The sequence below is a fragment of the Hyphomonas sp. UBA4494 genome (genome assembly GCF_002388935.1).
Taxonomy (GTDB): domain Bacteria; phylum Pseudomonadota; class Alphaproteobacteria; order Caulobacterales; family Hyphomonadaceae; genus Hyphomonas.
The window spans coordinates 75,504-190,846 of the sequence record NZ_DGNK01000003.1; the positions used below are offsets into that span (position 1 = coordinate 75,504).

General features: G+C 56.1%; 99 protein-coding genes, 3 tRNA genes and 4 pseudogenes (2 of these 106 cut by a window edge). 57 read left to right on the forward strand and 49 right to left on the reverse strand.

The genetic code is table 11. The annotated features are described in order from the left end of the window. The 6 genes in view from B2P82_RS01100 to B2P82_RS01125 are tightly spaced (at most 52 nt apart) and all read left to right on the forward strand, a layout consistent with a single transcriptional unit that may run on beyond the window. On the forward strand, nucleotides 1-215 hold the final stretch of the coding sequence (locus tag B2P82_RS01100; RefSeq protein WP_290494533.1) for a hypothetical protein. Its footprint begins 316 nt before the window's first position; only the last 215 of its 531 coding nucleotides appear in the window; its start codon lies beyond the left edge, outside the window; it ends in the stop codon at nucleotides 213-215. A gap of 52 nt (nucleotides 216-267) precedes the next feature. Next, entirely contained in the window at nucleotides 268-501 is a 234-nt protein-coding gene (locus B2P82_RS01105; protein WP_290494535.1) for a hypothetical protein, read from the forward strand. Further along, nucleotides 498-1,580, forward strand: coding sequence for a hypothetical protein (locus B2P82_RS01110; protein WP_290494537.1), 1,083 nt, complete (start codon nucleotides 498-500; stop codon nucleotides 1,578-1,580). Before B2P82_RS01105 ends, B2P82_RS01110 begins: the two co-directional genes overlap by 4 nt. After that, a complete protein-coding gene (locus B2P82_RS01115) occupies nucleotides 1,577-1,834 on the forward strand; it encodes a hypothetical protein (protein WP_290494540.1) in 258 nt (85 codons plus the stop codon). Before B2P82_RS01110 ends, B2P82_RS01115 begins: the two co-directional genes overlap by 4 nt. After that, nucleotides 1,825-2,208: a hypothetical protein gene (locus B2P82_RS01120; RefSeq protein ID WP_290494542.1), complete on the forward strand. Its 384-nt coding sequence runs from the start codon at nucleotides 1,825-1,827 to the stop codon at nucleotides 2,206-2,208. Before B2P82_RS01115 ends, B2P82_RS01120 begins: the two co-directional genes overlap by 10 nt. A 10-nt stretch (nucleotides 2,209-2,218) precedes the next feature. Then, nucleotides 2,219-5,422 (forward strand): hypothetical protein, encoded by a 3,204-nt coding sequence (locus tag B2P82_RS01125; RefSeq protein WP_290494544.1) that lies wholly within the window; start codon nucleotides 2,219-2,221, stop codon nucleotides 5,420-5,422. On the opposite strand, the gene B2P82_RS01130 is transcribed toward B2P82_RS01125, so the two are convergent. From B2P82_RS01130 to B2P82_RS01210, 17 genes are all read right to left on the reverse strand, one after another. Next, nucleotides 5,419-5,553 carry a hypothetical protein gene (locus tag B2P82_RS01130; protein WP_290494546.1) on the reverse strand — a complete coding sequence of 45 codons (135 nt, stop codon included), beginning with the start codon at nucleotides 5,551-5,553 and terminating at the stop codon, nucleotides 5,419-5,421. The genes B2P82_RS01125 and B2P82_RS01130 overlap by 4 nt on opposite strands. 145 nt (nucleotides 5,554-5,698) lie before the next feature. Further along, nucleotides 5,699-5,775 (reverse strand) — tRNA-Arg (locus B2P82_RS01135). A gap of 21 nt (nucleotides 5,776-5,796) precedes the next feature. After that, nucleotides 5,797-6,105 (reverse strand): ETC complex I subunit, encoded by a 309-nt coding sequence (locus B2P82_RS01140; RefSeq protein WP_034811260.1) that lies wholly within the window; start codon nucleotides 6,103-6,105, stop codon nucleotides 5,797-5,799. Between the two features lie 319 nt (nucleotides 6,106-6,424). Then, nucleotides 6,425-7,471: a nucleotidyltransferase family protein gene (locus B2P82_RS01145; protein ID WP_290494548.1), complete on the reverse strand. Its 1,047-nt coding sequence runs from the start codon at nucleotides 7,469-7,471 to the stop codon at nucleotides 6,425-6,427. Nucleotides 7,472-7,584: 113 nt separating this feature from the next. Next, nucleotides 7,585-7,833 (reverse strand): hypothetical protein, encoded by a 249-nt coding sequence (locus B2P82_RS01150; RefSeq protein ID WP_290494550.1) that lies wholly within the window; start codon nucleotides 7,831-7,833, stop codon nucleotides 7,585-7,587. Between the two features lie 43 nt (nucleotides 7,834-7,876). Beyond that, entirely contained in the window at nucleotides 7,877-8,095 is a 219-nt protein-coding gene (locus B2P82_RS01155; RefSeq protein WP_290494552.1) for a DUF2274 domain-containing protein, read from the reverse strand. Then, nucleotides 8,092-9,351, reverse strand: coding sequence for a TraB/TrbI/VirB10 family type IV secretion system protein (locus B2P82_RS01160; protein ID WP_290494554.1), 1,260 nt, complete (start codon nucleotides 9,349-9,351; stop codon nucleotides 8,092-8,094). Before B2P82_RS01160 ends, B2P82_RS01155 begins: the two co-directional genes overlap by 4 nt. Then, on the reverse strand, nucleotides 9,348-10,376 hold the full coding sequence (trbG, locus tag B2P82_RS01165) for a P-type conjugative transfer protein TrbG (RefSeq protein ID WP_290494555.1): 1,029 nt from the start codon (nucleotides 10,374-10,376) through the stop codon (nucleotides 9,348-9,350). The genes B2P82_RS01160 and trbG overlap by 4 nt, the downstream gene beginning before the upstream one ends. Before the next feature lie 13 nt (nucleotides 10,377-10,389). Next, nucleotides 10,390-11,076: a conjugal transfer protein TrbF gene (gene trbF / locus B2P82_RS01170; RefSeq protein ID WP_290494556.1), complete on the reverse strand. Its 687-nt coding sequence runs from the start codon at nucleotides 11,074-11,076 to the stop codon at nucleotides 10,390-10,392. Between the two features lies 1 nt (nucleotide 11,077). Further along, complete coding sequence (gene trbL, locus B2P82_RS01175) at nucleotides 11,078-12,403, reverse strand: P-type conjugative transfer protein TrbL (RefSeq protein ID WP_290494557.1); 1,326 nt, start codon at nucleotides 12,401-12,403, stop codon at nucleotides 11,078-11,080. A gap of 4 nt (nucleotides 12,404-12,407) precedes the next feature. Then, nucleotides 12,408-13,133 (reverse strand): P-type conjugative transfer protein TrbJ, encoded by a 726-nt coding sequence (gene trbJ, locus B2P82_RS01180; RefSeq protein ID WP_290494558.1) that lies wholly within the window; start codon nucleotides 13,131-13,133, stop codon nucleotides 12,408-12,410. Then, on the reverse strand, nucleotides 13,118-15,547 hold the full coding sequence (gene trbE, locus B2P82_RS01185; protein WP_290494559.1) for a conjugal transfer protein TrbE: 2,430 nt from the start codon (nucleotides 15,545-15,547) through the stop codon (nucleotides 13,118-13,120). The genes trbJ and trbE overlap by 16 nt, the downstream gene beginning before the upstream one ends. Then, nucleotides 15,541-15,813, reverse strand: a complete 273-nt coding sequence (locus tag B2P82_RS01190; RefSeq protein ID WP_290494560.1) for a VirB3 family type IV secretion system protein — start codon at nucleotides 15,811-15,813, stop codon at nucleotides 15,541-15,543. The genes trbE and B2P82_RS01190 overlap by 7 nt, the downstream gene beginning before the upstream one ends. After that, nucleotides 15,813-16,124: a TrbC/VirB2 family type IV secretion system protein gene (locus B2P82_RS01195; protein WP_290494561.1), complete on the reverse strand. Its 312-nt coding sequence runs from the start codon at nucleotides 16,122-16,124 to the stop codon at nucleotides 15,813-15,815. Before B2P82_RS01195 ends, B2P82_RS01190 begins: the two co-directional genes overlap by 1 nt. Before the next feature lie 5 nt (nucleotides 16,125-16,129). Beyond that, the gene (gene trbB / locus B2P82_RS01200) at nucleotides 16,130-17,146 is read right to left on the reverse strand and encodes a P-type conjugative transfer ATPase TrbB (protein WP_290494562.1); all 1,017 of its coding nucleotides are present in this window, start codon (nucleotides 17,144-17,146) and stop codon (nucleotides 16,130-16,132) included. Next, the gene (locus tag B2P82_RS01205; RefSeq protein ID WP_290494563.1) at nucleotides 17,139-17,600 is read right to left on the reverse strand and encodes a CopG family transcriptional regulator; all 462 of its coding nucleotides are present in this window, start codon (nucleotides 17,598-17,600) and stop codon (nucleotides 17,139-17,141) included. The genes trbB and B2P82_RS01205 overlap by 8 nt, the downstream gene beginning before the upstream one ends. Further along, nucleotides 17,597-19,660, reverse strand: coding sequence for an IncP-type conjugal transfer protein TraG (locus B2P82_RS01210; RefSeq protein ID WP_290494564.1), 2,064 nt, complete (start codon nucleotides 19,658-19,660; stop codon nucleotides 17,597-17,599). The genes B2P82_RS01205 and B2P82_RS01210 overlap by 4 nt, the downstream gene beginning before the upstream one ends. A gap of 376 nt (nucleotides 19,661-20,036) precedes the next feature. Here B2P82_RS01210 and B2P82_RS01215 point away from each other — a divergent pair, with 376 nt between their 5' ends. The 3 genes from B2P82_RS01215 to B2P82_RS01225 all read left to right on the forward strand — a co-directional run bounded on the left by B2P82_RS01215 (nucleotide 20,037) and on the right by B2P82_RS01225 (nucleotide 24,201). Continuing rightward, nucleotides 20,037-22,319 carry an ATP-binding protein gene (locus B2P82_RS01215; RefSeq protein WP_290494565.1) on the forward strand — a complete coding sequence of 761 codons (2,283 nt, stop codon included), beginning with the start codon at nucleotides 20,037-20,039 and terminating at the stop codon, nucleotides 22,317-22,319. 18 nt (nucleotides 22,320-22,337) lie between these two features. Then, nucleotides 22,338-23,489: a response regulator gene (locus tag B2P82_RS01220; protein ID WP_290494566.1), complete on the forward strand. Its 1,152-nt coding sequence runs from the start codon at nucleotides 22,338-22,340 to the stop codon at nucleotides 23,487-23,489. A 70-nt stretch (nucleotides 23,490-23,559) separates the two neighbouring features. Continuing rightward, nucleotides 23,560-24,201 (forward strand): hypothetical protein, encoded by a 642-nt coding sequence (locus B2P82_RS01225; protein ID WP_290494567.1) that lies wholly within the window; start codon nucleotides 23,560-23,562, stop codon nucleotides 24,199-24,201. Here the strand turns inward: B2P82_RS01225 and B2P82_RS01230 are convergent. From B2P82_RS01230 to B2P82_RS01270, 9 genes are all read right to left on the reverse strand, one after another. Next, nucleotides 24,198-25,883, reverse strand: coding sequence for an N-6 DNA methylase (locus tag B2P82_RS01230; protein ID WP_349679713.1), 1,686 nt, complete (start codon nucleotides 25,881-25,883; stop codon nucleotides 24,198-24,200). The genes B2P82_RS01225 and B2P82_RS01230 overlap by 4 nt on opposite strands. 289 nt (nucleotides 25,884-26,172) lie before the next feature. Then, nucleotides 26,173-28,068, reverse strand: coding sequence for a DUF3363 domain-containing protein (locus B2P82_RS01235; protein WP_290494569.1), 1,896 nt, complete (start codon nucleotides 28,066-28,068; stop codon nucleotides 26,173-26,175). Beyond that, on the reverse strand, nucleotides 28,065-28,805 hold the full coding sequence (locus B2P82_RS01240; protein WP_290494570.1) for a S26 family signal peptidase: 741 nt from the start codon (nucleotides 28,803-28,805) through the stop codon (nucleotides 28,065-28,067). The genes B2P82_RS01235 and B2P82_RS01240 overlap by 4 nt, the downstream gene beginning before the upstream one ends. Further along, the gene (locus B2P82_RS01245; protein WP_290494571.1) at nucleotides 28,805-29,239 is read right to left on the reverse strand and encodes a DUF2840 domain-containing protein; all 435 of its coding nucleotides are present in this window, start codon (nucleotides 29,237-29,239) and stop codon (nucleotides 28,805-28,807) included. Before B2P82_RS01245 ends, B2P82_RS01240 begins: the two co-directional genes overlap by 1 nt. After that, a complete protein-coding gene (locus tag B2P82_RS01250) occupies nucleotides 29,229-29,444 on the reverse strand; it encodes a helix-turn-helix domain-containing protein (RefSeq protein ID WP_034743400.1) in 216 nt (71 codons plus the stop codon). The genes B2P82_RS01245 and B2P82_RS01250 overlap by 11 nt, the downstream gene beginning before the upstream one ends. A 249-nt stretch (nucleotides 29,445-29,693) precedes the next feature. Next, nucleotides 29,694-30,017 carry a DUF736 domain-containing protein gene (locus B2P82_RS01255; protein WP_290494573.1) on the reverse strand — a complete coding sequence of 108 codons (324 nt, stop codon included), beginning with the start codon at nucleotides 30,015-30,017 and terminating at the stop codon, nucleotides 29,694-29,696. Between the two features lie 455 nt (nucleotides 30,018-30,472). Beyond that, nucleotides 30,473-32,491: a ParB/RepB/Spo0J family partition protein gene (locus B2P82_RS01260; protein WP_290494575.1), complete on the reverse strand. Its 2,019-nt coding sequence runs from the start codon at nucleotides 32,489-32,491 to the stop codon at nucleotides 30,473-30,475. Next, nucleotides 32,488-33,006: a hypothetical protein gene (locus B2P82_RS01265; protein WP_290494577.1), complete on the reverse strand. Its 519-nt coding sequence runs from the start codon at nucleotides 33,004-33,006 to the stop codon at nucleotides 32,488-32,490. The genes B2P82_RS01260 and B2P82_RS01265 overlap by 4 nt, the downstream gene beginning before the upstream one ends. A 2-nt stretch (nucleotides 33,007-33,008) precedes the next feature. Continuing rightward, the gene (locus B2P82_RS01270; RefSeq protein WP_290494579.1) at nucleotides 33,009-33,575 is read right to left on the reverse strand and encodes an antirestriction protein ArdA; all 567 of its coding nucleotides are present in this window, start codon (nucleotides 33,573-33,575) and stop codon (nucleotides 33,009-33,011) included. A 288-nt stretch (nucleotides 33,576-33,863) separates the two neighbouring features. On the opposite strand from B2P82_RS01270, the gene B2P82_RS01275 reads away from it, so the two are divergent. Next, on the forward strand, nucleotides 33,864-34,298 hold the full coding sequence (locus tag B2P82_RS01275) for a GNAT family acetyltransferase (RefSeq protein ID WP_290494581.1): 435 nt from the start codon (nucleotides 33,864-33,866) through the stop codon (nucleotides 34,296-34,298). A gap of 330 nt (nucleotides 34,299-34,628) precedes the next feature. Here B2P82_RS01275 and B2P82_RS01280 read toward each other — a convergent pair whose 3' ends face one another. The 4 genes from B2P82_RS01280 to B2P82_RS01295 form a co-directional block, all read right to left on the reverse strand. After that, nucleotides 34,629-35,447, reverse strand: coding sequence for a DNA -binding domain-containing protein (locus B2P82_RS01280; protein WP_290494583.1), 819 nt, complete (start codon nucleotides 35,445-35,447; stop codon nucleotides 34,629-34,631). Nucleotides 35,448-35,754: 307 nt separating this feature from the next. Further along, nucleotides 35,755-36,792 carry a 4-hydroxy-2-oxovalerate aldolase gene (gene dmpG, locus B2P82_RS01285; RefSeq protein WP_290494585.1) on the reverse strand — a complete coding sequence of 346 codons (1,038 nt, stop codon included), beginning with the start codon at nucleotides 36,790-36,792 and terminating at the stop codon, nucleotides 35,755-35,757. Next, complete coding sequence (locus tag B2P82_RS01290; protein ID WP_290494587.1) at nucleotides 36,792-37,739, reverse strand: acetaldehyde dehydrogenase (acetylating); 948 nt, start codon at nucleotides 37,737-37,739, stop codon at nucleotides 36,792-36,794. The genes dmpG and B2P82_RS01290 overlap by 1 nt, the downstream gene beginning before the upstream one ends. Before the next feature lie 12 nt (nucleotides 37,740-37,751). Beyond that, a complete protein-coding gene (locus B2P82_RS01295; protein WP_290494589.1) occupies nucleotides 37,752-38,540 on the reverse strand; it encodes a 2-keto-4-pentenoate hydratase in 789 nt (262 codons plus the stop codon). Nucleotides 38,541-38,668: 128 nt separating this feature from the next. On the opposite strand from B2P82_RS01295, the gene B2P82_RS01300 reads away from it, so the two are divergent. From B2P82_RS01300 to B2P82_RS01390, 19 genes and pseudogenes are all read left to right on the forward strand, one after another. Further along, complete coding sequence (locus tag B2P82_RS01300) at nucleotides 38,669-39,412, forward strand: IclR family transcriptional regulator (RefSeq protein WP_290494591.1); 744 nt, start codon at nucleotides 38,669-38,671, stop codon at nucleotides 39,410-39,412. 698 nt (nucleotides 39,413-40,110) lie between these two features. Beyond that, nucleotides 40,111-40,893, forward strand: coding sequence for a 3-(cis-5,6-dihydroxycyclohexa-1,3-dien-1-yl)propanoate dehydrogenase (gene hcaB, locus B2P82_RS01305; protein WP_290494593.1), 783 nt, complete (start codon nucleotides 40,111-40,113; stop codon nucleotides 40,891-40,893). Nucleotides 40,894-40,965: 72 nt separating this feature from the next. After that, complete coding sequence (locus B2P82_RS01310; protein ID WP_156947914.1) at nucleotides 40,966-42,057, forward strand: WD40/YVTN/BNR-like repeat-containing protein; 1,092 nt, start codon at nucleotides 40,966-40,968, stop codon at nucleotides 42,055-42,057. 46 nt (nucleotides 42,058-42,103) lie between these two features. After that, nucleotides 42,104-44,431, forward strand: a complete 2,328-nt coding sequence (locus B2P82_RS01315) for an efflux RND transporter permease subunit (RefSeq protein WP_290494597.1) — start codon at nucleotides 42,104-42,106, stop codon at nucleotides 44,429-44,431. 59 nt (nucleotides 44,432-44,490) lie between these two features. Beyond that, complete coding sequence (locus B2P82_RS01320; protein ID WP_034815864.1) at nucleotides 44,491-46,413, forward strand: hypothetical protein; 1,923 nt, start codon at nucleotides 44,491-44,493, stop codon at nucleotides 46,411-46,413. Between the two features lie 52 nt (nucleotides 46,414-46,465). Further along, nucleotides 46,466-47,881, forward strand: coding sequence for an outer membrane lipoprotein-sorting protein (locus B2P82_RS01325; RefSeq protein WP_290494600.1), 1,416 nt, complete (start codon nucleotides 46,466-46,468; stop codon nucleotides 47,879-47,881). Nucleotides 47,882-48,056: 175 nt separating this feature from the next. Next, a complete protein-coding gene (locus B2P82_RS01330; RefSeq protein ID WP_349679714.1) occupies nucleotides 48,057-49,943 on the forward strand; it encodes an AMP-binding protein in 1,887 nt (628 codons plus the stop codon). Nucleotides 49,944-50,035: 92 nt separating this feature from the next. Next, complete coding sequence (locus B2P82_RS01335; RefSeq protein ID WP_290478654.1) at nucleotides 50,036-51,019, forward strand: NADPH:quinone reductase; 984 nt, start codon at nucleotides 50,036-50,038, stop codon at nucleotides 51,017-51,019. A 135-nt stretch (nucleotides 51,020-51,154) separates the two neighbouring features. Continuing rightward, nucleotides 51,155-52,195: an alpha/beta hydrolase gene (locus B2P82_RS01340; protein WP_290494602.1), complete on the forward strand. Its 1,041-nt coding sequence runs from the start codon at nucleotides 51,155-51,157 to the stop codon at nucleotides 52,193-52,195. A 238-nt stretch (nucleotides 52,196-52,433) separates the two neighbouring features. Then, nucleotides 52,434-53,171: a GntR family transcriptional regulator gene (locus B2P82_RS01345; RefSeq protein ID WP_290494603.1), complete on the forward strand. Its 738-nt coding sequence runs from the start codon at nucleotides 52,434-52,436 to the stop codon at nucleotides 53,169-53,171. A gap of 69 nt (nucleotides 53,172-53,240) precedes the next feature. Then, entirely contained in the window at nucleotides 53,241-54,620 is a 1,380-nt protein-coding gene (locus tag B2P82_RS01350) for an aromatic ring-hydroxylating dioxygenase subunit alpha (RefSeq protein ID WP_084146479.1), read from the forward strand. A gap of 114 nt (nucleotides 54,621-54,734) precedes the next feature. Then, the gene (locus B2P82_RS01355; protein ID WP_045699447.1) at nucleotides 54,735-55,298 is read left to right on the forward strand and encodes an aromatic-ring-hydroxylating dioxygenase subunit beta; all 564 of its coding nucleotides are present in this window, start codon (nucleotides 54,735-54,737) and stop codon (nucleotides 55,296-55,298) included. An 8-nt stretch (nucleotides 55,299-55,306) separates the two neighbouring features. Beyond that, nucleotides 55,307-55,633 carry a bifunctional 3-phenylpropionate/cinnamic acid dioxygenase ferredoxin subunit gene (locus B2P82_RS01360; RefSeq protein WP_034738357.1) on the forward strand — a complete coding sequence of 109 codons (327 nt, stop codon included), beginning with the start codon at nucleotides 55,307-55,309 and terminating at the stop codon, nucleotides 55,631-55,633. Beyond that, a complete protein-coding gene (locus B2P82_RS01365) occupies nucleotides 55,633-56,862 on the forward strand; it encodes an NAD(P)/FAD-dependent oxidoreductase (protein WP_290494604.1) in 1,230 nt (409 codons plus the stop codon). The genes B2P82_RS01360 and B2P82_RS01365 overlap by 1 nt, the downstream gene beginning before the upstream one ends. Before the next feature lie 51 nt (nucleotides 56,863-56,913). Beyond that, a complete protein-coding gene (gene bphC, locus B2P82_RS01370; protein ID WP_034738359.1) occupies nucleotides 56,914-57,792 on the forward strand; it encodes a biphenyl-2,3-diol 1,2-dioxygenase in 879 nt (292 codons plus the stop codon). A gap of 66 nt (nucleotides 57,793-57,858) precedes the next feature. Further along, nucleotides 57,859-58,713: an alpha/beta fold hydrolase gene (locus B2P82_RS01375; protein ID WP_290494605.1), complete on the forward strand. Its 855-nt coding sequence runs from the start codon at nucleotides 57,859-57,861 to the stop codon at nucleotides 58,711-58,713. 101 nt (nucleotides 58,714-58,814) lie between these two features. Then, nucleotides 58,815-59,108 (forward strand): hypothetical protein, encoded by a 294-nt coding sequence (locus tag B2P82_RS01380; RefSeq protein ID WP_290494606.1) that lies wholly within the window; start codon nucleotides 58,815-58,817, stop codon nucleotides 59,106-59,108. A gap of 292 nt (nucleotides 59,109-59,400) precedes the next feature. Beyond that, entirely contained in the window at nucleotides 59,401-59,793 is a 393-nt protein-coding gene (locus B2P82_RS01385) for a hypothetical protein (protein ID WP_290478658.1), read from the forward strand. Between the two features lie 134 nt (nucleotides 59,794-59,927). Further along, nucleotides 59,928-60,209: pseudogene (locus tag B2P82_RS01390) on the forward strand (transposase); the annotation flags it as partial. Nucleotides 60,210-60,430: 221 nt separating this feature from the next. On the opposite strand, the gene B2P82_RS01395 reads toward B2P82_RS01390, so the two are convergent. Continuing rightward, the gene (locus B2P82_RS01395) at nucleotides 60,431-61,480 is read right to left on the reverse strand and encodes an IS110 family RNA-guided transposase (RefSeq protein ID WP_290494607.1); all 1,050 of its coding nucleotides are present in this window, start codon (nucleotides 61,478-61,480) and stop codon (nucleotides 60,431-60,433) included. Between the two features lie 50 nt (nucleotides 61,481-61,530). On the opposite strand from B2P82_RS01395, the pseudogene B2P82_RS01400 reads away from it, so the two are divergent. After that, a pseudogene (locus tag B2P82_RS01400) lies at nucleotides 61,531-62,406 on the forward strand (IS3 family transposase); the annotation flags it as partial. 110 nt (nucleotides 62,407-62,516) lie between these two features. Here B2P82_RS01400 and B2P82_RS01405 read toward each other — a convergent pair. The 3 genes from B2P82_RS01405 to B2P82_RS01415 form a co-directional block, all read right to left on the reverse strand. Beyond that, nucleotides 62,517-63,872: a tyrosine-type recombinase/integrase gene (locus B2P82_RS01405; protein WP_290494609.1), complete on the reverse strand. Its 1,356-nt coding sequence runs from the start codon at nucleotides 63,870-63,872 to the stop codon at nucleotides 62,517-62,519. A 204-nt stretch (nucleotides 63,873-64,076) separates the two neighbouring features. Then, a tRNA-Pro gene (locus B2P82_RS01410) sits at nucleotides 64,077-64,153 on the reverse strand. Nucleotides 64,154-64,207: 54 nt separating this feature from the next. Further along, nucleotides 64,208-65,083: an acyl-CoA thioesterase gene (locus B2P82_RS01415; protein WP_034811262.1), complete on the reverse strand. Its 876-nt coding sequence runs from the start codon at nucleotides 65,081-65,083 to the stop codon at nucleotides 64,208-64,210. Nucleotides 65,084-65,219: 136 nt separating this feature from the next. Here B2P82_RS01415 and B2P82_RS01420 point away from each other — a divergent pair, with 136 nt between their 5' ends. Beyond that, nucleotides 65,220-67,043, forward strand: a complete 1,824-nt coding sequence (locus B2P82_RS01420) for a long-chain-acyl-CoA synthetase (RefSeq protein WP_290494611.1) — start codon at nucleotides 65,220-65,222, stop codon at nucleotides 67,041-67,043. A gap of 3 nt (nucleotides 67,044-67,046) precedes the next feature. Here the strand turns inward: B2P82_RS01420 and B2P82_RS01425 are convergent, their stop codons facing one another. From B2P82_RS01425 to proB, 3 genes are read right to left on the reverse strand one after another with little or no spacing between them, the layout of a single operon-like run. Beyond that, nucleotides 67,047-68,516, reverse strand: coding sequence for a RimK family ATP-grasp domain-containing protein (locus tag B2P82_RS01425; protein ID WP_206990980.1), 1,470 nt, complete (start codon nucleotides 68,514-68,516; stop codon nucleotides 67,047-67,049). Continuing rightward, a complete protein-coding gene (locus B2P82_RS01430) occupies nucleotides 68,513-68,977 on the reverse strand; it encodes a GNAT family N-acetyltransferase (RefSeq protein ID WP_290494613.1) in 465 nt (154 codons plus the stop codon). The genes B2P82_RS01425 and B2P82_RS01430 overlap by 4 nt, the downstream gene beginning before the upstream one ends. Before the next feature lie 10 nt (nucleotides 68,978-68,987). Then, on the reverse strand, nucleotides 68,988-70,106 hold the full coding sequence (gene proB / locus B2P82_RS01435) for a glutamate 5-kinase (protein WP_290494615.1): 1,119 nt from the start codon (nucleotides 70,104-70,106) through the stop codon (nucleotides 68,988-68,990). Nucleotides 70,107-70,213: 107 nt separating this feature from the next. Here proB and B2P82_RS01440 point away from each other — a divergent pair, with 107 nt between their 5' ends. Beyond that, nucleotides 70,214-70,444, forward strand: coding sequence for a hypothetical protein (locus B2P82_RS01440; RefSeq protein ID WP_290481455.1), 231 nt, complete (start codon nucleotides 70,214-70,216; stop codon nucleotides 70,442-70,444). On the opposite strand, the gene obgE is transcribed toward B2P82_RS01440, so the two are convergent. The 4 genes from obgE to B2P82_RS01460 form a co-directional block, all read right to left on the reverse strand. Then, a complete protein-coding gene (gene obgE, locus B2P82_RS01445) occupies nucleotides 70,441-71,478 on the reverse strand; it encodes a GTPase ObgE (RefSeq protein ID WP_206990977.1) in 1,038 nt (345 codons plus the stop codon). The two genes, B2P82_RS01440 and obgE, sit on opposite strands and share 4 nt — an antisense overlap. 19 nt (nucleotides 71,479-71,497) lie before the next feature. Beyond that, nucleotides 71,498-72,013: a GNAT family N-acetyltransferase gene (locus B2P82_RS01450; protein WP_290494617.1), complete on the reverse strand. Its 516-nt coding sequence runs from the start codon at nucleotides 72,011-72,013 to the stop codon at nucleotides 71,498-71,500. Between the two features lie 134 nt (nucleotides 72,014-72,147). Next, complete coding sequence (gene rpmA / locus B2P82_RS01455; RefSeq protein WP_034811276.1) at nucleotides 72,148-72,417, reverse strand: 50S ribosomal protein L27; 270 nt, start codon at nucleotides 72,415-72,417, stop codon at nucleotides 72,148-72,150. 38 nt (nucleotides 72,418-72,455) lie between these two features. Next, the gene (locus B2P82_RS01460; protein ID WP_034811278.1) at nucleotides 72,456-73,106 is read right to left on the reverse strand and encodes a 50S ribosomal protein L21; all 651 of its coding nucleotides are present in this window, start codon (nucleotides 73,104-73,106) and stop codon (nucleotides 72,456-72,458) included. A 184-nt stretch (nucleotides 73,107-73,290) separates the two neighbouring features. On the opposite strand from B2P82_RS01460, the gene B2P82_RS01465 reads away from it, so the two are divergent. From B2P82_RS01465 to B2P82_RS01505, 10 genes and pseudogenes are all read left to right on the forward strand, one after another. After that, nucleotides 73,291-73,380 (forward strand) — tRNA-Ser (locus tag B2P82_RS01465). An 820-nt stretch (nucleotides 73,381-74,200) separates the two neighbouring features. Then, nucleotides 74,201-74,332, forward strand: a pseudogene (locus B2P82_RS16925) (IS6 family transposase); the annotation flags it as partial. 481 nt (nucleotides 74,333-74,813) lie between these two features. Beyond that, nucleotides 74,814-75,207 (forward strand): annotated as a pseudogene (locus B2P82_RS01470) (transposase family protein). 154 nt (nucleotides 75,208-75,361) lie between these two features. After that, a complete protein-coding gene (locus B2P82_RS01475) occupies nucleotides 75,362-77,635 on the forward strand; it encodes an EAL domain-containing protein (protein ID WP_290494619.1) in 2,274 nt (757 codons plus the stop codon). A gap of 516 nt (nucleotides 77,636-78,151) precedes the next feature. Then, on the forward strand, nucleotides 78,152-79,588 hold the full coding sequence (locus tag B2P82_RS01480; RefSeq protein WP_290494621.1) for an efflux transporter outer membrane subunit: 1,437 nt from the start codon (nucleotides 78,152-78,154) through the stop codon (nucleotides 79,586-79,588). 2 nt (nucleotides 79,589-79,590) lie between these two features. Beyond that, a complete protein-coding gene (locus B2P82_RS01485) occupies nucleotides 79,591-80,694 on the forward strand; it encodes an efflux RND transporter periplasmic adaptor subunit (RefSeq protein WP_290494623.1) in 1,104 nt (367 codons plus the stop codon). A gap of 2 nt (nucleotides 80,695-80,696) precedes the next feature. Further along, nucleotides 80,697-83,825 carry an efflux RND transporter permease subunit gene (locus B2P82_RS01490; RefSeq protein WP_290494625.1) on the forward strand — a complete coding sequence of 1,043 codons (3,129 nt, stop codon included), beginning with the start codon at nucleotides 80,697-80,699 and terminating at the stop codon, nucleotides 83,823-83,825. A 173-nt stretch (nucleotides 83,826-83,998) separates the two neighbouring features. Beyond that, nucleotides 83,999-85,393, forward strand: a complete 1,395-nt coding sequence (locus B2P82_RS01495; protein WP_290494627.1) for a zinc-binding metallopeptidase family protein — start codon at nucleotides 83,999-84,001, stop codon at nucleotides 85,391-85,393. Between the two features lie 3 nt (nucleotides 85,394-85,396). Continuing rightward, the gene (locus tag B2P82_RS01500; protein WP_290494629.1) at nucleotides 85,397-86,743 is read left to right on the forward strand and encodes an MFS transporter; all 1,347 of its coding nucleotides are present in this window, start codon (nucleotides 85,397-85,399) and stop codon (nucleotides 86,741-86,743) included. A 62-nt stretch (nucleotides 86,744-86,805) separates the two neighbouring features. Beyond that, nucleotides 86,806-87,873, forward strand: a complete 1,068-nt coding sequence (locus B2P82_RS01505) for a bile acid:sodium symporter family protein (protein ID WP_290494631.1) — start codon at nucleotides 86,806-86,808, stop codon at nucleotides 87,871-87,873. Here B2P82_RS01505 and B2P82_RS01510 read toward each other — a convergent pair. Next, a complete protein-coding gene (locus tag B2P82_RS01510) occupies nucleotides 87,870-88,691 on the reverse strand; it encodes a DODA-type extradiol aromatic ring-opening family dioxygenase (RefSeq protein ID WP_290494633.1) in 822 nt (273 codons plus the stop codon). The two genes, B2P82_RS01505 and B2P82_RS01510, sit on opposite strands and share 4 nt — an antisense overlap. Nucleotides 88,692-88,906: 215 nt before the next feature. On the opposite strand from B2P82_RS01510, the gene B2P82_RS01515 reads away from it, so the two are divergent. From B2P82_RS01515 to B2P82_RS01585, 15 genes are all read left to right on the forward strand, one after another. Further along, nucleotides 88,907-89,998: an acetamidase/formamidase family protein gene (locus tag B2P82_RS01515; RefSeq protein ID WP_290482916.1), complete on the forward strand. Its 1,092-nt coding sequence runs from the start codon at nucleotides 88,907-88,909 to the stop codon at nucleotides 89,996-89,998. 199 nt (nucleotides 89,999-90,197) lie between these two features. Then, a complete protein-coding gene (locus B2P82_RS01520; protein WP_290494634.1) occupies nucleotides 90,198-92,531 on the forward strand; it encodes an acetamidase/formamidase family protein in 2,334 nt (777 codons plus the stop codon). A gap of 129 nt (nucleotides 92,532-92,660) precedes the next feature. After that, on the forward strand, nucleotides 92,661-93,866 hold the full coding sequence (locus B2P82_RS01525) for an aromatic ring-hydroxylating oxygenase subunit alpha (RefSeq protein WP_290494637.1): 1,206 nt from the start codon (nucleotides 92,661-92,663) through the stop codon (nucleotides 93,864-93,866). A gap of 101 nt (nucleotides 93,867-93,967) precedes the next feature. Further along, nucleotides 93,968-94,918, forward strand: coding sequence for a helix-turn-helix domain-containing protein (locus B2P82_RS01530; protein WP_290494639.1), 951 nt, complete (start codon nucleotides 93,968-93,970; stop codon nucleotides 94,916-94,918). 60 nt (nucleotides 94,919-94,978) lie between these two features. Beyond that, entirely contained in the window at nucleotides 94,979-95,470 is a 492-nt protein-coding gene (locus B2P82_RS01535; RefSeq protein ID WP_290494641.1) for a VOC family protein, read from the forward strand. Then, the gene (locus B2P82_RS01540) at nucleotides 95,467-96,762 is read left to right on the forward strand and encodes an MFS transporter (RefSeq protein WP_290494643.1); all 1,296 of its coding nucleotides are present in this window, start codon (nucleotides 95,467-95,469) and stop codon (nucleotides 96,760-96,762) included. Before B2P82_RS01535 ends, B2P82_RS01540 begins: the two co-directional genes overlap by 4 nt. Continuing rightward, nucleotides 96,759-97,691, forward strand: coding sequence for a ribokinase (locus B2P82_RS01545; protein WP_290494645.1), 933 nt, complete (start codon nucleotides 96,759-96,761; stop codon nucleotides 97,689-97,691). Before B2P82_RS01540 ends, B2P82_RS01545 begins: the two co-directional genes overlap by 4 nt. After that, the gene (locus tag B2P82_RS01550) at nucleotides 97,688-98,521 is read left to right on the forward strand and encodes an oxidoreductase (protein WP_290494647.1); all 834 of its coding nucleotides are present in this window, start codon (nucleotides 97,688-97,690) and stop codon (nucleotides 98,519-98,521) included. Before B2P82_RS01545 ends, B2P82_RS01550 begins: the two co-directional genes overlap by 4 nt. A gap of 121 nt (nucleotides 98,522-98,642) precedes the next feature. Continuing rightward, a complete protein-coding gene (locus tag B2P82_RS01555) occupies nucleotides 98,643-99,722 on the forward strand; it encodes a TauD/TfdA family dioxygenase (RefSeq protein ID WP_290494650.1) in 1,080 nt (359 codons plus the stop codon). A 56-nt stretch (nucleotides 99,723-99,778) separates the two neighbouring features. Beyond that, nucleotides 99,779-100,099 (forward strand): 2Fe-2S iron-sulfur cluster-binding protein, encoded by a 321-nt coding sequence (locus B2P82_RS01560; protein WP_290494652.1) that lies wholly within the window; start codon nucleotides 99,779-99,781, stop codon nucleotides 100,097-100,099. Between the two features lie 106 nt (nucleotides 100,100-100,205). Continuing rightward, nucleotides 100,206-101,324, forward strand: a complete 1,119-nt coding sequence (locus B2P82_RS01565; protein WP_290494654.1) for an LLM class flavin-dependent oxidoreductase — start codon at nucleotides 100,206-100,208, stop codon at nucleotides 101,322-101,324. A gap of 51 nt (nucleotides 101,325-101,375) precedes the next feature. After that, nucleotides 101,376-102,002, forward strand: a complete 627-nt coding sequence (locus B2P82_RS01570) for a cysteine hydrolase family protein (RefSeq protein WP_290494656.1) — start codon at nucleotides 101,376-101,378, stop codon at nucleotides 102,000-102,002. 166 nt (nucleotides 102,003-102,168) lie between these two features. Beyond that, the gene (locus B2P82_RS01575) at nucleotides 102,169-103,404 is read left to right on the forward strand and encodes an MFS transporter (protein ID WP_290494658.1); all 1,236 of its coding nucleotides are present in this window, start codon (nucleotides 102,169-102,171) and stop codon (nucleotides 103,402-103,404) included. Between the two features lie 212 nt (nucleotides 103,405-103,616). After that, nucleotides 103,617-105,914 (forward strand): TonB-dependent receptor, encoded by a 2,298-nt coding sequence (locus B2P82_RS01580; RefSeq protein ID WP_290494660.1) that lies wholly within the window; start codon nucleotides 103,617-103,619, stop codon nucleotides 105,912-105,914. Between the two features lie 38 nt (nucleotides 105,915-105,952). Further along, nucleotides 105,953-106,834 (forward strand): TauD/TfdA dioxygenase family protein, encoded by an 882-nt coding sequence (locus B2P82_RS01585; RefSeq protein ID WP_290494662.1) that lies wholly within the window; start codon nucleotides 105,953-105,955, stop codon nucleotides 106,832-106,834. 163 nt (nucleotides 106,835-106,997) lie between these two features. On the opposite strand, the gene B2P82_RS01590 is transcribed toward B2P82_RS01585, so the two are convergent. The 7 genes from B2P82_RS01590 to B2P82_RS01620 all read right to left on the reverse strand — a co-directional run. Beyond that, nucleotides 106,998-108,143 (reverse strand): pyridoxal phosphate-dependent aminotransferase, encoded by a 1,146-nt coding sequence (locus B2P82_RS01590; RefSeq protein WP_290494664.1) that lies wholly within the window; start codon nucleotides 108,141-108,143, stop codon nucleotides 106,998-107,000. 60 nt (nucleotides 108,144-108,203) lie between these two features. Next, on the reverse strand, nucleotides 108,204-109,040 hold the full coding sequence (locus tag B2P82_RS01595) for a sulfite exporter TauE/SafE family protein (RefSeq protein ID WP_290494666.1): 837 nt from the start codon (nucleotides 109,038-109,040) through the stop codon (nucleotides 108,204-108,206). Between the two features lie 112 nt (nucleotides 109,041-109,152). Continuing rightward, nucleotides 109,153-111,774 carry a TonB-dependent receptor plug domain-containing protein gene (locus B2P82_RS01600; protein WP_290494668.1) on the reverse strand — a complete coding sequence of 874 codons (2,622 nt, stop codon included), beginning with the start codon at nucleotides 111,772-111,774 and terminating at the stop codon, nucleotides 109,153-109,155. A 356-nt stretch (nucleotides 111,775-112,130) separates the two neighbouring features. Next, on the reverse strand, nucleotides 112,131-112,730 hold the full coding sequence (locus tag B2P82_RS01605; protein WP_290494752.1) for an ANTAR domain-containing response regulator: 600 nt from the start codon (nucleotides 112,728-112,730) through the stop codon (nucleotides 112,131-112,133). A 320-nt stretch (nucleotides 112,731-113,050) separates the two neighbouring features. Further along, on the reverse strand, nucleotides 113,051-113,986 hold the full coding sequence (gene phnE, locus B2P82_RS01610) for a phosphonate ABC transporter, permease protein PhnE (protein ID WP_290494670.1): 936 nt from the start codon (nucleotides 113,984-113,986) through the stop codon (nucleotides 113,051-113,053). 79 nt (nucleotides 113,987-114,065) lie between these two features. After that, complete coding sequence (locus B2P82_RS01615; RefSeq protein ID WP_290494673.1) at nucleotides 114,066-114,854, reverse strand: phosphonate ABC transporter ATP-binding protein; 789 nt, start codon at nucleotides 114,852-114,854, stop codon at nucleotides 114,066-114,068. 29 nt (nucleotides 114,855-114,883) lie between these two features. Further along, nucleotides 114,884-115,343: the end of a phosphate/phosphite/phosphonate ABC transporter substrate-binding protein gene (locus tag B2P82_RS01620; RefSeq protein ID WP_290494674.1), read on the reverse strand. Its footprint extends 473 nt past the window's final position; 460 of the gene's 933 nt are visible here — the last part of the coding sequence; its start codon lies off the right edge, out of view; its stop codon occupies nucleotides 114,884-114,886.

The following is a 115,343-nucleotide window of genomic DNA, read 5'->3' on the forward strand; positions in this document are numbered from 1 at the left end:
AGGCGCAGAAACTGTCGCAACAATTACGCGACCTGATGGCCATGCAGGAGGATACAAATGCGGGCATTGCTGGGGCTTATGATCGTCTCGACCCTGATATTCCATGCCGGGTGTACGGCCTCGCCGAATGTTACGGAACTCAACCTGCCGCCGCCATCGCCTACGGTGTTTCCGATATGGAGATTCGCGAGCCCGACACCGGGCCAGTGGACTGAGGGAACGTGTCCGCGATGGGTCGGGCTGGAAACGCCTGAACGCCTCGAGACCATGACGGAACTGACCGAGCTGCTCGAGGGCAGCGCGATCGATCCGGACGGTGACCTCGGCCGGGCGGTTGCGACATGCAGCTGCCCGCCGGGACGACTGGACATGACGGTCGGCAATCTCGCCGCCCGCCATCGCGTCTGCCTGTTTTCTGAATGGGTCGGCAGGGAAAACTCGCGCCTGTGGGATCAATGGGCAGACGGGGAACGACAAGCACATAAGGAGCTGGGACAATGAAGCGACCCAAAATTCAGAAAGATGGCACCTCGGTCACGATCGAATTCGACGATGACCGCACCGCCCGAGACTATGCCGCGCTGGCAAGTGATGACGAAATCAGCACGAACGGCACGACCGGCGAGAAGATGGAACGCGGCGTAAAGGGATTCTTTGACGCCTTCGAGCGCGTGTTCACCCGGTTCGCCGAGGGCGCGACCGGCACGATCGCGATTATCCTGCTCGGCTGCGCGCTCGGCTTCCTTGGCTGGCATTCCTGGAATGGCTGGTGGGGTCCGATGGGGCTCGCCCCGCTGTCGATCATCGGCCCGGTTCTGGTGCTGGCCATCATTGGCCTGTCCTTCGCGATCGCCGAGTCGCGCGTCGAGGAACTGATCGCCCTGAAAGTGCCCGACGAGGCCAAGGCCGACGAGGAACGCAAGGAACAGAAATCCTACAAGGGACTCAGATGGGCGGCGGTGGGCGCCAATGCGGTCGCGGCCATTTCGTTCCAGGCCACGATGATGACCGATGCCGAGACCGGGCGGGCGACGCACCTCGCCGAACTGACCGAATTGCGCATCGAGCGCGCGCAGACCCTCGGGGCCATGAATGACCTGGTCGACGAGGCCCTGCGGCGCGGGCGCATGTCGCCGGCCGCGCAATCCTCCGGCCGTCTGGAACGCGACATCGAGCGCATGTATCGCCAGCAGGCCCGCAACCAGATGAACGAGCCGATCAAGGGCAAGACGGTTGCGGATGTCGTCGGCGACTGCACCGATCCGATTCCGAACTGGCAGACCTATTACGACGTCTATTGCCCGGCCATCCTCGATCGCCAGGACGAGCTCGACGCGGTGACCGATTGGGAAGCGCGGAACGCCCGCGTGAAGGACATCGACGCCAAGACCGACACGCTGACGGCCTCGATGCCTGCCTCGGTCGGCGCATCGGAACAGGCGCATAGCCTGCTCGGGTCGAATTCGGGGATCTTCATGGCGGCGCTGATCGCGTTCGTGTTCGGCGCGTTTGAATTCCTGCTCGGCAAGCTGACCTATCACTGGCGGGTCACGAAACGCAAAAAGGAAGTGTTCGGATGAGCTGGGTTCTCGCGCTGTCGCTGCTCTATTTCCTGCTGATCGCGGTGGCATGGTGCGGCGTTCATGTCGAGCGCCTGTTCCTGTGGAAGGCGTTTGCCGGCGGCGCGGGGCTGCTCGCCGGCATGCAGGCCCTCGAAGGCCTTAGCGTCATGGTTGAACCCTGGCGGCTGCAGACATGGGAGCTTGACTGGCTCGCGGTCGCGGCCGCCCTCATTCTGTGCGGTCGGGGGCTGCTGTGGAAAAGATGGATCTAGGCAACATCGACGCCGGCGATGTGCCGGACAATTTCACGCCGGACATGGCGGACTGGTGGGACGGCGGCGGTCAGACGTTCGAAGCGGCGACCGGCATGGTCGGCAATATGAAAGCGGCCGGCGCAAATGACGACCTGGTCGCGGTCATGGTCTGGCTGATTGGCCTGTCCATGCTGATCGGTGTCCTGCGCCGCGCGATCAACACGGTCGTGACGACCGGCGCCCAGGTTGTCGATCGCGAGCATTCGCTGTCTGTTGAAAGGCGTCGCAAGACCGACGCCCTTGGCCCTTACTATATCCCGCCGACCCCTGGTCAGGTTGGCATTGACACGACCGCCCCGACCGTTCCGGCCGGATACGAAGAAACGAAATAGGAATCTTGCGATGACGACTGCAGTGAATGACCGGCTGGTCGATTATACCGGGGATGGGTCAACGGTGACCTTTGCGTTCGATTTCCCAATCAGCGCCGCGTCAGAGCTCGAACTGGTCGAAGTGACCTCGGCGGGCGTATCCTCGACGCTGGTCTACCTGACCGATTACACGGTCTCGATCGGAAGCGGCGGCACCGGCACGATCACGCGCACGACGGCGCCGGCCTCCGGCTCGAAACTCTATATCGCCGGCAATACGCCGTCCGAACAATCTGCCGCCTATAGCAACGTCGATGACTTCCCGGCGACCGCCCATGAAGGCAGCATGGACGCGATCGTGCGCGTGCAGCAGGAAATCAAGCGCAATCTCGGTCGCATGCCGCGCTATCCATTCGGCGAGACGACCGCAGCGGCCTGGCCAGCGGCCGCGCTGCGGGCCGGCTATGTCGCCCGGTTCAACGCGTCGACCGGCGCCCTCGAGCCGTCTGACCTGAACGACAGCGAATTGCAGGACCTCACGGCGCTGACCGATGCCGAGAAAGCGAATGTCGCGACGGTGGCCGATGCGATCGATGACAGCACGATCAGCGACCTGCTGTCGGGCTCGATCATCGTCGAGGCGAGCCTGACCACCTTGAAGGCCCGCCCGGCCTCGGGCCTCGAAACAGGGCGCGTTGTCCGGACGCGCGGGTTCCATACCGCAGGCGATGGCGGCGGCGCGTATTACACAGTCACGATCGGCGGCGCAGGATCCGCGAATGACCTGACGACGTTCGACCTCGATGATGCCGGCGGCTATGTCACGCTGGTGCGCGGGTCCGGCGGCGTCGATGTCCGGCAGATCGGCCTGATGGCGAACACGCGGACCCTGGACCAGTCCCGATTGAACGCGCGCGCGATCGAGGCCTGGGACGCGCTCGACAACGGGATTCCGCTGACCGATGCGTTCTCGGCCAATGGCGACATATTCTGGCTCGCCCCGCCGGCGGCGCTGACCAATGGCGCAACGGTCAGCCAGACCGGGTGCGTGAAGGTGACGGGCGACCTCACGATCAACGGCTCGCGCAAGGGTGCATGGTTCCGGCAATTCGATTTCCAGTATTGCGCGCTGTTCGCGCTGTATCCCGGGTCGACGCTGACCCTGAATAACTGCCGGCTCGACCAATGGAACATCGACCGCGGCGAAGACCCTGAAACCAGCGCGAACTATACGACGGGCGTGACGGTCACCGACTCGGCGCTTAGCGGCACGGGCAGCGATTCCGTGACGGCGATCTATCTCGGCATCATTCAGGGATATGGCGGCGACTATCTCGCGGCCAATTGCGAATACACGAACGCGGTCTATGGCGACGTCGTGCCGGATGCCCGCTCGCGCGGCGAGATCATGTCCGACCTGTTCGCACATCACCATGACACATATGTCAGCCTGCATTCGCTCGGCAATGTGTCGACGAACTACCTGGCCGACGCGACCGTGCTGGCCTATGACCGCGTCGTGATGGATTTCGCGCGCCACAATGACATTCTGACCGAGACGTTCGACATCGGCGGCGGGATCATGTCGCTGTCCATCTGCCACAATCGCGGCACGCGCTGCTATACGTTCACGGCGAACCCGTCGCACAAGGAAGTGTTCGACATCCAGGACGTGCGCAAATACACGATCGCGTTCAATGATTTCGACCTGAACGGCGATTGCGGCACGCTGATCCGCCTGAAAGGCGGCAAGAACAGCGGCGGCGTCATTCATGGCAACAAGGCCCGCAATGGCCTGGCGGGCATGGTGCAGGTCGCGAGTTTCGGGAACAATGGCTCGGGCAAGCTGCGCGTTAATTTCCAGGCCGTTCACGGCGCGACGACGGGCGAGACATGGGTCATCATGGGCGCGCAGACCGAAGAATTCTCGGTCGCTGGCAGCGTCACGGTCATCGACACCGACACGTTCGACATAACCAGCGTGAACTATACCGGCAGCGAGAACGCGACCCGCAGCGAGATCTATGCGGTGAAGGCCCCGACCGAATACGTCTCGAGCAATACGTCGGACTATACGCTCGACACCGGCGTCGCCTTCACCAGTACCGAGCTGCGCTGGAACGGCACGGCGGGCACGATCAAGGCCATCCAGGACGACAATACGGCGCTTGGCGGTCTCGACCTCGGCGACCTTGAGTCGGTCAGCCCGCTCAATTCCCGCATTTACCTGATGACGGTCACCATCACCGACCGCACGGCCGGCACGCTGACCGTCACGACGGCCGCGTCCGGATCCTATGGCGACGCCGATTACTCGTCGGACGCGCTCGGGGAAAACGGGACGTTCACCTTCCTGATGTCATCGACCGGGAACGACACGATCACCTATATCGGCGAAGACAGTTTCGACGGGCGCGTCGAGGTGACCGACTGCTCGATGATCGCCTGGCAGGGCGCGTTCATTGTCCATTCGAACAGCGAGAACGATGTCATCAGCGAGAACGAGGGGAGCTTCTTCTTCGATGGCCTTCACTCGCTCGACCAGGGCAACAAGCGCGGCCGCGACAGCAGCCTGCGCGGCAACCGCCTGTCTGGCATCCTGAACGATGCGATCATCGCAACGCATCATACGAACCATGCAGACCTCGGCGCGATCTTCGACCGGCGCCTGAACTATGAAATGAATCACTTCACCGACGTCTATCGCAACGCGATCAATCTTGGTGGCAGTGCCGAGACCACATTCCTCGGCGGGTCGTTCCAGATGATCGGCAACGGGGCCTGCCCGACCGTGTTCAATAATGGGTGCGAGGATGTGCTGCTGCAGGGCGTCCGGTTCCGCAATGGCGTCAGCCTGACATTCGACCCGAACCTGACTGAGGAAACAATCGAGTTCAAGGATTGCCCTGGGTTCGTCGACCATGTGCACGGCTGGTTCGACGGCACGACGCTGTCCAATGGCAAGACTGTTATCAGCCGGCCGGCGTTCACTTATACGGCCGCAGACGCGGCTGAGGCGTTGAAGATCTATCGGGCCGTTCCAGTGCTTTCCACGGCCGCATGGTCAGCGGGTGGGAATAATCCGTTCATGATCCATAGGGACGAGGGCAACGTGGCTGCCAACAATGACGTGCGGTTCCTGGTGCTCGATGAGACTGGCGCGGTGTGCAACACCAAGGCCGCCAGCTTCACCTGGGACGAATACGGCCCGCGCAAGTTCCCGATTGCCGCCTAGTTGCAGCTGAACTGAACGGTCGGGGATGGGGCGGCGCAGGCCTCGGCCGCGCTGCCCTCGGGATTGACCAGGAAGGCAAGGACGCCGGCGACGGCGATGGCAGCGAGGGCGGCAAGCGTGGTTCGGGTCATGGTTTGATTCCTTTTCAATCGGATGTAGCCAAGCACGGGCGCGCTGGCTAGAAAAAAGTGGGACGGTTTCGCCGAACGTTCACGGGAACAGGCGGGCAACCCATAGGGCAGGTGGGACGGCTAGGGCATTGTTTTTGCTGGGTTCTGGCGACCCCGGCAGGATTCGAACCTGCGACCGTCCGATTAGAAGTCGGGTGCTCTATCCAGCTGAGCTACGGGGCCGGATCGTTGCCGGCGGGCATCCTAGTGTGTCCAGGGCTGCTTGCGATTGGCGTCGAAATTAGCGCTATAGGACTTTACAAGCCGTTTCCGCTCTTCAGATGGCGTAACCGTAAATGTCAGGCCCTTGCTCTTGGCATACTCGATCGCCTGTTCCTGCGTCTCGAAGGAAAGGCGGATCTGTCCGGACGTGTCGTCAATGCTGGTCCAGCCCATGAGGGGGTCTGCCGAGCGCTTGGCGTCATTGTTCACGAATTCGAGAATCCAGGCTTTGGTCTTGCCTCTGCCGGAGGTCATCGCGCTTTTGGCGGGCTTGTAGATACGCGCTTGCATGATGAACCTCACCGCTAAGAAAGTGAATGGTCGGAGCGAGAGGATTCGAACCTCCGACCCTCTGGTCCCAAACCAGAAAGTTGGTGGAACGAGTCTTTCGCAAGACCCCTGAAAAAACAATGCATTAAGTGGGTTTGGACCCCGCTTGCCGCAATACCTCCAAACGCCAAGCCACCAATAAGCCACCGTCTGAGTTACAATGCAGCCGGAATAGCGAGGCTTGGCCCCGTGCGCAACCATTATGGTGCTTTAGGCCATTGAATTGCCCCCCTCCATGAATTCCACCGCGTGAGGCGAAATTTCCGACAGAGCAGGTCAGTTAGCCTGTTTCCAGGAGTGATTGAATGATTTCGCGTGATTCATTCCCAAGGCGTGCAGCGCCCTGGCTGAGCCTTTCCTGCCAGGCCGGTCCTCGCGCGGCGGCCTCGTTGAGGGCGGCGATCAGATCGTCTTGTCTGCGTTTGGCAACGAGCGCTTCGACGAGAAGGCCAGCCTGCATGATATCTTTGTCGGACTTCACGGCACTCTCGCCAGTGTCCTTCCGCATGGTTGAAACGATCAGTTTGTGGACAGCATACCGCTCTGGGGATGGAACGTTTACGAGTGCCCCGAAGCGCGTGAGGATCGCTGCTTCGACCGTGTCTCTCAGCAGGAAGTCCAGAAAACGCAAGGGCAACGCATCGGATCTGAGGCTGGGCAGGTTAACTGGGGCGTCCCGATCAGGGCCGCGATTGGTCGTCAGGACGTCTACCCGGTATCCACCAGGGCGAGCGTACGTCGCTGCTATGTTGGGGCCCGCAAGGGAGGGGACCGGCGCGAACGCCGCATCGACTGTTTTCAGGACATCAATCAGTGAAACGTCGAGTGAATCATTGAGCGCAACTGACACGCCGTAGTCTTGGGCAAGGTCGACGTCACCGGTTCGTATGGCGACGTTCGGCAGCTTGACACCGAGAAGGCCGGCATAGGTCTGGAACGCGATTGTGCCGACAATCACGCCCCTCAAACGGAACACGCCTGCATCCGCGAGAGCCTCGATAACGGCTCCTGTCAGCCCATCTGGCTCGGGCAGGCCAGCGCCGGAAAGCGAGCGACGGATCGCCTTGCGCGTATCGGCATGGGCCTTCGCACTCATCGCGCTGTCAATGGCGGTACGGCGCTCTGGTGTGTCAACGCCCAGATACCGTTCCGGTGGACGTCCCTGTGGGGTCGTCGGCTCCTGAACGTACCAGTAGTCCTTGCCGGAGATAGTTCTTTTTCGGAAGGTTGAGCCTTCCGGAAAGTCGGACGCTATGGCCAGCCGCAGCTGGTCTAGCAGCTCGGCGTAACTGGTCTGGATGACGAGAGGAAGTTCCTGGATAGTCATTTGCCGGCAAAATACAAAAATGCCGGTAAAAGTCAATACTTACTGCTTTATGGCAACTGGAAGACCTTTAACCTCGGCAAGCATACCGGGCCGCGATCTTGACCATACGTCTGCTAAAACTTGTCGCTAGTAGTCGACGCCTGAACGGTATTGGTCACCACTGCCTCGGCGAATTGCCGCCGGATATAGTCTCCAGGATATCGCGGACGACCGGCGCGTATGGAAAATGGGGGCCATTGACCGCGCAGCCGGCGTTTTTCGAGGCCGGACACGGTCCACCCGGTAAGATCGGCGCACTGTTTGGGTGTTAGCCAGCTTGTCTCACTGGTGAAATCGGCTTTACTGATTTTGCTTTCTGCCATTGGTTATACTCCACAATCTGATGTTGATCCGGCGGCACCGCAATCAAGATTTCTTTGCCTTTCGGAATCCGGTGTCACTCGCCAAAAAGGTTTCCAGCATCAGCGGCACCAGTGCAGAAGCCGAAACCTCCGTTCCATGGATCTCCGAATGAATTCGCGCATAGTCCTCCAGATCCGCCGCTAGCAGCGGGTCGACCAAGACGGCGAGTTTCTGCGGCGTCCGGTCAGGCAACGCCCCGATCTTCAAACTGACTTCACTCATGGCTGTATGCCTCCTTCATAGGGCTTCAAGACAATGTCCTTGTTGACGAGCACGCCGAGTCGCCAGCCGGGCCGGATCGTGATCGAGGGCTGGACGTCGAGATTGCGGCGCACAATTTCCTGGCCGGCCTCATTGGCGCCGGACTGGGCCGAGCGGCGAAGCGCGCGGGCAATGTCGCCCTCATCATCGCTCGAAAGTTCGGACCCGACGCCGAGCAAAGTCGACAGTGCGACGCCCTGCAACAGCTTCCAGGAATGATAATCGACCTTGTCTTCGAGCCCGGCATAGCCGCGCGCATCGGTGCCGGCGAGATTGTCGATCCGGATGGATGTGCCGTCCGGCATGACGATCCGGCTCCAGACGAGCAGCGCCCGGGACTGGCCGAACGCGATGACGCTGTCATAGCGGCCAATGAGCCTCGCGCCTTGCGGTACGAGCACAGTCTCACCTGTGACCGTGTCATAGACCGGGCTTGTCACCTGCGCGATGACCTGGCCGGGAAGGTCGGAGTTCACCCCCGTCAGCAGTGTTGCCGGGATGATCGTTCCCGCCATCAGCTGGTAGGGTGAGACCGGCGTCTCCAACCGGTGCGGATTGTAGATCGAAGGATCCGTCTCGGTGCCCAGAAAATCAAGCTTGCGAACCTGACGGTTTGGGTCCTCATCTAAGGATGACCCGAACGCACTGCCATCAGATGGCGTAAATGCCGAAAGATCCGGAAAGTTCAGCGAAGGCGCTGACAATGCCGCAACTGAACTGCCGATGCTCTTCGCTCCTGCGCCTGATCCCACCTGGAAAAACACCCCGCTCCCCCGCGCTGCATCCGTCAGCGCCGCCTCACGCGCCCGCAGCTCTGCCTCCAGCACCGCCATTTGCTCGCGCATCGGGTCAGAATCGGGCGCATCCTGCTCAGGTAATCCCATCCGCCCTTCGCGCTGTGCCTTCAGGATCGGTGTCCCAAGGTCTCCCGGGAGCGGTGGCCCGAGTATGTCTTCTTCTGGCGGCAGCTCTCCATAAGACTTCGGCAGCGCGGCGAGACCATCCGCTTCCGGATTATGACCCGTATTGTAGAGCTCACGTGCAGGACCGCCGACATTATCCTTCGGGTCCTGCAGGGCGAAGGCGAGCGAGCCAAGCACGATTGCGCTGCCGGTTCCGAGCAGGATCATCAGCGCCCGTTTGGAGAACCGCTTCACGGGTCTCGGGCGCCCGCGGATTTCGAGCGGTTGGGCTGGAGGAGAAACGGCCTCTGTCATGGCTTCGCGCTGCCAAGGTCATTGCGGGCAATCTTCACGACATCCTGGCGCTTTTCGCCAAGGCGCAATTCGGCGCGGGCGAACAGCCGGTCGACGACATAATAGTCGCCGGACATGCGATAGTTGACGAGCTGGGCCTTACCGTCCCTTCCGATAACGAACAGGGCCGGAGCCTCGCCCTGGTCGAGCCGGGCCGGGAACTGGATATAGACCTTGCGCCCATCGTCGAATACGCGATCGGGCCGCCAGTGCGGCGCATCGCCGTCTATTTTGTACCTGAACTTCAACCGATCAAGCTGCAATCCCGCTGGCGACGACGATGCGGAAGCCCGCCCCGCGCTCGAACTCGCCACCCGTGTCACCAACTGCTGATCGGCATAGCGCCAGGACACGGCCGCCATATAGGTCTCTTCGAACGCGCGGAGTTCGAGGTGGTAAGCTCTCAAACTCGTCGTGATGATGAGGTTCGTCTTGAGATCAGCCTGGGTCGGCTTGATCAGGATATGGGCCTGAGCCTCAGTGCCGGTGCCGGAGACGGTATCGCCGAGCACCCAGCGGACTGTGTCACCGGCAGAGACCGAAACCAGCTCCTCCCCGGGCTGCAGGACGATGTCGGTGACCTGCTCGGGCGCGCAATAGACCTGGTAGAGCGCGCCCACGGTATAAGGATAGACTTGGATCGCGTTCATGTAATTGTCGAGGGAGGGTTCGACCGCCGCCTTACCATTCGCCGTTTCGATGGCCTGGTAAGGCTTGAGTGATGGCGCATCTGTCTCCGTCGGCATGGGTTTCAACTGGCCGGGCATCGCGCCTGTGACACTTGTCGGCGTATAGGTGCGGTAAACGACCGGCGTCGAAGAAAGGCCCACGTCGGCGATATCGGCCTCTTCCACGTCGGGGGCGAGATAGAGGTCTTCGACATAGTCCGGTTCATCGAGCGTGATGTCGAGACCGACGGCGGCAGGGAGAGACTCGCACGCCGCAAGGGCGGTCGAGGCGAGGAGGATGAGGGCAAGGCTTTTCATGGGGGATATGCTCCTATTGATGGTCTTTCGACCAGTTGAGGCCGTGGACGTAGAGGCCGAGGGGATTGGCCCGCAGGGCCTCTTCGGTGCGGGGCGGGTCAATGACGATCGAGAATACGCCGGTATGATTTGACTGGCCGGTCTCTGTGCCATTGCGGTAGGCGGTCTCGCGCCAGCGCACGGTGAAGCTGTCATCGGATGCGCGCACCACGCTCGTGACATCGACCGACACCGAGCGCCGTCCGAGATCCGCAAACGGATCATTGTCGCGGGCATAGTCATTGAGCGTCGCAGCGGCCCGGTCGGTCGCATAGGCATAGGCTTTCAGCCAGTTCTGCCGAACGACAACTGGATCAATCGAGATGGACCGCGTGTTCTTCACAAATTCTGCAAGGTGGAACGCGATCTGCGCATCGGTCGGGTCATAGCGCCCGTCGGCCGGGCCGACGGCGCGCACGGCGCCTTCACCTGTCAGTTCCACTACGTAAGGTGTGACGAAGGATTGGGTCGAGCGCCAGACGAGCCCGCCGGCCAAAACGAAGGAGAGGCCAATGCTTGCCAGTGCGGCCAGCCGCCAGTTGGCCGCCTGCACGCGGGCCGAACCGATCCGGTCGTCCCAGGCCTGCGCGGCGCGCTGGTAGGGCGTGACAGGTTCCGGTGTCTCGCCATAGCGGGTGGAATTTCGATTCCAGAGCTTCATGTCAGTCCTCGTCATTCTTCAGTTGTATGGATGTGCCGCCGCCCGGCCGGTCGCCGTCGCGCACCGCTGAGGCCGCCATCATGCCGGCATCGCGGGTCGACTGGTCGCGCCGGATACGCCGGGCCCAGTCCGGGGAAGAATTCTGCCCATTGGCGGGACCTGCATTAGGCGCACCCGTTCCGCCCGTTGCCGCAAAGGCGGCGCGGGCGCCTGCCTGGTGTCGTTCACTTTGGCTTTCGAACGCGCGCCGGGCAAAACCTTTGGCGCCCGAAGCGGCGGCGCGAACACCTGCGCCTGCGACACCGCTCATGCCCGCCATCGTGGCCCCGGCACCGGTCTTGCCGGAAGCGGCAGCATTCATCTGGTAAGCCGTCCGCGCGCCGCCTGCCATGGACGCTGCTGCACCGACCGCGCTGCGCGTCCCACTGGCTGCAGCGCCGATTCCAGCCTTGGCGATGGAACCGCCCGCGACTGTCCCAGCCGCCACGCCCGCTGCCGTGCCGATGGCGGCCCCAGCCCCAAGTTGTGGTGCCCCGGAGACAAGGCCTGTGGCGATGCCAGGCCCGAACAGGCCAAGGGCGAGCAGGGAGAGCGATCCGAGGATGACGGAGGCAGCCTGTTCAAGCGTCACTTCGTCTGGCTGGAAGGTCGATGTGATGGAGGCGAAGATGGTCGAGCCGATGCCGACAATGATGGCAAGCACCATGAGCTTGATGCCCGACGCGATGACATTGCCGAGCACTTTCTCGGCCAGGAACGAGGTCTTGTTCCACAGCGCGAACGGGATCAGCACGAACCCGGCGAGCGTCGTCAGCTTGAATTCGATAATGGTGACGAAGAGCTGGATCGCGAGGAAGAAGAAAGCAAGGAGGGTGATGATCCAGGCAAGGAACAGGACGGCGATGATAACAATGTTCTGGAAGAAGGCGATCGGGCCGGTGAGCTTTTCGATTTCGTCGAGCAGGGGCAGGGCCGCATCGAACCCGGTTGCTGCCACGAAGCCGGGCTTTATGATGTCCTCGGCGGTGATCGTGCCGCCAGTCGCATTGAGGCCCAGTTGGGCAAAGCTTGTGAACACGACATCCGACAGGAGCGCGAAGTTGCCGAGGATTAGCGCGAAGGCACCAACGTACAGCACTTTCTTCAGGAACCGGCCGACAATGTCCGTGTCCGGCCCCATGGCCCAGAAGAGACCTGCCAGCGTGATGTCGATCGCGATCAGCGCGCTTGTCAGGAACGCGACATCCGGCTGCAAGAGGCCGAACCCGCTATCGATATAGGCGGAGAAGGTCGCAACAAACTGGTCGATGACGCCGAGGTCTTCCATCGCCCTAATCCCGCTTATAGGCGACACCGTCGCCGACGAAGCGCTGGTGACGGATGCGGGCCTGTTCCTCGATGGCGGCCCGGCGGGACTCTTCGAGCGCGACCATCCGGTATTGCGCTGCCATCAGCTGCTGCATCTGCATTTGTTGCTCGACCGAGAGCGCGACAAGCTGGTTGCCAGCCTGGGCCACTGACAGGTTCCCCGTCGCCGACTGGCTCTCGCTCACAAGGTCCGTCAGGGTCTCGCGGGATTCCGCAATAGACGTCACAATCCCGGACTGGACCTGGATCGAGGCCCGGAAGGCCTCCCGGCTGATCCGCCACTGGTCTGCGGCTTCAACCACGATTTCCTCATTGGTGAGGTCTTCATAGGAGTCCGGGAAGGCCTCCTCATACTGGCGCTCGGATTCTTCGACTTCGTAGGTCACCTCGCCCGCTTCACGCATCAGCGTGTCGATGCGCTCAAGCAGGCGTTTCAAATGCTCGATCGAACCATAGTCGAGGCGTTTCAAATTCTCGGCCTGATTCACCAGCATTTGCGCTTCGTGCTGGAGTTGCTCGATCTGGTTATTGATCTGCTCCAGCGTGTTGGTGGCCGTCAGGATATTCTGAATGAGGTTTGTCGGATCGATCACGACATCGCCGACGCCGAGCAGGGCGTGTGCCGATGGTGCAGCCAGTCCAAACGTAGAGACCGATCCAAGCAGCAAGGCAATCATTCGGCGGCGCATGGCACATCTCCTTCCGTTCCGATCAGGTCTGAGGCCCAGTGAAGTCCGCGTGCCTCAAGCCAGACCGGTGCGAACCCGTCCGGTCCGGCTGCGGCAACTATCTCGGAGATCAGTTTCTGGTCGGCCTTCGACCCGGCGGCGCAGAAGGCGAGCGCGACCGGGCCGAGGTCGAGATCAAACAGGCGGTTGCCGTCCGGCGTCTGAACATAATAGTCCCGCTTCGGCGTCGCCCTTGCGATCAGTTCAACCTGACGGTCATTGAGCCCGAACCCTTCATAGGCTGCGCGCTGCGAAGGCTCCTCGGCCCGAGCATTGGCAAGGAAGATGCGGGTCGGCGCGCTTTCGATCAGGCTCGGCGCAATGGCGCTCGCCGCAATGTCCGACAGGCTCTGTGTCGCAAACACGACCGAGACGTTCTTCTTGCGCAACGTCTTCAGCCAGTCGCGGAGACGCCCCGCAAACATCGGATGGTCAAGGAACAGCCAGGCCTCATCGAGGATGAGCAGGGTTGGCTTCCCGTCGAATCGGGCTTCCAGTTTCGCAAACAGGTGCGTGAGCACCGGCGCGGCGAGCCGCTTGTCCTGCATTAGCGCGTCCATTTCAAAACAGAGGATGTCTCGACAAGCCAGACTCTCCTCATCGGCATCGAGCAGGGCGCCATAAGGCCCGGCGAGCGTATAGGGCTCCAGCGCCTGACGGAGCTCCGGCACCTGGATGAGGGCCACCAGCCCGGTGAGCGTTCGCTGCGCAACCGGCACGGCGCCTAGGCTCTGCAGCGCCGTCCAGACAGCCTGCTTCACCTCCGGCGTCACCGTAACGCCTTCCTGCTCGATCAGCCCCAGCACCCAGGCCTGCGCCGCAGCGAGCCCTGCTTCGCTGTCCACATCCCGCAGCGGCTGGAAGGCGAGGTCGCCGTCAAGGCCGAGTTCGTACCAAGTCCCGCCAAGGGCGAGCGTCGCACATCGCGCCGACCCGCCCTTGTCGAAAATGAACACCTGCGCACCGGCATAACGGCGGAACTGCAAGGCGAGGAGCGACAGGAGAACTGATTTGCCGGCCCCGGTCGGGCCGACCACCATCATGTGCCCGACATCCCCCTGGTGTGTGACGAGCCGGAACGGTGTCGCACTGGCCGAGCGCGCCATCAGGAGTGGAGGACCGTCAAGGTGTGCGTTGCGCTCTGGTCCGGCCCAAAGCGTCGAGAGCGGCGCCATGTGGGCAAGATTGATCGTATTGAGCAGGGGTTGGCGGACATTCGCATAGGCCTCGCCCGGCAGCGTCCCGAGCCAGGCTTCAACGGCGTTGACGCTTTCGGAGACACAGGTGAACCCGCGCCCCCGGATCACGCGCTCAAGAGCGCGGATTTGGTCTTCGGCAATCGCGGCATCGGGATGCCGGACGACAATCGCCGTCGTGCAATATCCGAACGCGACATGACCTGCGCCGAGCGCCTGCAAGGCCTCGTCTGCATCGGCGGCCTGGTTGTCGGCATCCGTGTTGAGCAGCGTCGCCGGCTCATTGGTGAGGATTTCACGCAAATAGGAGGTGAGGGACCGGCGCTTGGCAAACCAGTTGCGGACGTAAGTGTTGAGCGTCTTCTCGGCGTCCGGCTTGTCGAGGGGCAGGAACCGCGTCACCCAGCGATAGGCAAAGCCGAGCTGGTCGAGGTCTGAGAGCAGTCCCGGCTCGCCGGTTGCCGGGAACCCGTTCACGGTGAGGACTTTCAGCGTCTCCTCGCCAAGGCGGGGCGAGAGCCCGCCCGTTAGTGGCGTATCGACCAGGAGCGCATCGAGCCACATTGGCAGGGATGGTGCCCGCACAGTCTGGCGCGTCACCGAAATGCAGGCATGCAAGTAGGTCAACGTCTCGTGATCATCCAGGAACCTGGCCTCGGGCATGAGATCCGCCATCATGTCGCGTGCCCGGGATGTTTCGGTTTCGAAATGGGCAAGATGCTCGCTCCAGAACGCGGCCGGAGCCTCGGCCGGATCGTCGATGAAGAGTTGCTCGATCCGGGCTGTCCGGTCGGCTGGTGGCATCCAGGTCAGCGTCAGGTAGCAATCTGTTTCGAAGTGGCGCCCATGCTCTTCGAAGGCCGCCCGGCGTTCTTCGTCGACGAGCCAGGCGGCTGGGTCGCGCCATGTGCTTTCTGGATAGTTGACGGATGCTCTGCGGTCGGCTTCGATATGCAAGGCCCAGCCCGAGCCGAACCGGCTGAGGAGATTGTTCATGCGGGCCGTGACAGAGACCAGTTCTTCCGGCGTCGAGCTTTCAAGATCAGGTCCGCGATAGGCAATCGTGCGCTGCAGGCTGCCATCCTTATTGAGGACAATGCCGGGCGCGATCAGGCAGGCCCATTTGAGATGATCGGCAAGGGCGGCCGGCCGGGCGCGGTATTCACGAAGATTCAGCATGCGTAATAGCCTCGTGTGCGGATGTGCCGGATCAGGACGTCGGCAAATTGCGGATCGCGCCGGGAGGCGAACACGCAGATGCCCTGCGCCACGGTCCAGAAGATGAGCCCCACCACCCAGAGCTGCAGGCCGATGCCGAGGGCTGCCGCCAGTGTGCCATTGACAATGGTCGCAAGCCTTGGCGCGCCCGCGAGCAGGATCGGCGCCGTCAGCGAGCGATGGACCGGCACGCTATAGCCAGGGGGCAGGGGACGCATGACAGCCATTAGAGCGTTGCCCCGCCGCCGAACGAGAAGAAGGACAGGAAGAACGAGGTCGCCGCAAAGGCGATCGAGAGACCGAACACGATCTGCAACAATTTGCGCATGCCGCCGCCGCTCTCACCGAAGGCAAGGCCAAGACCGGTCAGGATGATAACGATGGTCGCCAGGATCTTGGCGACCGGCCCTTCGATGGAGTCGAGGATCGACTGCAGCGGGGCTTCCCAGGGCATGCCGGAGCCGGCCGCATGGGCCGGGAAGGTGAGCGCGACGGCAAATGCCGTCAGGCTCAGGGCTTTGATCAGTCTGTCGTTCATTGGAGTTACGTCCTTTCTGGAGCGGTGGAGAGAAGCGGTTCGGAAAAGGGAAGGCTCGGCAGAACGAGCTGCAGGTCCGGCTGGACAGGGATAAGATCATAGCCGCCGCGTCCAAGCCCGTTCATGTGCGCGACCGTCTCGACACGGTGCGCACCTGCGCGCCGCGTGATGTAGACGACACAATCAATCGTCTCGGCGATGAGATCATGCGGCACCTGCGCCGAGGTCTCGCCGATCAGCTGTTCGAGCCGGGAGAGCCCGCCAAGGGCGGAATTTGCATGCAGCGTCGCGATGCCGCCCGGATGGCCGGTATTCCAGGCCTTCAGCATGTCGAGGGCCTCAGCACCCCGGACTTCGCCGATGATGATCCGGTCAGGCCGGAGCCGCAACGTCGAGCGGACAAGGTCGGCCAAGGAGACGGATCCCGGCTGCGTCCTCAGCTGCACCGAGTCCTCTGCCGCCGAAACAAGCTCGCGCGTGTCTTCGAGGATGACGAGCCGGTCGCCGGTCCGGGCAATCTCGGCCAGCAGCGCATTGGCAAGCGTCGTCTTGCCGGAGCCCGTGCCGCCGACAACGAGGATGTTGTCACGGTCCAAAACGGCTTGCCGGAGGGCCTCGGCATGATGGGTAGCCATCATGCCGGACGACACATACTCATCCAATGCGATCACCCGGCCCGCAGGCTTGCGGATCGAGAAGCAGGGCCCCGGCGCGACGGGCGGCAGGACGCCTTCAAACCGTTCCCCGCCAATGGGGAGTTCTGCGGACACGATGGGGGAGGCTGCATCGACACGCCGGCCCATATGGCTTGCGACGAGCCGGATGACGCGCTCCACGTCGCCAGCGGTGACAATCAGACCGGACTCGGTCCGGCCAGGCCCATGCCGCTCGATCCAGAGTCTGCCATCGGGATTGATCATGATTTCGACCACGGCGGGATCGTTCAGCGCGGCAACGATCTCGGTACCCAGCGCCGTCACCAGCATGGCACGGGTACGTGTCTGGCTCAGTGCGTCACGCATCGGCCCGCTCCCCACTCATGTGCTCAGGATCGCTTCCAAGGCTGGCCGCCTCAGCCGTCACGTCCTCGACCGCGTTCTGGAGAATGCGCTGTCCGGACCGGAGGGCCTCGGCGACCTGACGGACAAAGAGATCGAACCGAAGGTCGCCCTTGGCGCGCGCCGCCTCGACCTGGTTGGCAGGCACCGGCGGGGTCACCGTCAGGAAATAGTGCACAAACGTCGCGAGCGTTTCGGCAAGGACGAGATTGTCCCGCTCGATCCGCCCGAACTGCCGCGTCAGCCGGTCGAGCCGGCGGTTGATGGCCGCTTCGCGTTGATTGTCGGCCTCGCCGGAGAAATAAGCCACCAGCGCCCTGTCGACGATGGCACTTTCGGAGAGGCCCGGGCGTTTCGCCATGGCCTGCAGCCGGTGATGGGTCTCGGGCGAGATATAGGGCTGGATCCGGGGCTTCATTGGCCATTCCCCGTCAGGTCGATGCCGGTTGCCTGTTCCAGGCTCTCGGCCTGCACAAGGGCATCGAAGAGGCTCGGCTGCGGGGCGCCGCGCGGCTTTGCCTGTGGTCTGCCGGTCCTCGCGGGCGCAGAGACCTGCGCGCGCTCCCTGGCGGCATCCCGTGCCTTCTGAGGCCCAAGGCCCTCGACTTCAGGCTCGAGCTCTGCAGCCTGCATCAGGCCTTCATGGATTGATCGAACTTCGGCCCCCCAGTCATTGCCCCGCACGTCCGGAATGCAGGCCGCGAAGTCCGGCGCGTGTTTCAGCCGTTCGGTAAAGTTCAGGTCTTCGTAGTAGCGAAGCTTCAGCGCCCGTACCGGAGGCGAGCCGGCGACAAGGACAAGTTCCTGGTCCGACGGCAGCTGCATCACTTCGCCGGGTGTCAGCAATTGGCGGGCGGTTTCCTGCCGGGAGACCATCTTGTGCGACAGCCAGGGCGCGAGCCGGTGACCGGCATAGTTCTTCATCGCCCGCTGTTCGGTTTTGGTGCCAAGCGCGTCGGAAATCCGCTTGGCCGTGCGCTCGTCATTGGTCGCGAACGCCACCCGGACATGACAATTGTCGAGGATTGCATTCGAGGGGCCATAGGCCTTCTCGATCTGGTTCAGCGACTGCGCGATCAGGAAGGCCTTGAGCCCATAGCCAGCCATGTAGGCGAGCGCACTCTCGAAGAAGTCGAGCCGCCCAAGGGCCGGAAACTCGTCCAGCATGAACAGGACCCGCCGACGGGACTTTGCTTCAACCAGAGACACTCGAGGAGCAAGGAGCCCGCAAGCGCTCAGAACGTTTGCTACAACCGATCTGCCACGCGAGAATACCGAAGGACGTATCTCCAGATGTTCAGTGAGCCGCCGGCCGACCTGGTTCAGGATAAGGCGCATGAGGGGCTTCGTACGAGACAGGTCCGAGGGCGGGACGACCAGGTAGAGCGAAAGCGGCCGGTCGCCGGACACAAGGTCCTCGATCCGGAAATCGCTCCGCGACGTCACTTCCGCGATGACCGGGTCGCGGTAGAGCGACAGGAAGCGCAGCGCGGTGGACAACACGCCGGAAAGCTCGTTCTCCGACTGGTTCATCAGCTCACGCGCCGTCTCGGCAACAACGGGATGAACCTTGGGCGCTTCGCTTGTGCCAAGGTGATTTGTCCGGAGCATGATCGACAGCGTCGTGCGGAACGTCCGGTCGGGATCGGCAAGGAAACTCGATACACGCGCCAGTGTCTTCTCCCGCTCGGCGTAAAGGACATGCAGGATGACGCCGACGAGTAGCGAGTTGGCCTTGTCGACCCAGTGGCCGAGATCGCCAAGCTTGCCCTGCGGGTCCACGAGAATGTCGGCAATGTTCTGGACGTCTCGAACTTCGCAATGGCCCTTGCGCACTTCCATCAGGGGATTGAAGTGAGTTGACGCAATGTCCGTCGGATCGAACCGCAAGCAATGCGAGAACTCCGAGCGCCAGCCGGATGTCAGCTGCCAGTTCTCGCCCTTGATGTCGTGCACCAGAACCGAATTTGGCCAGGAGAGGAGTGTTGGCACGACAAGCCCGACGCCCTTGCCGGACCTTGTCGGCGCAAAGGCCATGACATGGTCCGGCCCGTCATGGCGGAGATAGGCTCCCTGAGCCTGACCCAGGAACACACCAGAAGGTTTCAGCAAGCCGGACTTACGCAAATCCTTGCATTCTGCCCAGCGCGCCGACCCGAAGGTCGAGACCCGCTTGTCCCACCGTGCCCGGAGGATCGATCCGGTCACCGCAATCAAAATGGCTGCAATACCGCCCGAGCCAGCTATCAATCCGCCCCGGTCGAACACATCTGGAGCATAGGCATCGAACGAATACCACCAGCCGAAAAAGGCCCAGGGCACGTACACCGGCATGTCGAGTATGAGGAGGAGCGGCTCACCTAGCCGCGGCGACCAGCCAAGCGACCAGGCCGTCCATTGCGTCGCGCACCAGACTGCCGTGAGGACAACAGCCAAGACGAGAAGGATCTGCCAGAAGAGGTTTGTGCCATGTTTCATGACACAGAACCTGGCCAATCACCGCCTCAGTCTCCAGAGAGGAAATTGGGGGAAATCTGGGGGGATTCTGAAGGTTCGGGAACAACTGGGTGGTGAACGTGAAGCTTGGGGTAGAATCTGGGGGGGGTCCTAAGTACCCTGGGCAAAGCCTGTTTTCATGACAAATCGATATACCCTTTACTCACAGTTTGGTCTGGCAGTTTTGCCACCATAGGTTCTGGCCTTCAAAATTCCTTTTGATTATCAGTAGTGTGGGCTGTTGAAGTGACGTCAGTATAACGGCCTCGGAGGTGCGTTCGGAAAGAATCGGTGTCAGCTGGTGCGAATTTTAGGTACGACGAGTTCAAAACGAAACGTGGAGATTGAATTAGCGAACATGGCAAAGCCTGGAGACATTAGAAAGCAGATCGAAAAGGAGTTGGCTAAGGAGACCCCCGACTTTGCCGCGATCGCGTCATTGTCTGATGAGCTAGCTGATTTTGCTCAAGACAAAATTCGCTTCTCTGTTGAGGCAAGTCATATCAACCGCCTTGGCCTAGAGTTGGTCGCCAAGAGAGAAACGGCGCTTTCTGAACTCATCAAGAATGCATACGATGCTGACGCCACGAACGTTAGCGTCGAATTGTATAATTTTGACAAACCAAATGGGTCGATGGTCGTCATGGACGACGGCATAGGCATGAGCCGGGATGTTATTCGTGATGCGTGGATGACCCTTTCCACAAGCTCAAAAATCAACTCAGACACGTCTCCCATATTTAATAGACCGCGTGCCGGCCGAAAAGGAATAGGTCGGTTTGCGACGCAACGGCTTGGTGAGGAGCTGATTCTCGAAACCACCGTTGAAGGCGAAGTCCTCGGGTACAGAGTAAGATTTAATTGGGACGAGGAATTCGTAGCGGGGCGCAAGCTTTCTTCTGTTTGGACAAGCATCGAACAGTACGACTCGCCTTTAGAGACACACGGGACGACATTGCGGATAAATAGGCTTCGCGATGCGTGGACTGAGGCAAGTCTACAAACGGTTTGGAAATCCATCTTGTTTTTGCAGCCACCGTTCCCGATTACAAAACCTCGGAGAAAAGCTCGCTTAAAAGTCGAGGATCCCGGCTTTAGAGTTGAATTAAATGGTAGTGACAAAGACGGAAATGATCTCTCCATTTCAATTGAAGAAAGTCTTCTGCAGTACGCGTTGGCCACTATCGAAGGGACTATCGACAAGAATGGAGTAGCAACGTTCCGGTACAAATCCGATAATCTCAACGTAACAGATGAGAAAATATCGGACACGCGCTACCTATTGACGGGCCCTGTGAAATTGCAGGCTAGGTACTTCATTTTTTCAAGTGACGTTGTACCCGGGATTTCCGTCAAAGCAGCCCGAAAATTGGGAGATCAGTTTGGAGGCATCAGAATCCATCGAAACAGTTTCCGGGTCTTGCCATATGGCGAAGGAAGCAATGACTGGCTCCAACTAGATCGCGACGCTGGTCGAAGATTCATTCTTCCACCATTCAATAATTTCAATTTTTTCGGGCATGTGTCCATATCTGGTGACGACAACGCTCTGTTGGAAGAGACAAGCTCCCGAGAAGGTCTAGTAGAAAATGACGCGTTTGTTGAGCTCACCCATTTTGCCAGACAGTGCCTTGAGTGGGCCGTTCTGAGAATTGCAGCCGTTCGTGCGCGAAAACCGAAACCGACAAAGCCGTTGGAGGTCGTGGGTAAGCCAAAACCGTCAAAGGTCATCGAAGAGTCCTTTGACGACTTAGAAGACACCCTCTTGGATATGGAGGAAGCTTTCGTGACTGATGATGCCAAGGAAAAGTTCCGAGATGCGTTGGTTCTAGTGCGGAAATCGGCCAGCGAAGCGGTCATCAACTTTGAGACACAGACCGAAGAGGAGAGAGTTCGCACGATCGAGTATGAGAATATGCTTCGAATTTTAGCATCACTCGGTCTCTCTATCAGCGTCTTCGGACATGAGATCAAAAGCGCCACAAGTCTGACATCCGGAAGTTTTTCACTTCTTAATTTGCAACTAAAGGAACTCAGGGATGCCCAGCAAAGAGCGACACTACAAGGTACGGCAGGAACTCTTGAAGTAGCGATCGGGCGGGTATTTGATCTCGGTGGATACATAGAAGATCTAACTTCCTTTACAGGAACGCGAAAGCTGAAACCGGTCCCAATTCGCGGCGCGATCGACAGGTTCACTAAACAATTCTCTTCTTACCTCGACAAGTACGGAGTTCGATTTGATATCGAAGTTGAGCCGAAAAGCCTTCGAAGTTGCCCCATGCACACAAGCGAATTTGATTCAATTCTATTCAATCTCCTCACAAATTCCATCAAAGCCTTTCAAAGGGCTGGGACCAAACGGCCAGCGATACGAATTCGGGCCATAAAATCGGGATCTCTGGTGAAACTCCGGTTTGAGGACAATGGTTATGAGATTCGAAAAAATGATCGGGCCAAGATATTCGACGCCTTCTACACGACGACAGAGTTCTCGAGAGATGAGGTCGCAGGTCCGGGGACTGGTCTAGGTCTCACCATTGTATCCGACATCGCTTCTAATTACGGGGGCGAAGCGCGCCTTGTCGATGCCTCGGAGGGTTTTTTAACAGCTTTTGAGGTAACTCTTCAAGCGATCTAGGGTGAAGAGGGCGTGGCTATGACCAAAGGAATATTTATTGACGACGATGAGGACCAGCAGCGTGTTTTAAGTGCATTGCTTAGTCAGGGTGGGATAGATTTTTCTGAAATCGTTCCCCCCACAACAATTTCAGACGTCAGCAAGCGTGTGCTTCATATCGTGCCGGATATCATCGTTATGGACTACCGCTTGGACGTTGTTCGAAAGGAAGGATATGATTCTGATTTTCGAGCGGGCGGACTTGCGCAGGTTTTAAGAGAGTTGTTTTTGGAGCATCCTGACAACGACGCGCCCATAGTATTGCTCTCAACCGAGCAAAATATTCGCAACCTTTTCGCGCCGGATAAAACTTCACATGATCTGTTCGATCTTTGGTTTTTAAAAGCGAAGTTGCAATCGCCAGAGCCCGGCTCTCGCGATGACATGCTCTCAGCACTTGGCGGTCTAGTAACAGCATATAGTGACATTAAGCAGATCACGGACAATGTTGACTCTGAGCACTTGGTGCGAAGCCTGCTAAAATTGGAGCAATACGAATACGCTACCATCCCAACAGAGGGTCTGAAGCCGTTACTAGTAAACGCAGGAGGCGAGCCAGAAGCCACTCATTTGATCGCTAGGCAAATCCTGAAGCGCTTAATAGAGAAGCCAGGCATTTTGCTGGATGAAAGTACTTTGCGCGCTAGGCTAGGCATTTCCGAGAATGATCATAACGGGTTTTCCGCGCTCACCGCCGCAGCAGGTTTTGACGAGTTCCTGTATGATGGCGTCTTCTCCTCCCATTGGAAGCGTTTTTGGCGACATCGATTTAATCAGTGGGCGGGCGAGACTTTTGATTATCCATTGAGTGGTATCATCGGTGCCGAACGAGTTGGCCTTCTGAATGCGAAGTTCGATCTTGAGATCATACCCGCAGTGTCGCGTTGGAGTGGGACGTCTAGTGAATTCTTCGTCACAGCTTGTCGCGTGTGCGACGGGCCAACTGAACTCCGATATTCCGTCGCTGCATTCGATCCACGAATTACGGCGTTCAGTGAGCGCGGGCGGATATGTTATGATTGCGTTGATCGGCAAGAGGAGTTGGAACGCAAGCAGATACGTATCGAGGAGGCCGATGAGCAAATCGTAAGGGACATACGATCGAATATAATCAAACGACCGGGCGAGTAGTTCGATGGTCGCTACGACGGTTGTCCCGACTCATAAGGAGATGTCAAAGGCCCTTAATAGTTGTGGGACCATGCTGCTGAATACCAGAATTCTCACTCCCGAAGGGTTTGCCGCTCTTTCTGAGGCCGCAGATAAGTTGCAAAGCAAGACTGAGCTCGCTTGGGACTATAGTATTCCGATACAAAATCCGGTCTCCTTCCTCCCTTGTGTTGATCGGCAGGGGCGAAAATTCATTCCCAAAATTGGTGTTAAGGAAATCAGTGTTGTTACACCGGCGAACTCGGAGGCCATTCCATTCAAAAAGTGGGATATCGCTCTCACATTGGAATTCGAGGATGAAAGCGTGCATTGCCCGCGTTGGCATTTCGATATGGCAAACCTGGATCAGCCAGGGCCGATAACGCATTTGCAATACGGTGGGTATAAGCATGCTCCTCACAATCACCTAGATTCTTCGGTGCAGCAGCCGCGGTGGTTTACTCCTCCAATGGATGTGATTTTGCTCTGCGAGGTCGTAGCCGCAAATTTTTTTCAGGAAATATGGATACAATCGTTGCGCCAGGAACGTCGATGGTTAGCACTTATCCATCAATCCCAAAAAATATGCTATCCACATTACTTGGCCCAGTTGTCCAAATCTATAGGCGTTTCAGGCGCCAATGTATTGCTGGATGCTTCTTGGAATGATCAGTGGGCGGATCGTCGACCTTAGCGGTGCCTTAGGCTTCGTATCTCCCTGAGAGCACTATCCAAGATTTCTATGTCGCGTGAAGCGTTAGTGCGCCCCAGAGCTTCAAATAAGGAGGCGTCAACCAGCTGGCGTGCACCGTCTACTTTGCCGCTGCGTAAGAGGATATCCGCCTGTCGATAAACTGAATTTATTGTGTTTCCATGGATCTTCGGCTTAAGAATTAGTATTCTCTCAGCTTCCCTCGGTTCATGTTTGAGCACACCAGCTCCATATGAGCGCCCCTCGATCTCCGATGATATTTGCGAAAATGACGACAATAAAGTCAAGCTAGTCAGCTTTCGATCTAGCATCCCAGTGTCGCTTTTAAAAAATGCGCGATGTATCGTGTTAGTGCAGGGGTACTTTCCCTCATTTAGGACTAACCGCGGCCCTCCATGATGCATAACAGGAAAAAACGCATCAGGGACGTTCCCGTCGTCGGGGTGGTGCCACACGGAACGTTTCCTAAACGTAGCGCACTGCTTCCGATCCTCTAGAGAGTAAGAGTTCAGGTACTCCTTCAAGTACTCTGAAGCCTCTTCAATAGTTGTGCAGCTAACAAGGTATCCTCGACCGCCCTGCCTAAGTGATTCTGCGTGATCCGCTTCTTCGAACTGCAAGCCACGTGCGTATTTAAACTTCGACAATATGCCAAGAAGCTCGTTGCTATTCAGGTGGCTCTGCCTGCGTGTGCTTTCGTCGAGAACAAAGAACTTATTATTGCCAGTCACCAAGCCAATTCTGATGTCGACATGGTCACCGAGCAGAGTGGCTGATGTGGACTTGGCTAAATCTGCCATGAGCGCACGGGCATCTGTCTGTAGCCCGTCAGCGACAGACGTACCACAATTCAATGTGCGCTCAGAGTAGCCATTGTCCCAGTTCTGGATAGCCTCAGTGAGTTCTTCCAACCCTTTGCAGCGCACTAGGTCGATGTCTGTGCTCGCATTGGGGACATTTAGTGTTTGGTCAACCTTATTTGCGGCCAAAAGGACGATAGTTTTCTCTTCCGTTCCGTCCGCCACGAAGAACCGTTGTTCAAGCTCGAATGCCCGCATCGTGGGAAATTGTCTGGCGAGAAATTTCCTTAGATCAATTGCATAGTTCGCGTGAAGAAAACTACTTGGCAAGATCCAGGCTGTTCGCCCGCCCGTCTCAACGTATTGGCAGGAAAGTGCGACAAAGTAGGCCCACAGGCTCGCTCTGAGATCTATATCAAAACCGGCAGCCGACAAAATGGCACGTGCACGCGCTCGAGCCGCACGATCAATCTTGCGATATGGAAGATATGGAGGGTTTCCTACAACCGCCGAAAATTTCGCTGGCCAGGTCTCGTGAGGCTTGAATGCAAGAAAATCTCCCAGATGGAATCGTTCGGTATCTACAGGCTGCGACAAAATCGACTGCAGGTGGCCGAATGCTCGTGGGTCGATATCGCATCCATACAATTGCTTCACCGGCGCGGGTTGACCTAAACGAGTTAAGGTAGATTTTGCGGACTGAAGGAATCCACATCCCCCAAAACTAGGCTCCAAAACTGTGTTGGTGGCATCGGTGATTGCCCACTGGCAAAGTATGTCGGACAAGACTTCAGGTGTGTAAAAAGCACCCAGAGACCTTTTGGGGCAACCTAGTTCCATATTAGAGACAAACCTTCGGTGCATTAATTTGCGTGTCCGATAATGGTCTCAAATTCTTAAGCTCCAGTGCACAAAGATTAACAGTCTGTTGCGTTCGATACGCTATCATATTTCATCGATTCCGTTGGTTCTGTCACTTGCTTAGGTTGAGTGGAATGACTTGAGGCCTTCGACCCGCTATATTATTTTGAGATTCAGCTACAATTCTGGGCCACGGCCCTGCTGCCGCCAGGAACGATGTTAGGTCGAATATCTTGTCGGTTCCCAGTCTTTCGGCATATTTAGTATTCTAGCACGAAATACGCATTCGCTATTAGCGTTCCATTCCAATCCCGCGCCCCAGTGTCCACGAAATCCTACCCCCGCGCACAACACCCGACACCGCCATCCCAAGCCGCTGTTCCAGCACCTGGCGCCAAGGCACAATCGTAAAATCCCGGTGCCGTTCGATGACCGCAAACTTACCGCTCACCCGGGAAACTGGTTCGCGGTAGGTGCCATCCACATGACCGCGTTCCGGCGCCGGCGAGTACGGCTTCCCGATCTCTTCACTCAGAGACCGCCCTGCCTGCGCAAGGTCGCGTTTCAACAGCTCAGACTTCTGTGCTGCGGATAGCCCTGTGCCTGCCTCCACATTCATTCCGATCCCCGCCAGAAACGCACGCCGTTTGACCTGCGCCTCAGCGACCTCCTCGCCAAACCCAATCGGCACGCCGGATGCGGAAGGCGCCTCGTCCAGCCAGGTGACGCCCAGCGCAGTTTCCTGATCCTTCAGCCCAAGCTCAGATCGCACGAGCAATTGCGCTGACCTAAACGCCCGTTCGTATTCTTTCGCGCGATCCAGATAATCCGGTGGGATCTTCCAGTCCGCGTCGGCTGTCCGTTCGACATGACCAGCGCGCCTCAAGGCTTCCAGTCTTCTCACATGCGCTGCGACAAATTCCGGACCTGATCGCGGATCGTCGGCTTGGTGCAGGCTTGCCGAATAGACCCCGCCATTCGCCCGCGCGATTCGGTCGATCGTGATGTCTGAAGGTTTCGGTTCAAGGTTTGGCGGCGACACGGTGACGATCGCGCCGCGCTTCAGTTCCTCGAACTCACCTGCAACGCCAAGTTCGACAAAGACAGCGCGGCCGTCGAGACTGTCGATGATCGCGTAAGCCCGGTCATGTGCTTCACCTGTGAGCCCCGTCTGTAGGACTGCGCCTGTCGCACTTCGCCCATCCGGATCAGACTTGTCGAAGATTGTGTCCGCATCCAGCCGCCGGTCTCCGCGTCCGGCGAGCGCACGGTTCATCGTCTTGATGATGTCATGACGCTCGGACAAATCTCGCAACACGCCCCGAAAATTCTCCCGCATCTGCCAACGTCCGGCACCGAGCTTTTGGGCAAGCCCAAGCCGTTCCAGTGTCCGTAGCCGGGCGGCATGAAGGGTGCGATAGTGTGAGGAGCTGTCCTTCAGCCGGAACTCCCCCTCAGGATCAATCTGCCGGGCGATGAAATGATCGATCCGCGTCACCCGTTCGGCGGCAACTTCGGCGTTGAGTTTCCGCTCCTGTTCGAGCCTTGTCTCCGGGCCAAGCTCCAGTGTGACCATGTCCTCCGCACGTTCGCGGATCCCGTGCGATATGTACGCCCGCGGCATCACGAGGTCTGAGCCATCGTCACGGCGTCCTCGGATGACGAGGTGAGCATGCGGCCGGCCCGTATCATGGTGCACCGCGCCGACCCATTCGAGCCGCGTGCCGAGATCGGTTTCCATCTGCGAGACGAGGTCGCGGACGAAAGGCTTGAGATCCGCCATTTCCGCGCCGTCCTTAGGCGAGACGATGAACCGGAAATGATGCCGGTCATCCGCGATGGACTTGGTGAGATCGGAAACGCCCGCATCCTCGCTCACGGCATCGAAGAGCTTGCCGCGATCCTTCTCCTCAAGCGCGGCGTCGCGCCGGATATATCCGATGTGCGCGGCAAGGGCCGCGGCGCTCGATGCCGACATACGGACGATGCGCGCCTTGACGATAACGCGCCTTTGCCCGCCGCGTGGGATTGGGCGCGGCCGGGCGGGCAGGGTGGTGCGGCGAGCGCCGCCGGCGGACGACAAAGCCCTCGTCATCCGCGTGAGGTAAGTCTTCGCGCGTCCCCCTGATCCGGCCGAGCGAATCCTGCCAGGTCTCGGCGTGAACGGGTTGTCCGGCGGCGTGCTCATTCCGGCTGCTCCGGCGGGAAACAGGCCAGTTCTCCGGAATGGAGCCATCCGATCCTGTAGTCGTCATTGAGCATTCGCTCAGACGACGGAGCTATGTCTTCAGTGATAGAGCCATAAAAATCGATGTGCAGACAAGGCGATGACCCTTCATTGGCTCCATGAGCTTTTATCTTGCAATCGCCACCCTCCCAATCCGATGCCTCTCTCTCGTCAGGAGTGTGCCAGGAGATATCCCCCAGAAACACAGCCCGCCCGATGACATGCGACAGGCTCACGGGGCCAAAATACCGGCTGTCAAAGGATTCCGGGGTCTCATTCGAAATGAGAAGGATTTCACCCAGGCGAAGGGATGTGCAGCCTTGGGTCCAGACGGGCAGGGGCCGACCGGACCGGTCCTGTCCAAGCAGGGGCAGGGGCGGCTGGCCAGCAACGGTCAATACGCCGGCATCCACACAAACCCTATCGCCCACAACGGCCCAGACGGTCTTGATGACCGGTATGTCTGCCGGCAGGTATCCACGTGTTGCGGCCAGGCTTTCGGCGTGTCCGGGCAGGCGGGATGCCACAAGATCACCGCGTTTGGCTATCTTGAGCGGCTCCACTTTGTACCAGCCAATCGGTGCGCTTTCGCTCGGATTGTAGAGCAGTCTCGGTGCCGGTTTCAGCACAAATCCCGCCCAGAGAATCCCTGCTCCAAGGGCAGACAAGGCAAGCGGTATCGCGCGGTCCTGATCCATCACCAGACCTCTCGTTCAAGAAGGTGTTCAACCGGAAGCCCGGCCTGCAATTGCGTGGACAGGCGTTGCCAGAAGGCGGCGGAGATGGTGGTTGGATCGGTGCGCTCGGATATGGCATTGATCGCCTCGAAAGCGCGCCTCGCATGATGGGAATGGAGCGCAGAGAGGAACAGGATGCCGCCCGGCTTTATGCCTGAAACTCGGCTGATCCGGTCACCTGATGATCCGGCCCGGATGATAAATAATTGCCAGTCCGCGGCAGCTCGAAACGTGGTGCGCCTGCGCTCATATCCGAACACATCGCCCGGAAAGAAGGCGGCCATCTGCCTGTGATCGCAGGTGTTCCGGATCATGCGCGGCGCACCAAAGAGCAGGCGTTCGGTCAGGCCATTTTGATCCTCCACAAGTGAAACAAGCGTCAGATCAATAGCCATTTTTCGCGTCTCCTGGGCGGTGGCTGGACGCTGAAAAACGGAGAAGGTCATCGACATGATAGACGACAACACCGACATGCTTTCGGTAGACCGGACCGAGACTGGCGTAGCGCCAGTTCTGGAGCGTTCTTTCTGACACGCGAAGGAACCGTGCCGCTTCCTTTGTGGTCAGGAACGGGCTTTCGCCAATGCCGTCGGTCTGCATGATGAAACGCTTTCCTGATGCCAGGTCCGGGCCTTCGCGGACGGCTCCCGGCGTCAGGAAAACAAGGGATGATCCTAATCGGGAGTCGCGAAGATATGCCGATCATCTGCGAAACCCTGCTTAACCATGCGTACAGCGCATCGCTTCCTACAGGCGTGAGCGCCAACAGACCTTGAAGCGACGGGCGCATAGGCAAAGCCGCTCCGGAGATCTCTCCGGAGCGGCCAGTCTGGTGATCTCAGCGGGGCCTTAGTCCCTGGGGTTCCAAAGGATCACGTGGCGGCCTTTCTTACCCTTGACCGGTGCGAGGTTCGCGTAGATACGGCGCGGGCCGATCTGCGGATCTGCGAGGGTCAGCGAGACATATTCGCGTCCCGAGGACTTTGCCTTGCGCATCCAGCCGCCGCCGATTTCAGTCGCGGTTTCACCGGCGAAGATGCGGTAGTCCGGCTGGGCATCTTCGGCTTTTTCCGCGTTCTTTTCGATGCGGATGGCGGCTGAGAGGTTCATCATTGCGAGGGCGCCTTCGAAGCCGGTTTTGGTTTCGCTGACATATCCGAGTGCGTTTGCCATGGGGGTCTCCTTTTCGTTTCCGTGGCTGTCTTCGAAGGACACCGTGTCCCCGTCGACGCCGGACCGCCCGGACGGCGCGGAGCGGGTCTGAACCTGCAAGGGCGCAGCAGAGCGGAGCACCGGACAGGCGCACGAATTTGTCTCGCGAGGAGCCGCCCAGCGGCGGGGAAATTCGTGGGAATGTCCGGTTTCAGGACCGTTTCGTGTCGTCCAGGTCACACGGCAACAGACGGGAACAGGGTGTTTTTCCGAGGCAAGCGGAGAAGCGGAACAGACCGCTTTGGCAATCGCATTCGGAGGCCACAAGAAACCCACAGACCGGTGATTTTTTGGAGGCGCATCTGGTTTGATCTGAACCGCGCGGGTGCGTAGTCGTCTGGTAAAAGCATGTGGAAAAGCCGCCCGACATACTGCCGGACGGCTTCTGCTTCCACGGACATAAAGACCGCAATCTCTCAGGCGACCTCTTGCTCTGCGACAGGCTGGTTTTCGGGAGAAACGTCGTCCTCGTCTGACGTAAACAGGCAGGCGATCCGTGCCCATGCATCTGCTGGCTGCGATCCCGCATTTGTCACAATGCGTGTTGGCGGGACCTGCATCCATCCCGGACGCCAGTCGGGACTGGCCTCACACCCTTCGCCAATGATCCGGTTCCAGATCAGTTCCTTCTGGGCCTTGCCCGTGTCCGTGAGCGATGCTTTCGCCGTCGATGGAGACGCGATGTCGGCCACCATGGCATTGATGGCGCGCTTGTCGCGGACGAGATCAAGGAAGACAGGTTCCGGTTTCCAGTAGGCGACCATATCGGTTTCGGTGGCGACGGCAACGGCTTCCACAATCGGACCACCCGCTTCCATCGTGTCAGCCATCACAAAGGCAAGTACGTTGAGGGTTTCTGTATCATCCATTCCGAGCAATGCTGCAAAGACTTCGCTAAGGTGATAGGCGTCGCCATTTGCGCGCAGGGATGCGAGCCCGTGGGCTTCAAACAAGCGGTGCACATGGTCCCCGGCAGCGTTCATCTCGGCGGTGGCACGGGAGCCATCCACGCTGGCCTGAATGTCTTCCTTTCGGGCAAGGAATTCGTGCCGCCTCACAGTCCACAGGGCGGACCCGACAATAGCATGAGCCACCGTCAGCCGGAGGGCGATTCCTGGGTGGGAAAGCAATGTCGCGCGGGCTGCGCCATGGCGGTGCAAGCCGATATACTGTGCCAGTGGCCCGGACATTTCAGGCTTGGTCTCGGTCGCCTCCGCATCGCCGCCCGGCCTTGCGCGCTTCTCCAATTTTCGGGCTTCGGCCTGCGTAATGTAGCCCTCATGGAAGGTCACGGTGCCATCATGGCGGACTTCGACAATGACGCTGCCGCCCTTGGTGCGGGCGCGTTTCACATGCTCCCAGCTGGCAAAATACATCCCGCGTTCGAGAACCTCCACGTTGCGCCAACCGGCCTCTATACAGGTCTCGACCTTGGCTGCGAGCGCTGCCGATTGGGCTTTCCAGAACGCGTCGGCATCGGCAAACACGCCTGTCTCTCCGAACAGGTCAGTCGTGATCCGGCCGTCATAGGTCGCCAGATCAAACAGCGCCTTGTCCGTCGTGATGATGGCTCCGCCCGTGATCCATGCCTTGCAGGCGCGGCCCATGGGCGCGCGTTCCGTCTCGCTCCTGAACAGGGCTAGCCACTCGGCCTGCTGGTCCTTTGTGGCGAGCGTGAGCGCGCGGATCGTCTCCGGGTCGATCTCGTCTTTGGCATAAAGCGCGCGGATCGGGCCGGATAGATTGGCGAGCGCAAGGCTGCGCCGGACTTTCAACTCCGTGACCCCGAAGTGCCCGGCAATCTCGTCCACCGTCCGGCCAGTCTGGGCCAGCTTTCCAAACGCATTGTATTGCTCCATCTCGGTCGCGGGCACGCGGGCGACATTCTCAATGAGGGACGCTTCGACTGCTGCGGCGTCATCATCCGCTTCCATGATCGCGCACGGAACGGCGATCGGCTTGCCGGTCTCAGCGGCAAGGACCTGCAAGGCATGGAAGCGCCGCCGTCCGGCGATGACGCCATAGCCATCACCTTCCGGGCGGACCAGTAGCGTCTGGCGGATACCTTTCTCCCGGATCGACGGTAGGATGTCGGAGACATCTGGGGCTTTTCGCCCATGTCGCATGTTGAGTTTGCTGATATGGAGTTGCTCGATGGGGATCGTTTTCAGTGCGGGCTGTGCCATGGAATTGTCCTCCTGTTCTGGCGGGTAAAGCGAAAGGCCAAGCGCCCAAGCCGGGCCTTTCCAGTTGATCGGAGTGAAGGGGACGCCTTCTGCGTCGCGCATCGCGTCCCGGTCGGACGCGCCCCAGTCATAGTCTTTGAGGCCAATCAGCGGCGCGCGACCGTCGACCCAGATTTCGACGATGCGGGAATCCTCGACGACGAGGGTCAGGCGCGGGCGTGGCCCCAGAATTTGGTCCAGCGCGTTCATGCTCGCGCCGCCTGTGATGGCGCAGAGGACAACAGCCGTTTCAGTGCGGCTCGGCCTGCCTCCAAGGCTTCGGGGAGCAACTCATCCGCGACCTCGTTCAGATAGGCGTTGTCAGACCCCGGATAGTTGGCCTCAAGGCCCCAGAGGCTGGCGGCGTTCGGCAGGGAAAAGGTCCACTGGACCTTTTCCTGATCTGCCTCACCCTCCAGTTCGACGTCTTCGCATTCAATGGCGAGCACGATCCCGCAATAGAACCATTCATCCTTGCGCCACGCGTCCATGACGGCTTCGGCCTCGGCTTGTGCTTTTGCCAGACGTTCCCGGAAATTATTCCCCGGTCCGATGAAGCCCGGATCATTGATATAGAGCGATGGCCAGAATCCGTCCTGGCGCTCATCCGGTGCGTCGGGACAGTCGTCCCGGACAATCCGCGCGATGACGCGAAAGCCGTCAACCTCACAGGCGATGCTGTCGCCTTCGCAGACATAGCGGTCTAATCTCTCTCGGAACCCCATGACTAGCGGCTCCAGAAAATGTGGACTTCATCAAAGCCCGTCTGGAACACCATGATCTCGCCATTCATGGCCATGTCACGGGCAAGCGCCTGCCAGTCGATATAATAATCGAGCGAGGCCGGAATCTCCGTCCCGCTGTCGCGCGTCAGTTCCTCGACAAAGTCTGCGGCGCTGCGATATTCGCCCGCATAATCCTCGAACGCTGCGCGCGCCTGCTCAAGGTCGTCGCCGAATTCGCGGTAGAGTTTGGCGCCAAGCGCGCCATGTTCGTCAATGAACGCCGCCAGCGCACACACGGTCTCGAACGAGGCGTATTCTGACAAGCTAGCGCCTGCGAACCCTTCATGATCATGGATCGCCCATTCCTCGGCATCCGGCTCCGGCGACGCCGCCAGCATGGCGCGGACGTGTTCCATGATCTCGTCCGGCTCGGTGGCATTGATCCAAGCCCCATGCAGCCGTCCGTTATTATAGGCGGCAAGGCAGGCGACATAGACGCGGGGTCTGTCCCGCAAATCCGGTCCGGTCGCTGTTCCAAGGGGAGCGGGAGTCTCGTGTGAAGGGGTCATGTCAGCCTCGCAAAATTGATCCTCGCCCGCGTGCCTTTCCCGGCAGACGGGAGGGGGCGGACGAGAGGTGCGGGCGCCCGGGCGTATGAGGGCCGGGGGCAAGGCGGAAAGGTAGGAGATTGCGATGGTACCAGACGGCTCCAGGTCACCGGCGCCTTGTGCGCGGGCCGCGCCCGGGCAGACGCGCCGTCCGCCCCCTCACGGCTGCTGGGAAAGCTTGCTCAAGCCTGCAAGTGCCAAACAGGCAGGCTGGCGCCGTGAACACGAATCCCTCCAGATATCGTGCCTATGGCCTTGCATATACGAGAGTTCCGGGAAGCTGACCGCGCGGCGCTGATTGCGCTCTGGGAGACGTGCGCGCTGACCCGGCCGTGGAACGACCCGAATGCCGATCTGGACCGGGCAGTCACATCACGCGATGCGACAATCCTCGTCGGCACGGTGGATGACGTGGTCGTCGCCAGCATCATGGTTGGCCATGACGGCCATCGCGGTTGGCTCTACTATCTGGCGGTCACCCCGGACCGTCAGAGCCGCGGCCATGGACGCGAAATGATGGTCGAGGCCGAGCTTTGGCTCACGGTCCGCGGCGCGCCCAAGGTCCAGCTCATGGTGCGCGGTGAGAACCAGAATGCGACCGCCTTCTATGGCGCCCTGGGATACGAACGCCAAGACGTCACCGTGCTCGGCAAATGGCTCACGCCATCGCCTGAGGCCGACTGAGGGTTCGAGAGACCACGCGTCCATGACCCCTCTGGCCGCAAGGCCAGTGGGAAGCATGCAACGCGGCCCCCAGCCGGCGAGCCCCCGCAGCGCGTGACCTCCCGGACGGGAGGACGCGTGACCGGAGACGAGCCGGGCCTGGTCGAATGCCTTTCCGGATTTTGTGGGCTCCAGCCGCCCGGACAGCCCCGCGTCAGCGGGCGGGGGGAGGGCGATGCTTACAGGTGCATTGAGAAGCTCACAACACACTATGAAGTCGTAAGCCGCTCATCGATATCGGGCGTTTGACTGGATGACTTCGTACACGCTCTTCGATGTATCAGGGTGAGCTCAGAGGTTCTCTTCCAGGAGGGAGCAATAACCGCCATCGCGCAGCCGCTGGCCCTTGGCGAGCAGGCGGGCCATTTCGGACTTCATGGCAGAGGACGGTCCAGCCCATTCTTCCGAGACGCGCTTTTCACCGTAGAAGATCATCGCTGTTTCCCGATAGCTGAGGCCTGCCTCCTGCGCATCCAGCGCGACAAGCGCGTTGCGATACCCGAGGCCCTTGCGGGACCAGACCGGGGGTGATGTATCGTCGTCGCCGTAGACCTTCTGGGCACGGTTCAGCGTATTCACGTGATCCTGCAGAGTACTGAAACCCGAGATCGAGAATTCCATTTTCACAGGCTCCAGGGATAACAGCGACTTGCCACTGCACCTGACCTGAATCGAGCACTTCTTGCCTTTGACAAGGATGTGCTCGTGCTCAAAAGCGTCCACAAGATGGATAATCTTGCAGAGGCGTGTGCTCTTTTCGAAGATTTCATCGATCTCGCCTGGTTCGCGTTCACGCACGTGAACAGCGACCTTTCGGGGATACGTCTTGTCGGACCAGAAGACATGCGTGGTCAGTGCCGATTGATCCGGGTTCGGAAAAAAGAGGAGGCCCCAGTTCTCGGCTTGGTGGTCCTGTTCGCGAATCCGGAGAAGCTGGATGTCACAACACGCCGATCTTGTTTCGAGTATAGGTTGCGCAGAATAGGCGGCGGCTCTCAGCGAAGAGTTACGCCGGGCGAACTCCCAGGCCCAGTTCCCGCGTGAGAGATTGGCGGTGTAATCATACCTAACAAGCGTATCGTTCAGGTCTTCTATCGTGTGAACAAGCATGGATCAGCCTCCCGCGTCAGGGGAATGCAGGTCATGTGCCAATTTCAATCTATCATGGAAGTTTAAGGTTGCTCGCTTAGGCCAAAAGGCCGTGAAAATGTGCGCTCACTTAACTAAAAGCACTGTACAAACATAAGCTGATTGAGCAGTGTTCTGACTGCGTCGTTCGTCCAGACAGATTGAAGCCCGCAGCCACCATTACAACATGCTGCATTGAGAGATTGATATCAGATATATGATTGTAGTCTCGCATCGTGATCGCGATGCGAGACTACGGTCTATAAGAATTGGCCTCTCACGTCGCAAGTTATTGGGTGGATTGTTGTTCTTTCAATATGTCCAAGGCTACGTCGACGATCATATCTTCCTGACCACCAACCATACGCCTACGTCCTAGTTCAACCAGGATTTCACGTGTATCGATCCCATAATCTTGCGCTGCCTTCTCTGAATGCCTGAGGAAGGACGAGTAGACCCCGGCATAGCCTAGCGAGAGCGTTTCGCGATCAACGCGGACGGGGCGGTCCTGGAGTGGGCGAACAAGTTCCTCGGCGGCATCCATGAGCGCGAAAAGATCGCATCCATGCTTCCATCCCTTTCGCTCGGCGGCAGCGATAAACACTTCAAGCGGTGCGTTTCCGGCCCCGGCACCCATGCCGGCCAGCGAAGCATCCACGCGTCTTGCGCCATGTTGAACGCCGACAATGGAATTGGCGACGCCCAAGGACAGATTGTGGTGGGCGTGGATACCCCGTTCAGTTTCCGGCTTCAGGACTTTGTCATAGGCTTGAAGCCGGGCGATGTATCCATCCATGTCGAGCGCGCCGCCACTGTCGGTGACATAGATACATTCGGCACCATAGCTTTCCATCATGGCGGCTTGTTCAGCCAATTTCTCAGGTTCGACCATGTGGGACATCATAAGAAAGCCAACCGTGTCCATACCCAGATCTCTGGCAACACCGATATGCTGTTTCGATACGTCGGCTTCCGTGCAGTGTGTGGCGATCCTGACAGACCGGACGCCAAGCTTATAGGCATGCTTCAGCTCCTCAATCGTTCCGATCCCCGGAAGGAGGAGCGTGGTCAGTTTCGCCGTTTTCACTGAATCCGCGACGGCTTCAATCCACTCCCAGTCTGTGTAGGCACCAAAACCATAATTGAAGCTTGAGCCATTCAGGCCGTCTCCATGTGCAATCTCGATTGCGTCGACCCCGGCCTGGTCAAGGGCGGCGGCAATCTTGCTGACGTGCTCGATACCGTATTGGTGTCGGATTGCATGCATCCCGTCGCGCAGAGTGACGTCCTGAATGTAAAGATTGTCGGATTTGGGATCGAACGCCATCAGGCAGTCTCCTTGGCTAGCCGCCGCGCGGCGATCTTCTCAGCGGTCGCAATGCCAGCTGAAGTCATGATGTCGAGATTTCCCGCGTATGCAGGCAAGTAGTGGGCAGCACCCTCGACTTCCAGGAAGACGCTGGTCTTGATGCCTTCGAACGTGCCCAGGCCCGGAATCTTGACCGGGTTGTTCGAGCCGAACCGTTCGAACTGAACCTTTTGCTTCATCCGATAGCCGGGCACATAGGCGTTGACCTTTGCAACCATTGCTTCAATTGAGGCCTCAATTGCAGGCTCATCCGCGCCACTAGAGAGGGTGAATACCGTATCGCGCATAATCATCGGAGGCTCTGCCGGGTTCAGGACGATTATGGCTTTGCCTTTCCGGGCTCCTCCAACCTCTTCTATACCCTTTGCGGTTGTCTCGGTGAATTCATCAATGTTGGCCCGCGTTCCCGGCCCGGCTGACTTGGAGGCGATGGAAGCGACGATCTCCGCATAGTGGACTGTCGCGACGGATGCTACCGCTGCCACGATTGGGATCGTCGCCTGCCCGCCGCAAGTGACCATGTTGACATTTGACGCATCCAGATGCGCGTCACCATTGACGACGGGTATGACATACGGCCCGATCGCCGCAGGCGTGAGGTCGATCATCACCTTGCCAGCGGATGTGACGACTTCATTGTGCCGCTTGTGTGCGCCAGCAGATGTCGCATCAAAGACAATTCCGATTTCGGGCCACACGTCGAGCTTAACGAGACCGTCAATTCCTTCATGCGTGGTCGCGATACCCATGCGCTTCGCCCGGGCAAGGCCGTCCGAGTCGGGATCGATCCCGACCATCGCGCCCATTTCGAGACCCTTCGACTTGCGCATGACCTTGATCATGAGGTCAGTTCCGATATTTCCGGATCCGATGATCGCAACCTTGGTCTTCTTGAGAGTTGTCATTTCCTATGTCTCCTATTTCGCCGCAATTGCGAGGCGAACCGACCCAATACCTTCGATATCCGCTTCAAACAGATCACCAGGCCCCATTGAGGCCATCGGGCCAAGAGCACCTGTCAGAACGACGTCGCCGGCCTTGAGGGGTGCTCCGAGCTCTGCGCATTTTCGTGCGAGCCAGAGGGCGGCGTTTAGCGGGTTTCCAAGGCACGCGATGCCGGCGCCATATGAAACCGGGCGTCCATTGCATTTCATCACCATGCCGGCATTGACGAGATCAAGCCCATGCAGTGCACGAACAGGCCCGCCCAGGACATATAGGCCGGATGAGGCGTTATCCGCGATCGTATCCGAAATGCGGATATCCCAGTCCTTGATACGACTGCCCACAATTTCGATGGCAGGCACGACGTGGTCTATGGCTCGGATAAGTTCGCTTGGTGTTGTATCCTGCGCGTTGATGTCCCTGCCGAGTATAACGGCTATTTCAGCCTCGGCCTTGGGTTGTTGAGTTGCTGACAACGGAATTTCATCACCGTCGCAATATTCCATATCCGCGTAGAGGACGCCAAAATCGGGCTGGTCTACGCCAAGTTGATTTTGGACTGCCGCTGACGTCAGGCCAATTTTCCTGCCAACAACTCGTCGTCCTGCGGACACCCACCGGGCTGTGTTGATCGCCTGGACCTCGTATCCGGCTTGCGGATCAAGACCAATGAGATCACGCACTGGCGCGCAGTAGGTTTGTCCCGTGTGTGCGTCGAACAGTGCATCTGCAGCCTTCTGAATTTCATCTCTGGAGATCATGGTCTGGTTCGCGTCCGTAAGTGACTTGGAATGTAGATCGCAAACTACGCGATGTACTTGACACTGCAATCCGAGGCAGGCCAACTACTATCACAATGTGATAAATGGAGATCCGTGTGACACGATCCATGTCTTCCTTCGACAAGGCGATGGCCTTGTTCGGAGCGCTTGTTGAGCAAGACGGTGTATTCGAATCAGACGCAATGAGTGTCCAGCTCGGAGTGCCGGAATCGACTCTGTACAGGCATCTGAATGCCCTCCATTCGGCCGGGCTCATCTGCCGATCCAAGCGTGGACGATATTTGCCCAACCCTGTTTTTTTGAAGAAGCTGGAGGGGTTCACACCACATGCTGTGCTGTCGGAAATAGTACGACCCATTTTGGACCAACTAAGTGTCGCGTTGGAAACCACGACCCACTTTGGCATTCTGGAGAACGACATGGTTACCTACCTCGCGAAGGCGGTATTTGAAGGAGAGGAGGTGTTCACGCGCGAGAAAGGGCAGCTGGAGGCGTACTGTTCTGCTATCGGCAAGGTGTTGCTCTCGCACATGACGGTCGACGAGCGACAGGCGTATATAACCAGCGGGCCCTTTCCAAAGCTCACGGATAAAACGATCACGGACCCAGCCGAAATCGAACGAGAACTACATCGCACGCGCATTAGGGGATTCGGCGTTGACGATGGCGAGGTTCATAACGCACTTTATTGCATCGCTGTGCCAGTCTTCAGTTCGCGGGGAATGGTCGTGGGCGCAATTTCTAGTTCATCTAGCCAGAGGTGGGCGAGTCCTAAAGAACAGCGTGATCGCCTGATTCAGCTCAACGGGGTAGCGCAGTCAATCTCTTCCACCTTAGGGGCCGGCGCCTGATCATGTGGAGATGAGAGGTCAAAAAAATGGGAGCCGCTTAGGCTCCCAGAGTTTGGCGGAGACCTAGCTCCGCCGGAGGAAACAGACTGGTTGTCGTATCTCTTGAGCGTTCCCTGACCTTGAATGGCAGTGAAGTTCAACCTGACACGACACATTTGGGTTGAGCCGCTATCCGGTTGCGCGTCAACCTGGCCGGATACGAATGAGTGGCATCGCTCCCACATTGTGAAACTTTATGAAATCTGCGCGCTCGGGTGAACAGGATTGGAATTCTGTAGGCCTACCCATGATATTTATGCGTCGAGAATATTCTCGAAAGCGGCCATGCGCGAACAATAGGACATGTGGGAACATGGACTGCGTTCGGAGTGTTCCAGAAAAGCCGAGAGTAATACGTTAGTGCACGGAGTAAAATCTCGGAGTCGGGAAATAGTTTGTCGACATCCGGGGCGTAGGGAACTGTCCAATCCGGGAGTCAGATGCACTAAGTTGCGCTGGCGTCTGTTCCGTATGGCGAAATTAACAGCGGCATCGATAGCACAGTTGCCTTTGGCCACATGCAAATTTCGATCCTTGCTGCGGAATTTGAGCTAGCGCTGTTCGTAAATAAATATTGACACAACCAAAAAAATCATTTTTCCTCAAAAAAAGAACAAAATCTTGCACTTCAAGTAAGGTTGTTAGGGAGGTACTTAATTATGCCAAAACTAAGCGGCAGTTCCGTTTTGATTACGGGCGGAGCCACGGGAATCGGCCGGGCGGTGGTCCATCATTTTGTCGAGGAGGGTGCCAGATTATGTGTCCTGTGCGTCAATGACGAACAGGCGAGTTCGTTGCGGGGTGAGTTCGGGGCTGAAGTTGAAACAGTAATTGGGGATGTGCGCAGTCTGGCAGACAATCAGCGCGCTGCGGCCCTTGCCGTGGAGAGATTCGGTGGACTGAACACCTTTATCGGCAATGCAGGGATATGGGATTTTATTACGCCTCTGGAAGCGCAGGATGAAGAAAAGCTCGAAAGAGTCTGCGATGATATTTTTAGTGTGAATGTAAAGGGGTACGCGCTCGGAGCGTACGCGTGTCTTCCTGCGCTTCGCCAGTCTAAAGGGTCGATAATTTTCACGGCCTCTAGCTCGAGCTTTTTTACGGGCGGAGGTGGTCCGCTATATGTGGCATCGAAACACGCTGTGATTGGACTCATCAAGCAGCTTGCGAAGGAAGTCGCGCCAGACGTTAGGGTTAATGGCGTAGCTCCTGGAGGTACGATTACCAATCTTTCCGGATCGCCCTCATCCGAGCACGCAAAGTCCCAGATGGCTGAGATTCCAGAGATCGACAAACTTATCGAGGGCATGACACCGCTCGGATTTGCCGCAAAGCCTGAAGACCATGTAGCGCTATATGCGTTGCTTGCCTGTCCGGTGTCGGCTCGATACGTCACAGGCACAACCATCTTGTCCGATGGCGGTATTGGCGTGGGCTGACCCAGCCTGAACGCGTTCACCAACTAAGTCGAAATTGTGCCAGCGGTGCTGGCGGTCTTTTGGATCAAATCTATGAACCTGCCGGTCTCCAAATTCGCTCATGCTGCCGCTGCTGCTGGGGTGCTTTACTTCTCCCAACCTGGGGCGCTGGCAGAGCAGGCCGTTTTATCGCCCCCCGACATAAGCCCTCGGTCAAATATAGAGATGCCAACTGACGGACGTGTACGGTTTGTTCCTGATAATTTATTTGCCGTCGATTTTGTCTCTGATTCTGTGGGCTGGGCGGGGGGATACTACGGGACACTACTGAAGACCGAGGATGGAGGAGGGCACTGGAAGCGCGAGCCCTTGCCGTTTACGGACTTAATTAGGCGAATCGACTTTGTGGACGAGGCCGTCGGCATTGCTGTCACGAGTAGAGGCAAGATCCTGAGGTCTGAAGACGGGGGAGCGCATTGGGAAGTTGTGCATGTTGAGCCGGGCATTAACTTGCGAGATGTCTACTGTCTCGACGCCCAGACAGCTTGGGTCGTCGGACATGAGGCTACAGTGCTTCACACGTCCGATGGCGGTAAAACGTGGCAAACTCAGGCGTTATCCGGATATCAGGGGCGTGATCTACCGAGATTGAATGGCATTACACGTCTCGAGGACGGGCGGTTGGTTTTGGTTGGGGAGTTCGGCCTGATAGCGTCGTCAATCGATGATGGATTGAGCTGGGAGGTGCTGGACGCGCCCGATGCCTCGGTCACATTCACAGCGGTAGATGCATGGCGTTCGGAGGCGCTAATATCTGGGCTTGGCGGCAAGCTTACAATGGTTCGATTTGGTTCGGACAGTGACGTTGAAGAGGGCTCGGAACGCTTAGAGGACCGTGTCCCGACGATCACAGCTTTGTCCTCGGGGACAGATGCGCATTTGTTCGATCTAACATTAGACCAAGATGGTGACGGAGTGATCGTAGGCCAGGGCGGGGTGGTACGTGTAAAAGCTGGATTGCCTGTATCGGAATTGCTGCCCCTGGAGAGTAAGCCAGGATTCCTTTGGTACGGAGGAATCTCAAAAACATCTGAACACGGATGGTATATTGTCGTTGGGGCGAACGGTGCCGTACTAAAAACCGAATTCGATGTCTCAGATCCGGAGCCGTTAGTGCGGTGGTAACAGGAGTAGTTCGCTTGTTGCAAATTCAATCAAAGGCTCAAATTCAGTGGTAAGTTATATTTCGAATTTCGTCATAAGATTTCCCAGAATCATTCTGGCAATCGCTTTTCTGGTCACATCGGGGGCGGCTTATTTCGGCGTGACAGGTGTCTCGTTGAAGGTCGTTCTCGAAGATATGCTGCCTGCAAACCATTCGAATGTCGAACTCTATAAGGAGTTCCGGAGTCAGTTTGGTGGAGTCAATAATGTCCTTGTCGAAGTCGAAAATAAAGCAGGCGACATCTACAATTCGGACTTTCTTGAAACGTATCGGGAAGTATCAGACGAGTTCTATTTTCACGATAACAATATCCGCCCTCTGTTTGAGGCGGCCAATCTCCGGAAGACGAGATCGGTGGCCGGCGGGGAGGGGCAAATTCTGGTCAGTCCTCTTATGTGGCCGGAAGTGCCCCGCTCTGAGTCTGATATGGAGCATTTCAAACAAATCGTCAGGGGGCAGTTTCTCGGCTCATTGGTTTCACTGGATGAGCATTCAATGCTTATTTCTGCCGAGCTTTCAGAGGAGGTGGATTCTCGGGAGTTCGTCGCCTTTATTGACAATCTAAAATCAGAATTCTCGACGAAAGATGTAAAAATATCAGTCGTTGGCAGACCCGTACTTCTGGGTACGGTTAAGAAATATCTGCCTCAGATGCTGTTGGTTTTTGCGGCGTCTGTGCTGGCTATCGCTGCCGTCCTACTTTTCTATTTCAGATCCTGGGTTGGCGTTGCTGTTCCAATGCTCGTGGCCTTCGCTGTCACGATTTGGGGCTTTGGCGTCATTGGCTTGGTCGGTTACAATCTTGATCCCCTGTTGCTCCTGCTGCCGTTTTTCGTCTTCGCCACTGTCTTATCCCATTCAGTTCAATTCGTTTCGCGCGTTTTCGATGAAATCGAAAATAGTGCCACCATGCGTGATGCAGTAAAAGAAGGCCTTGAGCGCCTTCTGTTCCCGAGCACTGCGGCTGTGATTACCGATGCAGCTGGATTTACGGTTCTGGCTCTGGTGACTATCCCAAGCATACAGTCGCTTGCCTTCATTTGCACGTTTTGGCTTCTAACGCTGACCCCGGGAATTATTGTTGCTGCGGCGTTCATGGCGGTCCTTCGGAAGCCGACAAAATTCCGCACCACCTTACCGGGTCAAGCCGCACTAGCCAAAATATTTGGGCTGAAAACGTCCAGATATGTATTCCTCCCGGCTTTTGTCGCTGCGTTGATTGCGGGCATTTTCATTTCGCAGGGGCTAAAAATAGGTGACGCAGAAGGGAGCCCGATCCTGTGGAAAGATTCCCAATACAACAAAGATGTCAAAAAAATCAACTCAAGCTTTGACCGTGTCGGTACGGATGTAATGCAGGCCTATTTCTCCGGTGATGGAGAGATCATGCTAGATCCGCGTGTGTATCATCAGATCGAAGCATTTGATCGCTATATTTACGAACGAGTTCTTCCGGCAACTCGCGCACAGAGCCTTGTTCCGATTGTAAAAAATATCAACATGGTTTTGTGGGAAGGGGACCCTTCATACCAAACAATTCCTGATACAGAAGAAGAAATAGGATTTAACATTTACATGTTCCGGTCTGGCGGTGAGCCAGGAGACTTTGCCGCCTATACGAACCCGGAATGGAGCATCGGTAAGCTCTCAATTTATACGGGGGAGCATAGTGCTGACACCGTGAATGCGTTGATGGCGGCGGGCCAAGAATTTCTAAACACCTATCAGTTTTCAGATGGGGAGCCGCGTGTGAGGTTCGCCGGCGGACAGATCGGTATAATTAAGGCGAGCAACGACGAGATCGAGCATAAAGAAAATGTGCTCCTTATTGCCATTATCATCGTTATCGCAGTTAACCTGCTCTGGCTATATCGATCACCCGCAGTTGCAGTCGTGATCATACTTGTACTGACGACATCTCACTTTATCACCATGAGTGTCATGACGCTTATGGACGTGGGGATGAACTTGAATACGCTCCCGCTTGCTGCGTTGGGTTTGGGCCGTGGTGTTGATTACAGCATCTACATGGCAGACCGGATACGCGACGAAATGAGGCACGGCCATGAATTCGCGAAGGCGACGGGCCGGGCGTTCAACACGTCTGGTATTGCCGTGATAGTTACGGCACTGACGATGATACTGCCGCTATTGCCGTGGTACTTCCTGTCTCCGATCAGGTTCCAAGCCGAGATGGGCGTTCTGTTGGCGATCATCTTGATGTTCAACATGGTGGGGGCGCTCACTGTTGTGCCTGCAGCAATCGGCTTGCTGAAGCCGCGGGGATTTCCGTTTAGCACACAGAAGAAAATAGTCAGGGCGATGGTTGGTTAGATTGAGGGCGATAGAGCCTGGCTGCGCATCGGAAAAAATAGAAAGTGAGGGAGAGAAAGATGAACACCAAGAATAAAAAAACTAAAACTAAGTCGCAAAAGCTATGCCTGCTCGGGGCTACAGCATTTTCCACAGTCCTTATGATGCCGCTAGCAGCGAATGCCGAGTCATTGGCTGAAGCGCTGAACCTGCCCGACAATGTCTGGGTGGGCGGACGTCTGACGCAAGGGACGGGCGTCTATTTTGACCGGTATGGTGGTGGAACTGGAGTGGGGCCTTCCCAGTTTGTAGCGCAGCTTCAGGCTGAGTGGACTCCCAATAGCAACGTGACGGTCGTTTCCGATTTTTGGCTGCGCGGCGATTGGTACTATGATCTTGATGATGGAGATTCAACCGGGCCTGGCACGCAAGACTTTACTAAAGGCCCTCCGTTTCTAGATCGCTTTGATTTTTTACTCTCGCAGGATGGGGCGCTCACGCTGCCTGAACCGTTTGGTAATAGCGGTGAAGAAAATCGCATACTCGATGATTTCGAGCAGGACGTGATTAGAGAGCTGTCGATAGCGTTAGCTGACTCAGAGGGACGCGCGTCGCTGAAGATTGGAAAGTTTCAGCGAGGGTGGGGGCAAGCAGATGGCTTGCGGCTTCTCGATATTCTGAATCCACAGGATCTCCGCCAAAGGAGTATATTTACAGACACCGAGGACTTGCGGATACCTCAGTGGAGTGCAGCCCTATCATTGGATATCGACCAGCTTGGGTTGGCTGCTCCTTTCGAGGGGTTAGGACTGAAGGATCCATCACTGGAAGTGATCTATACTCCGGTGGTGCGCCATTCCGAATTCATCGTGAATAATCCCACGCCGAATTCCAGTACGTCCGGAGGCCCCTTCGGTCTGCCTTTCCCGAGGTTGGTGGAAGGTCAGTCGGGTTTCGGCATGCCCTTGTTGGGAGCAAGGCTGTCGGACAAGGAAACAGACGACTGGGAAGATTCCGAGGTCGGCATGCGGCTAAAATTCGATGTCCTTGGCGGGCAGGGGACAATTAATGGATTTTACGGTTTTCAGGATCTGCCGATAGTCGTCAACACCGGCGCAACAGTTCATATTGGCACATTTATCGGAGATCCAAATGCAGCGGGCGTTGTCAATGTGCCCATTGATCTCCCAACCACTATAGGTGCGATGAATGCGCCTGGTCAGTACGTTGACTTCATCCAGTCTCTCGCAGCTGGGACTGCGGCGCCGGGGGACTTTCCCCTAATTCCGTTCGGCTGCCTTGATATTCTGGATCCGGCGGCTGGAGGGGTGCCGTGTTCTATTACTGCAGATTTTGACCTCGATTACACACTTCGGCAAAAGACCGTCGGTTTTTCATTCACACGCGATATGACGGAGCTCCGATTCGGTCGAAAGGATGTCTCTCCGGTACTGCGTTTGGAGGCCGCATACGAGTTTGACAAACCCTTCAACAAGGGGGTGATTCAGAACCCCTTTGTGCCCGGGCGGATGACCGTCGGCACACCAGCTCTCATCACTACCCGTGACGACACAATCGCGAGACGAGATCAGCTGTCTGTCCTGGTCGGATTTGATTATAATTTCTGGGTGCCGGGGTGGGAATCGCAGCGCAGTTCGATTTTTATGACAACTCAGTTTTTCGAGATCCATACCGAAGATGCTGATGGGCTCCTGTTTCAGGCGCCTTACGCGCTTACAAATGTTGAAGAGAACCAGGAATTCATAACTCAGACGTACACGAAGGGTTTCTTAAACGACAAAGTGACTCTGGATGGCTTGGCGATCTGGGACATGGATAAAGGTGGCGTTGCGATAAGGCAGAGAATAGATTTCTCCGTAGGAGGAGGAAATTGGAAGCCCAGAATTGAAGTGGGCTACTTTAGCGGGAAGGATGAGCAGGGCCTTTTGGGGCTCTATAACAAATCGGACTACGTTGAGTTTTCTCTGACCTACCAATTCTAGAGAAACATAACGATAACGCAAAGATGTCTGGTTCTTGATGATGGAGAAGAAAATGAAACGGTTAAGCTTGAAAAGCTTTCTGATCGGAGCGACGGCGCTTATGGCAGTTGCGACTGCTGCAACGCCCGTAGCGAATGCACAAGAAGATTATATCGAGCGCTGGAAGGCGTTTGCCAAGGAGACGGGCTTGCCCGAACACAAAGCCTGGGCTGATATGCTTGACAATGATGAGACCCGAAAACTTGAGAAAGAGTGGAAGGATTTCAGAGGTTACACGGCCTCGAGCCTCATAGAGGACGCCGATATTCCGGGCGAGCTAAAACCAGGGTTAATCATCACGAAAGACAACCTGGCGTCAATGCCTTGGTTGTCAGACTATCTTCCAAAGTTCTGGATTGATCGGCTCAATAGTGAGTGGATGGGTGTCAAGGGTATCCGCATTGTTCCCACGAACCATTATTATATGCAGAAAGCTCTGCTAGATGCGACCAAGAAGCTGGGCAAAGATCCCTTCACGATTAATGAAAAGGGCGAGTTGGTAGACAGGGACGGAAAGAATGGCGTTCTCACAAAGAGCGGATTGCCTTTCCTGACACCAAAAAATGGTGATGAACTAAACTGGTTGTTCAATGCGCACGGCGTGGGAACAGAAGATCTCTGGTTCAACCCGGTACTGATGACCGGCTGTAGCTCCAGCAATAAGGTCGAACGCTCTTACACAGGCAATATTTGGTGGCGCAAGATGGCGGGTAGAGTTGGTAAAACTCCGCTCGGTAATGTTCCGGGATATGAAGGTGTCACCGAAGCGGGTTCTTTGCTACTAACTTCGCCTAGGGATGTGCGAGGATTAGCCGGTGTCCGACTTCGGTACGCGGATGCTGACAAAGATGACAACTTCAAGATTTTCATCCCTACGCTCCGTCGTACTCGCACTCTTACTGGTACCAATGGCCAAGATCCAATTGCTCCGTCTCTGGAGCTCACTTGGGACGAATGGCGTAGTCAGTGGACCAAAACTGATAAACGCAAATTCAAGTACACCATGGTTAAAGAGGGCTTCGTATTAGCCGCACCGGAGGTTGGTGCAGCATACGATCCTTATCGTCCGGATGAGGCGCATTGCGCTCTGACGGGAATTGTTGACATGGAGCTGAGGCCGGTATGGGTTTATGATATCGATGATCTCACCAACAGCTACCAGTACTCCAAAAAACGCATTTGGGTAGATAAGGAACTCTACTATACCCAGTGGATGGAAATGTACGATCGTCGGGGTAACCTATGGCGGACTTGGGACGATTCACGCTGGTGGCAGCCCACAACGGGACGCGCAATGTGGCGTTCAGTGATTATTCCAAACTTGATTTCACAACGGCACACGATGCTCAGCATGTCGTCGGATTGGGAGAAAGTTGATCAGATGGACAATTCTTTGTTCGACGTCGATAAATTGAGAGACAAACGCTAGTCACTCTCGGGTTGGCATTCATCAAGATTGCCAACCCGCACGTGCTGCCGAGCTACGATTCACACCGAAGAAAATTGGAACTATTCCGTCTTGGTCACAGGCCGGAAACTGGTTGTGCGGTTGTAAAGAACATAGTGGCGGCAAGGTGGACCCGGCAGTATTGGAAGACATTCTTATGGGAAGTTATAGAACGACATACCAGAAATGGGAATCGGCACCTGATGAGTTTTGGGAGGCAGCGTCTCATGCCGTTGAGTGGTATAGACCTTACGACGTACTCAGAGAATCGAAAGATCATGCGACCCGTTGGTTTGTCGGCGCCGAATGTAACATATGCTGGAATGCTTTGGACCGCCATGTGCGCGATGGCCGTGGAGATGATCTGGCGCTGATTTACGATAGCGCAATGACGGGAGCGGTGCGGAAGTATACTTATTCTGAACTACTCGATGAGGTTGGTATACTTGCGGCCGTGCTAAAAGAGCGTGGGGTGAATGCCGGCGATCGGGTCTTGATTTACATGCCAATGGTTCCCGAGGCTGTGATTGCGATGCTTGCGACGGCGCGCATCGGAGCAGTCCATGTGGTCGTATTCGGGGGGTTCGCAGCTAGAGAGCTTGCCACTCGAATCGAGGACGCGACGCCAAGAATTGTGTTGTCAGCGTCCTGCGGGCTCGAGCCTGGTCGTATCGTTGAGTACAAGCCTCTCCTTGATGAGGCGATCAGGCTCAGCCCGCACAAACCTGAGTGTTCAATCATTTTCCAGCGTTCTAGCAGGTCGTGCGAGCTTGAGCATGAGCGGGACTTCGACTGGGCCGCCCTGGTTGAAACCGCAAGAACGGCTGGCGAGAGAGCCGAATGTGTGAGCGTGGCGTCTACCGACCCGCTATACATTCTGCATACATCGGGGACGACTGGAAAGCCGAAGGGTATCGTCAGGGATCACGGGGGGTATGCGGTCGCTCTCAAATGGTCGATGGCATATGTATACAATGTCAAACCGGGAGAGGTGTTCTGGGCCGCATCGGATGTAGGATGGGTCGTCGGTCATTCGTATATTGTGTATGGTCCGCTTCTTAACGCCAGTGCGACGATACTGTTTGAAGGAAAGCCGGTGGGAACACCAGACGCTGCAACCTTTTGGAGGGTGATTGAGCGGCACCGGGTTAATACGCTCTTCACGGCACCCACGGCGTTCAGGGCGATCAAGAAAGTCGACCCAGCAGGCTCATTACTTTCCGGTTACGATCATTCCGGTTTCAGACAGCTGTTTCTTGCGGGTGAACGAGCAGATCCTGACACGATCCAGTGGGCAGAGCGTCTCCTTGATGTGCCAGTCGTAGATCACTGGTGGCAGACTGAAACAGGGTGGCCGATCGCAGCCAATCCGTTGGGAATAGAACAGCTGCCAACAGAATATGGTTCTAGCACAGTTCCTATGCCTGGATTTGATGTTCGCATTGTGGATGAGAGCGGTTCTGAAATGCCGCAAGGTGGGCACGGAGCTATTGTCATAAAGCTGCCGCTTCCGCCGGGGTGTTTGCTGTCACTGTGGGATGACGATGAGTCATTTCTAAAATCATACTTTGAGGAATACCCCGGATACTACAAGACCGGGGATGCCGGATATATAGACGATAAGGGCTACATCTTCGTCATGAGCCGCGTTGACGACATTATTAATGTTGCGGGTCATCGCCTGTCCACTGGTGCAATCGAGGAAGTGGTGGCGGCGCATCCAGATGTCGCGGAGTGCGCCGTTATTGGAGTTGCAGATTCTTTGAAGGGAGAATTACCAATTGGGCTCATCGTTTTGAACGATGGGGTCACGCGTGCAGAGGAAGAAATTACGAGAGAAATCGTAAACTTGGTGAGAACCGAAATTGGTCCGGTAACTGCCTTCAAGCGCGTCATCGTTGTCGATCAACTTCCAAAAACAAGGTCGGGAAAGATTCTACGGAGAACGATCAAGAGCATTGCGGAGTCGCAAGACTATGTAGTTCCGGCGACGATCGATGACCCGCAGGTATTGAATGATATCACTTCAGCCATTGCTCGGTAGGCGCGTATCCGGCCTCACCACAATGGCAAATGTCTTGGCGGCCCACAGATGAGTAATTTTTGAATCTGGAATTGACGCCAGAAAGGGAAAACATGAAAGCTTATATCTACCAGAATACAGGGCCAGCTGCGGACGTATTGACGCTGCGGGAGATGGTGATGCCGGCGCCTGGGGCCGGCGAAGTTCGGGTGCGGTTAAAATGGTCGGGTGTGAACCCTTCTGATGTCAAAACCCGCAGTGGGCACATCCCCTCCACAATTCCATTTCCACGCATTCCTCATAGCGACGGAGCCGGACTGGTTGATATGATTGGTGATGGCGTTGACGATTTTCAGCCGGGCGATGCGGTTTGGGTCTGGAATGCCGCATGGAACAGAAGCAATGGAACTGCCGCTGAGTTCGTTGTGCTGCCTTCTGAGCAGGTCGAGCATATGCCGGACGGGCTGGCGCTTGAGAACGGTGCATGTCTCGGCATTCCTGCAATGACCGCCTGTCATGCCGTCGCAACTGACGGAGGAGTTCGGGGGCAGATTGTCCTCGTCGCGGGTGGCGCAGGTGCGGTTGGCCATTACGCGATTCAGGCGGCAAAATTTTGTGGTGCCAGAATTGTCATTGCGACAGTCAGCAGTGAGGAGAAGGCGGCCCTAGCGAGGCGCGCAGGAGCAGATTTTGTATTCAACTACAAAACAGACACGCTGGTCGAAGAAATCAACAAGGTTACGGACCATCGGGGCGTCGACCGGATTATCGAAGTAGACTTGGCTGCCAACATTCAAATAGACGTGGCGGTTATGAAAGAGGGGGGGCTGGCCGTCATCTATGGCAGCAGTCAAAAAGAAATCGCTTTACCTTTCTCGCCGTCAATCGGGCGCAATATCTGTTATCGCTTTTTCATCGTGTACAAATTATCCAGGCCAGATAGGCAAAGAGCCCTGTTGGTGCTCCAAGACATGCTTAAGGACAAGAACGTCCTGCATAATATTGCAAAAAAAGTGAGCTTTGCAAATCTCGTGGAAGCCCATGAACTGGTTGAGAGCGGAGCGTTGCCGGGCAATGTCGTTTTGAGAATTGAATAGTTCGGCGGAGAGCTATGCGGTCAAGTTATTTCGGAGCAGCAGGATACCTCCCGAGGGGCTATCCGGACTTGCTTTTTGGAACCGACCTTCACGGACGTACAGAGACAATTTTGATTTCTGATTTCGGAAAAAATCATGCAACAAAGAAGCTCACAATTCTTGACTGTCGGCTCTGCCCGAATTCACGCCGTGTGCGAAGGCGAAGGCCCACTAGTCATACTCGTTCACGGCTTTCCGGAGTCCTGGTATTCGTGGCGCCACCAGCTTTCAGCTTTAGCCGAGGCCGGTTACCGGGCCGTTGCCATTGATCTAAGAGGCTATGGGCGATCATCCAAATTCTTGGACTCCGAATATTATCTGATCAAATCTGTTGTCGAGGACATCGTGGGTGTGGTCAGGGCGTTAGGTGCCTCAAGTGCCGTTGTCGTTGGGCATGACTGGGGGGCAATGATTGCCTGGACGGCGGCCTGGTTGCATCCTGAAATCTTCCGTGGCGTTGTGGGGCTTGCAATTCCTTTCTCTGGGCGCGGGCTAATTGCTCTGCCTGGCTCTCCTTTCGGTGAACGCTCTCCAGAAGATATTCATAAAGAATTGGCTGGACCAGACCAACAATTCTATCAGGACTATTTTGGTTCGCTGGCACCGGCCATACGGGAATTCGAAGAAGATTCGGGTGGTTGGATGCGCGACGTTCTGTGGGCCTTTTCAGGCGAGAGTATGAAGGGTGCGGGTTTGTCTGGACTTTTGGACTTACCGCAAGTGGACATCATACGTGCGAGCGCCCTTAGTATACCGTTTGGTGCTCGAATGCGGGACAAAATGCATGCGCCAGCCGATCTTCCGGTCTGGTTGGGAACGGATGATTTGGACTTCTATACGCAAGAGTTCGAGCGGTCAGGAATGATAGGGCCTTTTTCCTATTATCGAGGTATTCAAAAGAGTTGGGAGCAGCTTGAGTCACATGACGGCACTCAGCTTCTTCCACCTGCGATGTTTATTGGGGGAGAGTGCGATGTCACGACAGGATGGGGGCTAGAGGCAATTGATCGTGTAGGCGAGTTCGTTCCGAATTATGTCGGGTCGCACATTCTATCCGGATGCGGTCATTGGATTCAACAAGAACGGCCTGAGGAAGTAAATGAATTGGTTTTGAGATTCATGAGAGTGCTTGTTTGAGGCGCGCTACGCGGAAGTGCGAACGCTAACGTGCGTCTGGATTATCTCTCGAGTGAACATTTTGTCAGGCGCTTGGGCAAAGGATAATGAACACGAATATCGGGCGTGTGTGGGACTCTATGGCCCACACGGAATGCTGAGAAATTGGGAATGAATCCTGAATTTTGTTGACATAAGAAAAAAAATAATTTTATTTGATAAAAAAGAATAATCCAAGGTGAGGAAGAGACTATCAATCATGTCCACGGGTGAAATGTTCCAGCGCCGGACGGAATTTGAGTCCGAATCAGACGGGCCTCGGAGCCTGATTGAGTCGACTTACGAGCAGTTGAGTCTCGATATTATCCACGGCAAGTATGGACCGGGTGACAAGCTGCGGCTTCAGCCACTTAGTGAAAATTATGGAGTGAGTGTTGGCACTGTGAGGGAGTCGTTATCTCTTCTCGTGTCGGATGGGCTCGTCCTTACTCAATCCCAAAAAGGTTTTCGAGTGGCGCCGATGTCGCTTGTTGATTTCGAGGATTTGACCAAGGCGCGGGTCCTGCTGGAAGCATCAGCGTTGCGGGATAGTATCGTATCCGGGAAAGATGACTGGGAAGGTCGGGTTGTCCAAGCATATCACCAACTGTCCCTTGCGGAGAAAAGGCTCGAAGCTAATCCAATCGCAGGATTCGAGATATGGGAGCAGCGCAATCAGGAATTTCATGATGCGCTCGTATCGGCTTCTTCCTCTCGCTGGGTGCAGAAGTTCCGAGTTATTCTCTACAAGCAAGCGGAACGCTACCGGCGGTTGTCTACAGCCAGTCGAGTAAGCCCTGGCGTGTTGGCTCATTCTGAACACGAGAAGATTTTCGAGTTGGCCATTGCGCGTGACGCCGATGCGGCGGTTGAGGCGCTATCTTTTCATATTTGGTCAGCCGTAGAATTCTTGAAGGGGCGTGGTCTGATTTTGGAAAGTCCGGACAAGGAAGGCTAATTCTGCCGGCAGGCCTCATATTAAAAATGGAGGCATGGGCGGCTCATGATATCAAGGAAGGTTACAAATATGACGACGGCTAAAACAAAGACGCGCCTGAACATCGGGCACGAACCAAAGGCGTTCGAGAAGAAAAATGTTTGGAATGTCGAGGAGATAACGGCTCTGCTTGACGAAGAGAATGGCACGCTTGATCCAAGAATTTATTCAGATCAGGATCTGTATGAGTTGGAACAGGAACGCGTTTTCGGACGATCATGGATTATGCTCGGGCACGAGACACATGTTCCCAAAGCCGGTGACTTTTTGACGGCCTATATGGGCGAGGATCCCGTCATTCTTGTGCGTCAAAAAGATAGAAGCTTGAAGGTTTTTCTAAACCAGTGCCCGCATAGGGGGATGAGAATCTGTCGAACCGATGGCGGCAACGCAAAATCGTTTACATGCAGCTATCATGGTTGGGCGTACGACATCGGCGGAAACTTGGTGAACGTACCATATGAGTCTGAGGCATTCTGTGAGGACTTCAACAAGGCCGAGTGGGGGCCGGGCCAGGCAAGGGTTGAGACCTACAAGGGCTTGATCTTCGCGAACTGGGATAAAAACGCGCCAAATCTGCGCGAGTATCTTGGCGACGCGACATTCTACATGGACCACATGCTCGATCGAACCGAGGCGGGTACTGAAGTTATCAGCGGCATGCAGAAATGGGTTATCCCATGCAACTGGAAGTTTGCCGCTGAGCAGTTTTGTAGTGACATGTATCATGCCGGAACCGTATCCCATCTGTCCGGTATCGAGGCGGGCCTGCCCGAAGGTATGGAGCTTTCGGATGCGAAGATTCCGACGGTGGGATACCAGTTCAGGGCGAAGTGGGGCGGGCATGGAACGGGTTTCTATGTCGGAGAGCCAGGTATGCTAGTGGCTATCATGGGGCCCAAGATTGCTAAATATTGGACGGAAGGTGAAGCGGCCGCCAGGGCGGAGAGGCGCTTGGGAAGCGCAGAGCGTGCGCGTCAATTGATGGTCCAGCACATGACTGTTTTCCCAACCTGCTCATTCCTTCCCGGTATCAACACCGTTCGAACCTGGCAGCCGAGAGGCCCGAACGAGACAGAGATATGGGCATTTACAGTTGTAGATGCTGATGCTCCTGACGAGATCAAGGAAGAGTACCGCCGTCAGACATTAAGAACGTTTTCTGCCGGAGGCGTATTCGAGCAAGACGATGGTGAAAACTGGGTCGAAATCCAGGCTGTGTTGCGAGGGCATCAGGCTAGGAAGCGCCGGCTCAACATTCAAATGGGAAAAGGTCGTTCTGCTGCCGATAATCCGCATTACCCGGGCAGTATTGGGTATGTGTACAATGAAGAAGCCGCTCGCGGACTCTATCATCAGTGGATCCGTATGATGACTGAACCTGATTGGGACACACTCGGGCCAAAGTAGGGAGGTCTGTGAGCGGATCACCCGTTTCGTAGGCAGAGCGAAGTGCGCTCAACCGATAGTTCTATTAACCCTCGCGAATAACGGGCGCATAAATCGCGCAAATTGGAGATAATTATGCTGAAAGAAAAAGTGGGACCAGAGTCATCAGCGTCGCAGATAAGCACTGCCGCTCTGCTGCTGCAGCATGAAGTTGAGCAATTCTATTATAAGGAGTCTCTTCTGCTTGATCGGCACGAGTTCAACGATTGGTTTGACCTTCTGGACAAGGACATCAGGTACTTTATGCCGTTGAGAACGAATCGCACGAGGCGCGATCAAAAGCTCGAATACTCTAAGGACGGTGAGTACGCGCATTTTGATGATGATCTAGTGATGATGCGTGGGCGGCAGCGGAAATTAATGTCGGATGTCGGATGGTCTGAAAGCCCGGCTTCGCGAACGCGCCACATCATAGCGAACGTCATCATTAACGATGCAAGTGATGATCAGGAAGTTCATGTGACGTCGTCATTTATTCTTTACCGAAATCGTCTGGAACGGCAGGTCGATATTTTTGCAGGAGAGCGAATGGATGTACTGCGCCGCAGTGACAACAAGCTCGGCTTCATGATCGCTAAGAGAACCATACACATCGATCAAAGTACGATTCTCTCTAATAATCTCAGCATCTTTTTCTAGGTATCGTGATGGCTTTTAAGAAAGTTTGCAGCCTAGACGAAGTTCCTGAAGGTGACGCGTTGCGGGTGGAGTTGTTCGACGAACCTATCGCGCTATTCAACTTAGACGGAGAGATCCTCGCGACTCAGGACCGCTGCACACATGGCGACTGGTCGTTAGCGGATGGCTTTCTCGAAAATGGCGTCATTGAGTGTACGCTTCACTGGGGAAAATTCTGTGTGCGGACGGGAAAAGTGAAGGCTCCACCCGCTTGCGCGGCCTTAACTGTTTATCCCGTGAAGGTGGAGGGCAACGACGTCTACGTGGATTTCGAATCTGGTAAGGTCAACGATTGATGCAGAGTTTCGCGATCATAGGTGCGGGTCTGGCGGGGGCGACAGCGTGTCGGTCGCTCAGAGACCAGGGGTTTGAGGGAAAGATTTTCCTCTTTGGCGACGAGCCGTATGAGCCATATGATCGACCCTCTTTGTCCAAGTCTGCTTTAGCGACCAAATCTGCCCCCCCTTTGTTAATGGGTTGTAATTGGAGCGAAGAATTCAGGGTCGAGAAATGTCTGGGAGTTCGCGTTGAAACAATAGACTTGCCCTCGATGCGTATTGAGGTGAGCTCTGGCTCGGACCTCAAGTTTGACAAGCTCCTTTTTGCCACTGGGTCTCGGGCGCGGTCTCTGCGTCTAGATGCGCATAGCGAGACGCCGGGACTTTACTCACTGCGGACACTTGACGATTGCGTGGCTCTACAGGGAGCAATCTCCCCTGGGGCACAAGTCATCATCATCGGGGGAGGCCTCATTGGATGTGAGCTTGCCACTACAATTCAGAAGATGGGTGCAAAGGCGATTATCCTTGAGACTGCCAATGAGCTCTTGTTGCGTGTTCTGGGCAAGACAATAGGCTCGTGGTGTCGAGAGGAATTGGAGGCCATAGGGGTTGAAGTCCACACGGGTGTCTCAATTACTCATGTAGATCTAGACCCCTCGTTCCGGGAAGTACGATGCGGCGACGGAAGAAGATTTTCTGGTGATCTGGCAATCGTCAGCGTTGGTGCGGAGCCGGTCACCGCTTTAGCAGAGCATGCTGGATTGGCGTGCGCGAGGGGCATCATTGTAAATTCAGTTGGTATGGCTTCAAGCGACACGGTGTACGCAGCGGGCGATGTCGCAAGTTGGCCTCTCAGGAGCGGAGGGCGCCGCAGTCTGGAGACTTATCTGAATTCTCAAAACCAGGCGGCTGTGGCTGCGGGAGCAATGCTCGGAAAGGGTGAGCCAGCACCGCAAGTTCCGATTTCTTGGACGGAGATAGCGGGGCATCGGATACAGATGATGGGCGAAGTCACTGGTCCTGGCGATGTCGTCACTCGGGTTGATCCCGGAGGGACCGGAATGACGGTGTGTCGATTGAATGGTGGGGAGCTTCAATCTGTTGTTTCAATAAACCAGCCGGCAGATTTTTCTTTCGCATCAAAAATCATTGAACGGAGGATGCAGGTAGATGCGAAATCAATTCGTGATCCACTCATTCGCATGAAAGACATTTTCAAATTGGCGGCAAAGACGGTCGCGTGAAGTACAATAAGTACGGATACATACTAAAATCAAAAAGACAGGGAGAAGACAATGAGCGTTAAGAAGTTGGGATATCTGGGTTTTTCTGCATCAAACATTGATGCGTGGCGGGATTACGCAACCGGAACGTTAGGGCTAATGGACGCTGGGACGAGAAATGACACTCTCTTTCTGAGAATGGATTCTCGTAATTGGCGGGTTGCAGTCCATCCGGGTGCCGCAGATGATCTTTTGTATGCGGGGTTCGAAGCTTCGAATCGGGCCGAGATGCTTGAGATCGCTGAAAGACTAAAGGAAATGGGTATCTCCGTCGAGCAGGCCGATTCCAAGCTGTTGGCGCAACGGGGAGTGATTGATTTGGTATCCTGCCTTGATCCGTCAGGGATCAAGATTGAGGTGTATTATGGTGCCAGCGAACTCTACGAAGAGCCGTTTATTTCGCCTACGGGTGTATCTGGATTTCTAACTCAGGATCAGGGACTTGGGCACTATGTCCTGAGTGTTGAAGATATTGAACGTTCTTTGGATTTCTACATCCGTGGACTGGGAATGGAGCTATCCGACATCATCGACTGGCAGGTCAATCCGGACGTGAAGCTTCAGGTGAACTTTCTCCATTGCAACAGGCGCCATCATAGCCTGGCATTAATCCAAGCGCCCGCCTCCAAGAAGTTACACCACTTTATGCTGGAAGTAAGCTCGTTCGATGATGTCGGGCGCGCATATGATCGCGTGTCAGAGAAGAATGAGATCGTGATGACGCTCGGTCGGCACACAAATGACCACATGTATTCGTTCTACGGCGTCACGCCTTCCGGCTTTGCTGTCGAGTATGGATGGGGCGCTCGACCCATCGAGTCAGATTGGTCTGTCGTCCGATATGACAGCATCAGCATGTGGGGACATAAGTTTATGGGCACAGGAGCTTGAGCGGCGCGTCCGCAAAACTGATCCAGATCCGTCCGACCCCCGACGCTGCATTTAGGAGATTCTAGCATGGCCATTCAGAGCGTATCTGAAAATACCAACCCAGAGATCGCACGTAACATTGAAGTTCACGGTGTAAAGACGAACTATCATGATCTCGGTTCTGGGAAACCGCTCTTTCTGATTCACGGATCAGGGCCGGGGGTTTCAGCTTGGGCAAACTGGCGATTGGCAATGCCAAATTTTAGTGAGGTGGCCAGAGTAATTGCTCCTGATATGCTCGGGTTCGGATATTCAGAACGTCCGGGTAAAGACTACTATAATATGGAAAGTTGGCTCGACCAGGTTGTTGGGTTGATGGATGCTCTTGATATTGAACGGACCGATCTCGTAGGCAATTCCTTCGGGGGTGCGATTTCTCTTGCGATGGCCATTCGACACCCGGATAGAGTTCGGCGCATTGTTCTGATGGGAAGCGCGGGTTTGGCGTTGGGGCTGAGTGAGGGACTTGACCAGGTTTGGGGGTATTCTCCATCCATTGAAAATATGCGCCGTTTGCTGGATATCTTTGCATATGATCGAAGTTTGGTAACGGATGAGCTTGCTGAACTACGGTACAAAGCAAGCATTCGTCCGGGTTTTCAGGAGTCATTCTCAGCGATGTTTCCTGCGCCTCGGGGGAGATGGCTGGAGCACTTGGCAAGTGATGAACGCGATATCCAGAAAATTCCTCATGAGGTTCTGGTTATTCATGGGCGTGAAGACGTGGTTGTGCCGCTGGAAAATGGCCTGCGGCTGTCGCAGTTAATCAAGAGGTCTCAGTTGCATGTCTTTGGAGAGTGCGGGCATTGGGCGCAAATTGAACATGCTGCGAGATTTGAAAAACTCGTCATGAATTTCATTCAGGAGGCGGAAGAAAAATAGGTGCGGTGCGTCGTTAGTGCGAAACGAAAATATCTAAAATTCGTATGCTGCAATTGACTTAATAATTAAGTTCGAACAAGGACTAAAAAAGGAGTGGTAAAATGTTGAAAAAGTTTGCTTTGATTGCCTCTGGTTTTGCGGCCCTGTATTGTGCGAGCGCGCAAGCGGAGGGCCGAGATGATTTGCGGCGCGTCTGCGTAACGGTTTCTGTTGCTGACGGTTTGAGCGAGGAGGAGAGTCAGGATTTTTGTGAGTGCTTAGCAACAGGCGCTGAAGAACAAGGACAAGAGTCCATTGACGAGCTTGTTGAATCGGCAGGAATACCGGATCGGCAAGCGCGCATCAATGGGCTGTCCGAAACGTCTCAGAAAATCGTGGCGGTATGTGCTCCCTAAACAGGTTCCAGTATAAGAGTCTTCGCCTTGGCTAGCTCTGCTTCTGAACAAGCTGTCCGAAGCATGAGTTATTACGCATTCGATTGGTCTTGCCGCTGTGAGGCCGGCTCTCTTCGGGGAAATGTAGACTATTGTTCTTGTGCAGAAAACTTCAATCGGGTCCGGGCGAGTGACTGTTGTCGCGGCATTGGCGAGAAATGCGGTAGGCGATGACAAAGCTGACGTGCCTGTGGGGAGGCTCTCATCTGCCGCCGTCGATATTCTTTTGGGCCTTTATACTGCGCAAACAAGGATGCTTGAGAATGGTTTCCGCAATGACGTAGCAGTCTTGGCTGTATGCACTTTGCTTGCCAATCTGATCGACGGGTTCGTTGCCGCCGAACTTGGTAAGCCGTCCTTGTCTCTCGTTCAGAAAGGCTGGCATCTTCGGAGGCGCGAATTGTTGCTCGCGCGTCCGAACGTCGAATCCCGCAAGGTCGGCGCGGCTGCTAATCGATTGACAAATGATTTTCGCAAAAGCCTCGAAGCATCCGCAGGCGCGAATGGATTAGCCAGAGAGCTAGCAGCTATCTGCCTGGCAGTCATTAGCGAATATCATGAGCGGGGCGAACCGGGCTCGTGCTTCGCTGAAGCCGAGGGAGCGCTCAGCCAACTCATCCGCGCATTCAGTGAAGGTGTCGCTTGACGGAATCAGCATGTTGTTAAAGGCCGACACTCATTATAATCGCGTCTCCACATCTCGATCACATGACGTGAGCTGGTGAAAGTGGTCCGGAAAGTGTGTTAGTTTTCTGGCGGATTTCGAAGGAGAAATTCGACATGAAGAAGCGCTATTCAACGGAACAGATCGTGGCTGCATTGAAGCAGGTTGATATGGGTATGCCGGTTGCGGATTTGATCCGGCAACTCGGCATTTCAGAGATGACGTATTACCGCTGGAAGAAGAAGTACGCGGGTCTGGAGTCCGATCAGGTCCGCGAGCTGAAGCAGGTTCTGGATGAGAACACGCGACTGAAGAAGCTTGTCGCCGAACTTAGCCTGGACAAGGCGGTCCTTCAGGACGTGCTGTTAAAAAATGTATGGTCCGCCCCGTCATTGCAAGGGATTTCGGGTGGTGTCTGACGAGTAACAGTTTGCTTAAATGTATCCGGCCTCTCGCAAGTGGGCTGCTGTTGCAGCCAGGCCATGATGAGATACGCGCACATTGTTCCCACTAAGTACCTCGGGCTGATCGCCCGCTTTTTTGCGGCGGGTTTACAATATGCCGATCGACTGTCTCGTCATCATTCTCCCGAGCCTCGCAATCTGTTGGGGCGCAGTCCTCAGCCTAGGGCCGGATCGCGCCGTTCATAGAGCGCGCCTGGCCGGGTAATGATCACCCACGCCATGCGCGCCATCTTGTTCGCGAGCGCAACGGTTACTTTGTTGATGTGCTTGCGCTTCTGCAAGGCATCGAGCCACTCGCCAAGTCGGTGCCTGCTGCGGTCGAGGTGAATGATGCAGGAGCGGGCGCCGTGGATAAGCAGCCGTCGCACATATGTGTTCCCTCGTTTTGAAATGCCCAGAAGTTTTTGTTTGCCGCCGGTAGAGTGCTCTCTGGGCGTGAGCCCAAGCCAGGCAGCCAGGTCACGTGCTCGGCGGAACTGTCTTCCATCACCGACCGCTGCCAGAAGGGCGCTTGCACCGAGTGGGCCGATTCCCGGAATCGTCGTGAGCCGCCGAGCAACGTCATCGCGCGCGACCAGTGCCTCGATCTCGACAGTGATTGTCTTGATACGGGCCTCTAGGTGCCGCAAATCCTCGAACATGTCTGTCAGCAGGCGACGTATCGCAGGCGTTAGGTCATTTTCCTCGTCGGCAAGAACGCGCGGTAAATCCAGCTTGAACACACCAGCGCCCTGACGAATGGCAACGCCATATTCCAGACAGAACGCGCGCATCTGATTGATCAGACCGGTTCTTTGTCTGACCAACTGATCCCTGATGCGGTGCAAACTTTGGATGTCGACCTGATCAGTCGTTTTTACGTGAACGAACCTCATCGTTGGCCGTGTCACGGCTTCGGCGATGGCTTCTGCCTCGAGCGTGTCAGACTTGTTTGCCTTAAGATATGGCTTCACGAACTGGGCCGGCATAATCCGAACCGTGTGCCCCATCGCGCCAAGCCTGCGAGCGAGCCATTGCGAGCCGGGACACGCTTCCATGCCGACGATTGTGGGGCTTGCGCGTTCGAAGAATTGCAGCAGCGTGTCTCTTCGGAACTTCACTCGTTGAATCACACTTCCCTGCGCATCTGTGCCCACGATGTGGAATACGTTCTTGCCAAGATCGATGCCGAACACGGCAGCATTTTTAGGGGCATTTCTAATCATTGGTTCCTCCTTTGGTTGTCATTTCACTTTGCCGCAGAGAGACGGGGCGGGCCATCTCATTAGTTCCCCGGCCATCGCTCATGAAACAGGTAGTAGACTATGTGCGGGCGTCACACGGCTACTCCGAGCGACGGGCCTGCCGCCTGACGCAGCAACACCGTTCAACGCAAAGGAAGCCGCTGTGGACGGACCCGCTGACCGAGCTGCGCCAGCGCATGCATGAGATTGTGGCGACCCGGATCCGGTTCGGCTACCGGCGTGTTCATATCATGCTGAAGCGAGAGGGCTGGCAGGTCGGCAAGCACATCGTTTATCGGCTCTACCGTGAAGAAGGCCTGTGTTTACGCGCCAAACGGCCCCGCAGACGAAAGATGGCGGTTCATCGCGAAGCGCGCTGTAAACCCTCAGGACTGAACCAGGCATGGAGCCTGGACTTCGTTCATGACCAGCTGTCCAGCGGCGCAAAGATCCGCTTGCTGACAGTGATTGATGTCTACTCCCGCGAGTGCCTGGCGATAGAAGTCGGATCACGCCTGAGGGGCGAGGATGTCGCCAGGGTCCTGAACCGGTTGGTCTACCTGCGCGGCGCTCCGCAGGCGCTGTTTGCCGACAATGGCGCCGAATTTACCGGCCAGATCGTGGACCTCTGGGCATATCATCACAAGGTCAAAATGGACTTCTCGCGCCCCGGCACCCCTACGGACAATGGCCACATTGAGTCCTTCAATGGATCGCTGCGTGACGAGTGCCTGAACATCAATTGGTTTGCTTCCCTGGTCGAAGCAAAGCGGCTGATCGAGGCATGGAGACGCGACTACAATGAGAGCCGGCCTCACATGGCTCACAATGGGCAATCTCCCGCCGAGTTTGCCCGTAACGTCGGCCTGTGCCATGGTGGCAAGGTCAAAATCGCCGCTGGATTTTAACGCCAAGGCCGGACCACCAGAGCCAAGCATTTCAAATGGTGGAGAGGCTAAAATCGCCGCCGGATTTTAGCGTCCAAGCCGGATCATCATACCCTAACACTTCACTGCCTTCATGCGTTTCTCGAAATGGTCAACATCGCTATTCGCGAGTGTTTACCGACAAGCCGTTCCACCTCGTCGCCCCACAACTCCATCGCTCGGCGAACATCGTCAATATTCTCACCCACATCATAACGCGTGTGCATTGATCGGTCGGGCGCGTGATTGATACACGCCTCGGCGATCACGGGTGACACTCCGAGCTCTCGTACCAGAAGGGTCCGGCCGAGGCGCCGGCAGTCATAGAGTTGAACGCCGTCGAGTGGGCAGGGCTCATCGACTTTCCGGGCCTCCGCCACCAGCTTGTTGCGTATTCTCATCCAGCGCTGTTTCGGACCGTCGTGGCGAATGTGATCATCGCCCGCTTTGTTCGGAAACACCCATGGCGACCTGTGTTTGGAGAGTGCTTCGCGGAACAGCGCGGCTGCCTGAGGTGACAGCGGCACCTCGTAAACCTCGTTTGTTTTTGTCTGGCCGGCCGGGATGCGCCACATTTCCTTTCCGTGCGTCCAGTCGAACTGGTCGCGCCGGGCAGCAACAATTTCGGCGGGCCTTTGCAAGGTGTAGGCATGTAGCATGATGGCCAGCGCGGATCCCCAGCCGTGACGTCCCTCGTCGCGTCGCAGTTCTTCGTTCAATGCGTCCCACATGAGCTTCAGCGCCCCGTCAGGCATCTGGGAGCGTTTGTCGGGTGTGTCCTTGAACAGTTTCCGGAAGGTGCCCGGGTTCATATCTGCCAGTTCTTCTTCGATGGCCCAGTTGAACACCGCACGGATAACACCCTGGCATTCATTGGCGAGTTTTGCGCCGGGATTGCTGCCTTCCCTGGCGCGGGGGTGCTTGGCTGCCTCGGCCTGGATCGCGCGAACGAGTTCGCGGATCTGCGCCCTGGTAATCTGCCGGAATTGTTCTTCCCCAAGCGAAGGCAGGATATGGACTCTCAATAGCCTGTCGCGTTCATCATAGGTGCGTTGCTTGACCCGAGGTGGGGATTTCTCGGGCGTCGCCATGAACCGGGTGGCGAGGGCGGCAAACGTGGAAGTCTTTTCCTTCTCGGCCGCTTCCTTGGTTTTCCGTTTGCGGGTGACCAGGTCTGCTTCTCCCATCGCCATCCGGCCTAATTCTTTCATGGCCATGGCGCGGGCAATTTCGGGAGAGCCGTCATTTGCGGCGATCAGTTTCGCGTCTGTCTTGCTGCCGTCGGGTTTCACGATCTGGAGCTTGTAGGCTGCGCTCCCCTTCGGCGTGATGGCCAAAAACAGTTTCGGGACCTCAGTGTCCCAGTGGCGCACCTTTTTTGCCCCGTCATGCGCCCTGATAAGGCGCTGAACATTGGTTTGGGTGAGTTTGAGTCTGTTATTGGCCATGTCTTCTTGCTCTCTTTCGAGTCTGAAGACGGTGGCTTTCAAGCCCTGTGCCACCCAAGCCACCTCTGAGCCACCTCGGGAAGTCGGAATTTGTCCGGCTTTGTCCGATTTGGCCGCAAGGCGACAGGGTGGGGGTTTCGCGTGGAGAGGCTGGTATTTACAGGATAATCTCAACAAGTACGGGCGTATTTCCCGTTGAGAGAATGGTCGGAGCGAGAGGATTCGAACCTCCGACCCTCTGGTCCCAAACCAGATGCGCTACCAGGCTGCGCTACGCTCCGGACTCCCGTAATAATGGGGTCGCGCCACGGCGCAAGCCCCTTTCGGCTGTGAATTCAGTCTTTTGTGCGCAAGCGTCGCACCAGACCCTCTTGCGCAACGCTTGCCACGAGGTCTCCGGCCATATTGAAGATCATTCCGCGATTGAATCCACGTCCTTTGCCGGCAAATGGGCTGTCCATGGAGTAGAGGTGCCACTCATCGAATTTGATGGGTCCATGCAGCCACATCGCGTGATCCAGGCTGGCCGACATCAATTCCTTGTGGTTCAGCCAGGTAATGCCGTGCGGGCGATAGCTGGAGCTGAGCAGGGCCATGTCGGAGGCATAGGCCAGCAGGCAATGGTGCAGCGCCGGCGGTACGTCGATGGGGCGGCTGACCCGGAACCAGATATTGTGGTGATCGTCTGCGATTTCGGGATGGATCAGGTCCAGAGGCGCCACGTCACGGATTTCGATGTCGCGTTCGCGGGCAAAATCCTCGCGCAGGGCCTCGGGCAGGCGGTCGGCGATTTCCAGGCGGCGTTCGCGAAGATCCTTCAGGCCGTCGGGGCCGTCCACTTCCGGCATCTTGTGCTGGTGTTCCCAACTCTCCTCGTCGGTCTGGAAGCTCGCCGCCATGTTGAAAATCTGTTTTCCGTGCTGGATCGCCACCACGCGCCGCGTCGTAAAGCTGCCTCCATCACGGGAATGGTCAACCTGATAGATGATCGGCACTTTCGGGTCGCCCGGCCGGATGAAATAGGCATGGAGCGAGTGGCATGTCCTGTCTTCCGGCACGGTGCGATAGGCCGCCACCAGCGACTGAGCGATGACCTGACCGCCGAAAACCCGCTGGCTGGCGCGCTCATCCGGGCTCTGGCCGCGGAATAGGTCCAGTTCCAGGCGCTCGATGTCGAGCAGGGACAGAAGGTCTCCAACAGGGTCGGTCATGCGTGGTCTCCAAATCGTGTGATCAGCAGCTAGCAGAGGCATTCGTGGATGCAAACTGTGCAAGTGCGCGATTCCTGTCCAATCCACCTTTCTCTGGTCACAACATGTTCACCATATTCCGGTATTGGCAGGTATCATGGTTAATCCCGCCGCTCTTCCTGCCGCCGTCCCGTTTCGCGATTCCTTCTCGCAAATGAAGCGTGATCTCGATTTTTTACGCATGGCGATCCGGATGCACAAGCTGATCGGCGACGTTACGCCGGACTCCCGGCAACTCGTTGCGGACGATTTCGAGGAGAGTGTCGACAAGCATGCCGGGAACATCGCGTTCCGGTTTGAAGGCAAGCTCACCACATATGCCGAATTCGATGCCACCGCGAACCGGATTGCCCATTGGGCGCTGGCGCACGGACTGAAGGCCGGCGACCGGGTTGCGCTCTGCATGGAGAATTGCCCGGACTATGTCGCGATCTGGGTCGGCCTCGCCAAGGTTGGCGTCGTCACCGCCCTGGTGAACACGCATCTGGAAGGGGAGTCCCTGAAACATTGCCTCGCCATTTCCGACGCCACTCATGTGATTACAGGCCCGCATCAGGACCGTGCGGTCTGTTCCGCCACGTCTGGAATGGAAAATGCCCCGAAGGTCTGGACCCTGGGCGGCGCCCATGGCGAAGACATTGCGGCCATGATGCCCAATCTCTCGTCGGAACGGCCGTCGCGCGAATTGCGCGCGCAGCTGCGCGGCAAGGACATGTGCCTCCTGATCTACACGTCCGGCACGACGGGTATGCCCAAGGCAACCCGGATCACGAATTCCCGCCTCCAGATCATGCTGCGCACCTTTATCGCGCCTTGCTATACCGGCCCGCGGGACCGGGTTTACATCACGCTGCCCCTGTATCACGGGACGGGCGGCATTTGTGGCGTCGGCCAGGCCATGATGAGCGGCGCCAGCATCGTGCTGCGCCGGAAATTCTCGGCGAGCGCCTTCTGGGATGATGTGGTTGATGAAGGCGTCACCTCGATCGTCTATATTGGCGAACTGTGTCGCTACCTCCTCAATCGCCCGCCGCACCCTAAGGAGCGGGCGCACCGGCTGCAAACAGGGTTCGGAAACGGCCTGCGCCCGGAAATCTGGACGGAATTCCGCGAGCGATTCAACATTCGGCATCTCGTGGAATTCTATGCCGCGACGGATGGCAATGTGAATTTGATGAGCATTGACGGCACCGTGGGCGCGGTCGGGCGCATACCGAAATGGCTCAAGGCGCGGTTTGACCATGTCGAGTTCGTGAAGTTTGATCTCGAAACGGAAGACGTCGTTCGCGGCGAGGATGGATTCGTGATCCGCGCGGAGACGAATGAGCCCGGCGAAATGCTGGGGCGTATTGCGGATACCGAATTCGAGTTCGCGGGATATCATGACCCGAAGGCGACGGAGAAGAAGATTCTCCGAGACGTGTTTGAACCCGGAGACAAATGGTTCCGGACGGGGGATCTGATGCGCAAGGACGAAAATGGCTATGTCTACTTCGTTGACCGGGTTGGTGACACGTTCCGCTGGAAGGGAGAGAATGTCTCCACCAGCGAAGTGAGCGATGCGATGATCCGCGCTGACGGGATTGCCACGGCGAATGTCTATGGGGTAGAAATTCCGGGGACGGAAGGTAAGGCTGGCATGGCGGCGGTTACGTTGAGTGGCGACGTCGATTTCGAAAGCCTGCACTATGAGCTGTCTTCAAGCCTGCCCGCCTATGCCATCCCGATTTTTATTCGTATCCAGCGTGAGCCTGATACGACCGGCACAATGAAGTATCGCAAAGTGGAACTGATGAAAGAGGGCTACAATCCGGACATGGTCGATGACCCGATCTGGATGTACCATCCCGACCGGCGCCAATATGTGCCGTTCACGCAGGATCGGTACGAATCGCTGATCTCCGGCGCGTTCCGCTTCTAGGTCTCAGGCGACCCGGCCCATGCGCTCTTCGAGCCGCGTGGAAAACCAGGAAATGATCCGCCGCCACAGCTCGTCCTTCAGGATGGCGCCTTCCACATCATGGTCAATCGACGGGTTGTCATTGATCTCGATGATCACGACGCCTTGGTCGGTTTCCTTCAGGTCCACGCCATAGAGGCCATCGCCGATCAGGCGCGCACCGCGTACGGCGGCGTCAACCACGTCTGGTGGTGCATCCTCGACCGGGAAAGTGGTGAAGCCTCCCTCGCTCGTCTTGCCATCCGGACCATGTTTCACAATCTGCCAGTGGCCGCGTGCCATACGGTATTGGCAGGCATAGAGCGGTTCGCCATTGAGGACCCCGATACGCCAATCGAACTTCGTCGGAATGAATTCCTGAGCAATGATCAGGGCCGTGTCCTTGAACATCTGCTTTGCGCCTGCTCGGAGTTCCTCGAGAGAGCGAGCCTTGACCATATTGGTACCGAAGGAACCGTCTGGCGTCTTCAACACGACTGGATTGCCCAAGGTCTCGAACACGGCGGCAAGGTCAGACTTCTCATCGAGAATGAGCGTGTGTGGAATAGGCAAGCCAGCCTTTTCCAAGATCTCCTTCAGGAAGACCTTGTTGGTGCACCGGATCATGGATTGCGTGTCGTCAATGACGGGCATGCCTTCCTGTTCGGCGCGGCGGGCGAATTTGTAGGTGTAGTTATCAATCTGGGTCGTGGCGCGGATGAACAGGGCGTCAAACTCGGCAAGACTGGTCAGGTCCGATGGTTCGATTGTCTCAACCTCAACGCCCATCTTGGCAGCGACATCTGCGAGGCGCTTGATCGAAGACGGCTTTGACGGCGCGGTCTTCTCATGCGGATCGACCAGCACGGCCAGCGCCCATTTGGCGGGGGCTTTGGACTTCGGCTCGCTGATGCGCCCGCTTGTGTAAGCCTGCATTGCCTCAAGGAAGAAGTCCCGGCGTTCGCCTTTCAGCTTGTGAGGTGGCACCATCCGGACACGGCCAATGCCGTGCGGAGATTTCGGGTCCAGTTCGACTTCAAGCGCCGGCACGCGGAACCAGTCGGAGACCTCGCGGGCAAGACGCTCATAACCTGGCGTTTCCGGTTTGGAAAAGGCAACGAAGAGACGCTCGATCTCCGGCGCGCCCTTGGCGCGGGCTTCGCGCAGGCGTTCGCCCAGATCGGGCAGGGCGTGCCTGTAGAGTCCCTTGGCCGATAGTTCCACCATGGTCTGGACGCTGGGGCTGACCCGGTGCCCGCGCGCTTCGGCGAGCAGCGAGGCGTAATAGCCTTCTGACTGGTAACCATAGGACCGGCAGAGATTCAGGATGTAGGGCCGTCGCCCGGAAAACAGCGCCGGCTTGGTGATATAGTCTGATACCTTCAGCACCTTGTGAGGCGTCTCAGCCTGAGAGATGTCGTTGGCGGATTCTACGAGTACGACCCAATCGGTCATTGATCCTCTCTCGAGACGCCGCCCAGCGGCTTCTCTAATATAAGTGCGGCTTCTCCATCGGGATAATAGCCTGCGGCGCGCGCCATTACGCGATAACCATGGCGTTCGTAAAGACGCTTTGCGCGGCTATTTGTTTCGCGCACTTCGAGCCTGAGTGTATCGCAGCTTCGCTGCTTTGAAATGTCTTCGCATTTTTCAAGGAAAAGGTTGGAAAGCCCGGTGCCGCGCGCAGCTTCTGCGACGGATAGGGAATAGAGTCGCGCGGCTTTGCTGTTGCGGCGGAACAGGAGGACAGCTGCACCGGTCAGGCCATCCTTTCCGTCGGATACGAGGATTGCCGAATTCCCGCTCAGCAAGCGCCGCCATGTGCGTCGCGAAAACCGGTCTTCCTCCGGAAAGGCAAGCTCGAGGTCTGTCAGCGCTGCGATGTCGTCCAGGGTGGCGGCGCGAATTTCGTGCATCGGGGCGGGGCTAGCGGAGCAGAACCATGTCGTCACGATGAACGATGGCCGGGCGGCCGCGATAGCCGAGGATCGCCTCGACCTCTTCGCTATGGCGGCCGATGACGCGGGCGATCTCGCCCGAACTGTAGGCGGTGACGCCCTTGCCGACCATCTGGCCGGAGGGCGCGTTCAAGGCGACGGCGGCCCCGCGCTCGAAAGTGCCCGTGATGGCGGTGATCCCCACGGCCAGCAGGCTCGCCCCACCGCGCAGGGCCTTGGCCGCGCCTTCGTCCAGTTCGATTGAGCCTTCGGGTGTCAGATGTCCTGCCAGCCACGCTGCGCGGGCATTGGCGGGCGTGGTGGCGGCGGAAATCAGCGTCGCGCGCGCGCCGTCTTCGATGGCAAGCAGGGGATGGTCCCGATTGCCGAGCGTGATCAGCGTGGAGCAGCCGGCCGCATGCGCAATTCGCGCGGCGGCGAGCTTGGTTGCCATGCCGCCAGAGCCGACACCGGCATCAGCGTTCGCGCCGGTCGCCATCGCGTCATGTTCGGCGGTCAGCTGGTCGAGGCGGGGAATATGCGTTGCCTCCGGGTGGGTGCGCGGATCCGCCGTGTAGAGGCCGTCAATATCCGACAGGAGCACCAGCACATCCGCGCCCATCATCTGGGCGACGCGCGCGGCCAGCCGGTCATTGTCGCCATAGCGAATCTCGTCAGTCGCCACCGTGTCATTCTCATTGATGACCGGCACCACGCCTGATTCCAGCAAGGTCTCGAGGGTTGCGCGCGCGTTCAGCCAGCGCCGGCGATTTTCGGTGTCGCCAAGCGTGAGCAGTGCCTGGCCGATGGTGACATCATGCGGCTCGAAGGCTTGGCCGATGGCAGACATCAAGCGCAGCTGGCCGATCGCGGCGGCGGCCTGTTTCTGGTCGAGACGGTTTGAAACAGAATTGCCAACACTTTTGCGACCCAATGCAACCGCGCCGGACGAAACGAGAATGATTTGAAACCCTCTGGAACGCAGTGAAACAATATCGAATGCTAGTTTCTCCAGCCAGGCATGGCGCGGTTGGCCGTGCTCTGCGACAAGGGCAGAGCCGGTCTTCACCACGATACGCTTGGCAGAAGCAAAAGGCGTTTCAGTCATCTGGCGGAGCGATACACTGCGGCGGCAAATGCCGAAAGCGAAAATGAAGCCGTTGACAAGCCAGGCGATTGACCGTCACGACAGTTGAAAAGACGAGGTTTTCTGCAATGCCCCAATTCGACATGATCCTGCTGACCCCTGCCCAGGCCGAAGGCGCCGATGTGGTGGAACACACCGCTGGCTCGCCCGCCCGCGAAGGTGGCGGCGACGAGACCTATCGCTGCGGATCGTGCAAGACCAAGCTGCTGGTCAACGTGGCGCACCACGATGCGCACGGCGTGATCGTGAAGTGCGGCAAGTGCGGACGATTCAATACCGAGCCGCATCACCACCACTAAAGCGGCGTCCAGTCGGCGTCTTCGCCAGCATTCTCTTCCTCAGCAATGAGCCCGAGGTGGCGAGAGATCTCCGAAAGGGCTTTTTTCACGCCGACACGGGTCACCCCTGAGATCAGCAGTGGTTCGCCATCATAGACGGCCTTCAGTTTTGCGAGCTGCTCCTCGACCTGTTCAGGTAGCAGCGCGTCGATCTTGTTCAACGCGACCACTTCCGGCCTCTGGGCCAGCTCAGGGCTGTAGGCCTCCAACTCGTGGCGAATGGTCGTGTAGGCGCCCGCCACATCATCCTGGGTGCAATCGATCAGGTGCAGCAGCACTTTGCAGCGCTCGACATGGCCAAGGAAGCGATGGCCGAGGCCAGCCCCGTCTGCGGCACCTTCGATCAACCCGGGAATGTCCGCCAGCACGAACCGGCTGCCAGGCCCCAGATCGACCACGCCAAGTCCGGGGTTCAGCGTCGTGAAGGGATAGTCGGCAATTTTAGGCGTAGCGGCGGTTACCACGCTCAGGAAGGTAGATTTGCCGGCATTCGGCAGACCCAGCAGGCCAGCATCCGCGATCAGTTTCAGGCGTAGCCAGATCCAGCGTTCCTCGCCGTCTTCACCGGGGTTGGCGCGGCGTGGTGCCTGATTGGTTGAGGACTTGAACCGTGTATTGCCCCAGCCGCCATTGCCGCCAACGGCGAGCAGGACGCGCTGGCCGACCTCTGTGAGGTCCGCAATCAGGGTTTCCTGATCATCTTCGAATATCTGGGTGCCCACAGGCAGTTTCAGCACGACGTCATCGCCGCCCGCGCCGGTGCGCTCCTTGCCCATGCCGTGGCCGCCACGCTTGGCTTTGTAATGTTGCTGGTAGCGGTAATCGATCAGCGTATTCAGCCCCTCAACAGCTTCCGCCCAGACATCGCCGCCGCGTCCGCCATCGCCGCCGTTCGGCCCGCCATACTCGACGTATTTCTCACGGCGAAATGAGACGCAGCCCGCGCCGCCACCGCCGGACTTGATGAACACTTTGGCCTGATCGAGAAATTTCATGTCTGTACTCTTACGTGTTTCAGTCGATCCGCGCCATATTGACGTGGCCTACCATCTCTCCGCGACCAAGGCAGAAGACCTTGATCCGATCTGCCTTCATGAAGGCCAGTTTTTCCAGAACGCGGCCCGAGGCCGGATTATCATCCAGATAGCCTGACACAAAGCCGCGTTCGCCGCGCTGCTTCAGCCAGCCCACAAGCGCCTCGGTGGCCTCTGTCATGAGACCATTGCCCCAGCGGTCCGGCGAGAGCCAGTATCCGATCTCGAAGGGCAACCAGGTGCTGTCGCGATGCGCGCTGGTCACGCCTACCAATTCCCCGTTCTCGACAATCGCATAAGGGTGCTTGGTATTGTCTTCACGCCCTGCAGTGTGACCGGCAATCCAGGCGAGCGTCTGAGCCACCGTCTGGTTCGCGGGAATGCGCGCCACCATGCGGTAAACTCTCGGATCATTGACCAGATCGGCGATCCGTGCCGCGTCGCTGGCCTCCACCGGGCGCAGGACCAGCCGGTCGGTCGTGATTTGCGTACTCATGCCGTAACTCCCTCCATGAGGACCAAGCGGGCAGGGGAGGACATAATAAAGGGGAGGCAGTGGCCTGCCTCCCCTTGGAAACTGATCGTCTGAAGCGATCCGGCCACGTATCCCGCGGCCGCGCTGTCAGCCGCTTATTCTGCTGCTTCCGCGACCGGTACAATATTCACGTAGAGACGGCCGCCCGTCTTGCGCGTGAACTCAACCTTGCCTTCGGAAAGCGCAAACAGGGTGTGGTCGCGGCCAATGCCGACGCCCTTGCCTGGGTATTTCTGCGTACCGCGCTGGCGCACGATGATGTTGCCCGGAATGACATGCTCGCCGCCAAATTTCTTGACGCCAAGATATTTCGGGTTTGAGTCGCGGCCGTTACGGGACGAACCACCTGATTTCTTATGAGCCATGCTTTGCTCCGATCCTCTATAAAGGGCTTATAGCGCCCTTATGCATCCTTGGCGAATTCTTCGGCCTGCTTGATCCACTCATCGCGAGTGATGCGGCCTGGGAAGCTCATTTCTTCTTCCAGCTCAGTGATCTGCTCTTCTTTCAAGGCAGCGACCTGCCAGAAGAAGTAGATGCCAGCTTCGTGGAGCTTTTTCTCGAGAACCGGGCCGACGCCTGAAATCTTCTTCAGATTGTCCGGCTTGCCTTCGAGATTGGCGATACGACCGCGGGAATCGACTTCCGGCTTGGCTGCGGGTGCAGCAGCTTCTGCGGCAGGCGTCTCGGCCTTTGGAGCGGCGGCCTTCTTTGGCGCGGCTTTCTTGGCTGGCTTCTTGCCGTCGGTGCTGATGCCAGTGATCTTGACGACCGTCAGGTGCTGGCGGTGGCCTTGCGTACGGCGATAGGTCTGGCGCTGGCGCTTCTTGCGAATGATGACTTTGTCACCGCGCGTTTGCTCCTCGACTTCACCGAACACGCTTGCACCGTCAACCAGGGGAGCGCCAACAGTTACGTCGTCGCCATTGCCCAGCATGAGCACGGTTTCAAAGGTTACGTCCTTACCGGCTTCAGTATCCAGCTTTTCGACGGTGATCGTATCACCTTCCGCGACTTTATACTGCTTGCCGCCTGTTTTGATGACCGCGAACATGGGTCTCGTCCTTCCGGAATGGTAAGCGAAATGAATTGCGCGCGAAGCCGTTGCCGGTTCCGCGCTCGAAGCGGCGGGTAAACACCAATCGGGGCGCGCTGTCAAATGTCATCTTCAGGCGATTTCAGGTGCTTGCATGTGGCGCGCATATTATATAGTGCAGGCAACCGTCCACAGGCTCCGCGGAGAGGTGCTAGAGTGGTTGAATAGGCTAGTCTCGAAAACTAGTGAACTCGCAAGGGTTCCGAGGGTTCGAATCCCTCTCTCTCCGCCAGCCAGACCTTCAAACAGAGAAAAGTACCGTCACTTCCGCCGAAAGCCCCACACACCGCGGGCTTTGGCGCCAGGGCTGATCTCGGGCTCCGGGTCCGGAGCGAGTGCCACCCTCTCTTACGATCCGCTGGGGCGGCTGCAAAAGACGGTGATCCACGACACGGAGACGAACTTCCTGTATGATGGGGACGCACTGATCGCGGAATATGACAGCACCGGCACACTGCTGCGGCGCTATGTGCATGGGTCGCGGGTGGACAGCCCTCTGATCTGGTATGACGGGAGCGCAGCAGATGATGCGACTTTCGTTACGGGAGAAGGGCATGCGGAAAGTTGTATGGGTATCGATCCCGGTGCAGGTTTATTTTTTCATAGGATAAAACACGAGAGGTAGCGAGGGTGGATCATCTGAGTGGCGAAACCAGTTACACTCCTGGATTTCCCGGTATCTCGGACATGAAGCAGGACAACCGTTCTAAGTATGAGATCGAGTAAATGAAGTGGTACTTGGATACTTTTGGGAAAATTGGGCCTCCATTCGCATTGGTGGGCGTTGTTTTTTTTGTCGACATTTTTTAGTTGGGAGCCGTTAAACGTTCTGCGACCATTTGCGCTTCCAAGCTCATTTCTGGTTTTTCTCTTTTACATCGTGTGGTGCATGATGCGACCCAAGTAGCAAACTTGCGGGCATTGTAAGTGTAACTGGCATTGTCAACAGAACTAAGTTTGAGACGGTGCCCCCTTGAGCGTAGGCTCCAGAAATGAGCCAGAGCCTATTCCGCGATTTCAAAACGTCGCCATAGATCATCTAAATCGCGGTGATGATATATGTCCGCTTCCCGCTGTCGCTTCGAAATGTCGAGGACCTACTCCATGAACGCGGGATCGACATCGGCCACGAAACGGTCCGTCACTGGGTCGATCGGTTCTGTACCTACTTCGCTCACAGGATAATGGGATTGCCACGACATGAGCTTTGAACGACAGATTATCATCGTAGGGCACATTGCATTCTGGTGTATCTATGTATTTTCCTTAGTGTTTTTTGTTTTGCCAACTTGGGAATGGACTAGCGAGAGTTTTAAATCACACGGTCAGGAGATTTCGACCGCAAGTTTGGCTTCTCTATTAACTCCTCTATGGATGTTGATCGTCTTCGGTTGGTGCACGTTGTGCCAAGTATCAAGGCGACCGATTTCTATTCGATCAGTTTGGGCTGCCGCGGTGGCCATCGGAGCGAGCGGATTGGCAGCTGCTATCTATCTTTCAATACATCAGACGGCATTTGCCATGATTCCTGTGTTGGTTTGCTCATTGGTAGCGATAACTGTCGGCTATTGGAAGCACAGGTATTCTCAGGCTAACCGGGCTTGAGGCAGTGTTGTCAGCGAAAACGATCTTGAGGTGACCGATCCTAGTGATTAGCCTTCTAATCTGGCCAAGAACCCGTTCCTCTACTTCAAAACCTCTCCTGAGATCATTCAACTCGGCGTACTGATGTATGTTCGCTTCCCGCTCTCGCTTCGGATTGCCGAAGACCTTCTCCAAGAGCGCGGCATCAACATCTGCCACGAAAGTGTGAGGCTCTGGGTGGATCGGCTCGGGGCACCATCTCAATAGCTGGGCCAAAAATTCTCACCTGCCGTTCTTGAGGCGAGAGCGGGCGATGTCTCGCTTCCGGCGCATGCGAAGTCTTCAGAAGTTCGTTTCAATTCACTCCTCAGTGTACAATCACTTCAATCATCAAAAGAATATCGAGAGCAGGGCCAGGTTCAAATCGCTACGTGACGTCGCTCTTTTCGAATGGCGCGAGCTGATCGTTACCTGAGACCTGTTGGTCCGCGATTAAAGGAGACTGGTTCGAGTTAGTCTGACAGCACCCTTTAACAATTGTTGAATACGGAGTGGTCATTTCAACGGCTGCGCTTTCACAGATCTAAACTACGCGTTGATAACTGTAGATTCCACTACAGGTGTCAGACATGCAAGACTATGGACCACCAGCTGCCCCACGACGTGCACGCACGTTTGTGATTGCCGCGTTGTTTTTCGGCTTCGCGGGCCTGGTGAATCTGTTCTCCCCATTGGATCTGGTGTTCAACGGAATATCCAACGGGCTCAGGTCTCCGGCGGTCGACGACCGGTTTGTCATCCTCGAAGTGAATGATGGATTCGAACACGTCGCGGCAGGCGATACCTGGTCGGATATGTTCACTAGCGAGCTTGTGTCATTTCTGAATACGCTCGATGTGGAGTCGGCAGTTATTGTCGAGCCCGTTTTCACGTCGACATCTCAATTTCCCTTGCTGACAAGGGCGCTGGAACAGCCCACGAATACCGTGTCGGTGTCCGCCGCTCCAAATCTCAAACTGGAGTCTCCATCAGAGGGATTACGAGACCACCTGACGTCCTCAAACTATTTCAAACGATACTGGGGCGGCGTCGAATTTGGGTCTTTTGGTGCCGAGTACGGCGATGTTTTCCTGCAGTCTCCGGAGAGTAAGCTCTCTGACAAAACCGACAATATCGGCCCTTCATTCGAAATTGACTATGCTTTTGACGTTGAGGCATTTCAGCGGCTTGATTTGAGCACTGTGCTGGCACCAGATTTCGACGCGGCGCTTGTCCGCGGGAAACGGCTTGTCGTGGCGCAAGCCAGTCAAGGCGACAACCATCCCTATTTGATGCCCTCGCAGGGAAACGGCTCGCTGGCAGAAGTCATCCTGATGGCGGCGATGACTCTGGGCGAAGAACGTCCCCTTAACGCTGGATTTCTTCCTGCCTGGCTGTTTTCTGTAGGCGCAGTGGGCTTGATGCTCAGTCGACGTTTTGGCTCCATGGCGCTGCGTTGGGCACCAGTCGCGCTGGCATGCATGATTGTGTTCCCCATTGTCATGGACATGTTTTCCATTCGCACGAGTAGCGGCCATGCGATCGGAATGATTTCGTTCGGGACATTGATCGCGTGGATGCGTTTGAAAAAGCGGGAAACTGCGAACAAGGCGTTCACGCACAATCTTTCCCATCTTCCCAGTGCGCAATGCTTGAGCGCTCATGTCGGCCAAGACCAGCGTGTCATGGTGGCAGCTGTGGTGACAAACTATGCGGCTATTTCGACCGGCCTCACTCCCGAACAAGAAGGGATCACCGCGAATACGATAGCGAATGCTTTACCGAGTTCTGGAGCCGTATATCAAGGCGACCTCGGTCAATTCTATTGGCTGCAAACCGATTTTGACGAAGCAGCAATGGAAGACCTGTTCGAAGCCACGGCGAACCAACTCAACAAGGGGGTCATTGTTGGCGAGAGAACTCTGATAGTTCAGGTTGCCTTTGGTGTTGAACGCATCGCCTCTGCCTCTTTGGCGTCGCGGCTGAAAACGGCGGAATCCGCTGCCCAGGCTGCCGCGCGACAGAGAAAAACGTACAAGCTGCATGATCAGGATGCCCAAGACGCGCTGCTGTGGCAGAGCCGGGTCCTTTTTGAAATGGATGAGGCGCTTCGTAACCGCGAGATCTATATAGCGCTTCAACCCCAGTTGAATATCCGTTCCGGAAGGATTTCAAGCGCCGAGGTATTGGTACGCTGGACACACCCGGAAATGGGCGTCATCTCGCCGGCCGAATTCGTCCAGATGGCTGAACGGGGAAAGCGCATCGACCAACTTACACAATATGTCATTCAGTCATCATTTCAGTTTCTGCGTGACGCTCAAAAAATTGATCCCGGATTCAACATCGCAGTGAACATCTCGCCCAGCCTGATCGGTAGCGCGGAATTTGAGTTCATGCTGCACGCTGCCTTACGTGTGTATGGGGTCGAGGCAAGCAGCATCATGCTTGAGATCACTGAAAACGAGCAGTTGCTGAACAATTCCGGAGCCCAGGATGCTATGGGGCGGCTCAGGGACGCTGGTTTTGGGATATCCATTGATGATTACGGAGCTGGTCTGTCCACGCTGACCTATCTGTTGAAGGTGCCGGCCAACGAGGTCAAACTTGATCGAACGCTTATTAGCACGCTTCGGTACAATGAGCGTAGCCAGCTCTTGATCCAGTCTACCATCAGCGTTGCCCAATCACTGGGAATGCATGTTGTGGCCGAGGGTGTGGAAGACCTGGATACGTTGGCAATTCTTCGCACATTGGAATGCAATCTGGCGCAAGGATACTTTATCGGACAGCCCGTCGGTGCGGAAGAAATCCTGTCTATTCTAGAAAGCTCAAGTAGTGTGCAAGCTGTAGCGCAAGCTTAACATTTCCATAAAATTACTTTGAAATTTGCAAAATTCAGTTAACCTTTGACGTCTGGGGCAGATGGACTGCTCCTTAACATGTCAAAGGTTACATCATGCAGAAGCAAACAAAACCAACACAGCGCGACATCTGGGACTGGATTTTCGGAAAGCGCCCATAGGGGTAGAAGTGCTTTTAAGATAAGCACTTACCAGCGCAGCTGGTGCAAACATCGCCACCAAACGGCAGCCCTGTGTGAGGTCAGTCGTTCGGTGGTTTTTTTTATGTTCGGACTCTGTGCGAGCGTCATGGCAAATCACCACCAGCGAGTGGATGAGAGATTCGATGCTGGAAACAATGGTTCGACAGCTGGGCAAGCAAATGGTCGAGCATTCGAGGTAGGCTTTGGCGCTAATCGAGGCAGGCGCTGAATTGCCTGAGCATACGTGACGAATACTGCCCGGTATTCGGAGCTAACGAAGATGTGAGGACTTTGGCGCCCGAATGTAACTGGATACTAAGTTCAGTTAGGGTACATGAGCGCTATGAGATACGTCTCCTGCCACGCGTCCATAGGTGCCACTGCCATAATGCTGGCGGGGTGCGTCAGTGCGCCCGCTGGTCCGACAATGCCGGATGTGCCGGTTCAGGGGTCATATCTGTCAGAATCTGCTGATTTGAGCCTTGAGTTGGAGTGGTGGAAACAGTTTGGAGATCCGGTCCTCAATAGCCTCATCGCCCAGTCCTTATCCGCAAACAAGTCGCTCGACCAAGCCGCTGCAAATGTAAGAGTTGCTGAAGCGATTACATCTGGAGCTCGGCTTGATCGCAGCTACTCCGCTTCTACGTCATTTGATGGAGATGTTGGGCGGTCCGCTCAGCCAGGCCAAGACGTGAGGGCCTCGATTCAAGGGGCGCTTGGAGCGAGTTGGGAGTACGATGCATTCGGTCGCATTGAAGCCCAAATCGCCGCCGCAGAATTTGATGTCGAAGCGGCTCGGCAGGCTCGCCGAGATGTTGCGGTGATCGTCGCCAGTGAGACGGCTCTGAATTATGTGCAATTGCGCGGTGCGCAAAGACGACTTGCGGTTGCGCGCAAGAATGCCGACACCCAGTCTGAAGGATTGGACCTGTTACAGACACTTTTAGACAATGGCCGGGCAACCCGACTGGATATGGAGCGAGCAGAGGCTCAGTATCGTACGACGCTCGCGTCGCTTCCTCGCTACGAGGCGGCCATAGAATCAGCCAAGAGCGCGCTCGCCGCGTTGACTGGACAGCCGGCAAATTCTCGATCGAGTCTGGTGATGGAATTGGTGACCAGCGCGGATGATATTCCAGAGCACCGCGGCGCGATCATGGCAGGGTCGGTTGAAGATCTGGTCCGCCGACGTCCGGATATTCGCAGCGCAGAAGTGGTGATCGCGCGCCAACTGGCATTGGGCGACGCTGCACGTGCGGACTTGTTTCCGACGATAACCGTCAATGCGAACGTTCTGGCGCTGTTTGATGATGCCAATGATATCGGCGATTTGACGAGCTTTGGATTTGGCGTTGGCCCTTCGATAAGTTGGGCGTGGCCTGATCTCAGGCGAGTGCGGGCAAACATAGATGCGACCGACGCACGAACAGACGCGGCGATTGCGCAATATGAACAGACCGTGTTGAATGCTTTGAGCGAAGTCGAATCCGCTCTCTCGGAATACACGAATGAGTTGAAGCGCCGCGACGATCTAAAGAGAGCGGCGGCATCAGCGCAGCGGGCGATAGAACTTGCGCGTCTACGGTTCGAAGAAGGTCTCGACGATTATCTGGATGTGCTGGAAGCGCAGCGAACATTGTTGACGGCGGAAGATCAGTTGGCTGAAAGCCGACTTCAGTCATCTAGCCGGGCGATTGCCGCGTATCGAGCATTGGGAGGTATAGAAATGCCGAATGAATATGGGACAGAACCCGCAATCGCGTTGGAATAGATATGTTTACCAGAAACCTGCTTTTCATTTTAGCTGTCGTGTTTGTATCGTCGCTATCAGCTCAGGCGCAGCGGGGTGGTCCAGCGAGTGTCTTCGTTGAGCCGGTACAAGAACGCAGTTTTGCGATGAGGATTGAGGCGTTGGGCACGCTAGAACCCAACGAGCAAGTCGATCTGACCCTGAATGCGGCTGACCGAGTGCGGGCGATTTATTTCGACGATGGTGATCGCGTGAAGCAGGGCAAGACCTTGCTCTCGCTTGCGCAGCGCGAACAGGCAGCACTTGTAGAAGCTGCTGAAGCAACGCTCGATGAAGCGCGGCGCCAGCAGGAACGGCTCGCGCGCCTGGCGGATCAGCAGGCTGTATCCCAGTCAGAACTCGATCAGGCAAATCGTAACCTTGATAGCGCTGCGGCACAGTTGCGTGCGGTGCAATCTCGCCAACAGGACCGTGTTCTCGTTGCAACATTTGATGGCGTGCTAGGCTTCCGAATGGTCAGTGTTGGATCATATGTACAGCCAGGGGATATCGTTGCGCGGCTGATAGATGACAGCGAGATGAATCTGGACTTTTCCGTGCCGTCGACATTCTTGAGAACCTTGGCCAAAGGTACGGAAATTGAGGCAAGAACAGCGGATCTTCCCGGGGAAACTTTCAATGGAGTGATTGCGTCAATTGACAACGCAATTGATCCTGTGACGCGTTCCGTTCGTGTGCGTGCCACTTTGCCCAACCCGGAGCGTCTGCTGATCTCTGGCATGTTTGTGCAGGTAACCTTGGTGGCGGATCCACGACAAGCTCTGGCTGTACCTGAAGAAGCAATACAGCCGGTAGGGCCGCGCACATTTGTATTCGTCGTTGAAAACGAAGGCGGACAGCTCATCGCGCGGCGTAAGGAAGTCGAACTCGGGCTACGCCAAGCGGGGTATGTGGAAGTGATGTCAGGTCTAACGGCTGGCGACGACGTGATTACCGAAGGTATCATCCGTGTTCGCGAGGGTGCCGCCGTGGAAATTCAGGACCAGTCAATGCTCCTTCCCAAGGCCATCAGCGGCAAGAATCGTAGCGGGGGTGCAGCCGGGTCTCCTGCTTCTACAGGTCGCTGACGATGTTGCTGTCGGATACCTCGATCAAGCGGCCCGTATTCGCGTCGGTGCTTGCGCTTATACTCGTGATTTTTGGCATGGTAGCGTTCGATCGGTTGCCCCTGAGAGAATACCCTGACATCGATGCGCCAATCGTCTCCATCGATACGAACTATCCAGGGGCGTCTGCCAGTGTTGTAGAAACACGGATCACCCAAATTATCGAAGATCGCATCGCTGGTGTTGAGGGCATTCGCTACATCGATTCCAATTCGAGCGATGGCCGCTCGCGTATAAGCGTGGAGTTTGGCATAGACCAGGACATTGATGTGGCCGCGAACGATATCCGCGACCGGATTTCTGGTGTGCTGGACAATCTTCCTGAGGATACCGACCCGCCAGAGGTCGAAAAAGCCGACTCCAATGATGATGTCATTATCTGGCTGAACCTTGCCAGCGAGGCAATGACTACGCCGGAATTGTCAGATTATGCTCAGCGCTATCTTGTCGACCGGTTCTCCGCCCTGGATGGGGTGGCACGCGTACGAGTTGGTGGCTCCAGAGACTATGCCCTTCGCGTCTGGATAGATCGTAGAGCCTTGGCGGCACGCAATCTGACCGTAGCCGAGATCGAGCAAGCATTGCGCAGTGAGAATATCGAAGCGCCCGCCGGCAGTCTTGAATCGGAAAAGCGCACTTTCACGGTTCGAATTGATCGCACTTTCAAGACGCCGGAAGAGTTCTCCGCGCTCGTGATCGCCGAAGGCGAGGACGGATATCTGGTGCGACTGGGAGACGTGGCGCGGGTTGAGCGTGGGACGGTCGAGGACCGCAACATGTTCAGAGGCAACGGCGTTCCGATGGTGGGGCTGGGCATCATCAAGCAGTCGACTGCGAATACAGTCGAGGTTGCGGCTGGAGCGCGGGAACTTGCTGACCGACTGAACGAGACGCTTCCAGAAGGCATGGTGATCGCGCGTAGTTTCGACAGTTCAGTCTTCATCGACGCCTCGATTCGAGAAGTTTACACCACGCTTGCCATCGCAGTGGCGCTGGTGACACTGGTGATATTCATGTTTCTCGGCAGCGTCCGGGCAACCATTATCCCGGCAATCACTGTTCCGGTCTCGATCATCGCCACTTTCATTGTGCTCTACGCACTGGGCCTGTCAGTCAACTTGCTGACACTGCTGGCGCTTGTTCTTGCAATCGGACTGGTCGTGGATGACGCCATTGTTGTGTTGGAGAACATCGTTCGCCGCATGGAAGAAGAAGGCGAGACGCCGCTGGTTGCCGCGTTCCGCGGTACCCGGCAGGTTGGTTTTGCGGTGGTGGCCACGACGCTTGTCCTGATCGCGGTCTTCGTGCCGATCACCTTTATGCAGGGTGATGTTGGGCGACTATTCACCGAGTTCGCCCTGACGATGGCTGCGGCCGTCGCATTCTCCAGTATCCTGGCCCTGACACTAGCGCCCATGCTGGCCTCAAAACTCCTGAAACGTGAAAAGAGTGCGGGATGGCTTGCGGTTATCCCGAACGCGATAGACGGCGTATTCGGCCGCCTTCGAACAGGATATGGCTGGGTATTGGACCGACTGATCATGAGGCCGATAGCAGTTGGTGTCGTTCTGGTCGGCTTGTTTGCGGGCGCATACAGCCTGTCGCAAACGATTGAGCAGGAATATGTTCCCGTTGAAGATCGCGGGGCATTTTTCGTCAGTATACGGGGTCCTGAAGGCGCGTCCTTTGAGTATATGGAACGCTATATGGACGAAATTGAACGGCGATTGATCCCTTATGCAGAGAGCGGCGAGGTGAGCCGCCTGTTGCTGCGGGCGCCCGGATTTGGCAGTTCGTCATTCAATCAGGGTTTTGTGGTTGTGGTGTTGGATGACTGGTCCAGGCGGCGTCCGGCGGACGAAATCATAGCGGAAGTGAACGGCAAGTTATCCAACCTGCCGGGCATTAGAGCTTTCGCAATCATGCGGCAGGGACTTGGTGGTGGCACTGGCAAGCCTGTCCAATTCGTGTTGGGTGGACCATCCTACGAAGTGCTGACGGAGTGGCGAGACTTGTTGGTCACCGCGTTAGAAGATGACAATCCACGACTGGTCGATATTGACTGGGATTACAAGGAAACCCAACCGCAATACAGGGTTCAGGTCGACTATGATCGCGCGGCTGATCTTGGTGTGACGGTGACCGATATTGGCGTCACGCTTCAAACCATGCTGGGCTCGCGACGCGTTACGACGTATATCGATGATGGCGAAGAATATGATGTCATCCTGGAAGGCCTGAGGTCTGAGCAAAATACGCCCAACGATGTTCAGAATATCTATGTGCGATCCACACGGTCAGGTGAATTGATCCCCCTCTCCAATCTGGTCACAATTCGTCCGATTGCGGATAGCCCGACTTTGAACCGGTATAATCGCGTGCGCGCAATCACGATCGAAGCGGGGTTGGCGGATGGTGCATCGCTGGGCACTGTGCTCGACGCCATGCAGGCCAAGGCTCGTGAAGTGTTGCCGCAAGAGGCCACATTGGACTTCAAAGGGCAGTCGCTCGACTTCAAGACGTCTGGCCAGTCCCTGATATTCGTATTTATCACGGGTCTGGTGATCGTGTTCCTTGTGCTTGCAGCGCAATTTGAGAGCTACCGCCACCCGGTCATCATCATGCTGTGCGTGCCTGCGACATTGGCTGGAGGGATGCTTGGTATCTGGCTGACCGGAAATTCGCTGAACATCTACACGCAGATTGGCTTGATTATGTTGATTGGCCTTGCAGCGAAGAACGGCATTCTGATCGTGGAGTTCGCGAACCAGTTGCGCGACGAAGGCCGCCCCTTTTACGAAGCCATCAAGGAAGCGTCGCTCGCTCGCTTCAGGCCAATCGTGATGACGAGTTTGACCACAGCTGCCGGTGCTCTCCCACTTATCCTGTCCAGCGGTGCAGGCGCCGAAACCCGATCAGCGATTGGTATCCTGATCCTGTTTGGAGTGATCGCCGCTGCGCTGGTGACCGTGTTGTTCGTGCCGACAGCCTATGCTCTGATCGCTCGAGGGTCCGGGTCTCCAGGCGATGTTGCGCGCAAGTTGGAGTCGGAGAGCCAGGGGGCGGACAAGGCCGTCATTCCAGCAGAATAGCTTTTGCTCGTTGTTACTCTGAGTTCAAGCGTAATTGCCAGTGCTCGCTTTTCTTGCGTGTCTGCTGCAACAATCCGTGCGGCGGTAATCAAGACTTGTGAGGCGCAAGAATGCTCCCTTCAATGCTCAGCTAGTGACAATTCGAAAGCAGATCATGAACAGTTGGGCCGGCCTTGAGTGAAACATTCGACAATCTTCCGCCCGTAAACTACGTGGTCAGCGAAGAAGAGTGCGCCGCACTATCCGCAGCTATTGATATCGAAGAGCTAACCCAGACCGCACTTGCCCTTGGGAACATTGATAGCCCATCCATGAGCGAGGCATCAGCTGCAGAGTTTGTGTTCAATTGGTTGCAAACAGAAGGTTTTGCACCGCGAAAAGTTGGCGCAACGCCTGAACGGCCGAATGTTATCGCGACTTATGGCGGCAAGGGTGACGGAAAGAGCCTCCTCTACACAGCCCACCTTGATACTGAAAGTCCGACCTGGAATGCGGATCTGGACGCCCACAAGTTCCGTCCTGAAACGCTGGCGAATCCGGAATGGAACCAGTGCTGGCTACAGGATGGGGCATTCCACGGCTACCCAATCTCGAATGATCGCGGGCCGATGGTGTGCTTCCTTATGGCCGCAAAGGCGCTGAAATCCTGCGGTATCGATCTGTCGGGACGGCTGTACCTTACCGCATCTCCCGGCGAGATTGGTCCTGAGCCGATCGAGGAGGCTCGAGGCGTACAGTATATGGGCAAGGAAATCGGTACGCACTACGCATTCTATCATGGCGGTGTGTCACCCGATTATGCGATCGCGGCAGAGGGGTGTGACTTCGGGTTGACGTGGGTTGCATGCGGTTATGCCGTATTCCGCATCCAGCTATTTGGCGAGGGCGTGTTCACACCACTTCTCGAAAGCCCAGAAAAGGCCGCTGATCACCCCAACCCGATCTATCGTCTCGGTGACACCATCCAGTCGATTTTGGACTGGGGGCGCACTTATGAGCAAGAGAACATCTACACGTCGTCTGGCGGTGTGGCCAAACCCAAGACGCAAATCTCCTCTGTCCGTGGTGGCGTTCCATATGCGTTCGGGGCCGGAACGGAAATTTGCTCACTCTATCTTGAAGTCGGTTTGCCGCCGCAAGTAGAAATCGGGCAGGTCCATAGAAGCCTTGAGAGACATTTGAGACGCCAAGGCATCGGTGAGTTCGGCTTGGAGCCAGTCGTGGTCCGGCACGGATTTGCTGCCGATGAAGAACGCGTGTCCCCGCTCGTTTCGGCCGTTGATGCTGCGACCCGGCATACACTGGGCGAGCCTCTGAAGCTCGCGCATCCTGTTTATTCGAGCATGTGGCGCGACCACAACGTCTTCAACATGAACCGCATTCCCGCCGTCACAACCGGCTTTCCACGCTGGCGTCCGACGCCAGAAGACATGGTCAAAAGCACTTTGATCTATGCGCTGACCGCGCTGTCGATTTGTGGGCGTGCGCCCACATCCGAAAATAAAAAGCCGCTGAGCGGTTCCGATGTCTATGGCGACAACCCATTTTCGTCCGCTGGAGTATCCTGACCCATGAATGCAAGAATTCCTTTCAAGGCAGGCAGCCAATTGCTGGCAATGAGTTCGCTTGAGCTTTTGCTGGCCGCGGCGACATATTCTTCACTCGGCGTGGTCCTCCCATTTATGGTGATGGATCTGGAGTGGAGCTGGGCGCAGGCTGGGTTTGGATTTACGGTGCTCGGTGCAGTTACCGGCGTCGCGTCATCTGTGCCGCCATTTCTAATCCGCCGGGTGGGGGTGCGGAACACAATCCTGATTGGTGGTGTTCTGGCCTGCATCGGTTTGTACCTTCTGCATGGGGTGGAGAGCCTGCCTCAGTACTATATTGCGGCAGCAATCTGCGGTTTGGCCTACCCCATGATGGCGTCCATCCCAACAACCTTCCTCGTGAGCCGACTGTTCCAGCGGCAATCGACCGCGCTCGGCGTGGCGGCGACGATCAGCGGAATAGGGACGGTGGTCGGGCCATTGATGGTGCTTGGCGTATTGGCTCTTGAAGGTCAGACGTGGCGGAATTATTGGGAATATCAGGCAATCGCACTACTGGCTGCGGCCGTTTTGTGCGCGATCATCGTTGGATTGGAGCGCAGATTCACTCGGCCCGCACGTGAGGAACTCGTCGCAGCACAGGCTGAAGCGGCGGCACCGACCGTCATGCCTGACCAAGTCGAACTGCCCCCGACACGGAGCAGTCGCCATATTTACCGGACGACTGTGGACTGGACGACTAAAGCTGCGATGCGGACGACGCAGTTCAAAATTCTTGCCGCCGCATATTGCCTGAACATGATGTGCCTGGTGACGGTAACCAGCCTCTCGGTGGGCCATTTGATTGAGCGCGGTGTTTCCGAGACTGTTGCCGGAGGCATGTTGAGCATCGAGGCGTTGATCGCGGTTTTGATCCGGGCATTTTCCGGTGTTCTGGGGGATATCTTCGATCCCAAGCATCTTGTGAGCTTTGCGTTATTTGCGACGATGATTGGTTGCGCTGTGCTCGCGCTCACAACAGATCATGTCATGCTGCTGTTTTACGCGGTGGGCACGGGTATTGGTTTCGGTACGACGCAGCTCGCGTGCACGGTGCTGCTGCTCAACTATTTTGGTCGCAAGTACAATCTCGAACTGTTCTCCGCCATGTGTGTCACCGGTGCGATCTCGGCGCTCGGACCTCTGATCGGAGGCGTAATCCGCGACGTTTCGGGAAGCTTCTCCCTCATCTTCATATTGCTGTCAGTCCTGTCAGCCGGCGTCTTCATGGTCGTGCTTTTCATGAAGCCGCCTTATCTTGAGGATCTGTCCTCTACTGAAGGCGACCCAGTTGGCGACGCTGACATCAAGTACGGGCAGATGGCTGAGTAATCTCAATAAGCTGACCAGCTTCGATCAAGCCTCGATTTCAATTTCCTCCGATGGAGTCTGCCATGCCGTCAGATCGCGTACCCAATTTGGCCAGTCAAAAGTCAGCTTCGCCGAAAACATCCTGGACTAAGTGGCTGAGGCCAGATCCGTACGCACTTGTGCTGCTGTCCGTGGTAGTTACGGCGAGCATTTTGCCATGTCGTGGAGATGCAGCGGTCGGCTTCGAGTGGTTGACCAAAGTTGCCATATTCCTTTTGTTCTTCATGCACGGTGCAAAGCTGTCTCGCGCAGCCATCCTCGGAGGTATTGGTGCCTGGAGACTCCACACGCTCGTTCTGATGAGCACCTTTCTTCTGTTTCCGGCGCTCGGTCTGCTAGTGAGCACACTGCCTCATTCTCTGGTGAGCCCTACAGTCAAGATGGGTTTCCTGTTCCTCACCATATTGCCCTCCACGGTCCAGTCCTCGATCGCATTCACCTCCATGGCCAGAGGGAATGTAGCAGCAGCAGTTTGCACGGCATCACTGTCGAACATGCTTGGCGTGTTCATCACGCCGCTTCTGGCGGGCCTCCTGATGCGGTCTGAGCTTCAGTCGGGTGGGGGAGATCTGTTGGGGGTGATGCAGTCCATCATATTGACCCTGCTTGCCCCCTTCCTTGTCGGCCATCTCAGCAGGCCCCTCATCGGCGCATGGATTGACCGGAACAAGGGCGTTCTTTCAAAGCTCGATCGTGGCGCGATCCTGCTTGTTGTCTACACTGCATTCAGCGCGGCCGTCGTAGATGGAATTTGGTTGCGCGTATCGGGATTTGATATTGTTACGATCCTCTTCCTGAGCGCACTGGTGCTCTCAGTGGTATTGTTCCTGACGCGCAAGGCGGCGCAAGTGGCCAGGCTGAGCAAGGCGGATGAGATCACCTTGGTCATGTGCGGATCGAAGAAGAGTCTCGCAAGCGGTGTACCGATGGCTGCGGCATTGTTCGCCCCAGCTCAAGTTGGCGTCATCATACTGCCCTTGATGATATTCCATCAGATGCAGTTGATCGTATGCGCAATGATCGCGCGAAGCTATGGCGAGCGGACTGAAACACCCGATGAGACAGAGGTGCTCGGCGAGACAAGCGCCTAGCCGAACTGAAAAGCCGATACGGTCGAGTTCATGACATTGTCTGAAAAGACCTTGCGGCCTGTCTCGTCATGGCCCGCGCCAGCTGCGACCATCAGTGGAAGCAAGTGCTCTTCCCGAGGATGCGAGTTCCGGCCCTGAGGTGCGTCCAGCCATCGGCTGAGCTTGACCCAGCGTTTTTCAAGATCACCTGTTTCGAGTACATCTGTTAGCCATGCGTCGAATTCAGCAGACGGTGCGGTGGCCATGGGTGTCCGGAAGGCGCGCATATTATGATAGCTCATGCCGCTGCCGATGATGAGGACGCCTTCTTCTCTCAATTGGCTGATTGCCTTGCCGACCTTCAGATGTTTTTCCGGAGAGAGGTCGCGGGTGAGTGACAGGGTCAATATCGGAATGTCGGCATCAGGGAATGCAACCAATAGCGGCACGAACACGCCATGATCATAGCCCCGGGAACTTTTCAAGGGCGCATCAAGGCCTTGCTCCACCATCAATTCCTGAACGCGATTTGCGAGATCCGGTGCACCCGGAGCAGGATAGTTGAGCTCATAAGTGTGAGCCGGAAACCCGGAATAGTCGTAAATCATGTCTGGCGAGGCGGCCGTGGAGACGGTGAACTCCTGCTCCTCCCAATGGGCTGATACAACCAAAAGGGCTTTTGGTTTCTCGGGCAGGCTGGATGGTATGCTTTTCAGCCATTCGGCTGTCTTGTCCCACGTATCGACCGGTCCGCCCATCAGCGTCCAGTCCATAAAAAAGCATGGGCCACCTCCATGTGGAATGAACAGGGTGGGCATTTTCGTGGAGGAAGCAGTCATTTTCTATTCCCGATGCTGATCGATATGTGGTGTCTTTAGTGCATGTGGCTGCCGGGTGTCTTGCTTTCTCGCGTCCGCAAACTTGTCCGCGCCGGGGCCAATCATGTGTGAGCTCGAAACCAGCGCCGCAACTAGTTGGGCGCATATGAACAAGACCAAATAGCGGGCTTGAACTCTGATCCAACCGGTAGGCGATTTGGTTCAAGGAGTAAGTTATGGCGTTGGTGGAAGAGACACGAACAAGCAAGATCAAGGTTCAGCCGGAAAATCTGCACCATTTGAAAGCGACACCGGAAACCGTGCACTGGGGATACTTCCACCCCAACATCAAGCCAGCGCTCCGCGTTAAAAGTGGCGATCTCATTCAGGCTGAAGCGATCACGCACCATGCCGGGGATGCTCCGGAACTGATGATGGATGAGACTGTCAAGGCAATCTGGGAGGGTGTTCAACCCGAAGATCGTGCGCCGGGTGTCCATATCATGACCGGTCCGATCTATGTAGAAGGTGCCGAACCAGGTGACATGCTGGAAGTGCGCTACTTCCGTATGGTTCCCCGCTGCAATTACGGATCCAACCTCGCTGCGAACTGGGGCCACCTCTATCAGGAGTTCGATGAGAAGGAGCGCGTGACGATCTATGAGCTTGATCCGAATGCAAACACGGCTCACGCGCTCTATGCCTATGATTTCGAAGGAAAATATCTGATCCCCGGGACCATTACGCATTGTCCTGAGTGTGACCGCGAACCTGCTTTGGTTGGCGTCCGCGTGCCGGCAAGGCCGCATTTGGGAACTGCGGGAGTCGCGCCCGCCATTGACGAGCGTATCAGCACAATTCCACCGGGCCTGCATGGGGGAAACATCGACAACTGGCGCATCGGAGCCGGCGCCACGATGTATTATCCTGTGCAGGTGAAGGGCGGGCTGTTTTCGATCGGTGACCCCCATGTCAGCCAGGGCGATGGTGAGATCAGCGGCACGGCAATTGAAGCTTCCCTCGACGTGCTGTTCCAGATCGTACTCCGAAAGGACTTCAAGTTTCCTTCGCCGCTTCTTGAAACCCCGGATCACTGGATTGTTCATGGGTTTGACGAAGACCTGAACCAGGCAATGAAGAATGCCTCATTGGACATGCTTCATCTGCTCACTGAGCATCAGGAGCTTAGTCGAAATGATGCCTATTCTCTGATGAGTGTCGCGACCGATTTTGGGGTGACCCAAGTCGTGGACGGCACGCAAGGAATTCACGTCAAGATTGACCGTGGCATCTTCCCTGAAAAAGGTGTTGTCAAAGATATCGACTAGATTGGACGTCATTGATTTATGACGATTTTATCCAGTTGAACGCAGTATTCAGGCGAGGCTTGATCAGGACTGCTCGACTTTTAGGCAGTCGCAGTCGTCAACCGGATCGGCATGGGCGGGATGCGTTGACCGACGGTACGGCAAACTGAGGATCAAAGATGTTGATGGCTGGGTGCCATAATCCGATCGGAGCCAATCTGTGCAGTTTACAACCAACGCATATCCAAAAGAGCAGAGAAAGGATGCCTGGCACTTCGCGCTACAGCGATTTTCGATGGAGTTGCTTGCGCATGAGGGTGAGCTCTACGGTGAACTGGTAAGCTTTCGTAGTGCCCAGGATTTTACATTTGTCAGGATCACCTCCACCCAGCACCGGATAAGGCTCGATCTATCGCAAGGCCCATCCCAGTTCTGGCTCATAATGCTGCTGGAGGGCGATCTCGTCGCCAAGACTGACACCACAACGATTGAAGTCTCCGAGGGCGATGTTGTGTATGGGGTCGGTGATCTGGACGTGTCGCTCGATTTCAAGCGTGACAACCGGTTTTTGATGGTACAGATCCCGGTCTCTCATCCGGCGCTGAGGATAAGGTCCAAGCCTCAAGCAGATATTTCGAATTTGGTATCCGAAGCTGGAGTTGGCCGCATGCTGTCAGGCCTGTTGCGCTCTGTTGCGGACACGATCACGGATGTTGATGACGACCAGATGCGTCCGACTGAGGTTGCGCTGCCAGAGTTCATTTCTACGGCCTTGATGAGCGAGGCCTCGACCAAGGAACTTGGCGGGGCTGCTGGTGTTCGGGCAGCTTTGCTGGAGCGTATATTCCAAACCATTGAGATGAGATTGAGCGATCCGGAGTTAAACCTTCATCAGATTGCCAAAGAGCACAATATCTCCCCACGTTATCTACAAAAGCTGTTTGAATCCGTTGGAGACAGTTTCGGGCATTTCGTAAAATTGCGGCGATTGGAGAGATGCCGACTCGACCTCAGAAGCCCTTTGCACGCGCAGAGATCGATTTCGGATATCCTGTTCCAATGGGGCTTCAATGACAGTGCCTCATTCAGTCGGGCATTCCGCGAACAGTACGGTATGAGTCCGCGGGAGTATCGCCGGATGCCGCCGGGCGACGAATCAGAATCCGAAGTGCTGCAGCGCGGGCGGCCCCCTACGGCGAAGGATCAGGTCATTGAGCCCGAAGAGCCGGAACAAACAGATGACTTTCGCGATGCCGATGAAGAGTCTGGTGAGATAGGGACTGTTGCGCCTGTGCCCGTAAAGCGCGGCGCGCGACACCATTATCTGCCCGTTACACCGGATACGATCCACTGGGGCCATTTCAGCAGCTCGCTCAAGCCGGTCCTCACGGTGGAATCCGGTGACTATGTGACGGTCGAGACACTCACGCATCACGCCAATGATGATCATGATCGCATGGTGAAGGGTGATCAGGCGGTTGAGGACATCTATCGCTGGACTGCGGAGGGCAAAACCGTCAATCGCCGGGGCGCTGGCGCACTCGACTCCTCTTCGTCGACAGGCCGCGGTGCTGGTGAGGGGTTTGGCGTCCATATCTGTACCGGTCCAATCGAGATTGCCGGCGCAGAACCCAACGACATTGTTGAAATCCGTATCCTGGAACTGAAGCCGAGAACGAGTGCCAATCCGAAATATTCCGGGCAGTCTTTCGGGAGCAACGCGGCGGCGTATTGGGGATTTCAGTACAATGACCTGCTGACCGAGCCAAAACAGCGGGAAGTGATCACGATTTATGAAGTCGAAAGTGAGATGGGCCGTTCGTGTGCTCGCGCGGTCTATAATTATCGCTGGACCCCTCAGACTGATCCCTTCGGGGTTGTGCACGAATTGTATGACTACCCAGGCCTGCCGGTGGACACCAGCACGATCGAAAAGAACTATGATGTATTACGGAACATCGAAATACCGGTACGTCCTCATTTCGGGGTAATCGGGTTGGCACCGCCGCAGACGAAGCTCGTGGATTCGATCCCGCCAGGAAATTTTGGCGGAAATCTCGACAATTGGCGAATTGCTCCGGGATCCAGCCTGTTCCTGCCCGTTGGAGTGCCTGGTGCGCTTCTTTCGCTTGGCGACCCGCATGCATCGCAAGGTGACTCAGAACTTTGCGGTACGGCAATAGAGTGTTCGATGACTGCCTTGATACAGCCGATCCTGCATCGCGCGAGCGAGAAGATGGGGCATATCCGCGATCTTGATTATCCGTTGTTGGAAACTTCCGATGCATGGGTGATCTTCGGGTTCAGCCATCCGAATTATCTGAAGGAACTCGGTTCTTCGGCGCAGAGCGATATCTATAAAAAGTCCTCGATCGACCTCGCGATGAGGGACGCCTTCCGCAAGGCGCGGCGGTTTCTGATGACGGCTCGCGACCTCGACGAGGACGAAGCGATCTCGCTGCTCTCTGTTGGTGTCGATTTCGGTATCACACAAGTCGTCAACGGAAACTGGGGCGTTCACGCGATCATCCGGAAAGAGTTGTTCACTGCGTGATCTGAGCGCGATGTTCTCCCGATGTTTCCCTTAAAAAGGCTGCCGGGAAACATGTTGTGCGCGCAGAGACAAGAATGTGCACGCTGTGAATGACAGATTGAGGCTGACAGAAGCAGTAAGGACCGGACAATGCCGATCACCATCACCGAGCAATTCATCCAGTCCCTGGCGACATCCAAACAGGACGTGCTGGAAGCCGAAACATTGCCACCTGAATGCTACACCGACGCCAGTTTCTACGAATTCGAGAAGGAGGCGCTCTTCACGCACGATTGGCTGTGTGTTGGTCGGGAAGAGTGGGTTTCGGAGCCCGGTGACTATTTCACGACTTCGACCGTGAATGAGCCGATCGTTGTTGCGCGAAATCGCAAGGGTGAGTTGAAGGCCATGTCATCGGTATGCCAGCACCGCGCCATGCTCGTGGCCGAGGGGAGCGGGAATGCGCGCGGGTTCGTGTGTCCTTATCACCATTGGAGCTATTCGCTTGACGGTGACCTTGTGGGCGCCCCTGCAATGAACAAGACGTGCGAGTTTGATCGCAAGGCGAATGGGCTCCCGAACTTCAAAGTTGAGGTCTGGGAAGGTTTCATCTTTATCAATTTTGATCAGGATGCAGCGCCGTTGGCCCCTCGATTGGTCCACGTGCAGGAGGCAATCAAGGGATATGACCTTGCCAGTGCTGAAGGTCCGCGCCCGGATCCGGCACCACGCCTGATGTGGAATTGGAAAGTCATGTTCGAGAATAACAATGACGGTTACCACGCCAGCCGGTTGCATCATGGACCCCTGCATGACTTTGTACCTTCCGAGCGTGCAAGCTTTCCGGACGCACCGGAGGGAGCGGCAGGTTATCTGAGGTTCAATGGTACGCTCCATCCGGATGCGAGCTTCAATCCGACTCAGAAGGCTGTCTTGCCCGTATTCCCTGGCCTCTCTGACGAGGCGCGCCAGCGGATGACGTTTGCGAACATCCCACCGAGCCTGTCGCTCGTGATGACAAGCGACATGGTGATCTATCTGATCATTCGTCCTGACAGCCCGGAAACGCATTACATGGACACGGGCGTGCTTGTTGCGCCTGGGGCCATGGAAGACGAAGCCTATGAGCACAAGATGGAGATGATCATGAATTCGACATCCCATATTATTGCTCAGGATTGGCATGTTGACGAAATGGTCCAGCTCGGACTGCGGTCGCGCTTTGCCAAACGGGGGCGCTACTCCTGGCAGGAAGGAGCGCAAGCGCAATTCAATGAATGGCTCGTTGACCGGTATGTTTCGGAATGGAACCGCCGCGCTGAGCCGACGGATGATGCCAGCATTGCGGCAGAGTAGAGTAGGCCGATCACGTGAGGCCGCCCGAGCATCCAACCACCTGGAGATTTAATACGCGGTCGGTTCCGCCAGCTGACAGAAATGCAGCTTGGGCGAATGCAATGCGTAGATTGCGGTTGCCATTTGTGTCTGATCCGGGTGGCCAGCCTGTTGATGGACAGATGATTATTCAGACGTCCACCATGGGTCTGCAGTTCGCCTGGATTGAGTCTGGTCGTCAGGTGATTGATGGTCGGGAACTTGAGCAGGGCGAGGGCCTCTGGCTACTCGTCCTTTTGAAGGGGGATGCAAGGTTCAGCGCAGACAAGTTCTCGGTGAATGTTGACAACAAGATAATCGTCTTTGGCGCGACACGTCATGATTCCCGCCTGGAAGTGAGTGAAAACAACGCGATACTATTCGTCCGAATTCCAGCCGTGGCGCTGGGCGGACGATTGATTGCACCGACCCATTATCAAGCTGGTACGCTCGACGGCAATTCCGGAGTTGGACGTATGCTGATCAGCATGCTTCACATACTGGCCGATGAGATTGGAGATATCTCCACGCAAGATCTTCGACCAGTCGAGCTTTCCCTGATCGAGATGTTGTCCAGCAAACTACTCGGTGTTGCCGGAAAACGTTCGTTGGGTGGTGCGGAAGGTGCACGCGCTGCCCATTTGCACAGAATCCAACAGACACTGGAAACGTTAATATGGGACCCCGATCTGACAATCGCAAAGGCGGCAGACGAAGTCGGCGTTTCACCACGGTATCTGCAGCGTCTGTTTGCCGCTGATAATCGGAGCTTTAGCGGCTACCTCAAGAAGAGGCGACTGGAGCGCTGTCATGCCGACCTGATCAGCCCGCTGCATGCGCAGGAATCCATTTCGGAAGTTGCATACCGCTGGGGGTTCAGCAGTTCGGCACATTTCAGCCGGAGCTTCCGCGACCATTTCGGGCTGTCGCCACGAGAACATCGCCGTTCCGGTCTGGCGAACCAGATCGAGGATGAAATGAAGGTCAACAAATTGTGGGGGCAGTATCAAGAGCTGTCGAAAGACCGCCTTTAAGTTTGGCTTCAGCAGATGGCGTCCCGAAAGGGCGCGTGAAAGTAAGTATAGGGATTATATATGACTTCTCCGAACACTCTGATTTTCGTCGACCTCATGTCAGACGATCCGGTCAAGGCCGGAAAATTCTATGCAGCTGTCATGGGCTGGGAAGACGATGTTCGAATGGATGGCCAGTTCTGCCGCATGGTGCCAGGCGGGAACTTCAAAAACCCCGACGGATCTGACAGCGAGATCGGGAACCTGCATATCGGAATTGGGGATGTCGCAAACTTGCGCCCGAATCCTGACCCCGCTGGCGTGGATCCGCGCACCTTGTCTCCGTTTGCGAGGTCATCCCGCCTGTGGGTGTTAGTGAGCGAAGACGACTCTGTCGACAGGATCATGACCGCCGCAGTTGAGCATGGAGCGGAAGTTCTGTGGCGGAACCATTACTGGAAAGAGTTTAATGGTTTCAATGACGCATTCCGTGATCCTTGGGGGAACGAAATCATCCTGTGGAGGAAAGGTGGCGTCGATCCCGTTATTCCGGAAGGCTATACGAGCGAGTGACCGAAGTGATGGGAGCGGATGTGGCCGGGAAACCGGGAAGTGCTAGCCGGGCAGGAGTGGTTGTAGCTGCAACTGTCGGCAACATTGTCAGCACCACTCCCGCCATCAGTGCCGTCTTCAGCCTGTTCCTGATCCCTATTTCAACAGAATTCGGATGGCCACGGGCAGTGGTGTCGGGCGTGCTGCTTCTAACTGCGGTGATGTCCGCCATCATCTACCCCTTGGCTGGTCGGCTGTCGGATCGTTGGGGATCTCGCCGAGTTATACTTGTTGGAAACGCGCTTTTCGCTCCGGCGGTTGCGGGTTTGGCTCTGGCCGATGGTTCAGTGGTCCAATTTTACTTGTTGTTCGCCATCGTAGGAGCGGCTGGAGCAATCCCATCGACACCAGCCTATTCCAAAGTCATATCCGAATGGTTCGATGAGAAGCGGGGGCTGATGCTCGGCGTAGCCGCGGGATTCGGCAACGGCGTCGGATCAACTTTCATGCCCATCGCGGCTGGTCTGATGCTCGTCCAGTTCGGGTGGCGCGGCGCATACATTGGCATCGGTTTGATCGTATTCTGCCTGGGCTTTCCAACGCTTCTCGCCTTGCTGAGGGATGCGCCGGGGAGGGTAGAGGAAATCAAACTCCGCGAGCGACAGCTTGATGTGCCAGACATCCCTGCGGCTCCTCTGCCCGGCGTCAATCTCGCAGAGGCAACTTCAACTCGGACATTCTGGATTTTGATGGCGGCAGTCGCGCTCGGAGCGGGCTGTATGACTGCCATCTTTACCCATGTGGTTCCGATGCTCATGGATCGAGGTATCGTTGTCCAGCAGGCCACACTTGCAATCAGCATCTTCGCGCTGGTCACAGCGGGATGGCAGGTGGTGACGGGATATTTGCTCGATAAATTTTACACGCCGATTGTCGCGGTACCCATGTTCGCGGCTGCGATATTGGGTCTTTTATGCTTTCAGTATAGCCAGTCTATGGTCGTGATATATTTTGGCGCGGCCTTGATGGGAGTTGGGCTTGGCGCAGAGTTCGGTTGTCTGTCCTATTTTGTGTCTCGATACTTTGGTCTCAAAGCCTTCGGTATGATCATCGGCGTGTACTACTCCGTGGTCATTATATTTCAGGGTGGCGCACCAGTTCTTATGGATGTGGGATTTGATGTGACGGGCAGTTACGAGGCGTCGGTGTGGGTGCTGACTGTTCTGTTGGCGGTCGGGGCTGCGCTCATCCTCCTGTTGCCTGCGTTTGACATACAGCGACCCTCCGCATCACTGGAGGCATCTGCGTCATGAGCAAACTGGACATTCTTGGAAGCGTGAATTTGGACATAGTTTTGCGAGTGCATGACCTTCCGCGACCGGGTGAAACTGTGCACGCGATACAATCTGAACGGTATCTTGGCGGCAAGGGCGCCAACCAAGCGGTGAGCGCCGCCCAAACGGGTGCCGATTTGCGGTTTCGCGCCTGTGTAGGCGACGACGAGGATGGCGAATGGCTTGCTGCGCAATTGGCCGCACACGCGGTGACGCCTGCAGACGTAGAAGTCATTGCCGGTGAAGCGAGTGGACGCGCCTATGTATGCGTTGATCAGGCCGGCGAAAATCTCATCATCGTACATGCTGGCGCAAATGACCGTTTGAGCTTAACGGCTGAACCGGTTGAGCCAAGCCGAGTTGCGCTTGCCCAACTGGAAACGCCTATCGCTTCGACCGTAGACTTTTTCCGGACACACCGGGACCGGGGAACAATCACAGTACTAAACGCCGCCCCAGCTGTGGCTGAAGCCCGAGATTCTCTTTTCGCGCTAACAGACATCCTTATCCTGAATGAATCCGAGTTGGCCTTCTACGCCGGAAGAGAGGTCCTGCCAGAAGATGTCGAAGATATTACAGTGCTTGCGAGAGAGCTTATTGCTCACAAGGACCAGGTCATTGTTCTCACCTGTGGTGCTGCCGGTGCTTTGGCTATCACCCAAGATGGGCTCGACTTCACACCGGCTCGCCTCACGAAGGTTCGCGACACAACGGGGTCGGGCGATTGCTTTTGTGGCGCGCTTTGTGCGCGATTGGCAGCGGGAGCTGAACTTGACCAAGCGATCTACTTCGCCTCGGTCGCGGCGTCCTTGTGCGTGGAAAAGAACGGCGCAGCTGCATCAATGCCAAGTCTGGAAGACGTTGAGCTTGCGATTTTTGAAATGACCGCAGCGGAGGTATCAGGATGAAAACCTGGCTAATAACAGGCGTCGGGAAAGGTTTGGGAAAAGACCTGGCTGAGACGGTCCTGCAACGCGGAGATCGGGTTGTCGGCACAATGCGGTCCGAACGCGATGCGCAAATCTTCGCGGAAACTGATCCGCAACTTGCCGTGCCGATTTTTCTGGACGTCACACACTTTGACGACATCCGTGAAACGATCAACGAGGTCGAGAAGCGTTTTGGCCAAATCGACGTGCTCGTGAACAATGCGGGCTATGGGCTCACCGGTGCGATCGAGGAGACGCCGCTGGACAAGATCAAGGCCTTGTTCGAGGTCAACGTGCTCGGCGCGGTTGCCATGATCCAGGCGGTGCTGCCGGGCATGCGCCAACATCGAAGCGGCCATATCATTAACATCACGTCGGTGAGTGGTCTGGCACCTTGGGCGGGAACTGGAATATATGGAGCCAGCAAATATGCGATGGAGTGTATTGGGCAGACACTCGCTGATGAGGTCCAGCCCTTGGGTATCCATGTGACCAATGTGGCGCCGGGTGGCATGCGCACCGATTTTTCAGGTGGATCGCTGGATTCGGCCCCGCCGAGTATATCGGACTATGATGGCACGGCGCATTTGGCTCATGGAGTTCTGACGGAAGGCAAAGGAAAGGAACCGAGTTCCCCCACGAAGATTGCGCACGCCATATGCGAGATGACAGAAATGGATGTTCCACCCACGCTGCTCGTCTTGGGGAGTGATGCCTATAAGTACGCTATAGGTCACTTAGCGAATTTGAGTGACGGCATCGAAGCGTTCAAAAATGTCAGCTTGGCCGTCTCTGCAGACGGCATGTGAGAATTCCGATGACTTCATTACCGTCAGAAAGAATTTGTGTGACACCGGGCAAGACCGCGTCATCCTTCCATTCTAGCATCTCCAGGATGCAAAACCCCGTAAACCGAGTTTGGAGATCATCATGAGCACGATGGAAACATGTGAGCCTGTCACCAGCGCCGCTGCGTGGAGGGGTGACCAGATCAAGGCGGGCGAAGATTGGATCTACCATTTGTCTCCGGTTCAGATCGCAGAGCTTGAGGATCTGGGTGCAAAGTTCGTCGAAGACGACCCAGACTTGCGGTTCGTTCAAGCCTCTGAATATCCGCTGAAAGCATGTGCCGACGCGATCGCGAAATGGGGAAGTGATGTAGATACAGGTCGCGGGTTTGTGCTCGTTCGTGGATTGAGAACACATCTCTACTCGGACGCACTTTCATCTGCGATTTATTACATTCTCGGCCTGCATATGGGTGATCCGATCCGACAGAACGAGATGGGCGACCTGCTGGATCACATTTATGCAACCTCCGACAAGACGATGGATGATCCAACCGCGCTGTCGTCCAAGGTTCGTGACAAGCTGGTCTTCCACTCCGACAGCTCGGATGTCGTGGCCCTGATGTGCTTGAGGCCTGCAAAAGCCGGGGGGGCATCCTGCCTCGTTTCGGGCGCCGAAATTTATAATGAGATCTTGCGACGCCGGCCGGACCTGGCGCCGCTTCTGCTTGAGCCTTTCCACTGGGACTGGCGCCGGCAAGACCACAATGCGCCAGCGAACACTTATACCTCGCCGATCATCAGCATCGAAGAAGGCGTGTTCAGCATGTATGCGGGCTCGTTGTACATTCTGACGGCTCAGGATTATCCCGGCGTCCCGCAGTTGAGCGACGCGCAGAAAGAGGTGCTGGAGCTGTTTGACGAGATCACATATGAACCTGGCATGGCCATCGAGATGGATTTCCGCCCCGGTGATATTCAGTGGCTCTCCAACTATGGCGCTTTGCATTCTCGAACCGAATTTTTCGATTTCCCGGAACCACAACGCAAGCGTCACCTTTTGCGGCTCTGGCTGAGCCGGGATGCAGGACGACCTGTCGTCGAAGGATTTGGAAAGAATGGAGTTGTCCAGGTTCGCGAAAAGCCGCGCGAGGGTGCAGACGATGACAATGCGGGGAAATTCAAGATTGCGGACGCCGCTGTTCCACGAATGATATCCTGAGGTATCCGAGCAATCGGAACGCCGCGCGTAGCCGTTAAAAACAGAGGATGACCTGAATGCCGCAACTACGCATCGTCAAAAGATCCGGAGAAGAAGCGATCATCGACGCAACCGCTGGACATAGTGTGATGGAAGCCATCACCAATTCGGGCGTAGAGGACATTGCTGCGATTTGCGGAGGAGCATGCGCGTGCGCGACCTGTCACGTGTATGTGGCGGAAGAATTTGGCGAGCTTGCCGGAGCCGCTTCGGAATCCGAGCGCGAATTGCTGGACTTTTCAGATAATGCACGTCCGCAATCGCGGCTATCTTGCCAGATCATCATCACCGAGGCCTTGGCAGGTTTGCGAGTGGAAGTGGCGCCGGAAGAAGATTGAGCAAATGCGCTCTGAATCGAGCCGATCAATAGTTGAGGCGCGAATAGTCAAGAATGCTGGGTAAATGTCGGGTGATATTCCAGTCAGGAAATGAGGGAAGTGAAGCATGTCTCAGCAACTGGTGCCAACAAAATTCGATCTGCCGTCCGACGTTGGAGGCAAGGATCTTGGCATCTTTATGCCAATTGCGAATGGCGGATGGATTTTGTCGAAGAATAAGCCAGAACTTGATGGGTCGTATGCCTACAATCGTCAGGTGGCGGTTCTTGCCGAGAAGCATGGATATGATTTCATCATGTCTATGGCAAAGTATCGCGGCTATGGCGGTGAAACCGAGCACTGGAATTCAACGCTTGATGCGACCGTGACAATGGCTGCACTCGCGGAGGTGACTGAGCGGGTAAAGGTCTGGACGACGGTTCATACAATTCTTCAGAACCCCGGCACCGTGGCCAAGATGATTGCAACGCTGGACCAGGTCACCAAAGGCCGAGCCGGCCTGAATGTGGTGACCGGTGCCTACAAGGGCGAGTTCTCGCAGATGGGTATGTGGCCGGAAGGCGTCGATCACGACGCCCGGTACGATCTCGCCAAGGAATGGATTCAGGCGATCAAGGCCCTTTGGACCCAGCCATCGGTGACGATGCAGGGGGATTATTTTCAATTGGAGGACTGTGTGTCCAACCCCAAACCATCGACCAAACCTTTCTTGGTTTGTGCCGGTTCGTCGGAAGTGGGCATGCGCTTCAGCGCCAATGAAATGGACGCCATTTTTCTCTCCGGCGATGTACCTGAAAAGCTGGCGCAGTCGAGTAACAAGGTAAAGGGCATCGCGGCTGATATGGGGCGTTACATCCGCACATATGCCATGCAGACCATCGTGCTGGGCGAGACCGACGCGGAAGCCGAGGCGACCGCCCTGCATTACCGGGAAGGCTTGGATGAAGAAGCCTTACGCGGAATGATGCGTGCTTACGGCTTTCTCGACGCAGAGATTGGCGAGGAGAATGCTTTCGTGAAAAAGGCACGCTCATCCTTTATGGCGCCTCATGTGGCTGGCTCGCCAGACACTGTTGTCCAGAAAATCGGTGAGTTGCTGGAAGTTTCGGGAATTGATGGGCTCATGCTGATCTTCCCGGACTATATTTCTGCCATGCCTCTGTTTGCTGAACACGTTATGCCGAAATTGCGGGCGAAGTTTCCTGCGCTTGCCGGGGCCGCGTAGATGACATCGTCGCTTTCTGTTGATGCGCTTCCGCATGTCGATCCAACCCTCTTGAAGGGGATCATTGCGCCAGCGCGAACAGCTCTTTTGTTGATTGATGTGCAGGTTGACTTCGTATCGCCGGATGGCGTGATCGGAATGGCGGGCGTTGATATGTCCGGTATCAACTCTGCCATCGACAAGATGGAAACATTGCGTGCTGTAGCCAAGGTGCAAGGAGCAGCTGTAGCTTTCGTCCGAGTGGTTACGCGGGAGGAAACAGATTCCACTGCCCTCAAGAATCTATATGCCCGGCGCGGACGTCCTGGCCAGCATGCAATCTGCCGTGCAGACGAGCCAGGTTCCGACTATTATCGACTGTTCCCGGAGGACGGAGACATCGAGATTGAGAAAGTCTTGTTTGATGGCTTCCATGGAACGGATTTGGAGGAGCAGTTGCGCGCACGTGAAATCGACACAGTATTGGTCGCGGGCGTGACGACTGATTGCTGCGTGGACCAGACCGCGCGCTCGGCGTTCCATCGAAATTTCAACGTGATAGTGGTGTCTGATGCATGCGCGGCTTATGAAGATGCGCTGCACGCCGGGGGGTTGTTGGCGCTCGAAAAGAACTGCGCTTTGCTGGCAGATACTAAGACGGTTCTTTCTGCTTGGAGCGGTATTTCGGACGAGGCCTGACAAAGCAGCTGCTGAGACAACTTTGCATTCTGCTCGAAGATTAAAAAATCAGTTCGCATGCCGTCAATAATGCACCGCCAACATGTGCGATTGTATGGTCGTGGTGGACGTCCGGCATCAGGCCGTATCTGATCGACGTCTCGCACCTTTTTGAAGGGAAGCGGGCATGTATCGAAAATGGATAATCTTTGCGGTTGTCGTTGCCGGCTTTTTTGTCTTGAATGCGAGTACATTTGCTTCTCTTGGGGTCGTTTTGTTCGTCATGGCGGATGATCTCGGTTGGTCTTACACGTCCGCTGGTTTGAGTTTCACGATTCTGGGGTTGGCCGTGGGTTTGACCAGCTTCCTGCCAGCCATCCTGTTGCAGCGGATCGGCGCGCGCCTGACTTTCTGTTTCGGGTTTTTCTGCGTCGCCTTGGGTTTTGGGCTGGCCAGCGCCAGCCAGGGGCTTGGCATGTTCTTCGCGGCAATGTGCCTTGCGGGAGCCGGATTCTCTCTGGCCGGGAACGTCACGGCCGTCTGGCTGATCGGTGAATGGTTTCCGGAGCATACTGGCCGCATGATTGGTCTCTATCTCATGCTGGGAGGAATTGGAGACATTATGGGTCCCAGCCTCAGCCACTACATGATGGAATGGACAAATTGGCGTTTCAATTGGATGCTGCTGGCTGTCATCTGCGGCGTTCTCATCCTTGTTGGTGGAGCATTCATCACAGAGCGCCGAGACGTATCCGGGGGCGAGGCGAGGACTGACAACTCGCGCGGGCCCGACGATGCAAAAGAAGTCGACGGGGCTATTCCATCCTGGAGAGTGGCTATCGGACGGCCTCTGTTTCTGATCATAGCGGCCGCCATCACGTTCAATCTCGCCTGCGTTACGACGGTGCATTCCATTGCTGTGAGCCACTTGAAGCTTCTTGGCCTGTCTCCAGCTGTCGGGGCCTTGGGGCTCAGCTTCATGGCGTTCGTATCGCTCGCGTTCAAAGGACTGGCAGGTCCGCTCTGTGAGCGGTTCTCGTCCCGCCACATGTTGGCATTGAGTATGGCGCTGCAGGCTGTCGGGGTCGTCATGTTTGCTGTCGCGACCAACCCGGCCCTTGTTCTGGTGTCATCACTGATGTTTGGCGCTGGCTGGGGTATCACTGTTGTCGCAACCATGGTTTTGCTTGTGGACTGCTTTGGGCGGGTAATTGGTGCACAATTGCTAGGCGCGTCTCACCAGATTTCGTCTATTGCTGCCTTTGGCCCGTTGGCAGCTGGAATGGCAGCTGACAAAATCGGCTCATTCGCGCCCGTCTTCTTTGCGTTCGCGGTGGCCCTTGGTGTGCTGGCTTTGATTATACAGGTTCTTCGCGACCCTGGAATGTTGAAGCCTTCTCAGGCGTTCACTCGACCGGTTTAGAATGCGGCAAGAATAACCATTGTTCGATCATTTTGCACGGCCTGTCCAGCGAGGTGGTGGGCTGCGTTTGTGGGTGTAGAGAATAGGTGTTAAGTGCCAATTTTGAAGAGTTTTCAATTATTTTGGCGCTGGAAATCAAGTCAGACCCAAAACCCGGACATAGCGTAGGGTATCGCAAATTCTGTGATTTCTGCAGCTTGAGGGATAATGTCATGGGTCGGAACAAAAAAGTCATTTTGAAGTATAGCGTCGCATGTGCGGCAATGAGTTTGGCCTTTATTCAGGGTGGAAGCGCGTTTGCGGACGATGCTGCTGGTGATGACGATTCGGTTCGTAATATGAACCAAATTACCGTTTACGGAGAAAAGCGCGAAACTACTCTCCAGGATGCGCCAATCGCATTGAGCGCGATCACGAGTGATATTCTTGACCAGGCTGGCATTACGGACCCCAGCCAATTGAATGGCTATGTGCCTGGCCTGATGATCACCAAGAGTGGTGGGTCCGAGCGCATCGTGACAATCCGGGGAGTGGGCCAGCAGACGCCAGAAAACTTTGCAACCATTCCGGGCGTCTCCTTTCATGTAGATGGTGCGTTCCTGCCGAATTCAATCGCGTTGAATATGGGCTTTTTCGACGTTGACCGCATTGAGGTTCTGAGAGGTCCGCAAGGCACCGTGTTCGGGCAGAGCTCAACGGGCGGATCGATCAACATTATCACCAAGCAGCCGACCCTTGATGAGTACAAGGGCACCTTCAAGGCAACGCTCGGCGACTACAATTACGTCCAAGGGTTTGCGTCTTACAACGTCCCCATCGGTGAAACGGCAGCTATTCGCGGCTCCATTCAGCAAACGTCCCATGATGGCTATGCGACTGCCACCAGCGTAGATGGCGGATATGAGCTCGATGATGCCGACAATGAGCACTATCGCATCGCGGGGCTTTGGGAGCCGACAGACAAGCTGTCCACGACGCTTTCCTATACGCTCTACAATGACAAGCATAATGGTGGTGCCTTGAAGAATCTCGAGGATCCAAACCCCGACATTCGAGAGCTAACACAGGACTTCCCCGCCAAGTTCAAACTGCGTTCAGAGTTGGCGACGTTGAACGTTGCTTATGAACTGCCGTTCGCGACACTCAAGTCGGTGACAAGCTATCAAGATCTGACGCACGACCAGTCATTCGATGCTGATCGGTTGGATATTGCGACATATGGTGGATATGACCATGTTGCGACTTGGGCGACAGATGCCGAGACCTTCATGGAAGAGTTGACGATCAGCTCACTGCCGGAGGCCCCAATTGACTGGATCGCGGGTGTTTTTTACTCCAACACAGATTCCGCTCAATACGTGGTCGAGTATCGTGAGTTGGGGGTCACCTCCATTCCGCCTCTACCTGTACTTCCGAAGGATACGCCTCAGTCGGCAATCCCGGGTAATCTGGCTTATGAAAACATCTCCTCGGTGAACCGGGAATCCATCGCCCCATTCTTTCAGGCGACGGTGCCAATCATGACAAATCTGAACGCCACCATCGGCGCTCGCTACAATGATGATAAATATGAGGGCGAAGGCGCTTCCTATTACTCAACTCCTACTCAGAGCTCTTTCGATACCCAGACTTGGACTGGGAAAGTCGGGCTGGACTATGATCTTTCCGAAGACTCCATGCTGTATGCGAGCTTGTCGCGAGGGTACAAGCCGGGTGGCCTGAACGGAGGCTCCTCTGGTGCACTGACCGTGTCAACGACTTATGATGAGGAAGTCGTCGAGGCGATTGAGTTCGGTTCGAAGAATACTTTCCTGGATGGGCGCGCGACACTGAACGCTTCCATCTTCTTCAACCAGTATGAAAACATGCAGTTCATTGAAGAGGATCCGATCCCTTATTCGGGTGGCATCGGGAATATTCCTGAAGCGGAGACTTATGGTCTGGAACTCGAAGGTAGCTATCTGGCATTTGATGACCAGCTGATGCTTGGCGGTAATATGGCTTTGCTGGACGGCGAAGTTACAGCGGACTACGAAGCGTTGGATCGTCGTTTGGCGGATATCGCTGCTGCGTCGGCCGAGGCGTCCGGTACGATTTATCCTTGGACCTTCGATTGGTTCCTGGCGCGCCAATCCGCTGCGGTGCAAGTCAATGGCAACACGCCACCAAATCTGGCTGACTTGACGTATAATCTGTATGCTGCTTGGTTCCAGCCGATTGGCGATCATGGAGAGCTCACGTCTCGGATCGAGAATGTGTATGTGGGTGAATACGAAGCTCGTATCTTTAATACGGACGGAGCCGACGATGTATCTTCCTACAGCCTCTGGAATGCCTATTTCCAATACAAGCCGAATGAGGGTCCTTGGTACGTTTCTGCTTCTGTGACAAACATCGCGGATGAAGAAGGGGTGTCTGGCCGGTTTGTGGATCCATACTCCAGTGGAACGGTTAGTAATGAGTATGTGCCACCGCGCCAGCTGCTCGTTACGTTTGGCTTCGAATTTTGATCCAGACACTATGCTAATCGAAACGAAAGGTAACTGACGTGTCAGACTTTGACGGTGACAAGGACTATAGTAGTTTTACAGCCAAACGGGTGACACCCTATCTTGGCGCAGAACTTGAGGGCATAGACCTGACGAAGCCCTTGTCACCGGCTCAGGCTGATGAACTACGGGATGCGTTGGCCCGGTTTCAGGTGATATTCTTCCGGGACCAGCCCATCAGCCATGACGCCCATAAGGATCTGGGGCGGCTATTTGGACCGTTGGCTATCCATTCGGCCGTTGCGGGGATTGACGGGCACCCGGAGATCGTCGCCATCCATGCGGATGCGGACTCCAAATATGTTGCCGGTGAAGGGTGGCATTCTGATTTAAGCGCGGATGAGGCTCCTCCTCTTGGAAGTATCCTCTACCTGCACACGATCCCGAAAACGGGCGGGGACACAATGTTCTCCAGCATGTACAAGGCCTATGATGCGCTGTCTGATCGGATGAAATCCTATCTTGAAGGGCTTGAGGCGGTCCATGATGCCAATCCGGTATATCATGCTCTGTTCAAAGATTATGACAAGCGGTATCCGGTCGCGACGCACCCGGTTATCCGCACCCACCCTGTCACCGGAAAGAAGTGTATTTTCGTCAATTCGTCTTACACGACCCGGATTGAGGGCATTCCTTCAGAGGAAAGTGATGCGCTTCTCAAGTTTCTGTTTGACCATGTCAAGAACCCGAACTTTCAGGTGCGGTTTCAGTGGCAACCACACTCGATTGCTTTCTGGGACAATCGTGCCGTTCAGCATCTGGCGGTGTGGGATTATTTTCCAGAGGTTCGGTCCGGCTACAGGGTGACAATAGCCGGCGACAAACCATTCAGCGGCACACTTCAAAATCGAAAACTGGAGACAGTTGCAGCAACTGTTTGACCTCTGATTCATCGCGGTAGTGCGAGTTAATTGTGACGACCGTTCAAAACTACCGTGAAGCTGCTCGATGCGTCTCGGTCCACAACACACAGTCCAGACCCAGCAGGGGCCAATAGGTTCCCTGCCGGGTCTGATGTGGATTGACGTGCGCGAGTCGCACCAACTACGCGCCGACCACTTCTGGAAGAGCTTTGCAGAACCGCTCTACATCTTTGATCTTTCCCATCGAAACTCGCGTCCATTCAGTATAGTCCATATATTGTCCGCGAACGGATATGAGCTTTGCCGCCATGGCCTTCTGAACATCATTCGCTTCTTTACCAGACTTGAAGTAAACGAAATTGGTCTGGGACGGTAGCCGCTCAAGACCGAGCGTATCGATGGTCATGTTCACCATCTCACGAGCTTCAACAATTTTCTGTTTCGAATAGGCTATGAACGCCTCATCCTGGTAGGCGCCTATAGCGGCAGCATAAGAAGTGCAGGGAGACCATGACATGACGACACCTCTGATTTTCTCCGCCGTTTCAGCGGATGAAATTGAATAGCCCATGCGCAATCCAGCCATACCAAAAATCTTCGAGAAGGTGCGTGTCACAATGACATCGTGGCCTTCATCGATCAGCCCGATACAGGTATTGCCTTCGGGATCATCGGCGAGCTCCATGTAGGCTTCGTCGACCAGAACCGTCGTTTTTGCAGCCATGCGCTTCACCGCCGATTTCAGCGTTGCCGCGTCTGACACCATACCCGTAGGATTGTTGGGATTACACAGCTGGACGATGCCTGTTTCTGATGTGACTTTCGCCTCGATCGCCGCGAGGTCCACGCTCATATCGGCTGCAAGTGGCACCCGATCGATGCTTCCGACGCCTTGGTTGACGGCATACAGAGCAGTCGTATCCCAGAAAAGACGGGGGGCGACAATTGGGCCCGTCTTGCCGTAGATCATCGCGATAGCGCTGAGCACCTCGCCGGATCCGGTGGTCAGAACGACTTGCTCAGGTGTAACACCATTCTTGTCCGCGATGAGCTGTGCAAGCATCTGAATGGCCTCAGGCGAGGTGTAGTACGCGCCCTTATTGGCTGCGTACTCTACCATCTTCAATGCAGCTTTGGAGGGGCCGTATGGGTTCTCGTTGCGGGAGAGCAGTGCCACTCCTTCCTTGGGCCCCAGCAGATACGGGTCCGGCGTAGCAGTCGCGGGAAAGGCGCCTTGTGTTTCGGCTGCTGTGGTTGCGCAACCGGCAAGGCTCGCCGTGGCGAGTCCGCCCGCCATCAAGAACCGTCTCGATACGTCAAATGCCATTTTCATTTCCTTCCTGATTTCACTTTTAACTCAACGCGTTTGCTCTTGCTTCACCCCGTATCAGGTGAACGAATTCCATAGAACGATTGCGGATGTTGCAACCAAGTATACTCCGAACACTCGTTTCAAGGCAGGCCCGTTCAATGCGTGGGCAGCCCGCGCGCCGAGTGGCGCGGTAATGAACGACATTGCCGTGATGGCAACGACAGCGAGAACATTCACATATCCAAAAGAGCCAACGGGTAGCTGGCTGGCGCCTAACCCCAGAAGCGCAAATCCGATTGTGCCGGGGACTGCGATGATTACGCCAAACCCGGAGGCCGTCCCGACAGCCTGGTGTATGGGACGACCACACATGGTCATGGTAAGTATGGCAATCGTTCCGCCACCGATGCCTAACAGAGCCGAGAAACCTCCGAGAAAGGAAGCAAGCCCGGCTAAAGCTACCCCTTTGGGCATTTCGTTAGACAGTTTTACATCCTTCAGAACGGGCATGATGAAGTGCAGGCCCATCAGAAAAACACCAATCGAGAAAACCCACTTCAAAGATCTGCCATCCATGAATTGGGCCAGAATGATGCCACCGATGACACCCACGAGCAGCCAGGGTGCCCAGTCCTTTATTATTTGAAGGTCGACGGCACCCCGTTTGTTGTGGGCGTGAACCGATCGGGATGAGGTAACAATAATGGTGGCCAGCGATGTGCCGATGGCCACATGTGTCAGCACTTCGCCATCTACGCCGAAGAAGCTGAAAACCAGAAGCAAAGCAGGTACCACGACGAACCCGCCGCCAATTCCAAATAATCCTGCAACAAAGCCGGCGATCAAACCGGCGATCATCAAAACACTGATTAGCTGTGCCAATTGCAATGGATCGTATTCAAGTCCCAGCATTAAAGGTCCAGTTCTGAAAAGAATGAGTTTCGATGATGAAGTAGGTGTGGGGGGCGCCCGGGAGCGCTCCCCAACTCCAAGTAAACCTGTACGGTGGCTCGGCAGGTAAACATCAGAATGTCGCTGATGCCTTGACGTAGTAATAGCCACCTTGCCAGTCGACAACCGAGTCAGATCGATAGATCCGTCCACAGCATGTTTCGCCAATCGCCGCGTCGCCCGCATCTGGATAGTTATCGAATGCGTTTCTTACACCAGCGGACAGGGTAAGGGCATCGTCGACTTCATAGGATGCTTCGAAATCGAACAGGATTTCTCCGTCCCATTCCTGGATATCGGCGAGGGTTGATGAAGCCGCGTTTTCGTATCCACCATAATAGTTGGCGCGACCGAGGAGGCTGATCGGACCAGCTTGATGGAGTACGGTGAACACGCCCCGCCAGTTGGGCGTGCCATTCAGGAAATCGAACTGGCTCTCGTCATTGAAGAGTGCATCCACATCGCTATCGAATTCGGTCTTGTTGTAGTTGACCGACCCTGTGAAGCTTGTGTTTTGCCCATTCGCCCACGGCATGGTGTATGTTGCCACGATGTCGACGCCAGATGTGGTCGTATCGAATGCATTGGTAAAATAGAACACGCCGCCAATCGATTCAGCACCGGTAACTCCGGCTGCGACGAGTGCAAGATAGTTGTCATACGCTGTCCCTGAAGCCGGATCGCTTGAAACGTCCTGTGTGGAGATTGCGTTGACTCGATCGGCGAGATCGATCTGGTAGAAGTCGACTGTCAAACTCATGTTCTCGAAGTTCGAGGTCATGCCGAGTGTGTAGTTTGTGGATGTCTCAGGTTCGAGAGGTGTCGCTCCCAGTGCCTTGGCCACTGGTCCACTGGCCGGGAAAAGACCAGTCGCTACCGGGAAGCCATTGGGCAGTCGGGTAGAGACGTTAGTGGTACCCTGCTGTCCCGGCGTCGGCGCGCGGAAACCGGTGCCGATCGAACTGCGAAGCGCCAGGATGTCATTGATTTCGTAGCGGCCGGCAATTTTCCAGACGGTTTCAGCATCAAAGTCTGAATAGCTTTCGTAGCGCAGAGCGCCTTGCAAGAAGAGTTTCTCAGTGACATCCGCACTCAGATCCGCATAGACCGAATGGGAGTCCCGCGTATAGTCTTCTGAAAAGGCAGGTGAATAACCAGGAAAGCCATTCGATCCTACACCGACGACCTGGTATACGGGATCATCCGGATCGGAGCAGTCGAGCGTGGATCCTGCAGCCATGACCGCCACACCGGCCGCAGTCGGAGCCATGGAATCGCAGAAGCCGAACGGGTCTGCACCGGCAAACGGACCATCTTCATAAGACGCCTTGTCACCCTCGACCAGTTCATAGGACTCGTCCAGATAACTAAGGCCCATTGCGAACAGGAGCGGGCTCGCAAGCCCGACTTCGAATTCCTTCGAGAAGTCAGCCTGAATTTGTGCCTCTTCGTTGATCAGGTCTCCAGGACGGAACACGGTTGGCGTGTCGGGGCCCATCGACGGGTTGATCGTATTTGCCAGCGTATACTCGATTTCGTTATGTCCGTAACGCGCGCTAAGGTCATAATCGAACCCGGCAATGAGGCCTCGCAAGCCACCAACGAAGGAATAGTCAGTTACATCACCGAAGAATCGCGGGGTGAAACCACCCGGGAAAATCTCCAGCGGCGAATAAATTGATCCATCTTCAAGTCGCAAGTCTTCAATCGTACCGTTACCGGGATAGCGATAGAAGAAGCCGCCATCTGATTTGCTGCTGGAATAGTTGCCGAAGGAATAGAGTTCGGCTGTGTCGTTGATCGTGTAGGCGGAGTTGTAAAATAGCCGAACGGCTTCGCTGTTGGGTTGGCCCCAGGGTTGAACGGCGCCGAAGTCACCAAGTGACGCAGACGGGACGCCTTCGATGAACTCGGGCGTGAGGCTGGCCGCGTAACCGGCTGTGGGATCGAAGTCCGGATTGCTCGGGTCGAGACAGAACCAGGACTCACAATACTGTTCGCTTCGACTGGTCGCGTCCGCCTTGCTGACTTCACCGGAAACGCTGAGGAAACCTTTCCCACCCAGATCGAAGCCGTAATTGCCCGATACCGTGTATTGGAAGCCATCACCTTCATAATACTGGCCGACATCGACGCTGACCGAACCACCTTCCGAATTGTCTTTGAGCAGGAAGTTGATGACTCCAGCAATAGCATCCGACCCGTATTGCGCCGCGGCGCCATCCCGGAGGACTTCGATGCTTTTGAGGGCAGAAGCCGGAATGGTGGCCACGTCCGGGCCTTGCGTTCCAGATCCACCAATGGTCACGAGTGCGGCGCGATGGCGCCGTTTCGAGTTCACCAGCACAAGCGTCTTGTCTGTTGGCAAGCCACGCATTTCAGCGGGGCGGACAAAAGAACTACCATCAGAAATTGGCTGGCGAGTAAGGGAATAGGATGGAATGAGTGTTTTCAGAACATCATTCGTGTCCGTGAACGGCACCGCGCTGAGTTCATCTTCACTTAGAACATCAATTGGGACAGGCGAGTCCTGGATGGAGCGAGGTTTCCCGCGAGACCCCGTTACCGTGACCGCTTCCTGAACCGAGACATCATCTGTCTCTCCCTCTTGGGCTTGCGCCGCTGTGATCATGGAAAGGCTGACTGTGGCGAAGGCACACGACAGTAGTTGTGTTCGCAGTTTGGATACTTTCATAGTGTATGACCCCTCTATTCGCCGCACGACGAATATGATTTGACCGCCTGAGGACGGACTGGAAATCGAATACCAGGGCACAGCAAAGGCGCTGGTGATCGAGTCGGTTTTGAGAGGCCCGCCTTTGGACCAAGGCAGCTATCTGCTGCAGAAGACACCCCCTTGTGCCTTCAGAACTGAAGCCCGCCTTTGGGCTTGAAGAGAAGCTTTTCAGGTCAAAAAAAAGCTGGGTAGCGGAACGTATTCTGCGATGATGAATGAACACAGTTTGCCAGATTTTCACGCACCCTCGCTCAGCTTAGGTGAAACTTCGAGCAGTGAGGTTGGTTCAAGCCAGCCAGGCTGGTATCGTCACATCAAGGCAACAAGTCCGATAGTGAGATTACAGCATCGCAGACGCTTTTCAGAGATTTTCCTTGGCGCATGGCCGTGGACCGGAGTGACTGATAGGCTTCCTGCTCGCTCATGCCGCGGGTTTGCATCAGAAGGCCTTTTGCGCGTTCCACAGTCTTTCGCGCGGCGAGGTTGTCTTTGGATTTCTGCAACTCACCCTGTAGCGTCGACACGAGTTTGTGGCGTTCCAAGGCGATTGTGATCAAGGGACCTATTCGCGAGGCGTTGAGTCCATCCACCACGAACGACGTCACCCCACCCCGAATGGCCTGCGGTGCACGGTTTTCGTCGTCACGCTTCACGAACCAGAGGATAGGAAGCTGGGTTGATGCTGCCAGACGCTCGCTGATCGATATCTGTTCGGGGCCCGCTGACTCTGACGAAAGAATTAGCAGGTCGGCTCTGATTCCTTCAAGCTCGGTGGCTATGCTTACGAAAGAGAATTCATCAAGCAATCTTATCGTGAAGCTTTCTGGTAAACCCTCCAGTATATTAGCGACATCGTCCTGTGCGTTGGCGACAACAAGCACAGACAGTGCTGATAAATCGGCTCGGTCCGGCATGTTCAATGCAGTCTCCCTCCTAATCTCACATGATAGAAAGGGGCTGTTTTTCCAAATCTCTTAGTTTGAATAGCAATCAAAACTGCATTTTCCGCGCCTTTGAGCAAGAAAAGGACAAGTCTGCCTGTTGTTTGATGTCCTCAGGAAGTCGTTTTGATACAGTGTATCTAAGAAGCATGACAGCACAGGCCCGCGGTACGATGCGGAAAGTGTCAATTGACTTGCCCTCAAACTCCAGCGCGTGGTCAACCAAGTCGGAGAGAATGCTGCGCTGTCCCGCGCTTGCGCCGAAGAGTTCGGTTCCCTGTTGAGAAGCTGGCTCAGACAAGCCGTTTTCGGAAGCGGGCGGAGATGAGGTCGAGCGCCATTACGGTCAAAAAGATTACCAGCAACATGGTGCCAACGCGATCATACTGGAACATGTCGAACCGGCCTTTCAATTCCTGTCCGATGCCCCCTGCGCCTACAAGGCCGATCACCGTGGCCATGCGTATGTTTCGATCGAGAATGTAGAGGGAGAGGCCAGTATAGCTCGGCAGAACTTGGGGGAGGACGGCGATCCTGAGGATGGCGAAATCGCTGGCTCCGGTGGCCTTCAGCGCCTGTTGAGGGCTTTTGTTCGCTGCTTCAATATCTTCGGCGTAGAATTTTCCTAGAAAGCCTATGCTGTGAAATGACAGGGCCAATATACCCGCAATCGGACCGAACCCAAAAGCAAGCACGAGGAACAGTGCGCTGATCAGTTCGGGTATTGAGCGAAGCAGGGACACGAATGATCGCGCCGCGCCGTAGATGAACGGATGGGGTGAGTAATTACTGGCGCATAGCCACGCCAGCGGTAGGCTTGCCAGTATGGCAGTCAGGCTGGCCCAGATTGCAATTTCGATTGTCTCAACCATCTTGCCGAGCACGAAGAGAAGATATCCAATTGGCTCGACGAGAAACTGCCGCTCGGACACTTTCGTGGTCATTTGCAATGTGTCCGGATCAAGCTCGGTTGTTTCAACCTCTACCGTCTCAATGTGCGCCAGGAAGGGCAATCTGGATTCATCCAGTCTATCCATCAGGTCTGTGGGGCGACGGTCTGAGATGGCTATAGGGAACATGTCGCGAGTTACACTCTCCATTCCCCTGCTGATTTGTGAACTTTCGCGCAGACCGACCGCCTCAAGCGCAAAGTCTCCAATCTGGCTGGCCATGCGATCCAATTGCATACGCTCTGCGGAGATGCTCGAGGCAATGATTATGAGGAGCAATACAAGTAATGATTTCCACCCGAAAGGCTGTTTTAGATGCCAAATGTGAGGTAGCGAGTGGTGCTCAGCATCCATCATCTCACGCAACCTCCCTTCGCAGGGTGGGTGAAGTATCGTCGATTTCAAAGATAGCCTGAACTGCGTCGCTAGTAAGAGCAGCTGGTGGTCCATCGAAAACGATAGTGCCATTGTTGAGACCGATGATCCGGTCCGCATATTCGCGAGCAAGATCGATTTGATGCAGCGAGCAGAGAACAGCTGCATCACGTTCCTGGGCCGCGCTCTTCAGTAGGTCCATTACATCCGCAGACGACCTGGGATCAAGGCTGGCGACGGGTTCATCGGCGAGAATGAGACTCGGATCGCACATCAATGCGCGCGCGATGCCCACGCGTTGTTTCTGGCCGCCAGACAGTTGGCCAGTACGCCGATTGGCATGATCTTCCGACAAGCCGACACGCGAAAGCAGGGCGCACGCTTTTTCTTGAATCAAGTGGGGATACAATTGAAGCGCGACGCGCCACCAGGAAAGCGCCGCAATGCTGCCTGACATCACATTTTGCGCTGTCGTCAGTCTGTCGGTCAGGCCAAAATCCTGATGCACCATTCCGACGTGACGTCGATGCTTTTTCGTAAGACGCACCCCGTGAAGCCGAATATCTCCGGAGTCTGCAGGCGCCAGCCCAACAATACACCTCAGCAAGGTAGACTTTCCTGACCCCGATGACCCAAGCAGAACGCAAAAGCAACCGGGTCTGAGGTCCAGCGAAAAATCAGTGAGGACTCTCGGACCGTCCTTGTACGACTTGAACACGTTGGAGAGTTTCAGCGCCGGGAGTGTGGACGCAGAAGTGGGTTGGTCTGTCATATCGGAAATTGTGCCGTGGTGAAAAGATATTAGCCGCGTTGAGCTGCGTCAGCCTTGCGCAGGATCGCGGCCATATAGTCGTCATCCAGAAAAGATGTCGCGGAGATAACGCTATCAAACAGGGTTTCGTCAACTTCGGTATTGTAGCGATCCACAGGCTTGCCGCCATATCCCCGAATGGCGGCAGGACCAATGCCTTCAGCCTCATGTACATTTGCCATGGCGCGCTTGAGTTTTGCTTTGATGTCTGCTGACAATGCGGTGTTCATCGCTATGGGTGGATTCGGGATTGGTTTCGATTTGGTGAGCACCCGGAATGCGCGTGGATCCAGGCTACCTTGGTTCACCGCACGTTCGAACGACACGAAAGACGCGCCTGCAGCATCTACCAACCCGTTCTTCAATGCCAACAGGCTGTTGGTGTGGCTTCCCGTGATCCGCAAGGCTGATAGATCCTTTAGCGGATCGAGCCCGTCGTCTCTCAACATG

Bases quoted from the DNA above. Each gene is read 5' to 3' on its own strand.
- B2P82_RS01105 (WP_290494535.1), top strand. From the start codon at position 268: ATGACGGAACTGACCGAGCTGCTCGAGGGCAGCGCGATCGATCCGGAC.
- B2P82_RS01110 (WP_290494537.1), top strand. From the start codon at position 498: ATGAAGCGACCCAAAATTCAGAAAGATGGCACCTCGGTCACGATCGAA.
- B2P82_RS01115 (WP_290494540.1), top strand. From the start codon at position 1,577: ATGAGCTGGGTTCTCGCGCTGTCGCTGCTCTATTTCCTGCTGATCGCG.
- B2P82_RS01120 (WP_290494542.1), top strand. From the start codon at position 1,825: ATGGATCTAGGCAACATCGACGCCGGCGATGTGCCGGACAATTTCACG.
- B2P82_RS01125 (WP_290494544.1), top strand. From the start codon at position 2,219: ATGACGACTGCAGTGAATGACCGGCTGGTCGATTATACCGGGGATGGG.
- B2P82_RS01130 (WP_290494546.1), bottom strand. From the start codon at position 5,553: ATGACCCGAACCACGCTTGCCGCCCTCGCTGCCATCGCCGTCGCCGGC.
- B2P82_RS01140 (WP_034811260.1), bottom strand. From the start codon at position 6,105: ATGCAAGCGCGTATCTACAAGCCCGCCAAAAGCGCGATGACCTCCGGC.
- B2P82_RS01145 (WP_290494548.1), bottom strand. From the start codon at position 7,471: ATGACTATCCAGGAACTTCCTCTCGTCATCCAGACCAGTTACGCCGAG.
- B2P82_RS01150 (WP_290494550.1), bottom strand. From the start codon at position 7,833: ATGGCAGAAAGCAAAATCAGTAAAGCCGATTTCACCAGTGAGACAAGC.
- B2P82_RS01155 (WP_290494552.1), bottom strand. From the start codon at position 8,095: ATGAGTGAAGTCAGTTTGAAGATCGGGGCGTTGCCTGACCGGACGCCG.
- B2P82_RS01160 (WP_290494554.1), bottom strand. From the start codon at position 9,351: ATGACAGAGGCCGTTTCTCCTCCAGCCCAACCGCTCGAAATCCGCGGG.
- trbG (WP_290494555.1), bottom strand. From the start codon at position 10,376: ATGAAAAGCCTTGCCCTCATCCTCCTCGCCTCGACCGCCCTTGCGGCG.
- trbF (WP_290494556.1), bottom strand. From the start codon at position 11,076: ATGAAGCTCTGGAATCGAAATTCCACCCGCTATGGCGAGACACCGGAA.
- trbL (WP_290494557.1), bottom strand. From the start codon at position 12,403: ATGGAAGACCTCGGCGTCATCGACCAGTTTGTTGCGACCTTCTCCGCC.
- trbJ (WP_290494558.1), bottom strand. From the start codon at position 13,133: ATGCGCCGCCGAATGATTGCCTTGCTGCTTGGATCGGTCTCTACGTTT.
- trbE (WP_290494559.1), bottom strand. From the start codon at position 15,547: ATGCTGAATCTTCGTGAATACCGCGCCCGGCCGGCCGCCCTTGCCGAT.
- B2P82_RS01190 (WP_290494560.1), bottom strand. From the start codon at position 15,813: ATGGCTGTCATGCGTCCCCTGCCCCCTGGCTATAGCGTGCCGGTCCAT.
- B2P82_RS01195 (WP_290494561.1), bottom strand. From the start codon at position 16,124: ATGAACGACAGACTGATCAAAGCCCTGAGCCTGACGGCATTTGCCGTC.
- trbB (WP_290494562.1), bottom strand. From the start codon at position 17,146: ATGCGTGACGCACTGAGCCAGACACGTACCCGTGCCATGCTGGTGACG.
- B2P82_RS01205 (WP_290494563.1), bottom strand. From the start codon at position 17,600: ATGAAGCCCCGGATCCAGCCCTATATCTCGCCCGAGACCCATCACCGG.
- B2P82_RS01210 (WP_290494564.1), bottom strand. From the start codon at position 19,660: ATGAAACATGGCACAAACCTCTTCTGGCAGATCCTTCTCGTCTTGGCT.
- B2P82_RS01215 (WP_290494565.1), top strand. From the start codon at position 20,037: ATGGCAAAGCCTGGAGACATTAGAAAGCAGATCGAAAAGGAGTTGGCT.
- B2P82_RS01220 (WP_290494566.1), top strand. From the start codon at position 22,338: ATGACCAAAGGAATATTTATTGACGACGATGAGGACCAGCAGCGTGTT.
- B2P82_RS01225 (WP_290494567.1), top strand. From the start codon at position 23,560: ATGCTGCTGAATACCAGAATTCTCACTCCCGAAGGGTTTGCCGCTCTT.
- B2P82_RS01230 (WP_349679713.1), bottom strand. From the start codon at position 25,883: ATGCACCGAAGGTTTGTCTCTAATATGGAACTAGGTTGCCCCAAAAGG.
- B2P82_RS01235 (WP_290494569.1), bottom strand. From the start codon at position 28,068: ATGAGCACGCCGCCGGACAACCCGTTCACGCCGAGACCTGGCAGGATT.
- B2P82_RS01240 (WP_290494570.1), bottom strand. From the start codon at position 28,805: ATGGATCAGGACCGCGCGATACCGCTTGCCTTGTCTGCCCTTGGAGCA.
- B2P82_RS01245 (WP_290494571.1), bottom strand. From the start codon at position 29,239: ATGGCTATTGATCTGACGCTTGTTTCACTTGTGGAGGATCAAAATGGC.
- B2P82_RS01250 (WP_034743400.1), bottom strand. From the start codon at position 29,444: ATGCAGACCGACGGCATTGGCGAAAGCCCGTTCCTGACCACAAAGGAA.
- B2P82_RS01255 (WP_290494573.1), bottom strand. From the start codon at position 30,017: ATGGCAAACGCACTCGGATATGTCAGCGAAACCAAAACCGGCTTCGAA.
- B2P82_RS01260 (WP_290494575.1), bottom strand. From the start codon at position 32,491: ATGAACGCGCTGGACCAAATTCTGGGGCCACGCCCGCGCCTGACCCTC.
- B2P82_RS01265 (WP_290494577.1), bottom strand. From the start codon at position 33,006: ATGGGGTTCCGAGAGAGATTAGACCGCTATGTCTGCGAAGGCGACAGC.
- B2P82_RS01270 (WP_290494579.1), bottom strand. From the start codon at position 33,575: ATGACCCCTTCACACGAGACTCCCGCTCCCCTTGGAACAGCGACCGGA.
- B2P82_RS01275 (WP_290494581.1), top strand. From the start codon at position 33,864: ATGGCCTTGCATATACGAGAGTTCCGGGAAGCTGACCGCGCGGCGCTG.
- B2P82_RS01280 (WP_290494583.1), bottom strand. From the start codon at position 35,447: ATGCTTGTTCACACGATAGAAGACCTGAACGATACGCTTGTTAGGTAT.
- dmpG (WP_290494585.1), bottom strand. From the start codon at position 36,792: ATGGCGTTCGATCCCAAATCCGACAATCTTTACATTCAGGACGTCACT.
- B2P82_RS01290 (WP_290494587.1), bottom strand. From the start codon at position 37,739: ATGACAACTCTCAAGAAGACCAAGGTTGCGATCATCGGATCCGGAAAT.
- B2P82_RS01295 (WP_290494589.1), bottom strand. From the start codon at position 38,540: ATGATCTCCAGAGATGAAATTCAGAAGGCTGCAGATGCACTGTTCGAC.
- B2P82_RS01300 (WP_290494591.1), top strand. From the start codon at position 38,669: ATGTCTTCCTTCGACAAGGCGATGGCCTTGTTCGGAGCGCTTGTTGAG.
- hcaB (WP_290494593.1), top strand. From the start codon at position 40,111: ATGCCAAAACTAAGCGGCAGTTCCGTTTTGATTACGGGCGGAGCCACG.
- B2P82_RS01310 (WP_156947914.1), top strand. From the start codon at position 40,966: ATGAACCTGCCGGTCTCCAAATTCGCTCATGCTGCCGCTGCTGCTGGG.
- B2P82_RS01320 (WP_034815864.1), top strand. From the start codon at position 44,491: ATGAACACCAAGAATAAAAAAACTAAAACTAAGTCGCAAAAGCTATGC.
- B2P82_RS01325 (WP_290494600.1), top strand. From the start codon at position 46,466: ATGAAACGGTTAAGCTTGAAAAGCTTTCTGATCGGAGCGACGGCGCTT.
- B2P82_RS01330 (WP_349679714.1), top strand. From the start codon at position 48,057: ATGGGAAGTTATAGAACGACATACCAGAAATGGGAATCGGCACCTGAT.
- B2P82_RS01335 (WP_290478654.1), top strand. From the start codon at position 50,036: ATGAAAGCTTATATCTACCAGAATACAGGGCCAGCTGCGGACGTATTG.
- B2P82_RS01340 (WP_290494602.1), top strand. From the start codon at position 51,155: ATGCAACAAAGAAGCTCACAATTCTTGACTGTCGGCTCTGCCCGAATT.
- B2P82_RS01345 (WP_290494603.1), top strand. From the start codon at position 52,434: ATGTCCACGGGTGAAATGTTCCAGCGCCGGACGGAATTTGAGTCCGAA.
- B2P82_RS01350 (WP_084146479.1), top strand. From the start codon at position 53,241: ATGACGACGGCTAAAACAAAGACGCGCCTGAACATCGGGCACGAACCA.
- B2P82_RS01355 (WP_045699447.1), top strand. From the start codon at position 54,735: ATGCTGAAAGAAAAAGTGGGACCAGAGTCATCAGCGTCGCAGATAAGC.
- B2P82_RS01360 (WP_034738357.1), top strand. From the start codon at position 55,307: ATGGCTTTTAAGAAAGTTTGCAGCCTAGACGAAGTTCCTGAAGGTGAC.
- B2P82_RS01365 (WP_290494604.1), top strand. From the start codon at position 55,633: ATGCAGAGTTTCGCGATCATAGGTGCGGGTCTGGCGGGGGCGACAGCG.
- bphC (WP_034738359.1), top strand. From the start codon at position 56,914: ATGAGCGTTAAGAAGTTGGGATATCTGGGTTTTTCTGCATCAAACATT.
- B2P82_RS01375 (WP_290494605.1), top strand. From the start codon at position 57,859: ATGGCCATTCAGAGCGTATCTGAAAATACCAACCCAGAGATCGCACGT.
- B2P82_RS01380 (WP_290494606.1), top strand. From the start codon at position 58,815: ATGTTGAAAAAGTTTGCTTTGATTGCCTCTGGTTTTGCGGCCCTGTAT.
- B2P82_RS01385 (WP_290478658.1), top strand. From the start codon at position 59,401: ATGCTTGAGAATGGTTTCCGCAATGACGTAGCAGTCTTGGCTGTATGC.
- B2P82_RS01395 (WP_290494607.1), bottom strand. From the start codon at position 61,480: ATGATTAGAAATGCCCCTAAAAATGCTGCCGTGTTCGGCATCGATCTT.
- B2P82_RS01405 (WP_290494609.1), bottom strand. From the start codon at position 63,872: ATGGCCAATAACAGACTCAAACTCACCCAAACCAATGTTCAGCGCCTT.
- B2P82_RS01415 (WP_034811262.1), bottom strand. From the start codon at position 65,083: ATGACCGACCCTGTTGGAGACCTTCTGTCCCTGCTCGACATCGAGCGC.
- B2P82_RS01420 (WP_290494611.1), top strand. From the start codon at position 65,220: ATGGTTAATCCCGCCGCTCTTCCTGCCGCCGTCCCGTTTCGCGATTCC.
- B2P82_RS01425 (WP_206990980.1), bottom strand. From the start codon at position 68,516: ATGACCGATTGGGTCGTACTCGTAGAATCCGCCAACGACATCTCTCAG.
- B2P82_RS01430 (WP_290494613.1), bottom strand. From the start codon at position 68,977: ATGCACGAAATTCGCGCCGCCACCCTGGACGACATCGCAGCGCTGACA.
- proB (WP_290494615.1), bottom strand. From the start codon at position 70,106: ATGACTGAAACGCCTTTTGCTTCTGCCAAGCGTATCGTGGTGAAGACC.
- B2P82_RS01440 (WP_290481455.1), top strand. From the start codon at position 70,214: ATGCCCCAATTCGACATGATCCTGCTGACCCCTGCCCAGGCCGAAGGC.
- obgE (WP_206990977.1), bottom strand. From the start codon at position 71,478: ATGAAATTTCTCGATCAGGCCAAAGTGTTCATCAAGTCCGGCGGTGGC.
- B2P82_RS01450 (WP_290494617.1), bottom strand. From the start codon at position 72,013: ATGAGTACGCAAATCACGACCGACCGGCTGGTCCTGCGCCCGGTGGAG.
- rpmA (WP_034811276.1), bottom strand. From the start codon at position 72,417: ATGGCTCATAAGAAATCAGGTGGTTCGTCCCGTAACGGCCGCGACTCA.
- B2P82_RS01460 (WP_034811278.1), bottom strand. From the start codon at position 73,106: ATGTTCGCGGTCATCAAAACAGGCGGCAAGCAGTATAAAGTCGCGGAA.
- B2P82_RS01475 (WP_290494619.1), top strand. From the start codon at position 75,362: ATGCAAGACTATGGACCACCAGCTGCCCCACGACGTGCACGCACGTTT.
- B2P82_RS01480 (WP_290494621.1), top strand. From the start codon at position 78,152: ATGAGCGCTATGAGATACGTCTCCTGCCACGCGTCCATAGGTGCCACT.
- B2P82_RS01485 (WP_290494623.1), top strand. From the start codon at position 79,591: ATGTTTACCAGAAACCTGCTTTTCATTTTAGCTGTCGTGTTTGTATCG.
- B2P82_RS01490 (WP_290494625.1), top strand. From the start codon at position 80,697: ATGTTGCTGTCGGATACCTCGATCAAGCGGCCCGTATTCGCGTCGGTG.
- B2P82_RS01500 (WP_290494629.1), top strand. From the start codon at position 85,397: ATGAATGCAAGAATTCCTTTCAAGGCAGGCAGCCAATTGCTGGCAATG.
- B2P82_RS01505 (WP_290494631.1), top strand. From the start codon at position 86,806: ATGCCGTCAGATCGCGTACCCAATTTGGCCAGTCAAAAGTCAGCTTCG.
- B2P82_RS01510 (WP_290494633.1), bottom strand. From the start codon at position 88,691: ATGACTGCTTCCTCCACGAAAATGCCCACCCTGTTCATTCCACATGGA.
- B2P82_RS01515 (WP_290482916.1), top strand. From the start codon at position 88,907: ATGGCGTTGGTGGAAGAGACACGAACAAGCAAGATCAAGGTTCAGCCG.
- B2P82_RS01525 (WP_290494637.1), top strand. From the start codon at position 92,661: ATGCCGATCACCATCACCGAGCAATTCATCCAGTCCCTGGCGACATCC.
- B2P82_RS01530 (WP_290494639.1), top strand. From the start codon at position 93,968: ATGCGTAGATTGCGGTTGCCATTTGTGTCTGATCCGGGTGGCCAGCCT.
- B2P82_RS01535 (WP_290494641.1), top strand. From the start codon at position 94,979: ATGACTTCTCCGAACACTCTGATTTTCGTCGACCTCATGTCAGACGAT.
- B2P82_RS01545 (WP_290494645.1), top strand. From the start codon at position 96,759: ATGAGCAAACTGGACATTCTTGGAAGCGTGAATTTGGACATAGTTTTG.
- B2P82_RS01550 (WP_290494647.1), top strand. From the start codon at position 97,688: ATGAAAACCTGGCTAATAACAGGCGTCGGGAAAGGTTTGGGAAAAGAC.
- B2P82_RS01555 (WP_290494650.1), top strand. From the start codon at position 98,643: ATGAGCACGATGGAAACATGTGAGCCTGTCACCAGCGCCGCTGCGTGG.
- B2P82_RS01560 (WP_290494652.1), top strand. From the start codon at position 99,779: ATGCCGCAACTACGCATCGTCAAAAGATCCGGAGAAGAAGCGATCATC.
- B2P82_RS01565 (WP_290494654.1), top strand. From the start codon at position 100,206: ATGTCTCAGCAACTGGTGCCAACAAAATTCGATCTGCCGTCCGACGTT.
- B2P82_RS01575 (WP_290494658.1), top strand. From the start codon at position 102,169: ATGTATCGAAAATGGATAATCTTTGCGGTTGTCGTTGCCGGCTTTTTT.
- B2P82_RS01580 (WP_290494660.1), top strand. From the start codon at position 103,617: ATGGGTCGGAACAAAAAAGTCATTTTGAAGTATAGCGTCGCATGTGCG.
- B2P82_RS01590 (WP_290494664.1), bottom strand. From the start codon at position 108,143: ATGGCATTTGACGTATCGAGACGGTTCTTGATGGCGGGCGGACTCGCC.
- B2P82_RS01595 (WP_290494666.1), bottom strand. From the start codon at position 109,040: ATGCTGGGACTTGAATACGATCCATTGCAATTGGCACAGCTAATCAGT.
- B2P82_RS01600 (WP_290494668.1), bottom strand. From the start codon at position 111,774: ATGAAAGTATCCAAACTGCGAACACAACTACTGTCGTGTGCCTTCGCC.
- B2P82_RS01605 (WP_290494752.1), bottom strand. From the start codon at position 112,730: ATGCCGGACCGAGCCGATTTATCAGCACTGTCTGTGCTTGTTGTCGCC.
- B2P82_RS01615 (WP_290494673.1), bottom strand. From the start codon at position 114,854: ATGACAGACCAACCCACTTCTGCGTCCACACTCCCGGCGCTGAAACTC.